Genomic DNA, 112864 nt, shown 5'->3' with positions numbered 1-112864 from the left:
CAGCTTCGACCTGGCCAGCAAGACGGGCGCCTACCTGGTGGTGCTGACCCTGGTGGTGTGCTGCGCGTTTGCCTACGGCCGCATCCGCGCCAGCCACTACGGCATCGCCTTGCGCGCCATGCACGACAGTGAAGACGCCACGCGCGTCGTCGGCGTCAACAGCACCTTGCTGAAGGGCGCGATGCTGCTCGTGTCGGCCTTCATGGCGGGCCTGTTCGGCGCCTTCAACGCCCACTACATCAACTTCCTGGAGCCCGACTACGCCTTCAACAGCCTGTGGGTCACGTTACCGATCGTGGCGGCCATCTTCGGCGGCTACCGCACCATACTCGGGCCCGTGCTGGGCGCGGTCGTGGTCTACCTGGTCGACCAGCTGATTTTCAAGTCGCTGATTCCGACCGGGCACCAGCTGGTGCTGGGCGTGCTGCTGGTGGCGATGATCGTCTTCAGTCCGAACGGCTTGCTGCCGCTGCTGCAAAAATGGCTGAAAAACATGTTCAAAGCGAAGGAGAAAGCACATGCTTGAACTCGATAATGTATCCGTGCGCTTCGGCGGCCTGACGGCTGTCGACAGCGTCACCTTAAAGGTGGGCAGCCACGACGTGATCGGCCTGGTGGGCGCGAACGGCGCCGGCAAGACCACCCTGTTCAATGCCATTTCCGGCCTGGTGCGCCCCACCAGCGGCAACATCCGCTTCGAGGGACGCGACATCATGGCCACGCCCATGTACCAGCGCGCCCGCCTGGGCCTGGGCCGCACCTTCCAGATCCCGCAACCGATGCATGAACTGACGGTGCGCGAAAATCTCGTCGTGGCGCAGCGCTTCGGCACCGGCAAGGTGGACCAGCGCAAGATCGATGAAATCCTCGATTTTACGAGCCTGCTTGACAAGGCCGGGCGCGATGCGGCCAGCGAACTGGCGCTGACGGAACTCAAGGCGCTGGAAGTGGCCAAGGCGCTGGCGACGAACCCGAAACTGCTGCTGCTAGACGAAGTGCTGGCCGGCCTGGAAACGAACGGCAAGCGCCGCTTCATGGGCATGCTGAAGGACTTGCACGCCGCCTTTGGCGTGGGCATCGTCATGATCGAACACGACATCGAAACCATCAGCAATCTGTGCCAGCGCGTGGCCGTACTCAATTTTGGCCAGCTGATCGCCGACGGCACGCCCGATTGCGTCTTCCGCGATCCGGCCGTCATCGAAAGCTATACGGGAGCCGCTCATGCCTGAATCCATGCTTGAAGCGATGCCTGAAACGATGCTTGAGATAAATCAACTGCGCGCCGGCTATGGCGCCATCAATGTGCTGTGGGACGTGTCGCTCTCGATCCAGAAGGGCAAGCTGACCACCATCATCGGCCCGAACGGGGCCGGCAAGACGACCCTGCTGCGCGCCATCATGGGCCTGCTGCCCGTGGGCGCGGGCAGCATCGCGCTCGACGGCCAGGCCATCAACGGCACGCCGACGTGGAAGATGAGCGACGCGAGGGTCACGATGATCCCGGAAGGCCGCATGACGTTTCGCGACATGAGCGTGGAAGAAAACCTGATCATGGGCGCTTTTCCGAAGGAGCACCGCAGCCACATGCCGGCGCGCCTGGCCGAAGCCTACGCCATGTTCCCGCGCCTGCATGAACGGCGCAGGCAGCTGGCCGGCTCGCTCTCCGGCGGCGAGGCGCAGATGCTGGCGATGGCGCGCGGATTGATGTCGGACCCGTCGCTGCTGATCATCGACGAGCCGTCGCTGGGCCTGGCGCCGCTGGTGGTCAACGAGCTGTTCGACATCCTCGCGCGCCTGAATGACGGCAAGCGCACCATCATTTTAGTGGAGCAGAACACGGCGCGCGCCGTGGGCGTGGCCGATCACGTCTACCTGATGCAAAGCGGTAAGGTGGCGCTGTCGCAGGCAGCGCGTGATGTCGACCTCGAGCACCTGCATGCGCTGTATTTTGCGCGCTGAGCGGCCTGCAATCATCAACCCTCGTCGTCGTCCTCGTCGTCGGCCAGCTTGTCAAACACCTGCAGCTCGGCCTTGCTCAGTCCCGTCATCACGAAGGGATCATCTGCAGGAAAGCGGCCGGTGTCGACCAGCATGCGCAGCTTGCTCAAGCGATCGCCCAGCGCCAGCGCTCGCGCCTGCGGATCGGCATCGGCGTGGGCATCGGCGCCGGCATGCCCGATCGCGCGGGTCACGGACTCGGGAAACTCCCATAACTCGGCGATCCGCACCGACAGGATGCGCGCTTGCGCAAACACCTGGGCAATGAAGGCGTCCGATTGCGGGAAGGCATCGGGCGCATGCATCTGGTCGATCAGGCGGAACGCCACCACCAGGCCGACATTGGCCATCAGTCCCGCCAGATAGGCGTCGAAGGCGTTGGCCTGCATGGCCGGCGCGACCAGGTTGGCCGCCAGTGCGCATTTCTCGGACTGGCGCCAGATCAGCGGCGCCGTGCGTATGGTCAGGCCGCCGCTCTGCATGCTGACGATGGGACGGAAGGCGACGCGGGCGAGCAGCATGCGCATGCCGTTTTGCCCCAGCAGCATGATGGCGCCTTCCATGTTGTTAATCGACGGGCTGGCGTTGTAGCGCGAATGGTAGCGGGGCCGGTTCGCTTCGCGGTAGACCTCGGCGACCAGCAGCACGTCCTGCGCCAGCTGGCGCGAGAGCTCGGCCGCGCTCATGTTTTCATTTTGCAAAGTCCGCATCAACTGGGGAATGATGGCCGGTATGCGCGGTATCAGCGCAGCGCCAGCGACCGGCTCACGGGCCAGGCGCGTCAATTCATCCAGAATCTGCCGTTCTGCCTCCGCCGGAGCCTGCGCCGAACCGGCGGCCGCCAGCCAGCGGTAATAGATGGCATCGATTTCGCTGATGCTGGCTGGCGGCCGTGCCATCTCGGGCGCCGCTGCCGGCGTAACTGGCGCAGCCTTGTTTTTGTCGTCGCCGCCGTTCAGTAATTTTCCTATCCAACCCATTGCTGTCCAAACCTTATATGCATCACTATCGCGAAATCCGCTGCGCGATTTTACTTGATGACGGCAGTACTGGTGCGGCGGACGTGGCCGGCGTTGTCCGCCTGCCGCAAAGTGCTACAGTGGCACTCCCGCAGGTCTCCTGCCTTGCAAGGTACATCATGAACAATCCGCTGGCCCAGTACGTCACCGCCCAGGCGTATAACAACGCCTGGGCCAACCACCGCCTGCTGAAGGCTTGCGGGCGGCTGACCCAGGCCAAGTTCCAGGCCACGCGCGTGAGTTTTTTCCCCACCATCCAGTTCACCCTGAACCACATCCTCACATGCGACTGGTTTTATCTCGACGCGCTCGAGCGCGAGCTGCGCGGCGAGGCGCCGCATGCCGACTGCTATGCCTTCTTTGAACAGGACGAGCCATTCACCGATTGTGCGACCCTGCACGCGGCGCAGCGCGCCTCGGACCTGCGCCTGATCGCGCATTGCCGCAGCCTGTGCGACGCGGATCTGGCGCGGCCCGTGACGATATTGCGCGACACGCCGCAAGTGGACACGCGCCTGCGCCTGCTGGCGCATCTGTTCCAGCACCAGATCCACCACCGGGGGCAAGTGCACGCCATGCTGGCCGGCACGCGCATCGCGCCGCCCCAGCTCGACGAATTCTATTGCGCCGGCGAAGCGGGCGAGCGGGCGCAGGATTTTGCGGAGCTGGGCTGGACGGAGGACGACGTCTGGGGAGCGCGCTGAATCATTCTTCGGCGTGACAGCAGACGCACAGCTTGTTGCCGTCGAGGTCGCGGAAATACGCGCCATAGTAGTTGGCGTGGTAATGGGGCCGCAATCCGGGCGGCCCTTCGCACGCGGCGCCCAGCGCCAGCACGGCCTGGTAGCAGCGGTCCACCTGCGCACGGCTGGCCGCCAGCAGGGCCGTCATCTGGCCATTGCCGGGCGTCGCCGGTAAGCCGTCATGCGGCGCCGTCAGCACGAACAAGGGGCGCGGCGCCTGCTGCGCCATCCAGCCCGCCCAGGGCTTGGCCGGATCATGAAATTTTTCGATCAAGTCGAGTTCTCCCAACAGGGCCGCATAGAAAACATACGCGCGGGGAAAGTCGTTGGTGCCAAGGCAAATATGGGACAGCATGCTGCTCCTCCATGAATTCAAGCATGTGCGGCGAAAGGGGCCAGCTGATTATAATGGCGCATTACTTTCCAGCCAGATTCCATGCCCGACCTCGACCGCCTCCAATTACAAACGCCGACCAGCGCCGACCTCCCCGCCCTGCTGGCCTTCGAACTCGACAACCGCACCTATTTTGAATCCTGGGTCACGGCCCGGGCGCCGTCCTACTACACTGCCGAGGGCATCGCCACCGCCATCGAACAGGCGCAGCGCGAACGCGAGAAAGACACGGCGCACCAGTACCTGGCCACGCTGGACGGGCAAATCATCGGCAGGGTCAACCTGACGGCCGTCACACGCCCGTATTTCAACAAGGCCGCGCTCGGCTACCGCATCGGCGAACGGTTCGGTGGACGCGGCTACGCCACGCGCGTGGTCGCCCTGCTGCTGCAAGAAGCGTTCGGCGCACTGGACCTGTGGCGCCTGGAAGCGACGGCGCGGCCGCAAAACATGGGCTCGATCGCCGTCATGCAGCGCAACGGTTTTCACCAGTATGGCCGCTCGGAAAAAGCCATGCGCTTCCAGGATGCCTGGTCGGACTTGCTGTACTTTGAACGGCGCAAGGACCACCCCGGCATCGAATAAAATCGAGCAGTTGCTCTATTGAGCAGGCGGCTCGCCCCTGATGTTGTAAAATAGGCAAATATCACACTCAGGGAACAACATGCGCAATACAGACAAAAAAGCCTACCTCGTCGGCGGCGGCATCGGCTCGCTGGCCGCGGCCGCCTTCATGATACGCGACGGCGGTATGCAAGGCAGCAACATCACCATCTTCGAAGCGTCGTCCGTGACGGGGGGCAGCCTCGACGGCGGTGGCAATGCCGAGGATGGCTATACCCTGCGTGGCGGGCGCATGTTGACCACCGACAATTACGAGTGCACCTGGGACTTGTTCAAGAGCATCCCCTCGCTCGAACAGGCGGGCCAGAGCGTCTACGACGAAACCATCGCCTTCAACGAGCGGCACCTTCCCCACTCGCGCGCGCGCCTGGTCGACCGCAACCGCTTCAAGGTCGACGTCAGCAGCATGGGCTTTTCCATGCAGGACAGGCTGGAACTGCTGAAGCTGACGGAAGCCGACGAGGACACCCTGGGCAGCAGCGCCATCACGGACTGGCTTTCGCCGGAATTCTTCGATACCAAATTCTGGTATATGTGGGCCACCACGTTCGCCTTCCAGCCCTGGCACAGCGCCGTCGAGTTCAAGCGCTACCTGCACCGCTTCATGCTGGAGTTTTCGCGCATCGAAACCCTGGCCGGCGTCAAGCGCACCGTCTACAACCAGTACGACTCGCTGGTGCGCCCGCTGGTCGCCTGGCTGCAGGCGCAAGGCGTGAACGTCATCATGGATTGCACGGTAACCGATATCGAGGTGCAGGAATCCGAAGGCCGACTGAGCGCCACCGCCCTGCACTGCCAGCGCCGCGGCCTGGCCGACGTGATTCCCGTCGCCGCGGGCGACCTGGTGTTCTTCCAGAATGCCTCGATGACGGATGCGTCGAGCTACGGCAGCATGCGCAGCGCGCCGGCCAGACGCACGAAGCACGACAGCCATGGCTGGCGCCTGTGGGAAAAACTGGCCGAGGGCCGGCCGCAACTGGGGCGCCCCGCCGCCTTCAACAGCAGCATCCCGGAATCGTACTGGGCCTCGTACACGGTCACCCTGAAGGACAGCGCCTTCTTCGACCGCATGGAACAATTCACGGGCAACAGCGCGGGCACGGGCGGCCTCGTCACCTTCAAGGACAGCAACTGGTTCATATCCATCGTGCTGGCGCACCAGCCGCATTTCGCGGGCCAGCCCGAGGGCGTGCAAGTATTCTGGGGCTATGCGCTGCACCCCGACCGCATCGGCAACTTCGTCGCCAAGCCCATGTCCGACTGCAGCGGCGAGGACATCCTGCGCGAACTGTGCGGCCACCTGAATTTCGACCTCGACATCATGGCCACGGCCAATTGCATTCCCTGCCGCATGCCCTACATCACCAGCATGTTCATGCCCCGCGCAAAAAGCGACCGCCCGCTGCCCGTGCCGGCCGGCTCCATCAACCTGGCCTTCGTCAGCCAATTCGTGGAAATTGCCGACGATGTCGTGTTCACCGTGGAATACTCGGTGCGCGCGGCGCAGACGGCCGTCTACCAGTTGCTCGGCGTACAGCGCGCAGTACCGGCCATCCACGCGCACGACAAGTCATTGAAAGTCAAGCTGGACGCCGTCATCAAGGCCTTCAAATAGCCGTATTTTCCGGCGTCAACGCCGTTTTTGTCCTACCGGCCGTGACTTTGTCGCAGCGCAAAGCACGGCGATATCGGACTGATAACGTCAAGGTTCGGGAATTTCCCCACTCTTTCCAAGTCCAACATGAAATTGCGTCACCGCCTGTTCGAACATGTGCTGCTGGTGCTGGCCTTGGCCGTCGTCATCTTTGCCGCCGCCATCGTGCTGGCACGAATGACGCAGTGGGCAGAAGTGCAGGAACTGCCCCCCTATCTCGTGCAGGGCATGCATCTGGTGGGCAAGGTGTTGTTTTTCCTGGACGGCTGCATCGTCGTTGCCGTCAGCAGCATCCTGGCCGCCCGGCTGTTCCGCATGCTCACCAAGGAGGACCTATGAACGACCTGCACTACCTGCTGACCCTGCGGCATCCGCGCCGCTTCTGGTGCAGCGCCCTCGTGATCGCCGTGGCCTCGGCCATCCTGCTGGGCCCCTGGCTCGACAGCATTCCATGGCTGGTCGCCGTTCCTTTCGTGGCCGGCGGCTTGCTGGTGGCGCTGGGCGAACTGTGGGATGACATGCATGGCAAGCGCCTGCAGAACGGCGACGACGACGCGCAGGCGCCCTGCGGGCATCCCTGACGCTGGCGTGGTGATGCTTACACGCAACAACCGTGACGCCATCGGCCCCCGCATGCGTTTGATTTAAGGCTCGCTTCAGCCTTGCCGTGCATCGTGATATGGCGCCAGCAACAATGGCGCTTCCCTTCACCATCACGGGCACAGCCCAGCGAAAGAGCCGATATGAGCACATGGATGCGCGCCAACAAAGGTTTTTTGATGTTTCTGCTGCTGTTCGGCGTGTTCCGCACGGCCGTGGCGGACTGGAATCCGATACCGTCGGCGTCCATGCGCCCCAACCTGCTCGAAGGCGACGTGGTCTTCGTCAACCGCCTGGCCTTCAATTTGAAAGTGCCGCTCACCGACATCGTGCTGCAGCGCCTGGGCGAGCCGCAGCGGGGCGACATCGTCACCTTTTCCTCGCCGAAAGACGGCACGCGCTTGATCAAGCGCATCATCGCCCTGCCCGGCGACACGGTGGAAATGCGCGATGAACGGCTGATCATCAATGGCCAGCCCGCCCAGTACACGGCGCTCGACACGGCGCCTGAAACCATCGCCAACGTGGGCCAGCTGACGGCGCAGCGCGTCAGCGAACGCAATGCGACGGAACAGCACCGCATCCAGGTCTTGCCGCAAATTACAGGGGCGGCGCGCAGCTTTTCCCCCGTGACGGTGCCGCCCGATCACTTCATGATGCTGGGCGATAACCGCGACAATAGCGCCGACTCGCGCTACTTCGGCTTCGTGCCACGCGAATTGCTGATCGGCAAGGCCGAACGCATCCTCGTCTCGGCCAATATCGACGAGCATTGGCAGCCGCGGCTGCAGCGTTTCGGCATGAAACTGGAATAACCATCGCCCTTGCAACGGCGCCGTGCTTTTCGGTTAGCATGGCGCATCATGCAAAACTTTTCATCAGCCAGCCAGCGGCCCGCCAGCGACGATCTTGCCATTGAGCAGCTGGCGCAGTTCCTGCAGCGCCATCCCGACGTACTGCTGCTGACGGGCGCCGGCATCAGCACGGCGTCCGGCATTCCCGATTACCGCGATGCGGATGGCGTGCGGCGCGGCAATGCCCCCGTGCAAGGACCGGACTTTCGCCGCCAGGAAGCTGTGCGCCGCCGCTACTGGGCACGCAGCATGGTGGGCTGGCCCACCCTCGCGCGCGCCACGCCCAATCCCGGTCACCTGGCCATCGCGGAGCTGGCGCAGCGCGGGCTCATCGGCGGCCTGGTCACGCAAAACGTGGATGGCCTGCACCAGCAGGCCGGCAGCGCGGCCGTCACGGAGTTGCACGGCAGCATACATGGCGCGATCTGCCTCGATTGCCGCGCCCGGCACACGAGGCGCCTGATCCAGGACATGCTGGAACATGACAATCCCCAGATGCTGGGCGCCACGGCCACGCCGGCGCCCGACGGCGACGCCCTGCTGGAGCCATCGCAGCTGGCCACCTTCCACCTGCCCGTCTGTCCCCGCTGTGGCGGCACCCTGCAGCCCGATGTGGTGTTTTTCGGCGACGGCGTGCCCGCCGCCTGCGCGGCCGAAGCCGAGCGCAAGATGACAGAAGCTGGCGCCTTGCTGGTGGTTGGCTCGTCCGTCATGGTGTATTCGAGCTTTCGCCTGTGCCGCATGGCGGCCGAAACGGGCAAGCCCGTGGCTGCCATCAACCTGGGCAAGACGCGCGCCGACCATTTGCTGGCCTTCAAGACCGAAGCGCCGGCACAGGACATCCTGCCTGCGTTAGCGGCCATGCTGGGCTGATCCCGAGCCGGCGGCATGCCGCTCTCGCTATACTGTGGGATTGACGAGGAGAATTCATGCTGGAACTGTTGAGTGAACACGCCTGTTTTGGCGGCGTACAACGCTTTTATCGCCACGATGCGCAAGCCACCGGCTTGCCCATGCGTTTTTCGGCCTTCATCCCCGACACGGCGCCGGGCAGCGTGGTCACCACCAAACGCCCCGCCCTGTTTTTCCTGGCGGGCCTGACTTGCACGGAAGAAACCTTCATGATCAAGGGCGGCGCCCAGCGCGTGGCCGCCGAAGAAGGCCTGATCCTGATCGCCCCCGACACCAGCCCCCGTGGCGCCAACATCGCGGGCGAGACAGATGCCTGGGATTTCGGCGCGGGCGCCGGCTTTTACGTCGATGCCACCGAAGCGCCTTGGAGCGGCCACTACCGCATGTACAGCTACATCCTGGAATTGCGCGCCCTGCTGGAGCAGGAATTGGCCATCGACGCGCAGCGCACGGGCATTTTCGGCCACTCGATGGGCGGCCACGGCGCGCTGGTGCTGGCCTTGCGCAATCCTGAACTGTTCCGCTCCGTATCCGCCTTTGCCCCCATCGCCGCACCGAGCCAGTGCCCGTGGGGGAAAAAGGCGTTCACGGGCTACCTGGGCAGCAACGAAGCCAGCTGGCAGCAATACGACGCCAGCGCGCTGATGCGCGGCCTGCAGGGCCAGCCCTTACTATTTCCTAACGGCATCTTGATCGACCAGGGCCTGGCCGACAAGTTTTTACCGGAGCAACTGTACCCCGAGGTGTTCGAAGCGGCATGCCGCGACGCCGGCCAGCCCTTGCAACTGCGCCGCCATGCCGGCTATGACCACGGCTATTACTTTATCGCCAGCTTCATGGAAGAGCACGTGCGCTTCCATGCGCAAAATTTGCGCGCCGCCTGATCTGCAACGCTATTGCCCCGTGCTGGTATGCCCGTTGAAATGGCGCGTGTACCAGTCCGTTGCCAGCAAGGCCGCCTGGTGGCGCGTGTCGGGGCCGCCAGGCGCGGCGATCTGTTCCAGTTGCTTGTCGCAGCGCAAGGTGGCAAACGCCATGCGGTTCAGGCCGGCCACGTCGGGGTCGCGTCCGCCCACGATCAGCAACGAAGGCACGCGCACGTTTTCCAGCGCCGCCTTGCCTGCCATTTCCACCTGGCCATCGCAGACGGCCAGCGCGGCGATTTCCGCGCTGCGCCAGGCCGCAAGCTGCATCACGACGGCCGCGCTGGTGCCATAGCCATACAGGCCGCAGGGCAAGCGCCGCGTGGACGGGTCGACCTGCAGCCAGCCCAGGGCTTTTTCCAGCTGGCGCGCCAGCAGCACGATGTCGCTGCGCACGAAATACGCGTGGCCATTGCTGCCGCCGCCGGGCCCGACACCGCCCTGGTCGAAACGCAGGGTGGCGATGCCCGCTCGTAGAAAATCCTGGGAAGTGGCATGGCTGGAGGCGCCCAGATAGTCGCTGTCGGCGCCCGCGCCATGGGCGAACAGGACGATGCCCACCGGCCGCTCGGGCATTTCAAGCACGCCGTCCATTTGAAGTTCATCGGCCGTGATGCTGACAAATTGTTCTTGCATGGCTGCCTCCGCTATCGAGCTGAAATCAAGCTGAAGTCAAAATGTGCTGTTGCACAGATTTTGCGCTGATCTTGCCGGAACGGGCGTCGCCTGCGCGCCCTGAGCGGCAAGCCTCAGTGTACCAGCCTGCGTCCGTTCACGCGCGGCGCACGTCAAATTTGCCACGCGCCCGCATCAGACGGCGCCGTGCCGGTCCAGCCCCTTGAGCACGGCTTCCGGGCGGATCGGCAAATGCCGCACGCGCGAGGCCACGGCGGCAAAGATGGCGTTGCCAATGGCCGGCGCCACGGCCGTCGTGGGCGGCTCGCCCATGCCCGTCGCCGTTTGCGTACTGGCAACAAATTCGATGTCGAGCTCGGGTACGTCGGCCATGCGCAGCGGCGTGTAAGTGTTCAGGTTGGTATCCTTCACTTCGCCGTTGAGGAACGCCGTGCCTTCATGCAAGGCCATGCTCACGCCCCACAGGGCGCCCCCTTCCGCCTGCGCCAGCGCGCCATCGGGATCGACGATGCTGCCCGCGTCGATCACCATGAACAGCTTTTCGACTTTCACCATGCAAGTGCTGCGGTCAACTTTCACCCGGGCAACACAGGCCGTCCAGGTGGGCATATCGCGTTCCTGGCCGAACGTGGCGGCGATGCCCAGGCCCGTGTCGGGCGGCATGGCCGTGCCCCAGCCCGCCTTGTCCGCCACCCGCCGCAGCACGTGGGCCAGGCGCGCGGCGCCGCCGACGGCGTTCGGCGAACTGCCCGCATTGCGCCCCGTGGCCTGCAGCAAGGACAGGCGGAAGGCCAGCGGATCGACCTTGGCCGCCTGCGCCGCCTCGTCCATGAAACTTTCCACCGCCCAATTCGTCCAGCCCGGCCCCACGGAGCGCAGCCAGCCGGGGCGAAAACTGCTGTTGGCCAGGTCGTTCGACACGGCCCGCACGCGCTGGGCGCCCACCGCGTACCAGTGGTCGGCGCCGGCGATGGCGAACGGGTCGTACGGATGGCCCTGCTTATCCTTGGCCAGCAAGGCGGGAATCATCGCTTGCGTGGGCCAGCCCGCGCTGGCCTCGTGCACCATCGCCGACACCTTGCCGGCCTCGTCGAACGCCATGCGCACATGCTGCACGGATGGCGAACGGGGCGAATCGAAACGCGCATCGTCGGACCGCGTGCAGATCATCTTGACGGGACGCCCCACGGCTTGCGCCGCCAGCGCGGCCGGCACACAATAATCGCCATTCAGGCGCCGCCCGAAGCCGCCGCCGAGCAGATAGGTATGCAGCATCACCTTGTCCTGCTCCACCTTGAGCGCCTGCGCCAGCACGGGCAAGATCAACGATTGCCACTGGTTGCCCGCATGAATGTGCCAGACGCCGTCGATTTCCTGCGCCAGCGCATTCACGGGTTCGAGCTGGAAATGCAGCACGGTGCTGGTCGTGTAATGGCGTTCCAGTTGCAGGCTGGCATCCTTGAACGCTTGCTCCACGCCATCATCGTCGACCACGCGCGCGCCCAGGCTGGCGTCGGCCAGCTGCTTGCCCGCATAGTTGACGATATCCTGCTCCGACACGTGGGCCGCCGCGCCGGCCCGCCATTTCACCTGCACCAGGTCGGCCGCGCGCATGGCGGCCGCATACGTGTCGGCCACCACCATGACCCAGCCGGGCACCGTTCCGCTGGGGTCTTGCAGCGCCACCGAGCGCAAGTAGCCGTTCACTTTCTTTGCCGCCGAGTCGTCGATGGACACCACTTTCGAGCCGTAGCGCGTGGGCGGGATCTTCGGGCGCGCATACAGCATGCCGTCGACCTGCGCATCGATGCCGTACACGGCCGTGCCATCCGTTTTCGAAGGAATGTCCAGCGCTTGCACGTTCTGGCCGATCAGCCTGCGCTGCTGCGGCGTTTTCAGCACGATGGCCTTCAATTGCTCCGGCGTATAGCGGCGCGCCAGCTTGCCACGGCGCACGATGTCGCCATAGGCAATCGACCGGCCCCGCCCATGCACGACGCCGAGCCGGGCGTGGCAGGCGGACACGGGCACGCGCAGCAGGCGCGCGCCCTCCTCGATCAGCGCAAGGCGCCCGGCCGCGCCGGCACGGCTGAGCGGATCGAAATTCTGCCAGACGGACCAGCTGCCGCCCGTCACCATCACGCCCCATTTCGGGTCCGTGTCCACATAATGCAGGCGTACCTTGCTCCAGTCCGCTTCCAGCTCCTCGGCGACGATGCGCGCCAGGGCCGTGCCGATATGCTGGCCCATTTCCGCCTTGGCGATATTGACGGTGATCATGCCATCGACGCCAATCTCAAACCAGATGCTGGGATCGAACACGGGCGCGGCGAGCTTTGTCCGCTGCACGGGCGCCGCCTTGCCAGCGGCCAATGAGCTGTCGGCGCGCAAGAAAGCCAGGGTAAAACCCGTGCCGGCGGCGGCGATCAGGAAACCGCGCCGGCCCAGCGAGCTGGGGCGGGCGCCTGAATTTTCTTTCGGCAATTTAAACACGGGGCGCCTCCTGCATGCCGGCCGCCAGTTTAATTGCCTTGCGGATCCGTACATACGCCATGCAGCGGCACAGGTTGCCGCTCATGACGGCATCGATATTCGCATCCGTCGGCTGCGGATAGTCTTTCAACAAGGTGGCCGCCTGCATGATCTGGCCCGACTGGCAATAGCCGCACTGGGGCGCCTGCGTGGCGACCCAGGCCCGTTGCAGCGGGTGCGAACCATCGGGTGACAAGCCTTCGATGGTGGTGATGGCGCAACCGGTGACGGCGGCGATCGGCGTGATGCACGAGCGCATGGCGCGCCCATCGACGTGCACGGTGCAGGCGCCGCACATGCCGATGCCGCAGCCAAACTTCGTGCCTTTTAAGTGGGCTTCGTCGCGCAGCACCCACAGCAGCGGCGTGTCGGCGTCGGCCTCGGTGCCAAAGGGCTGGCCATTGACGGTAATGTTATACATGAGTGTTATACATAAGAAACTTTTAAGAATTACTTGCCGGCGCGCGTGCGCGCCACTACCGCTTCCAGGTTCGTCCAGGCCGGCTGGTGGCTGCGGCTGCGGCGCAGATAGGCAGCCAGCTGGGCCACGTCGTTGTCCGTCAGTGAGGCGGCAAAGCCAGGCATCAGCACGCCGGGCATGGCTTCATCCTTGCCGATGCCGTGCAATATCACCTGGATCAGGTTGGCGGGATCGGGCGCGCTGACGGCGCTGTTCAGGCTCAGCTCGGGACGCAGGGCCGCGGGTTTTCCATCGCTGTTCGAATGGCACGCCGCGCAGGCGGCCACGTACAGGCTGGCGCCACGGTCGTTGTCGACCAGGCTGACGCGCTGCGAACGGGCGATGCCGGCCTTGATCACGGCATCCGCATCCACCTTGCGCCCGTCAGCTCCGGCCACGCCGGCAAAATACGTGGCCAGCGCGCGGATATCGCTATCGGGCGAGGCGCCCATGCCTTCGTGCACGACGGCCGACATGGGCCCGGCCGCCACGCCGTGCAGGGCCGTCGCCCCCGTGCGCAAAAAGGCATACAGCTCGTCCTGCGTCCACGGCAAGGGCGCCGTGTTGGCGCTGGTCAAGGCTGGCGCGTACCAGTGGTCGATGGACGCGCCCAGATACGCCGCACCGGCAAGCTCGGCACCCAGCGCGTTGCGCGGCGTGTGGCAGGCGGCGCAATGGGCCAGGCCCTCGGCCAGGTAGCGGCCCCGGTTCCAGTCCAGCCCTTGCGCGGGATCAAGCTGAAAACTGGCCGGCTTGAAAAACAGCAGCTTCCAGCCCGCCTGTAGCGGCCGCAAATTCAGGGGGAAAGGCACGCCGTTGGCGGGCGCCACCGCATACACGGGCCGGCGCGTCATGAAGTAGGCGTACAGGGCCGTCAGGTCGGCGTCCGACACCAGGTTGAAATGGGTGTACGGAAAGACGGGATACAAATGGGCGCCATCGCGGCCCACGCCTTCGCGCATGGCCCGCTGGAAGGCGGCCGGCGACCAGCGGCCGATCCCCGTTTGCCGGTCCGGCGTGATGTTCGTCGCGTAAATCGTGCCGAACGGCGTGGCCAGCCCGTGGCCGCCCGCGTACTCGGCGCCGCCCTTGGCCGTGTGGCAGGCGGCGCAATTGCCCATGCCGGCCAGGATGCGGCCCCGCTCCACCAATTGCGGGGAAAAAGCCGTGGCGGCAGGCGGATCGATGGGCGCAAGCGCGGGGCGCCAGTAATACAGATACGCGGCCAGCGCGGCGGCGATGAGCAGCGCCAGCAGGAGCAGCAAGCCGGTGAAAATTTTCTTGAGCAAAACAGGAATCCGGTAAAAGGCCAGGTACGCGCCTGCCGCGCAGGGATGGCGGCGGCAGGCGATGGTGACAATCTTACCGCGATTGTGACTTGTTGTATGTACGCAATGACACGGAGGTCGTGCCGCAAGCGGGCTGCGCCTTATAATCAGCGTTTCAGCACGCCGCCGCTCTCTTCATGCATACCGTTACCATCATCCTCATTCTCGTGTTGACCGTCGTCCTGTGCGGCTTCATTGCCCGCTCGCGCTGGGTCAAGCTGCCGCTGCCCCTGATCCAGATCGCCGGCGGCACGGGTTTGGCCCTGTTTGGCGTGCAAGTGCCGCTCGATCCCGACATTTTCTTCCTGCTCTTCATTCCGCCGCTGCTGTTTCTCGATGGCTGGCGCATTCCCAAGGGCGCCTTCTTTTCCGACGCGCGCTCGATCCTGATGCTGGCCATCGGCCTGGTGCTGTTTACCGTGCTGGGCATGGGCTTTTTCATCGACTGGCTGATTCCCAGCGTGCCGCTGGCTGTGGCCTTCGCGCTCGGTGCCATCCTGTCGCCGACGGACCCCGTGGCCGTCTCGGCCATCGCGGCAGGCAACCCCATCCCGCCGCGCCTGATGCACATCCTCGAGGGCGAATCCCTGCTGAACGACGCTTCGGGCCTGGTCTGCTTCACGTTTGCCGTAGGCGCCATGATGACGGGCGGCTTTTCCATCGGCGCCGCCTCGCTGAGTTTCCTGCAGGAAGCAGGCGGCGGCATCGTCATCGGCCTGGCCATCTCGTGGGGCGTGGGGCTGGCAAATAAATGGCTGGTGAGCAAGGTGGGCGAAGAGCCGGGCCTGCAAATCCTGATCAGCATCCTGATCCCGTTCGCCGCCTACCTGGGCGCCGAGCAAATCCACGGTTCCGGCATCCTGGCCGCCGCCACGGCGGGCGTGTCCATGCATTACGCCGACCTGATCGGCCGCCCGCTGGCCGCCACGCGCACCCAGCGCAAGGCCGTGTGGGATACCGTGCAACTGGTCTTGAATGGCGTGATCTTCGTCATGCTGGGCGCGCAGCTGCCCGCCACCGTGGCCGGCTTGCCCGCCGCTTCCATGGAAGTGGGTGCCGGCAGCGCCTGGAAACTGCCCCTGTTCGTCATCGCCATCACGGTGGGGCTGACCTTCATGCGCTTCCTCTGGGTCTTCATCTCGATGAAGCTGACCCTGTTCAAGCACCACAAGAAAGTAGCGGGCGAGCCGAAGGACGCGGCGCTGCTGGCGCGCCCCAGCCTGCGATTGCTGCTGGTGGCCTCGTTCGCGGGCGTGCGCGGCGCGCTGACTCTGGCCGGCATCCTGACCTTGCCGTTGTTTTTGCCCGACGGCACGCGCTTTCCCGCGCGCGACCTCGTCATCTTCCTGGCCATGGGCGTGATCTTGCTGTCCCTGGTACTGGCCAGCGTTACCTTGCCCCTGCTGACCAAGGGCCTGGTGTTCGCGCCGCCCGCGCGCCGTTCGACGGAAGAGCGCAACGCGCGCGCCGCCGCCGCCGAAGCGGCCATCGCGCGGCTGGAAAAAGTCTGCGAAGGCATCGACAAAAATGACAAGCAGCAAGTCGTCACGGAGGCGGCCAACCGCCTGATCGAAGCCTACCGGCGCCGCCTCGCGTATGGCGAAAGCAGCAACGACGAGGCGATGCGGCTGCAGGAACTGGCCAAGGCCGAGCGCGCACTGCGCCTGGAAGCGCTCAATGCGGAACGCGATGAACTGTTCCGCCGCCGCATTTCGGGCGAACTGGACGACACCATCCATTTGCGCCTGCTGCGCGAAATCGACTTGCTGGAAGCGACACTGGAAGAATAGCAACACTCTGGCGCAGCAAAGCAGTGTTGATTAGCAATTCTCATGGCAAAGAATGCAAGTTTTCACATTCATGTTTATAATGCAAGGTTTATGGCGTGATGCCGTGATTTACTTTCAACATGGACTTCCGTACAGTCTGTGTTGTTGAGTAACTATTTGAATAGCCACCCCGACCTGCATAAAGACACCGACGCCGTGCCCTCCTCCTCCCGCCACCGGCAACGCCCCGCGCTGCCTGCCCTGCTCGCCTCCGTGCTGCTGGCCTCGCTGCTCGCCGGCACTGCGCTGGCGCCAGCCGCGGCGTGGGCGCAAGCGGGCGCGGCGGCCGACGCCAGGCGTCCCGCCGAAGTGGCCCAGGTCCTGTTCGGCATCATCAGCTATGTGCGCTGGCCCGTGGCGCGCCCGGAAGTGCGCGTCTGCATGCTCGGTACACCCCGCTACGGGGCGGCCATCGTCGACACGCCCGCGTCCAGCCTGGGCCAGCGCATCCGCGTGAAAACCCCGGCGGCGACCAGCGCGGCCAGCGAATGCGACGTCGCCTACCTGGGCAGCCTGCCCGAGGGCGAACGCGAGCATCTGCTGACGCAGATCATCGGCAAGCCGATCTTGTCGGTCGCCGAACCGGGCACATCCTGCACCGTGGGCACCATGTTTTGCCTGCGCCTCAACGAGGCGCAGATCGGTTTTGACGTCAACCTCGACGCCATCGCCCGCAGCGGCCTGCGCGTGCACCCGAACGCCTTGCAAATTGCACGTCGCAAGGGACCGCCGCCATGAGCCCCGGCATGCCCCCTAAGCTGGCGCGCAAGCCCCGCCCCACGCTCGACAGCGTGCTGCGGCGCGCCCACCTGAGCGTGTCGCTGATCGCCGTGCTGGCGGCCGGCCTGACCCTGACGGCCGTGGCGCTGCTGGCCCTGCGCGTGTATTCGGACCAGAACCTGCGCCTGGTGGCCCGTTCGATGAGCTACACGGTGGAAGGGGCCGTCGTCTTCGGCGACTCCATGGCCGCCAGGGAAGCGCTGGCCTTGATCGGCGTCAATGAAGACATCGACCAGGCCCAGGTCAACGACAAGAACGGCAAGGTGCTGGCCCGCTGGGAACGGGGCCAGCACAGCACGCGCTACTACATCGAACGGGCGCTGACGGGCTGGATGCTGCCCGATTCGCTGACCTTCCCCATCACGCGCAATGAGCAGGTCATCGGCAGCATCAAGCTGGTGCCGCACAGCCGCAGCCTGCTGCCCTTCCTGCTCAGCGGCCTGACCTGCCTGCTCGCTTGCCTGGTGCTGAGCCTGGCCGTCGCCGTGCGCCTGTCGCGCCGCATGGAAACGGAGATCACGTCGCCCCTGCGCCACCTGGCGGAAACGGCCCACCGCGTGCGGCGCGACCGTTCGTTCGAACTGCGGGTGCCGCCGGCCAACATCGCCGAACTGAACCAGATCAATGACGACTTCAATGCCCTGCTCGACGAACTGGAAGCGTGGCAAAGCCATCTGCAGAAGGAAAACGCCTCGCTGTCGCACCGCGCCAACCACGACAGCCTGACGGGCCTGTCGAACCGCGCCTTCATGGAGGCGGAGCTGGAACGCGCCATCCTCGAAGCGCGCATCGGCAACGGCAAGGTGGCCGTACTGTTCCTCGACAGCGACCGTTTCAAGTACATCAACGATACGTTTGGCCATGCCTCGGGCGACCGCGTGCTGGTGACGATCGCCGCGCGCATCAAGCAGCAATTGCGCGAAGGCGACCTGGTGGCGCGCCTGGGCGGCGACGAATTCGCCATCCTGCTCAAGCCGCTGCGCAACAGCAGCGACGCCATGCACATCGCCGACAATATCATCGCCGCCATGGCGCAAGCCATTGAACTGCCCACAGGCAATAGCATCGTCAGCTCGCTGACCATCGGCGTGGCCGTCTTCCCCGATCACGCCATCGACGCCGTGTCGCTGGTAGGCGCGGCGGACGAAGCCATGTACCGCGCCAAGCAGGCGCAGCGCGGCACGCGCCAGGTGGCGCGCCTGCCGCAACCCCACACTCACCCCTGAACCAAGGAGCAACACCATGCAATTTATCTACAAGCAATTACGTCTCGGCTTCCTCGGCCTCTTCTTCGTTGGCCTGCTGGCCGCCTGCCAGAGCACGCCAGCGACCAAACCGCTGTTCAATGCCGAGCAAGTCGCCACCCTGAAGGAGCAAGGCTTCAACCAGACGGACGAAGGCTGGGAGCTGAGCTTTACCGACAAGCTGCTGTTCGAATTCGACGCCGCCAAGCTGACGGCACCGAGCCGCAACGCCATCCAGAAAATCAGCGCCGCCCTGCTGAAAGTGGGCATTACCCACATGCGCGTGGAAGGCCATACGGATAACGAAGGCACGGAAGCGTACAACAACAAGCTGTCGCTGGCGCGCGCCAACGTGGTGGCCGACGCCATGAGCGCATCGGGCATTCCACGCGACAACATCAGCGTCAAGGGCCTGGGCATGAGCAAACCGGTGGCCTCGAACGCCAGCAAGACGGGCAAGGCGGAAAACCGCCGCGTCACCGTCATCGTTTCGGCGCCGTGAGCGTGGGCGAGCCCGTCCGCTGGGTCGTGATGGGCGTGTCCGGCTGCGGCAAGAGCGCCGTCGGCAGCCTGCTGGCCGACGCCTTGCACGTGCCCTGCGTGGAAGGCGACGACGTGCATTCCCCGGAAAACGTGGCCAAGATGGCGGCCGGCATCGCGCTCGACGATGCCGACCGGGCCGGCTGGCTGGCCGCCCTGCGCGACCGCATCGCCACGGCCCGCGCGCAGGGCAGCGGCCTGGTCGTCTCCTGCTCGGCCCTGAAGCGCGCCTACCGCGACGTGTTGCGCGCAGGCGACCCTGCCCTGCGCTTCGTCCACCTGGACGGTCCGCGCGCCGTGCTGGAGCGCCGCATGCAGCGCCCCGGCCATTTCATGCCGTCCAGCCTGCTCGACAGCCAGCTGGCCACCCTGCAGCCGCTGCAGGCGGACGAGGCCGGCATCGTGCTCGACATCCGCCAGCCGCTGGCCGTGCTGCTCGCACAGATCCTGCAAGCGCCCTGACGGTCAGCCGCGCGGCTGGACAGCCCGCGGCCCCCTGTGTAGACTGGCGCGCACTTTCATGAGGGATTTTTATGAGCACACCAACGACAAAACCAGCACCAGGCCCGGAATTCTGGGAGCGCGCCGACCAGGTCATCGCCCTGGCCAATGAGCAATGCATGCACAGTGGCGGCAATGAGGTGGCCACCTCGCTGCTGTACGCGGCCGCCCGCTTCAACGCCTTCCTCGTCGCCAGCAAGAGCAATGACGTGGCCAAGATGCAGGCAGAGAAGGAAGGCGCCGTGGCGTTCTTCACGGAACAGTACAAGCGCATGCTGACCGATAACTTCAACGACTACATCACCAACTTCGACAAGTACACGCAACCGTCGTCGGCCCCCAAGGGTTGATGTCCGCAGCCAGCCTGGACGGCCACCGCGCCCGCGCCACGCACGCGGGTAGCGTGCTGGACGGCGCGGTGCGCTATGCGCCGCTGCCCTCGCTGTGGCTGACGGCCATGCTGGCCGGCGCCGTGACCGGCGTCCTGTGCTTCTTCAGCTGGACCGGCCTGCTGCTGTTTGCGGCCGGCACGGCCATCGTCCTGCTGTTCGGCCATTCGCTGGGCAGCCACCGCAAACTGATCCACGACAGCTTTCAATGTCCGCCATGGCTGGAATACCTGCTCGTCTACCTGGGCGTGCTGGTGGGACTCAGCGGCCCGCTGGGTCTGCTGCGCCAGCACGAACTGCGCGACTATGCCCAGCGCCTGCCCGCTTGCCATCCCTATTTGCGCCACGGCGCCGGTTTCTGGCGTGATGCCTGGTGGCAATTGTTCTGCCGCCTCGAGCTCGACCACCCGCCGCACATCGCCATCGAGCCGCGCATCGCGCACGACCGCTTTTACTGTTTCCTGGAAAGAACCTGGATGCTGCAGCAATTGCCGTGGGCCATGCTGTGCTTCGCCTGGGGCGGCTGGGGTCTGGTTTGCTGGGGCGTGTGCGCCAGGGTCAGCGCCGGCGTGCTCGGCCACTGGCTGATCGGCTACTTCGCCCACAACCATGGCCAAATGCACTTCCATGTCGACGGCGCCGCCGTACAAGGGAGAAATATCCGCCTGACGTCGCTGCTGACCATGGGCGAATGCTGGCATAACAATCACCACGCGTATCCGGGTTCAGCCAGGCTGGGCCTGCTGCCGGGCGAATGGGACCCGGGCTGGTGGATGCTGCTGCTGTTGCGCCGCCTGGGATTGGTATCCGCCTTGCGCCTGCCGGACGACCTGGCACCGCGGCCGGAACTGCGCCGCCTCGATCATGCCGACAATCAGGCGTCGTCGCCACCGGCCAGGTAATTGTTCTTCACGCGCACATAATGCTCGGCCGAATAGCGCAGGTAGGCGATCTCGGCATCCGTCAGTGCGCGCACCTTGGCGGCCGGGCGGCCCACGTACAGGTGGCCGCTTTCCAGCACCTTGCCCGGCGACACCAGGCTGCCCGCGCCCAGCATCACGTGCTTTTCCACCACCACGTCATCCATGACGATGCTGCCCATGCCGATCAGGCATTCATCGCCAATCGTGCAGCCGTGCAAGATCACGGAATGGCCGATGGTCACATACTTGCCGATGGTCAACGGTGAACCGTCGGGCTTGGCCGCATTCTTGTGCGACACATGGCCCATGGAAAAGTCCTGGATATTGCTGCCCTCGCCGATGACGATGCGGTTGACGTCGCCGCGCAGCACGCTGTTGCACCAGATGGAGCAATCGTCGCCGATCTGCACGTCGCCGATCACTTGCGCCGTGTCATGCAGGTAGACGCGTTCGCCCAGCACGGGGCGGGTATTCAGGTAAGAACTTACAGGCATTGTCTTCTCGTTTCTTTGATATTAAACAACAGGTTTCACACCCAGCCAGCCGCCAGCGCAAAAATCGCCAAGCCATGCGCCAGCGATGCGCCCAGCAAGCCGGCACGGCAATATACCAGCCCCGCCACCACGCCCTCGATCACGGTGAAGACGACGATGGGCGCGCCCACCTGCGTGACGGTGGTGGCGAGGAAGGCGTGGCACAGGCCAAACAGCAGGCCCGACACCAGCGCCGCGCGCCAGGCCGGCAGCCAGGCGCGCAATTGCTGCTGCAGCAAGCCGCGAAACAGCAATTCCTCATAACAGTTGGCCGCCAGCGCAAAACCCAGCAGCAAGGGCAGCGCGGATGGGGCGACGGGCGGCAAGGATGGCAAGTTAAACAGGGCTTTCAAGCCCGTTGCCAGCGCGATGATCATACACGCGCCCCCCACGCCCAGCAGCAGGGACAGGATCGGCCGCGTGCCCAGCCAGCGGATCTGGCGGCGCGCCTCGCTTTCCAGCCAGCACGTACTTGCCACCAGCCCCAGCGACATGGCGCCCAGCGCCAGCAAGACCGGGGCCGGCGCCGTGAAGCGCAAGCCGCCCGCCGCCACTTGCCAGTAGCCGTGCGCCGTCATCGCATCGCGCGCCAGCACGAAAAATAAAATGTGCACGAGCACGCGCAGCAGCGGCACAGTGCGTGGCGCAGTACGGGGAATGGCCAGCAGCAAGGCGGCGCAGACGAGGAAGGCGGGCGTGATCGCCAGCAGGTACTGCGCCAGGGAAGTCAGGTCGGCCATCGCTCACATCGGGAAAAGGACGGTGCCAACGGGCACGGGCGCAGCAATTGTATGCGGCGGCTGGCAAAACGGGCAACCTGTCTTGCTATGCCGCCTTGCGCCAGCCATGCATCAGCCCATGCGCCGCCAGTCCCGCCGCCAATCCCCACAAGGCGCCGCCCACGCCCAGCAGGGTGACGTTCGCCGCCGTGGCAAGAAACGTGATCAGGGCAGTCTCGCGCATGCGCACGTCCGCCATCGCCTGCGCCAGGCTGTTGCCGATTGCGCCCAGCAAGGCCAGACCCGCCAGCGCCGTAATAAAACTGCGCGGCAAGACCATGAACAGGCTGGCCAGTGTCACGCCGAAGATGCCCACGAGGATGTACAGCACGCCGCACGCCAGCCCCGCCACATAGCGCTTCGACGGGTCCGCATGCGCATCCTTGCCCGTGCAGATGGCGGCCGTGATGGCGGCTACGTTGAAGGCGTGCGCGCCGAACGGCGCCATGAGCAGCGAACCGAGTCCCGTCATCGTCAAAATGGGATTGGCGCTGACCTGGTAACCGTCATTGCGCAGCACCAGCATGCCGGGCATGTATTGCCCCGTCAGCGTGATCAGGAACAGGGGCAGCGCCACGCCCAGCAGCGACGCCACGGAAAAGCGCGGCATCTCGAACACGGGCGCGGCCAGGGCCAGTGCTATGCCGTGCGCATAGATGCGTCCCTGCACCAGCAGCAGGGCCAGGCCGATCAGCATGATGCCCACCACGGCAAAGCGTGCCGTGAAACGGCGCAGCACGGCGTACGACAGCAGTAATACGACGACCAGCACGGGGTCGGCGCTGGCGCCGCCGAACGCATTCACGCCAAACTGCAGTAGGATACCGGCCAGCAAGCCGGCGGCGATGCCGCCTGGAATCAGCCGCACCAGGCGCTCGAAGGCGCCGGACATGCCCAGCAGAATGAAGGCGATGGCGGACACGATATAGGCGCCGATCACCTCGGCATACGGCGTGTGCGGCATGACGGTGGCCAGGAAGGCCACGCCGGGCGTGGACCAGGCCGTGATGATGGGCGCGCGGTAGCGGTAGCTGAGCCAGATGCCCGTCACGCCCACGCCGATGCTCAGCGACCAGACCCAGGACGCCGTCTGCGCGGCGCTCAGCTGGGCCAGCTGGGCCGCCTGGAACACCAGCACGAAGGTGCCGCCATAGTTGACGAGGACGGAAATGAAGGCTGCCATGATGGGGGAAGCCAGGTCGCGCCGGCGCGCCCGGCCGGCCATCGCGGTGGTGGTGGTTGATGTCATGTGTATGCCCCTGGCAATGAAAGGGAGCAGTGTAATGGCCGCATGGACTGTTCAGACAGGCCAATTTCCTCACATATAACAGACCACTTGCGCAATCACCCCAGGGCGCGGGCCAGGCGGACGATGCCGCTGTCGATCTCGTGCGGCGTGAGCGCCGCAAAGCCCAGCAGCCAGCCGCCCCGCACCGGCGGCGTCGCATACAGCCGGCTCAGGCCCGGCAGCACGATGCCCGCCTGGGCCGCCAGGCGCAGCGTTTCCAGCTCTGCCCTGCCCTCGTGCAGCAGGCATGGCAGTTGCAAGCCGCCCGGCGGCAGCTGCGCCGTGACGACGTGCGGCAAATGCCGCTGCACGGCCTGCGCCATCGCGTCGCGGCGCACGGCGTAGACCTTGCGCATGGCGCGCACATGGGCCGCGAAATGGCCGTCGGCGATGAAACGGGCCAAGGTCAGCTGATCCAGTTGCGGCGTGTGGCCATCGAGGATGCTGCGCGCATAGGTCATCGGTGTCACCAGCACGGGCGGCAGCACCATGTAGCCGATGCGCAGTCCCGGATACAGCGACTTGGCGAAGGTGCCCAGGTAAATCGTGCGCTGCCGCGTGTCTAGCCCCTGCACGCACGCCGTCGGCAAGCCCGCGTAGTGAAACTGGCTGTCGTAATCGTCTTCGATGATCCAGCCCTGGCGCTCGGCCGCCCAAGCAACCAGCTCCAGGCGACGTCCGAGTGCCAGGGTGGCGCCCGTCGGGTATTGATGCGACGGCGTGACGTAGATCGTGTTGGCCCCGCTGCGGTCCGCGCGCAGGTGGTCGATGGACAAGCCATCGGCATCGACAGGCACGGGCACGACCCGCAATTGCGCCATCTCGAAAGCCTTGCGGGCGCCGAAATAGCCGGGGTCTTCCATCAGGATGGGGCCGTGCGCGTCGGCCAGCACCTGCGCGCACAGGTACAGGGCCTGGCGCGTGCTGCTCAGCACCAGCACCTGGCCGGCCGTGGCCCGCGCGCCCCGCTCCAGATTCACATAGTCGGCGATGGCCTGGCGCAGCGGCTCGGCCCCTTGCGGGTCGCCGTGCAGCAGCACATGGTGTTCGCCGGCGGCCTGGCGCCGCAAGCGCTCCCAGACGTCGACGGGGAAGGCCCGCGTTTCCGGCAAGCCCGTGGCGAAAGCCTTCACGCTTTGCTGGTCGGCCACGCCGCCGCTGGCGAGGATCTGCGCGCCGCGCGCGCTGAGCGCCACCGGCTGCTGGGACAAGGGCTGCAGCGTCGTCGCGGGCTTGCCCAGCAAGCTCGCGCCTATCGTCGGCGACACAAAACTGCCCGATCCCGCCTGCCGCCGCACATAGCCATCGAGGCGCAGCTGCGCATACGCCATTTCCACCGTCTCGCGCGACACGCCCAGCGATTGCGCCAGCGCGCGCGTGGCCGGCAGGCGCAGGCCGGGCGCCAGCACGCCGTCGAGTATCATCTGGCGCAGCGCGCGCTGCACGCGCACACGCAAGTCGAGCGCCGCCAGTCCGGGAGCGGCGAGGCGGATTTTCAGGGTGTCGAGTTCGAACTGCGGCGTCATGGCGCCTTCGGCGCGGCGCGGACAGCATCCACGGCCGCCATGCTGCTGGCCAGCGAAAAACCGTGCTGCTGCAGCACCGCCACCAGCTGTTCGCCGGCGCAGCCCAGGCGCAGGTTTTCCGCCACCCAGTCCAGCCATTCGCGACTGATGTCCGGCATCGGCTCATCGTCCAAGGCGAGACCGAGTATGCAGCTGGCCAGTAAACCATTGATGCGCTTCGTGTCGATCAGGTGCTGCACCACCGCGTGGCCCGACTGGGGGAACGGATGCAGGGTACAGCGGCCAAATGGCGCCAGGCGCTGCGCGTGCATGGCGTCGAGGTTGACCGATTCGCTGGCGCTGGCGCCTCCTCCCCCGTTGACCGCGTCCGGCCGCGTGCCGAACAGCAGGTGCAGCTGCGTCTTATCCGTCGCCCTGGCGCGGCACAGGGCCGCCAGGTCGTAATATCCCGAGGCTGGCGGATCCTGCGCCAGCGATTCCATCACGGGCAGCCAGCGCAGCTCGTGGTACAAACGCGCCTGCTGCACGTCCAGAAAAGACAAGGGTCCGAAGGCGACGATCTGCTGCGTATCGAGCAGCACGCCATACATGACGGCCGCATACGCGCCCATGGACTGGCCCAGGGTGGTGACCTGGCTCGGTGCGATGCGGCGCACGAGGTCGCGCAAGGCTTGCGCCGTCTCATCCACGTGGCTGCCCAGGCCCGCGATGCGGCGGTGATACCAGGCATTGCCCGAATCGCGCACGAGTATCTTGTTCAGATACTGGCCGCTGGCCTGCTCCAGCTTTTTCAGGCGCCCGTAGAAATCGAAGGCGGGGCGCGTCGTCCACGAAACGAAGCCGAAGGCGATGACCAGCGGCGCGCCAGGCACGATGCGGTCGACCAGCACGTCGTCGGCAGTGGTGGCGACCAGTCGATTATCCAGCGCTTGCGCTTGCAGCATCGGCCCCGCTCCCCGATCAAGGTTGAAACAGCAGAAAGCATGAGTTTAATGCCAGAACTGGCAAAATAGCAACATTCGCCGCTGCGGTACGCGGGCGGGCACGAAAAAACTGCTAGTCTGGCGGCTATTCGCCTTGACACTGGAGTTCACCATGCTGCATCGCCTGACGCATCGTTTCAAATACCTGTCCCTCGCCGCCGCCATCGCCATGGCCGGAGGCTGCGCCACCACGCCCGACAGCGCCAGGCAGGACACGGGGCTGACGCCCACGTACAGCCTGACGAATACCTACTGGAAGCTGACGGAACTCGATGGCGCTCCCGTGACGATGGCACCCGAGCAGGAGCGCGAAGTGCGCATCACCCTCACCGACGATGGCAAGGTTCATGGTTTTACGGGCTGCAACCGCGTCGTGGGCGGCTACACGCTAGCCGGCACGGCCCTGCGCTTCACGCAGCTGGCCGGCACGCGCATGGCCTGCCCGCCGCCCCTGATGCAGCTGGAAAGCGCCGTGCTGGCCAATTTGAACAGCGTGACGGGCTACCGCTTCGAAGGCGAGGTACTGATCCTGCTCAAGGATGGCGCGCCCGTGGCCCGCTTTGAATCGGTCTATCTGTGAAATAAAAACCGGCTGCCGTTACAATGGCTTCCAGCCCATCATCTGGAAGGAAGCCATGTCCGCACTGCCCTCGCCGTCGTCATCCCCAACGCCATCGGCCGCCGGCCGCTACCGGGCTTTTCTTTTTGATATGGACGGCACCGTCATCAATTCCATCGCCGCCGCCGAACGCATCTGGGGTACGTGGGCGCAGCGCCAGGGCCTCGACGTGGCGGCATTCCTGCCCACCATCCACGGCGCGCGCTCGGTCGACACCATCGCCAGGCTGCGACTGCCCGGCGTCGATGCGCAGCACGAGTCGCAGGGCATCACGGATGCGGAAATCATCGATGTGGAAGGGATTATTGAAATCGCGGGCGCGCTGCGCTTTCTGCAGTCGCTGCCGCCCGCGCAATGGGCCATCGTCACCTCGGCGCCGCGCGCGCTGGCCACGGCGCGCCTGAAGGCGGCCGGCATGCCGATACCGGCCATCATGGTCACGGCGGAAGACGTCAAGGCCGGTAAACCAAAACCCGATTGCTACCTGCTGGCGGCGGAAAAACTGGGCGTGGCGCCCGTCGATTGTCTGGTGTTCGAGGATGCCTCGGTGGGCATCGAGGCGGGCGAGGCGGCCGGCGCGAAAGTCATGGTGGTCACCGCCACGCATGCGCACCCGCTGGCCACGCGCCACCCGGCCATCGCCAGCTACGAGAACATCGTGGCGACCGTCGATGGCGACGGCTTTATTGTCCTGGCCGAGACGGTTGCAGCACCCGCGACAAGATAGCCTGCTCGAGCGCGGCGAAGGCCGCGGTGCCGCGCTGACGGGGGCGCGGCAAGTCCACCCGCACGTCCAGGGCGATCTGCCCCTCCTCGATCAGCAGCACCCGGTCGGCCAGGGCCACGGCTTCGGCCACGTCGTGCGTCACCAGCACGGCCGTAAAGCCCCGCGCCAGCCACAGCGACTCGATCAGCTGCTGCATCTCGATGCGCGTCAAGGCGTCGAGCGCGCCCAATGGTTCGTCCAGCAGCAGCAACTGCGGCTCGTGCACGAGGGCGCGCGCCAGCGCCACGCGCTGCTTTTGCCCGCCCGACAGGGCCGACGGCCAGTCGTCCGCCCGCTCGGCCAGGCCCACGGTCCACAGCGAGGCGGCCGCCGCGCCGACGGAACGGGGCAAGCCCAGGGCCACGTTGTCGAGCACCGTCTTCCACGGCAGCAGCCGCGATTCCTGGAACATGATGCGGATGTCGGGTGCGCCCACACCGCTGCCGATGGCGACCCTGCCTTCATCGATGCTTTCCAGCCCCGCGATCGCGCGCAGCAAGGTGCTCTTGCCGCAGCCGCTGCGTCCCACGATGGCGACAAATTCGCCCGCCTCCAGCTGCAGGTCGACGTTTTTCAGCACGGGGCGGCTGGTGTAGGATTTGCTCAGGTTTGCCAGTTCCAGGGGAACGCCACGCCGCTGCAAGGGGGCGGACGGCGCCGCCTTCGCCTGCGGCGGCGCGCTGGACGGGTCGTACTGCACGAAATGCGACAAAAAGTCCGTTTCGATCTGGATGGGGGCGAGCAGCATGGTGTCCTCTTCAATCATTAGCGGTAGGCGGGATTCCAGCGCAGGCAGTGGCGTTCCAGCCGGCGCGAGAACCAATCGGCCAGCTTGCCCAGCAAGGCGTACAGCAAAATCCCCACCAGCACCACGTCCGTCTGCAAAAATTCGCGCGCATTCATGGTCATGTAGCCGATGCCGGCCTGCGCCGAGATGGTTTCGGCGACGATCAGCAGCACCCACACGAGGCCCAGCGAAAAGCGCACGCCGACCAGGATAGACGGCATGGCGGCCGGCAGGATCACGTCGCGGTACAAAGGCCAGCCCGACAGGCCATAGCTTTTCGCCATTTCAATGAGGCCCTGGTCGGCCGAGCGGATGCCGTGGAAGGTATTCAGGTAGACGGGAAAGAACACGCCGACGGCCAGCAAGAACAGTTTCGCCGTCTCGTCGATGCCGAACCACAGAATCACCAGCGGGATCAGGGCCAGCGCAGGGATGTTGCGCACCATTTGCAATGTCGTGTCGAGCAGGGTTTCCGCGTGGCGGAAGCTGCCCGTCAATAACCCCAGCAGCAAGCCCAGTCCCGCGCCGACGGCAAAACCGACCGTCGCGCGCCACAAGCTCGTTTTCAGGTGCAGCCACAGCTCTCCCGATGCGGCCAGGTGCCAGAAGGCTTTCGCCACGGCCCACGGCTCGGGCAGAATGCGGCTCGACAGCCAGCCCCACTGGGCGGCCAGCTGCCAGGCCAGCAGCAGCGCCACGGGCAAGGCCCACGGCGCCAGCGCATGACGCCAGGGCGTGCCGGACAGCCTCTTGACGGCGGCCGCCGCCATCTCAGGCCGCCTTTTTCTGCGGCGCGGCCGGCACGATATTGCTGGCCATGACTTCGCCGAAAGGGCCGCTCAAGGACTGCTCGCCCAAGGCCTTGCCCTTGCCCAGCAGCGGAAATACCAGTTCGGCGAAGCGGTACGACTCTTCCAGGTGCGGGTAACCGGAGAAAATGAAGGTGTCGATGCCCAGGTCCGCGTATTCCTGCATGCGCGCCACCACGGTCGGGCCGTCGCCGACCAGGGCCGTGCCCGCGCCGCCGCGCACCAGGCCCACGCCGGCCCAGAGATTCGGCGATACTTCGAGCTTGTCGCGCCGCCCGCCGTGCAGGGCAGCCATGCGTTGCTGGCCCACGGAATCCATCTTGCCGAACGCCGCCTGCGCCTTGGCGATGATGTCGTCGTCCAGGTGGCTGATCAGTTCATCGGCCGCGCGCCAGGCCGCCTCGTTGGTTTCGCGCACGATCACGTGCAATCGGATGCCAAACCGGACTGTGCGGCCTTTTTTTGCCGCGCGCGCGCGGATGTCGGCGATTTTCTCGGCGACGGCGGCCGGCGGCTCGCCCCACGTCAGGTAGACGTCCATCTGCTCGGCCGCCAGTTCGTGCGCCGGTTCCGACGAACCGCCGAAATACAGCGGCGGATACGGTTTCTGCACGGGCGGATACAGGGTTTTTGCGCCCTTCACCTGGATATGCTTGCCCTCGAAGTCGTAGCCGGCCGCGCCGCCCTCGCCCGCCAGCGTGGCGCGCCACACCTTGATGAATTCATCGGAAATTTCATAGCGCTTGGCGTGGTCGGCAAACAGGCCGTCCGCTTCCAGCTCGCCCTGGTCGCCGCCCGTGACGACGTTGATCAAGAGGCGTCCGTTCGACAGGCGGTCGAAGGTGGACGCCATGCGCACGGCCAGGCCGGGCGTGGACAGGCCGGGGCGCACGGCCACCAGGAATTTGAGCTTTTGCGTCACGCTGATCAAGGACGAGGCCACCACCCACGCGTCTTCGCAGGAGCGGCCCGTCGGCAGCAGCACGCCGTCGTAGCCGAGCGTATCGGCGGCCACGGCCACCTGGCGCAAATAATCGGCATCGACGGGGCGCGCGCCCTGCGACGTGCCCAGGTAGCGGCTGTCGCCGTGGGTGGGAATAAACCAGAAGACATTCAATGACATGACGTTTCTTTCTTTCGTTATTTGGAGCTGGCAGCCAGCTGGCGCGCCGGCAGCAGCGCGTCCTTGACGACGATCGGTTTCGGGATCAGCTTCAGGCTGGAAAAGGCATCGGCCACCCTTTGCTGCGAGGCGATGACGTCGGGCGACACGGGTTTGACGCCGTAGGCATAGCGCGAGGCGGCCAGCGCCACGACTTCCTTGCCCAGCCCCGTCTGTGCCGACAAAATCGTCGCCACCTCGTCCGGATTGTTGCGGCCCCAGTCATCGACCTTGGCCACTTCATCGAGCACGATGCGCAGGATTTCGGGATTTTTTTCCGCATACGTGCGCGAGGCCAGGTAGAACTGGTAATTCGCCACCAGGCCCTTGCCATCGGCCAGCACGCGGGCGCCCAGCTGCTTTTCAGCGGCCGCCAGGAACGGGTCCCAGATGGCCCACGCGTCCACGCTGCCCCGTTCAAAGGCGGCGCGCGCATCGGCCGGCGGCAGGAAGACGGGCTGGATGTCGGCGTACGCGACGCCTGCCTTTTCCAGCGCTTTTAATAGCAGGTAATGCACGTTCGAGCCCTTGTTCAGGGCGATTTTCTTGCCCTTCAAGTCGGCCAGGGTGCGCAGGCCCGAACCCTTGGGCACGACGATGGCTTCGCTGGCGGGCGACGCCGGTTCATTGCCGACATACACCAGGTTGGCGCCGGCCGCCTGCGCAAAGATCGGCGGCGCCTCGCCCACGGTGCCGAAATCGATGCTGCCCACGTTGAGGCCTTCCAGCAGCACGGGGCCGGCCGGAAATTCCGTCCATTTCACGCCCACGCCCTGCTCGGCCAGGCGTTTTTCCAGGGTGCCGCGCCCTTTGAGCAAGGTCAATGTGCCGTATTTCTGGTAGCCAATACGTACCTGCACCTGGACTTCCCCCTTGGCCTGCGCCTGCGCCGCGACCGGCATGCCGGCCGCCATCACGCCGGCGGCGGCGGCAAACAGCAGGCCCAGGGTGGTACGGCGCGAGAGTCGTTGTGCGTGGCGGTGTGTCATGGCAGTTCCTTGGTCGGTGAATAATCAGGCGGCTTGATAGTGGCGCGCGTAGGGCTGGTCTTGCAGCGAACGCACGGGTACCGAAATACCGGCGGGCACGGGCGGGCGCTGTCCCTGCAGCACGAACAGGCCGCTGGACAGTTCCTCGATACCGGCCTGCACGCGTTCGGCAATCGGCGCGTCCAGACTCAAGCCCCGCTCTTCGTGCCACGCCAGCTGCTGGGCATTGGCATAGATGCTGGTGAAGACCTGCTTGGCGCCCAGCGCATGCAGTACGGGACGCAGCGCATAGTCGAGCGCCAGGGTGTGGGCATGGCCGCCGCCCGTGGCCAGCGGCAGCACCAGTTTGCCGGCCAGGCCATCTTGCGGCAGCAGGTCGAGGAAGGCTTTCAGCAATCCTGTATACGACGCCTTGTAGATGGGCGTGGCGATCACGATGGCGTCGGCATCGGCCACGGCGCGCACGGCGCGGGAGATCGCCGCGTCGTCGTAGTCGGCCTGCAGCAGGGCGCGCGCCGGCAGGTCGCGCACATGCAGCTGGGCGTAGCTGTGGCCCTGCAGCGCCAGCTGTTCGCCGATATGCAGCAGCAGGCGGCTGGAACTCGATGGGAGTTGCGGGCTACCGCCCAATAACAAGATGCTCATGTGATGCCCGTCCCTGTACGTAATGATTTGATTTGGCTACTTGGATGCTTGCAGCCTATCGCCATCAGGAGCGCGTTAGAACGAATGCTTTCGCGCTTCGATATGCGTTTTTTGACTATCCGGGCCTGACGCCCCGCACGCCATGGCGCCGGCAGCCGCGCGGCTTTTTTTCGCATATCCATGCGCGGTTTTCTTCGTGTACGGCGCACGCGGAGCGGTGCAATATCGGCCTCATCGTCTTTCTGGAATGTCACTCATGTCTAGCGTTTTTCTCCATGCCGCCCGTCCCCAGCCGCCTGTGCCGGAACCCCTGCGGGACGCCATCAGCATCGCCACGTCGCTGGCCGCGCGCCTGGCCGAAACGGCCAATGCCCGCGACCAGGCGGGCGGCCATGCGGCGCAGGAACGCGAATGGCTGCGTGAATCGGGTTTGCTGACCCTGTCGATCCCGGTGGAATTCGGCGGTCAGGGCGCGTCGTGGCCCCTCGTGTACCAGGTGATCCGCATCCTGGCCCGCGCCGACAGCGCGCTGGCGCACGTCTTCGGCTTCCACCATCTGCAGCTGGCCGGCCTGCAGCTGTATGGCAGCGCGCAGCAGCAGCGCCGCCTGCTCACCTTGACCGTCGACGAGCGCCTGTTCTGGGGCAATGCCCTCAACCCCCTCGACAAGCGGGTCACGGCGACCGACAGCGGCGACGGCTATCTCCTCGACGGCATCAAGAGCTTTGCTTCCGGCTCCGTCGGTTCCGACTGGCTGACCGTCTCCGCCTGGCACGCGCCCACGCAGACAGCGCTGATCGCCGCCCTGCCCACGCGCCAGGACGGCGTGAGCGTGCAGGCGGATTGGGACGCCTTCGGCCAGCGCCAGACAGATAGCGGCAACGTGCATTTTCAACAAGTTCATCTGCCGCATGAGCTGGTGCTGCAGGCGCCCGCGCAGGCCGCCACGCCGCAAGCCACGGTGCGCTCGCAGATCGCGCAGCTGATCATGGCGAATTTATACCTGGGCATCGCCGAAGGCGCGTTCGAGGCGGCGCGCCAGTACACGGACGAACAGGCGAAAGCCTGGTTTGCCTCGGGCGTGGGCAAGGCAACGGACGACCCTCTGGTACAACACCGCTATGGCCAGCTGTGGCTCTTGCTGCGCCCCGCGCAAGTACTGGTCGACGCGGCGGCGCAGGAACTGGAAAAGGTCTTCCGCAAGGGCGCGCTGGTGACGGCGCGCGAACGGGGCTTGCTGGCCGTGGCCGTGGCCGAAGCCAAATGCCTGGCGCACAAGGCGGGCGTGGAAATCAGCAGCCAGATGTTCGAGCTGACGGGCGCCCGTTCCACCTCGGCCCAATATGGCTTCGACCGCTACTGGCGCAACGTACGCGTGCATACCCTGCACGACCCCATCGACTACAAGCTGCGCGACCTGGGACGCTTTGCCTTGACCGGCACGGTGCCCGAGCCGACGGCATATTCATAATTCACTCACCAAGGAGCCACCATGACCATCGCCCGCCGCAGCATCCTCCTCAGCGCCCTGACCCTGGCCTTGACGGCCAGCTTCGCCCACGCCAAGGACCCGAAAGACATCACCATCGGCACCAGCGCCGGGCCGTACGCGGACCAGATCAAGCTGGGCATCAAGCCCATCCTGGAAAAACAGGGCTACAAGGTCAAGCTGGTGGAATTCAACGACTACATCCAGCCGAACTTCGCGCTGGCCGAGGGTTCGCTGGACGCCAACGTGTTCCAGCACATCGTCTACCTGAAGAAATTCGCGCTGGAGCACAAGCTGGCCCTGACGGATCTGATCACGATACCCACGGCGCCGATCGCCATCTACAGCAAGAAGCACAAGACGCTGGACGACGTGAAGGAAGGCACGACGGTGGGCTTGCCGAACGACCCGACCAACCAGGCGCGCGCGCTGGTGCTGCTCGACCAGCTGGGCTGGATCAAGCTGCGCGCCAGCTTCGACCCCGTGCGCGCGTCGGAAAAGGATATCGCCGTCAATACGAAGAAAATCAAGCTGCTGCCGCTGGAAGCGGCGCAGCTGCCACGCTCGCTGGGCGACACCGATTACTCATTCATCAACGGCAATTACGCGCTGGCGTCGGGGCTGAAACTGACGGAGGCGCTGGTGGCAGAGAAAATCTCGCCCAACTACGTCAACCTGGTGGCCATCCGCGCGGCGGACAAGGACAAGCAGTTCGCCAAGGACCTGGCCGCCGCCTACCGCTCGCGCGAATTCCTCGACATCACCAATAAACACTTTGCCGGCTATTCGAAACCCGATTACCAGCAAGCCTTGCAGACGGCGGCCAAATAAGCCATGGCCAAGACGATACGCTTCAACGCCTTCCAGATGAATACCGTCGGCCACCAGTCGCCGGGACTGTGGACGCATGCGCGCGACCGCAGCCACCGCTATACGGATCCTGCGCACTGGACGGAGCTGGCGCGCCTGCTGGAAGCGGGCCTGTTCGACGCGGTGTTCCTGGCCGACGTGCTGGGCGTGTATGACGTGTACCGGGGCAGCCTCGATGCGGCCCTGGAACACGGCGTGCAGGTACCGCTGAACGACCCGCTGGCCCTCGTGCCCATCATGGCGCAAGCCACCACGCACCTGGGCTTCGGCGTCACCTGCGCCCTCACCTACGAACATCCGTACACGTTCGCGCGGCGCATCTCCACCCTCGACCACCTGACGGGTGGACGCATCGGCTGGAATATCGTTACCGGCTATTTAGACAGCGCGGCGCGCAACCTGGGCTTGCAACAGCAGCTGGGCCACGACGAACGCTACGACCTGGCCGACGAATACCTGGAAGTCGTCTACAAGCTGTGGGAAAAAAGCTGGGACGACGACGCCGTCGTCAACGACAAGGCGCGCGCAATCTACGCCGATCCGGCCAAGGTACATCCGATCAACCATGCCGGGCGCCACTACCAGGTGCCCGGCATCCATCTGTGCGAGCCGTCGCCGCAGCGCACGCCGCTGCTGTACCAGGCGGGCACCTCGCCGCGCGGCACGCGATTTGCGGCGCGCCATGCGGAAGCCACGTTTGTCAGTGGCCCCAGCAAGACGGTAGTGAAACGCTACGCCGACGACCTGCGCGCCGCCGTGCGGCTGGCCGGACGCGATGGCGACGCGCTGCTGATCTACGCCCAGGCGCTGATCATAACGGACGCCACGGAAGCCGAGGCACGCGCCAAACACGCCGACTATCTGCGCCACGTCAATATCGAGGCGGCGCTGGTGCTGCTGTCGGGCTGGACGGGCGTCGATTTCAGCCGCTACCCGCTCGACGCCACCATCGACTACATCGATTCCCCGGCCGGGCGCTCGGCGCTGGCCTCGTTCAGCCAGGCCGACCCGAATCGCACGTGGACGGTGCGCGAGGCAGCCGAATACATCGGCCTGGGCGGGCGCGGCCCCGTGCTGGTGGGCGATGCGCGCCAGGTGGCCGACCAGCTGGAAGCGTGGCTGGACGAGACGGGCATCGACGGCTTCAATCTCGCCTTCGCCGTGGCGCACGACAGCATGGCCGACGTGGTGACCCACATCGTGCCGGAACTGCAGCGGCGCGGCCGCTACCGCACCGCCTACGAGGAAGGCACCCTGCGCCACAAGGTCTTCGGCCAGGGTCCGCGCCTGCCGGCCGATCACGCGGGGCGCCAGGTCAGCATCGCGCCAGACGAGGCCACGCTCGCCGCGGCCTGAACGCCGCCCGCGTCCCCGCGGGCATTTGCATCCAGACCCGTTCCGTGTCAGCATACGCCACCTTGGCAACACGGATAAGGATCGCAATGCCCCCCACTCTTACACGCGCGCTGGCAGTGGCGCTGCTGGCAGGCCATGGCGCCCTGGCATTGGCGCAGGAGCCAGCCACGCCGCCGACGCCTGGCTGCGACGTCTGCGCCGCCTGGAATGCCGACCAGACGCCGTTCCGCATCTTCGGCAATACCTATTATGTGGGCGTGAAAGGCCTCAGTTCCGTGCTCATCACGTCACCGCAGGGCCATGTGCTGATCGACGGCGGCTTGCCGGAATCGGCGCCGAAGATCATCGCCAACATCGGCGCGCTGGGTTTTCGCATCGAGGATGTCAAGCTGATACTCAATTCGCACGGTCATATCGACCATGCGGGCGGCCTGGCCGAACTGCAGCGGCGCAGCAATGCGCTGGTGGCCGCCAGCCCGTCGGCCGCGCTGGATCTGGCGTCGGGCGAAGTGGGGCCGGACGACCCGCAATACCACGCGCTGCCCAAGTACCCGCCCGTGAAGGACATGCGCCTGGCGCGCGACGGCGGCCAGTTCAATGTCGGCCCCATTCAACTGACGGCGCACGCCACGCCGGGCCACACGCCCGGAGGCCTGAGCTGGACGTGGCAATCGTGCGACGGCCCCCGCTGCCTGAACATGGTCTACGCGGACAGTCTCAACGCCGTTTCGCGCCCCGGCTTCAAGTTCAGCGCCAGCAGCGAGTATCCGAACGCGGTGGACGACCTGCGCCGCAGCTTCGAGACCCTGGAACAACTGCCTTGCGACGTGCTGATCTCCGCCCATCCGGAGGCGTCGCAGCTATGGGAACGGCTGGAGGCGAGCGCCACGGCCGGCAGCGAGGCCTTCGTCGACCAGCAAGCCTGCCGCGCCTACGCGGCGGCGGCGCGCACCTTGCTCGAGGCGCGGCTGGAGCAGGAGCGGTAGGCTTGTCAACCGTGCACGCTGGCGCGGCGCCGATCTGCTAATCTGGCGCCATTCATTTGAAGAAGGAAATGCCATGTTCAATATCGCCAGACTGATCCCCCTCGCCGCCATCGTCGCCATCACGGCCGGCTGCGCGCAAACGCCCGTGCGCAGCGACGCTGCCGCCGCCGCGCCAGGCGCCACCTCGCCCGCCAAGCCGGCGCCGAAGCTGACGGGCACGCAGTGGAAGCTGAAGGAATTGAAGGGCAAGAAAATCGTGCGCAAGGCGCCCGAGCAGCGCGAAGTGACCCTGCTGCTGGCCGAAGGCCGCGCCGCTGGCCACAGCGGCTGCAACCAGATGATGGGCGGCTACACCAGCGATGGCGTCAGCACCCTGTCCTTCGGGCAGATGGCCGGCACCATGATGATGTGCCAGCCGCAGGACATGGATCTCGAACGCGAACTCCTGACCACCCTGGGCGAAGTCAATGGCTACCGCTATGCGGACCAGGAATTGCTGCTGCTGAAGGATGGCGTGCCCGTGGCGCGGTATGAAGCGCTGACGGTGAAGTAAGGTTTTTGCAAAGCCAGGCGCCACGCCAAAGCTGTGGGGTCAGACCGCCGGGTCTGACCCCAGCCTTAGCTCTGGGCTTACTCCCCTTTCGCCACACCTAATCGTTGCGCATCTGCGCCTGCGATACGTTACTCTCAGGCGGCACGCTCTGCGTCAGCCACACATTCCCCCCGATGGTCGATCCCGCGCCGATGGTGATGCGCCCCAGCACGGTCGCGCCCGCGTAGATGACCACGTCGTCCTCGACGATGGGGTGGCGCGGCGTGCCCTTGATCAGCGCGCCGGAAGCATCGGCGGGAAAACGCTTGGCGCCCAGGGTGACGGCCTGGTACAAACGCACGCGCTGGCCGATGATGGCCGTCTCGCCGATCACCACGCCCGTGCCATGGTCGATGAAGAAGGAGGCGCCGATGTGCGCGCCCGGGTGGATGTCGATGCCCGTCAGGGTGTGCGCGATGTCGGCGATCAGGCGCGCCAGGAAAGGCGCACCGAGTAAATGCAGGCGGTGCGCCAGGCGATGGTACAGAATGGCGATGGTGCCCGGATAGCACAGCATGATCTCGGCCACCGAGGTGGCGGCCGGGTCGCCCGCGTAGGCGGCCTGCACGTCCGACACCAGCAGGGCGCGGATGTCGGGCAGGCTGGCGGCGAACGCGCGCGTGATGTCGCGCGCCTGCTGCGCCAGAGCCGCATCGTCGCTGGCGCCGTTCTGTTCATCGCCAGCTGGTATGGAAAATAGCAAGCCGCGCCGCACCTGCTCGCTGAGGCGGTTCAGGGTGGTGTTCAGGGTATCGCCGACAAAATAGTCGATGCTTTCATCGGTCAGATTCGGCCGTCCGTAATGCGTGGGGAACAGGGCCGCCGACAGGCCGTTGACGATGGTGGTGAGCGCTTCGCGCGACGGCAGTTCGCGCACCCTGCCGTTATGGCGGATCTTGTGCTTGTCTTCGCGCGAGCTGCGCAAGGCCTGGATCACGGGTCCCAGGTTCCACTGGGCCGTGTCGTCGGCGGGCGCCGCGGGATAAATGCTGTGCATGGCGTATCACTTCCAGAAAATGGCAAACAAGCCGGGTCGCCCCAGCTTAGCGGTGACGGCAAGCGATGCAAACGAAGAATTTCAAGGTTCTATATGCGAAAAACGCATATAGATGGCAAACCGCCGCGGCACCGGACCCGATTCCAGCCACTAGCGTAAAATGACGGACTAACAAAAACACTCTTCAACATGACTAAATTATTAACCTGGATTTTGGCGGGCCTGGCGATGGTCGGACCGCTTGCAATTGACACCTATCTGCCGTCTTTCCCCGCCATCACGCAAGATTTCAATGCCAGCCCCCTGCTGGTGCAGCAAACCCTGAGCTTTTTCCTGTTCACGTTCGCCTTCATGATGCTGTTTTACGGCACCCTGTCCGATTCGTTCGGCCGCCGTCCCGTGATTCTCGTCTCGCTGGTGCTGTATGTGATCGCCTCCGTGGGCGCCGCGCTGGCGCCGTCGCTGGGCTGGCTGCTGGCCTGGCGCGTGCTGCAGGGACTGTCGGCAGGCGCCGGCTCCGTGATCGGCCGCGCCATCGTGCAAGACCGCTATTCGGGCGCCGCCGCGCAAAAAATCCTCTCGCACATCATGATGGTGTTCGCGCTGGCGCCGGCCATCGCGCCCGTGCTGGGCGGCTGGCTGCAGGTCAGCCTGGGCTGGCGCTGGATTTTCTGGTTCCTGACGGCCTTCGGCGTGCTGATGTTCGTCGTCGTCTGGCGCGCGCTGCCGGAAAGCCTGCCCAAGGAACAGCGCCACGCCTTCCACCTGGGCGACATCGCCGTCAATTACTGGAAAGTGCTGTGCCACCGCCAGTTCCTGCTGCTGTCGACGGCCATCGGCGCGGCGTTTGGCGGCTTCGCGCTGTACATCGGCTCGGCCGCCTACTTCATCATCAACATCCTGCACCTGCCGGAAACGGCCTTCGCCTGGCTGTTCATTCCTTTGATCAGCGGCATGGTGTTCGGTTCGGCCCTGTCGGCGAAAATCGCCCACCGCTACAGCCAGCGCCAGATGATCTGGGCCGGCTTCATCCTGATGCTGGTCGCCGCGCTGGCCAACATCGGCTATAACTACTTCTTTGCGGCCGAAGTGCCGTGGGCCGTGCTGCCATTGTTCTTCTACTCGTTCGCCCTGTCCATCGCCATGCCGCCGATGACCCTGATGGCCCTGAACCACTTCCCCAACAACAGCGGCCTGGCGTCGTCGATGCAATCGTTCATCCAGATGCTGCTGTTCGCGCTGGTCTCGGGCCTGGTGGCGCCGCTGCTGTTCGACAGCGCGCTGAATCTGGCGTATGGCGTGATGGCGGGGCTGCTGGTGAGTTTGGTTTGCTGGGTGTTTGCGCAGGGCAAGAAAGCGGAAGTGGTCAAGCAGTAACTTTTACAGCGGATTTTTCAGGACGGGGGCACCTGAAAAACGTTCAGGACAAGGCGCCGTGCCGCAGGCAGTACGCTAGTACGGCCAGGCACGGCAACGCAGTCATGGACGTTTTCTCAGGCGCTCCTCAAGGCCAGGGGGCTGGCGTCACATCCAGATATTGCGCCCCGCCCTGCTCCGGTTCCGCCGCATGCTGCTGCGCCGGCTGGTTCAAGGAACCTGCCGGCGAGCGCAAACTCAATATCTCCTTGCGCGTCTCGACGAAATCGGCGGAACTCAAGGGATGCTGCTGGTCCGGCCAGTGGCTGACGGCCCATTCCTGCAAGGCTTCAAAACGCCGCCACAGTTCCGCGATGAATTCGCGGCGCGCTTCTTCCTGCTGCTGCGGCGTCTTTTCCATTACTTCGCTGATATTGACTTCCATGGCTATTCCTCCGCTGACAGTGTCTTGCCAGACTACGCAGGGGCAGGCCAGGCGTCTGTTCGCGAACGAACACACAGTTATTCGGGCATCTTGCGGAAACCCACGGCCAGGCGGTTCCAGGTATTGATGGAGCCGATGGCCAGGGTGACGTTGACCATTTCTGCCGGCGTCAATTGTTCCGCCAGCGCCGCGTACACGTCATCGGGCGCCTGGGTTTGCGGCAGCAGGGTCAGCGCTTCCGTCCAGGCCAGCACGGCCCGTTCGCGCGGCGTGAAGAACGGCGTTTCGCGCCAGACGGAGACGGCATACAGGCGGCGCTCCGTTTCGCCCGCCTTGCGCGCGTCGCTCGTGTGCATGTCCACGCAAAAAGCGCAGCCATTGATTTGCGAGGCGCGCAGGCGGATCAGCTCGAGCAGCGTGTGTTCCACGCCCAGTTTGGCGATCGCCGCTTCCAGCGCATACATGGCCTTGACGGCGTCGGGCGAAGCTTGCGTGAAGTCGAGTCGTTGCTGTGTCATGATGTATTCCTTAATAATGAGAGATGCGCCATTGTAGAAGCGCGAATAACGCGCGCGGCAGGCCAATCCCGCCGAAAAACGGCAGACCACCTACAGATACTCCATGGAATTACATATCCTGATCGACGGCACGCGCGACCTGGGCGGCCAGCTGTACCGCCAGCTCAGCGCAGCCATCCGCTCGGGCCGCCTGACGGACGGCCAGCAATTGCCGCCTTCGCGCCTGCTGGCCAGCCAACTGGGCCTGTCGCGCAAGACGGTGTCCGACGTGTATGACAAGCTCGGCTATGAAAAGCTGCTGGTAGGAAAAGTCGGCGTGGGCAGCTTCGTGCAGACGCCGCATGCCTCGCCGCAGCGGCGCCATGCCAGCACGCCGCTGGCCAGCGCGCAGCGCATCGCCCGCTGGGAAGCGACGCCCACGCCCCTGCGGCGCGCCAGCCAGGAAGAGCCGGCGCGCTACGCCTTCATCGGCGGACGCGCCACGCCAGCGCATTTCCCGCAGGATGCATGGCGCGCCTGCATGCTGCATGCGCTGCGCCAGAGCGGCCAGGCGCGCGGCCGCTACGGCCCCGTGGAGGGTTTGCCGGCCTTGCGCGCGGCGATTGCCGGTCATGCCGCCTTCAGCCGCGGCATCCATTGCACCGAGGAGCAAGTACTCGTCACCAGCGGCGCGCAGCAAGCCTTGCACCTGCTCGCGCTGACCCTGCTGGAACCGGGCGACACGGTTGCCGTGGAAGAACCCGGCTATCCGGTGGCGCGCGCCGTGTTCGCCAGCCTGGGCGCGCGCGTGGTGGGCATCGAAGTGGACGAGGATGGCCTTGTCGTCGCGCAAATCCCGGACGGCACGCGCTTGATCTATGTCACGCCCGCCCATCAATTTCCGCTCGGCATGCCGATGAGCCTGGCGCGCCGCCATGCATTGCTGGAACGGGCGCACCAACTGGGCGCCATCATCATCGAAGACGATTACGACAGCGCCTTCCGCTACGAAGGCCGGCCCGAGGATTCCCTGCAAAGCATGGACCGCTATGGCGTCGTCGCCCACGTGGGCAGCTTTTCCAAGATCATGCTGCCGGAATTACGCCTGGGCTATGTTGTGCTGCCGCAAGCCCTCGTGGCCGCCATGCAGACGGTGAAATACCTGAGCGATTGCCACACGGCCAGTCTGAGCCAGCATGCGCTGGCCAGGTTCATCCTGGACGGCCATTTGCTGCGGCATATCCGCCGCTGCCATGACATTTATGCGGGGCGCCGCGAGCGGCTGCTGCACTGGTTCAACGGCCCCTTGGCGCCGTGGTTCCGCCTGGTGCCGGCCAGCGCCGGCTTCCACGTGGCGGCGCTGGCGCAGGCACCGCTCGATATCGCCGAATTGCTGCGCCGGGCACGCCTGGCCGACGTCAGTCTGTATGCGCTGGCCAGCTTTTACCACGGCCCCGCCCGCCACGAAGGCCTGTTCCTCGGCTATGGCGCCATCGACAAGCTCGATATCGACACGGCGCTGGCCAGGGTGCTGGCGATCCTGCAAGAGATGGCGCCCTTGCCCCTCAGCGGGGTTGCCAGCGATAGTGCCCCGTGATCGGATAGCTGAATAAAATATTTTCCTCGCGCGCGCCCTCGCCGATGTTGTGGATGATCAGCGGCACGCCGCTCCACGACTGCTTGTCGCTGACGATGCCGATGTGGGTCAGGTTGCGCGGCAGGCGCCAGGTGACGATGTCGCCCGCGCGGTAAGCACTCGCTTGCGTGGCTGGAGGCAGGCTGGTGCCGTGGCGGGCAAAGTAGGTACCCAGGTTCGGCACGCGCCGGTGGTCGATATTGCGGTCCGGCCCCTTCATCTGCCAGCGCCCCTGCTGCTGGTACACCTGCCATGCCTTGCGCATGTCTTCGTGCACCAGCACCTGCAAATCCTGCCCAAGTTTACGGTAGGCACGCACGACCACGTCCGTGCACACGCCCCGCTCGAGCGGCACGTCGCCGCCCGGATAGGCGAGGCGCTCATAGCGCGGGTCGTACTGCAGGGTCACGCCCACCTGGCTGCGGGCGGCGGCAACCAGCGCTTGCGGGGTGGCAAGGGCTGCCGACGCCAGCATGGGCGCCAGGGCAAGCATCAGGGTGGAAAGCAGTTTGATTGGCATCAACGTCGATAATCGGATGGAAATGCCAACTTTACCTCAGCGGCAAGGAAAACGTCGGACGCTTAGACGGCGGCCAGCTGCGCCAGGTGGGCAGGGAAATCCACGGCCGGGCCAGCCGCATTGATGGTATCAAAATAATCATGCCAGCCCGTGGCGGCGATACCGGCCAGCAAGGCGTCGAGTGCTGCCTCGTCCGGGAAGCGCCAGACGGCATAGAATTGCTGGGCAGCCGCATGCAGCTTGCCGCCATCGACGGCGCCCATGGCCAGCGCTTCGGCGCCCGTGCCCAACAAGGCGGCCATGCCGGCGCCCACGGTGGCGAAATACGCCTGGCGCGCGGCGCCGTCGAGGGCCAGCCAGGCCGGTTTCGGGCTGTACAGTTCCAACAGATAATGCATGTTTTTCCTCCAAACAATTAAGAAAGTGAACGCTGGGCCCGCTTGCAAATGCGGGCCGTGGCGGCAACAGGGCTTTCCAGCAGCCATTGCGCGCACAGGCTGCGCACCCAGTCCGGCCGGCTCTTGGCCGCATCGTTGAGCCAGTTGGCCACGGAATCCTGCACGTAGACGGCCGGGTCGGCGCGCAGGGGCTGCAACAGGGACAAGGCCAGCTGCGGCTCTTCCTTCAGCTCGGCAATGTGCGCACACCACACGCCGCGCGGGCGCAGCGCTTCGCAGGCAAAGCGCCGCACTCTTTCCGACGGGTCCGCCGTCCATGGCGCCAGCAGCGCGATGGCGTCAGGCAAATGCTCGGCCAGCCGGGGCCGCAGCGCCAGCCAGGCCCATTCGCGCACGCCGAAGTGACCATCGTCGGCCAGCGGCCGCATGGCGGCCAGCTGTTGCGGCAAGGTCAAGCCGGGTTGGTCGGCGATGGCAAAGCAGGCCCAGCCGCGCACCGTGTCGGAAACATGGCCTTGCAATTGAGCCAGGTCAACGTTGGCATCGAGCAGCAATTGCCCAGCCAGCAGCATGCGCTTGGTGATACCCGCGGCGGCCTGGGCCCGCATTTGTTCCAGCCGTGCCCCGCCGATAGCGGGCACGGCGGCAGCCAGCAACTGGGCAAAATCGATGGCCAACCCTTCCGTCAGGGTGGTGCTGGCCACCATTCCCTGGTTCAGCAGGGCCAGGCGGGCGGGAGCGATATCGGCGACGCCACGGCTCATGCAGCACCCTGCATTTCACCCTTATCCGTCTTGCGCCAGGCTTTTTCCAGCAATCCACTCAACAACTGCATTTCTTCTGGCGTGAAATCGGCAAACAGGCTGGCGATCCACTGCGCGTGCTCATCGACCAGGGTGGCGGCAGCCATGTTTCCCTTGGCACTCAGGCGCACCAGCAGCTTGCGCCGGTCGAACTGGTCCGCGTGGCGCGCCAGGAAACCGTCGCGTTCGAGGCCGTCGAGCAAGCCCGTGATGGTGCCGCGCGTCACGCCGGCCCGCTCGGCCAGTTCGTGCGGGGAGAGCCCCTCGGGCACGTCGCGCAGCAAGGACAGCAAGACAAACTTGCCTTCCGACAAGCCATGCCGGCCCAGGCGCGTGGCGCAATCGCCATCGATGGCGGACGCCAGCCCCAGCACTTCAAAGCACAGGCGCAGCCTCCCGATGGATGCGGGCAGATCCGCGCCGAGCGCGCGGCGCTGGACGTCACCGAGCAGGGCCGTGTATTTCTGTGCGAGTTTTATCATATGGCACAATATAATATGGCACCATATTAAATGTCAAATGGAAAACCTGAACGGCTTTCCCCTGCGCCTAGAAATGCGCCTTGCCCCTTGCCCACGCGATGATGGCATTCGCATCGATGGCGCCCGGCTGGCGCGCCACTTCCACGCCGCGCAAAAACAGGGCCAGGGTGGGAATGCTGCGGATATTGAAACGGCTGCCCAGGTCAGGCGACGCTTCCGTATTCACCTTGACGACGCGGAACGCCGGTTCCAGGGTCCTGGCGGCTTGCACATAGAATGGCGCCATGCTGCGGCACGGGCCGCACCACGGCGCCCAGAAGTCGACCAGCACGGGAATGTCGCTGCGCGCGATATGCTTGAGGAAACGGGCGCTGGCCAGGTCCACGGGCTGGCCCGTAAACAAATCCTTCTGGCACTTGCCGCAGGTGGGCTGCTCCGTGAGCCGGGCGGCCGGCAGGCGGTTGACGGCGTCGCAATGGGGGCACACGATGTGCAGCGAGTCTGGCGTGGTCGAGGTCATGGCATTCCTGGATGCAAGCTGGTTAAAGCGCTCAATCAGGCATTCTACGGCGATTCGCGCCGGCCATGGCGGCGCGCACAACAGACAATTGTTGCTTGACCATAAATACTACAGAATAGGCATCATTGCCCGATTGCTGTACCCTGCCCGGGACGACACCGCCAGCCCACGCGAGGAAACCCATGCACATGACCGCTCCCCCGGCGCACGCCGCGCTCGACGCCATCCTGGCACGCCAGCGCGCCGCCTGCCTGGCGCACCCCATTCCCACGTTCGCCGAGCGCAAGCGCGACCTGCAAACCCTGCAGCGCTATATCCGCGACCACAAGCTGGCATTGTGCGAGGCGATCAACGCCGACTATGGCAACCGTTCCCACCACGAAACCTTGCTGGCGGAGATATTCCCCGCCATCGACGGCATCGATCATGTACTGAAAAAGTTGAAAAAATGGATGCAGCCGCAGCGCCGCAGTGTGGACTGGCGCAATTTCCCGGGCGCCCGCAACCGCGTCATTCCCCAGCCGCTGGGCGTGGTGGGCGTCATCGTGCCGTGGAATTTCCCCGTCAACCTGAGTCTGGTGCCCTTGACCTACATCTTTGCCGCCGGCAACCGCGCCATGGTCAAGATGAGCGAGAACTCGCGCCACCTGGCCCGGCTGCTGATCGAGACCATGCCCGCCTATTTCCCGCCGGAAAAGCTGCAGTTTGTTGACGAGACGGGCGGCGTAGGTATTGCGTTTTCACAACTGCCGTTCGACCACCTGCTGTTTACAGGGTCCGGCCAGACGGGCCGCGCCGTCATGGCGGCGGCCGCACAGAATCTGTGCCCCGTCACGCTGGAGCTGGGCGGCAAGGCGCCGGCCATCGTCTGCGCCGATTTCGACGTGCGCACGGCTGCCGAGCGCATCCTGTTCGTCAAATACCTGAACGCGGGGCAAATCTGCACCAGCGTCGACCACGCCTGGCTGCCCGAGGCCGGCATCGCCGCCTTCGTCGAGCATGCGCGCCGGATCATGCCCACGCGCTACCCGCGGCTCGATACGCCCGATTACACGTCCATCATCGACGAAGCCGCCTTTGAGCGCCTGCTGCAGGCGCTGGATGAAGCGCGGGAACGGGGCGCGCAAGTGATTTCGCTGCTGCCGGGGCCGGCGTACGACCGCGCCACGCGCAAGATCGCGCCGCACATCGTGCTGGGCGCGCCCGAAGACAGCCTGCTGCTGACGCGGGAAATCTTCGGCCCCATCCTGCCCCTGCGCGGCTATGCCGATCTGGACACGGTGATCGCCAGCATCAACGGGGGGCCGCGCCCGCTGGCCATCTATCCTTTCAGCAACGACAAGCAGACCGTGCAGATGCTGATCGACACGGTGATGTCGGGCGGCGTGTCCGTCAACGACGCCCTGTTCCACGTGGGCCAGCACGACTTGCCCTTCGGCGGCGTGGGGGAGTCCGGCATGGGCCACTACCACGGCGTCGAAGGTTTTCACACTTTCAGCAAGCTGCGCCCCGTGTTCTACCAGGCGCGCTACAGCGCCCTGGCACTGCTGCGGCCGCCATATGGCAAGCTGGCCAGCCGCGTATTGAACTTCCTGACCCGCTGATTACAGGAACAGCGAGGCGGCGATGGCCCACATGACGAGGGCAATGATGCCGTCGAGCACGCGCCAGGCCATGGGCTTGGCAAACACGGGCGCCAGGTAGCGGGCGCCAAAGCCCAGCAGGAAGAACCACAGGGCCGAGGCCATGATGGCGCCGCCGGCGAAGTAGAAACGTCCCACGCCTTCATGCTGGCCGCCGATCGAACCGAGCAGAATGACCGTGTCGAGGAAGGCGTGCGGGTTCAGCAAGCTGAACGCGAGCGCCGCGCCGATCACGGCCCAGTAGCCTTCAGGCGCCTTGGCGGCCGATACCGTCATGGCCGTCGGGCGCCAGGCCGACTTGGCGGCGCGCAAGCCGTAGGCGATCAGGAAGGTGGCGCCGCCGGCCTTGGCCCACAACAGGAAATTGGGGTTGTCGGCAATAAAAGTGCCCATGCCGGCCACGCCGGCCGTGATTAAAATCGCATCGCACAACAGGCAGACGAGGATGCAGGTGAGCACGTAATGGCGTTTCAAGCCCTGTTTGAGCAAGAAGGCGTTTTGCGTGCCGATGGCCACGATCAGGCTCGCCCCGAGCCCCATGCCTTTCAAGAAAATTGCGCTGTCCATATCGATTCCTTTCCATTGCTTTCCATCACGCGCACGGCCGCCCACGCTCTGCCGGCAACGGCAAAGTCATCAGAGGTAGGTGGAGGGTGGTGCGGAACCAGGGGGACCGCGCGGGAGAGTGGAGTTGTTACCCTATTTCAACAGTGTAAAGAAAAAGTAAATATAAGTATAATGAATGATTCTAACCATATATAAGAGAAACTTATGCGCGTCGTCGACTACCGTGGATTGGCCGCCCTCGACGCCGTGATTGGCCTGGGCAGCTTTGAAAAGGCGGCGCAAGCGCTGGCGATCAGCCAGCCGGCCGTGTCGCAGCGCATCCGCACCCTGGAAAACCTGGAAGGCACGTTATTGATCATCCGCAGCCACCCGCCCCTGCCCACGGAAGCGGGCCAGCGCCTGATCGCCCATTACCGCCAAGTCAAGCTGCTTGAAGCGGCGCTCGACGCCCAGCCTGGTCCCACCACGCAATTGCCGGAACTGGCCATCGCCGTCAACGCCGACAGCGCCGCCACGTGGATCCCGGAAGCGCTGGGGCCGCTGCTGTCGCCGCCGTCCTGCCTGCTCGACATCCGCCTCGACGACCAGGACCACACCCTGAGCCAGCTGCGCGAAGGCCGGGTGTTTGCCTGCGTCACCAGCGCCAACGACCTGGTGGCGGGCACCACGGCCACGCCGCTGGGCGGCATGCGCTACCTGTGCGTGGCCTCGCCCGCATTCGCCCGGCAGTGGTTTCCCCATGGATTTACGGTGGAAGCCGTCAGCCAGGCGCCCGCCATCACGTTCGGCAGCAAGGATGCCCTGCACGAACGCTACCTGCAGCACCGGCTCGGCTACGCGGGCCGCTATCCACACCATGTGCTCGGTTCGGCGCGCGACTTCGTGCGCTTCATCGAAGCGGGCTATGCCTATGGCATGGTGCCCCTGCTGCAGGCGGAAACGGCGCTGGCCGCCGGCCGGCTGGTCGACGTGGCCGCAGGGCAGGCGCTCGACGTGCCCCTGACCTGGCATGCCTGGGATATCCAGACGCCCCTCACGCGCACCCTGTCGGACGCCGTCATCGCCACGGCCCGCAAATGGCTGCTGCAAGACAACATTGTTTCTGAATAATTTCTATGCCACTGCAACAACTCCTGCCCGCCGCGCCCCGCTTGGCCTACACTGCAACCATACTGCACAACGACAAGGGGCCGGCATGACGATCGTGCGCAACACTCTGCTGGGCTTGCTGGCGACGCTGCCCCTGGCCGCCGGCCTGATCGCCTGCTCGCCCTTGACGGCCATCAATGCCCTGTCGTCCGGCAGCGCCTCGAAGGTGACGCGGGGCCTGGTCTACGGCCCCCTGCCCCGGCAAAAACTCGATGTCTATGCCCCAAAAAGCCGCACGGGGCCCGTGCCCGTCGTGGTGTTCTTTTATGGCGGCAACTGGACTTCCGGCGAGCGCGCCGACTATGCCTTCGTTGGCCATGCACTGGCCGCGCGCGGCTACCTGGCCGTGATCGCCGACTACCGACTGTATCCGGACGTGCACTACCCCGAAATCCTGCAGGATGCGGCCCGCGCCGTGGCCTGGGCCGCTATGGAGTCGAGCCGCCATGGCGGCGACCCCGCGCGTTTGTTCGTCATGGGCCATAGCGCCGGCGCCTACAATGCGGCGATGCTGGCGCTCGACGCCAGCCTGCTGGCGCGCCACGGCATGCGCCCGCACGACTTGCGCGGCTGGATAGGCCTGGCCGGCCCCTATGATTTTTTGCCCATCGAGAACACCACGACCCGGCCCGTCTTCTTTTACCCGGACACGCCCGCCGCTTCGCAACCCATCCACCACGTGACGGCCGATGCCCCGCCCGCCCTGCTGATCGCGCCCCAGCCCGGCCAGGACAAGCTGGTCAATCCGCAGCGCAACACGGGCGGCCTGGCCAAGGCCTTGCGGGCGCTGAACAGGCCCGTGACGGAAATGTATTTCGGCAAGGTCAGCCATACCACCCTGGTCGCCTCGCTGGCCGGCCCCTTGCGCATGCTGGCGCCCACGCTCGACGCCGTGAGCGCCTTTATCGATGCCAACAGCGCGGCGGACAAAACAGCGCACAATGCGGGCACGCCGCGAGACACGGCCAAGCCTGCATCCCCGGCCAGGCCGCAGCAGCCGGCAAGGGCGCAGGGCGCCGCCATGCATGCTGCCGCGGCGCGCGCTGACGAAAAAACGCCCGCCCCCTGAGGGACGGGCGCTCTGCCAGACCAATACGCGCGACGCTGCATGTCAACCAGCCGCATCTCAAGGCTCGGCCCTCGCGATGCGGATGCAGCCGCCAGCAGCGGCCTGTTTACTCTTTACGGCTGGCGCTGCTGCTCTTGCTTTGAGCGGAGCCTGCTTGCGATGCGCTGCCGCTGGCCGAGCTTTCGCTGCCGGCCGACTGCTGGCTGCCCTGGTGGCTGGCGCTTTGCAGGCTTTGACCGTCACGGCTTTGCGCACCACGCTGCTGCTCGCGGCTGGCGCCATTTTGCTGGTAGGCCTGGAACGGTTCGGCCATGCGCTGCATCGCTTCCTGCTGCTTGCGCACGTTTTTCTCCGTTTCTTCCGAAGCCGTACGGGCCACTTCCTCGGCCAGGGCCTTGGCGGTGCGGCTCGTTTCATTCACATGACGCTCTGCCACATTGGCCAGTTCGACCTGCGTATCGGCTGCCAGGCGCGACACCTGTTGCTGGTATTTGCGCAGTTGCTCGGCGGCTGGCTGGCCCGAGGCGGCAGCCACCTGAAACACATCTTCAGCGCGCTCGACCGTCAGCAGGTTCTGGCTGGTGACCGTGCTTTCTTCCAGCAAGCCTTGCGCCAGTTGCATGTTCAGGTCACTGAAGTGCTGCACCGACTGGAACAACGACTTCGTCAAGCCATTGAAGAAAGCCAGTTGCGCTTCCAGGTGGTTTTTGGCGGCGGGGGTAACACTACGGGAATATGGATACATGGAGTTCCTCATTAGATAGCGGTTGGGTGGACACAAACAGATGGCGGCACCACCGACTACCGAACGCTTAGGCAGACGGCCGGGTTACGCCACGAAACGCGAAAAAACATATCCGATTGGTGGGACGATGCTTTGCAACGCGAGTCCCAAGGCTACGTGAGCACCGCAGGTGAGGCATGATCTGGATCAAAGGTGCGCTAGGCTGTGCAGAAAGTTTTGGCTGGACGGCTTGCCCTTGGCAAACGTCAGTAACGGAAAGGAAAATCTGTGCCAGGCAGGCTCAGCCAGCGGCGCCCGTGCCCGGCACGACGGGCTTGTAGCCACGGCTGCGCAGCGACGCTTCCAGCCAGCGGTTGCCATACCAGCCACGCGCCAGCAGGTAACTGAGTTCCGCACCGGCCATCAGCAGCATCATCGGGCCGATGCGCAATTCGCTGGCCAGATGGCTGCCAAACCACAGGCACGCATCCATCGCCAGCATGAGCAGCAACAGCCACCAGCGGCGCTTGGCCACGGCCCAGAACGAGCCCAGCAACAGGGCTGGCCAGGAAAAACCCGCCTTGACGTAGGCATAGCGGCCGGCATCGTCGGCAAACAGGGTGGCGCTGTGCTTCATGCTGCTCTCTTCAGGTAATGACCGGCCTCAAGGCTCGGGATGGTGGCAGACGGCTTCGACATTGTGGCCGTCCGGCCCCAGCACGAAAGCGCCATAATAATTCGGGTGATAGATGGCACGGATGCCGGGGGCGCCGTTATCCTTGCCGCCCGCCGCCAGCGCGGCCTGGTAAAACGCGTCCACCTGGGCACGGTTTGCCGCCGCGAAGGCGAGATGCATGCCGGCATGCGGCGTGCCGCCCGCGCCGAACCAGAAATCGGGCTTGCCATCCTTGCCCATGCCGACCCAGCCCTGCTCTTCCATCACCACCGATACGCCCAGGGGCGCCAGGGCGGCCGAAAAGAAGGCCTTGCTGGCCTGTGCATCGCTGACGTTCAAACCGATGTGATCAAGAATCATGATGGCGCTCCCTGGAAGTCGTGGAATAGAATTGCAGTATGCACCAACATTGCCTTTTAGGCAATCAACACTGCAGATCCGGCACACTTGCTCCAGGGATGCGCCATGCGCCTGCCTAGCGCAGGTTGCCCGTATGACCCAGCGAATAGCGGCCCGGCTGCGGCCACACGGTCAGGCCGTGCGGTTCCTGCCCAACTTTCACTTTCGACACGTCGCCGCTGTTCGTATCGATGCGGTACACCACGTCGTCGAAGCGGCCGGACAGCCACAGATACTTGCCGTCGGCGCTCACATTGCCCATGTCGGGGCTGCCGCCGCCGGGAATCGGCCAGTTCGACACGACTTTTTCCGTGGCGAAATCGATCACGCTGACGCTGCCCTTGCCCTTCGGCTTGCCATGGATGCGGTGCGTGCCGCGGTTAGCCACGTACAACTTTTTACCGTCGCGGCTCGGGTACAGGCCGTGCGCGCCCACGCCCGTCTGGATGAAGCCGATTTCCTTCAGCGTGGCGCCATCGACGATGTGCACGCCGTCGGCGTCCATGTCGGCGATAAAGAATTTCTTGCCGTCCGGCGAAATGCGTATGTCTTGCGGCATGCCCTTCTTGACGCTGCAGATTTCATTCGCCGGGCCGCCCACGGGGCCGGACTCGGCGAAGCGCTTGGCCGGCATCTGCAGTTTCAGGTAGCCGTCGACCTTGCGGCCCACCAGGTCGATCTTGGCAATGGTGCCGTCGAACTCGCAGGTAAACATGGCGTAGCGGCCGTCATTCGAGAAATCCGCATGGTTGATGCCGCCGCACTGGGGCGTATCGATCGAATACTGCACCGCCATGGTCTTCGGATCGCGGAAATCGAGGCGGTGGCGCGCTTCGGCCACGACGATGGCCGACTTGCCGTCCGGCGTGAAATACATATTGTAGGGATCGTCGACGGGCACTTCCTTGCCCGGTTTGCCCGTCAAGGGGTCGACCGGCGTCAGGCTGCCCTTGTCCGTGCGCTCGGCATTGTTCGCCACCCACAGGGTGCGCAAGTCCCACGACGGCACGACGTGCTGCGGGCCGCTGCCGACCTTGAACTTGTCGACCACTTTCAGGCTGTCCTGGTCGATCACGTAGACGTCGTTCGAGCGCAGATTGGGCACGTAGACGCGGCGCAAGTGATCCTTGACGACGGGGCTCATATTGCTGCTGCCGATGCTGCCGATGCTGCCGTACACGTTTTTCGGGTCCACCAGCGGCGGCATGCCCGGCAGCGGAGAATAAGCAGCCGCCGGCGCCGCGGCTACAGCGGCAGGGGCCGCTGTGCTGGCGCCGGTGACCTGGCTGGCCACGCCCAAGCCGGCCAGTGCGGCCGCCAGGACGGACAGGGTAACGATGGTGCGTCGTTGAGATGTTTTCATGTGTTTTCGCGTCATTTCATTGCAAAAGCCGGAAGTTCAGCACTCCCAGCGGAAAATTATTTATTACGTTGCAGCAGCTGCCTGATGGCGGCCACCGAGGTGTCCACCTGCAGCTTAATGCCGATCTGGCCCAGTTCAGCCGTGGCACGCGTGGCGTCGCCGCGCACGCCATCGGCCACACCGGGCTTCGGTCCGTGAGCCATGGCCTCGCTGCGCACGAGCGACGGGTCCGTCGCCAGCATCAGGGCCGCGTCCGCCAAGCCCGCGTGCAGGCCGATCTCGGCGCCGCTATGGCCGCGTTTCTGCAGTTCGGCAATAAATTGCGATTGCGTAATGTCATAGTAATCGAGCAAGGCATACGCACGTGCATCTTTCGCCGTGGAAGCTTTGCCCCAGGCCCGATTGAGCTTATTCGCCACATTCTGCTCGTTCTTCTGGTAACCGCCGTGATCACCGAGGAAGATGATGTCGCGAAAACCATGCTGGCGCAGGCTGGCGGCAGCCCCTTCCAGCACGGCTTCGAAGGCGGCCGGCGGTATCGAAATCGTGCCGGCGAAGCGCATGTGGCCGGCCGGTGGCGAAATCGCGCCTTCCGGCACGTAGGAAACAACGGGCGCGACGATGGTATTGCCCAGCTTTTGCGCGATCTGCCGCGCCAGCAGCCCGGCGCGCACATTGTGCTTGCCCAGCGCGATGTACGGTCCGCTTTGCTCGACGCCGCCGATGGGAATCAGCACCGTCGTGGCGCCATGGTCGATACGGCTGCGCAATTCCGTGCTGGTCAGTTCTTCCAGCATGACGCTGCCGCTGGCAGGCGTAGCGGCCATGACAGGCGCCGTAAGCAGCAGGCATGAAAACGTCAGGACGAACAGGGAAACGAGGGGCTTGCGTGAAATACGGAGCGTGGATGGCGCACAGGGCGCCGGTCGCTGGGGGAACTGCAGAGTCATAAGCCAACATCTTTCCGAGGTCAAAGGCGCCGTGCCCGGCCTTGCCAGGCAAGCTGGCTGCCACGCAGGAATTGTATTCCATCATGACGGGAACGGCACGTTAATTTGACGCGGTGCTTTGCAAGGAATTGACCAAGAGAAACTATCTGTCAGGCAGTGGTCGCCTTCGCCCTGCCCGCCTCGCCATCATGGAGGGTTTCGTTGCGTTTCTCGGCATAGGCCTTCAGCGCAAGCATCGTCCTGGGAAGCCCGTCCCTGACTTGCCTGGCAACGCCTGGCCCGAACAGAAAGGCAAGCGCACCAGTGAACCACACGCGGTGAACGACTTCCGATCCGCCATTGACGGCGGCAACCGTGTGCTCGAAGTGGATGCGGAACAGGGGGATGTGGCCCTCGACGGTGAACGAGCGGCCGGCCGTGCGCTCCGTGACCAGCATCGCAATACCCATCCCTTTATTCGGGACTATCCTGCCCTGTGTTCCAACAGCGAATGGCCCATTGAGCCCGGCTTGCTTTGTATCCGGATCCCACAGGTGCCATCGGTCGACTTCGCTCCAGATTTGATCGATGACCGTGGGCGTGACGGCAATGTGGATGCTTTCTTCGATTTGCGTCAATGGGGACTCTCCCTATTCATAGCAATATAATTAAATTCTGGCTGTACTTGCCGCAGACAGAGCCGGGCCATAACGACAGCCTTGTTTGGAGCCAGGCTTGAGCGGTAAGCCAGTGAGCAGGCGCGCTTGACAAGGCACAACCAGGCAAGCATGTCACACCTGGGCACGATGCTATCCTAAAAACGCTGACCGTGAGCACCTTGGACGTTGAGAAATGATGAACGCAACACACTGGAGGGTTGAAGAGCTAGAGCATCACACTGCGGATATCGTCTGGCTTGATGCCGAGGGTGCTCGCCGTGCCTATAATGTAGTGCGCCTTCATGATTCGAAGACGCATCACGGCCTGGACGTTAACACCGTGGGTGCACCGCCAAGATGAGCCTGCTATCATCGCGTGCATTCAACGCAACTACTATCGGAGTTCACAGTGACGGCATACATCCCCGCTTTGATCTGGCTGCTTTCGGCAGTGGCTTGCCACCTGATTGCCAAACGACGCCTTCTGAAAAAAACTGCGGTCAGGGACATGATAGTCGCTCTGACAGGCCCGTTTGCCATCCCCTGGCTTCTCATCGCAAAGCCCGAAAAACCCTAGCCACGCGAGCACCCGCAGGTTTGGACTGAACATCGGCAGTGGGGCGAAAACTGCTGGCGACGGCAGACGGCCAGGCGCAGCGGTCGCGCTTTTTACTCTCCCTTCAGCCGAGCTTAGCTACGCCGCTGATCATTTATATTAGGCTGCTCGTGAGAACAAATTTTCATTGCACCTCGATCGAAGATTATGGCAACGGCCGGTTAGCAATTGTTCGAGGCTCATTATCGTCGGGAACTGCTTCCCCAGGGATCTCGCTTCAGATTGGATTGAGCGGCACATTCGGCATGACGGTTCCAATCACCGACATACTCGATTCCGGCGAGCTATTGATTGACTGCGACGATCAGGAGGGCGTGGAGATGCTCCTTGCATTTGATGTGGCGAACGAAGATCTCGACCTTGGGTAGAATTCAATATCGTCAAGCCTGCGTTCAGATGTCCGTTTTGGGGCTGAACCTGCCGACGACTGCAACCGGCCAGAAGCGGTCAATCGATTTAACCTAGGGAACTTGATGAACGAAGCGTCGAACCAGCCCCGAACGAAATACGACAAACTGTTCAATGTCTTCGAGCAGTTCTATGCATCATTACCTGAACTGTCAGACCGACGAATTTCCGATCTGCGAGACTCATGGAATTTGGCAAAGGCACAGTATGAGAAGTTTCTTTCTGCAGGCGAATCGAAGTCGAGAATTGCTGCCGGCCTTGAGCAAGGCCTACGTGAATTGCCCTTGATCCTTGCGGATCTTGAACTAAAGAACCGTTTCCAAGTTGTAGCTGCGCTAAGCAGCGCCGTGCGTACGTTTTATCCAGATTTCGCTGCCAAGGAAGCTAAACGCCTTGAAGAGATTCTGACAACCGGCAAGATCCGGGGGGAGAACCAATTCTATCTTGTGCGGCATCGGATCGACGAACTTGAAGGTTCTGGCGATTCTGAAACACAATTAAGCAAATTGTATAGTTTGGTCGATGAGTTCGAGGCGCGGCCCCGCAGATGACCTTGGCACAGACGTGGCCGTCCGCTATGGGGCGGACCCCGCCAACAGCGGCAACCGGCCAAGAGCAGACTGTCATTTTTATAGCCGGAAAACAGGATAGTATTGATGGTTAGCATCGAGATAGTGAAGAGAAAGGCTGTTCGACTACAGTATCGTGAGCTCTTCGATGCGCTATCAAAGCTACTGTTCGAGGCTGACCCAATTGGTATTAATTTTGAAACGAACACAGACGAATACGAACCAGAGGTCGGGACAATTATTCTCCGACTGAGATATGCCAAATCTGAAGCCGATGTGCAACTTATAGTTCACGAGGAATTTTGTAGATGGTTCGACAGCGAGACTGCCGGGCCGATAACCGATTATCGTGACCTCGCTTCTCAAATTTGGGATGAATGGCTACGATGCAAATAATTGCAGTGGGGCTGACGGCGGCCTTCGGCTGCGAAGAAATGGAGAAGACGCATTAATTCAGGCCTACATTGGGCTGCCTTATGAGCAGAGTGGTGCTTGGGCGTGTCCGGCGGCCCTGATAGGCGTTGACGAAAGATATCCAGATATTGTGGGTGAAAGCTCCATGCAGGCGGTACATCTTGCCATCAGGCTGATTCGGCAGCGCATTGGGTATCTGCTTGATGCAGGCGAAGTGCTAGTTTACCCAAGTGAGCGGGATAGTCGCTGGGATATCGAATCTCTAAACGCCGTATTTGGCCCGGGGTGATTTTTTAGACGGCAAGCGGCCAGAAGCGGACGATCACGGCAAGCGCATTGGAAACACGATGACTCAAACAGAGCAGTTCGAATTGACAATTAATGGAAGCGTGCCAGATTGGACGGAATCGATATGTGAGGGCTTCGTCTGTGAGTCTTTGCATATCAAAGGTGAACCGCCTGTGCCCGCGAATGTAAGTTACTTAAAATTCAACGGAGCTTGGTTTCGTCTCTATTTTGAATTTCGATGCGTATTCTGGCGCAGCTTTGAAGGGCAATTTCTTCCGTGGAATGCAGAGGCGCCGTGGACTGAGTACGTGGATCTGGCTGATGAACTCAAGATTGTTGGGCAACGTCTTGTGTCATGCGTAGCTAGCGCGACCGCCAAAGGTAGTGTGGTAGCGTTTGTCTTCGAAAGCGGATTGACAGTACTCATCCAGGATAGAGATGATCGGACTTCCTTTGAAATCACTTACCCTCTGCAGACAGGCTCGTTCGACTAGAGAGGCTGCCTCCGGCCAGAAGCGGACGACTGACATGACCCTTCATTACTCAAATTAAGTATGCCAAGTTACGTAAAAAGACACTGGGACGAGACTAGAGGTGACAGGTACGATGCATGGGGCACGTCCTGGTGGTACTTTGAAGTCGATGGTGCGGGCTGGGTTACCCGACAAATTGAACAGTACGATTCTGGTCCGCTGCTTTGCTATAGTGTCGACAATGAGAGTGATGAATTTGGCGGGATATCAGAAAAACCTCTCGATTTATCAGAGCCAGGGTACAGTGCGATTTCCCATCAAGAGTTCGAATTAATTTGGAGAGCCGCGTAGTGCTTCCGTTATCGGCCAAGAGCAGACGAAGTGGCAAGGGAATGACAGAATGTACCAATCGAAAAAAATTGAACCGTTGACTGCTTTTTTCTGACGACGTTAATATCAATAGGCTATGTTTGTCTGATCTTTCCGTTGTTGGAGCTGTTCCGCGCGCCGCAGATACTAGGTCATGTCATGAGCGTTTGGTTTCCCTGCTTACTCGCAGCCTTGGTATATGTATTACTGACTGGCCGCGTATCGACGACGAAGCTGGCGTTATATTGGTGCACGCTTGCCGCTGCCGTTCTTGCACCCGCTGCTGCATGGGCGGTCTATTTTTTTGTTGGTTTCGTCTTCTTAGGTCGGCAGATGTGAATGCGACCGATTACGGCCAGTAACGGACATTCGCCGCCCGTGGCGAACTAGGGGAAATAATGAGTGATGTGCGCAGCATAGCAGGTCGGCAATACGAACTGCTATTCGGCAGTGATGTGATTCGGGACGGGGTGTTTCTCGAACTGTCAGAACTTGCCGATGGCGTGAGAGACATAATGGCTGAGGCATTTTTTTACGATGAGCTTGGTTACGTCGTCTTTAACGCGTATCGTTTAGAAATACCATACCCACTAATCATGTGGTTGTACGATGCTGTACTCAAAGAGGGCTGGCCACTCGATGAATATAAGTCTTGAGTGCATTTAAGACGTACTTACTCGCGAACTTCGGCACTCGGCCAGCAGCTGCCATTTGATTAAAAAGCTTTTAAATTTTTGTTGAATTTCTTTGGTAGACACATAAAAAGGGGGAGTGGCATGGAACATCTTTTTGATTTGCCAGCGGCTGAATTATGCAAAATTCTTTCAAATCCTGGAACCTTGAGTAATCTTGAGCTAGCTGTCCGACGTCTTTTGGAAAAAATGTACTCGCCTGCAGAGCTTTTGACAATAAAGGAGCGAGCTTGTTTAGATGCTTCTCCATCTAAAGTAATAGGAGTCGGACAAGTACGGCGGCTGTAGTGCCGATGGCGAATTTTAAAATCGTTGGTTGTAGGTGGCGTGAAGGCAGCGCCGCAACTTCTACCAACCAGAAGCGGTCGGTGAGTCTACCCATGATAAATTGGAGACACAATGTATATTCAAGAAGTCGAAATTTTTTCTGATGCATCGAACGCCGTTGTAATGCGCCATCCACAGCGTAATTTCCCCGGGTGCCTGATTCAAGGCGATACACTGAGTGTCTTGCTTCAGTCTCTGAAAGTAGTGCAGTCTGAAGCGGCGTGCCTAAGTGAAGAGGCTGCAGGAGAACTCGCTGACACTGTTGAGCAGCTATCTGACCTGGTGTCTCACTACAAGGTCACGTTAATGAGCAACAATATTTCTCTTCCGTTTAGCGACTGAGCATATTCGCTCTTTTGTGAAAACGGCGAGCGTCTGCTTTGGGGCGTAAGCGGACTCACGCGCCCAAAAGTCAGGCTGATACCCTGACTGCAGCGGAAACAGACGGCGCCGCCCACCTTCCCTTCCGCCCTACCCGCCCGGGCAACTTGACGACCCTCGCCACAGGCGCAGCACGTCCACGCTCGCGCACCGGACGGTTGCGCCGCAAAAAAAACCCCGGCGTACCGGGGCAGTCACAAAGTTTAAGCACGGGCGCTGCGGCCCGGCAGCGCCAGGCGCCGGCTGGCCGTTGCCGGGGCCGGCAAGCCGCCCGCCACTTTCAACGGTTTTGCCTGGGCATCGCCGCGCAGGCGGAACACGGCTACCACGTCGACCAGTTCGACGGCGCGGTCTTGCAGCGAGGATGCGGCTGCAGCCGCCTCTTCCACCAGAGCCGCGTTTTGCTGGGTGACCTGGTCCATTTGCGAAATGGCCTGGTTCACTTGCTCGATGCCGGCGCTTTGCTCGTGGCTGGCGTTGGCGATATCGCCCATGATGTCCGTCACGCGGCGGATGCTGGCGACAATTTCTTCCATCGTCGCGCCCGCCTGGTCGACCAGCGCGCTGCCCGTGTTGACTTTATCCACGGAATCCTCGATCAAGCCCTTGATTTCCTTGGCGGCCGCCGCCGAGCGCTGCGCCAGGTTGCGCACTTCCGTGGCCACGACGGCGAAGCCGCGGCCCTGTTCGCCCGCGCGGGCCGCCTCGACGGCAGCGTTCAGCGCCAAAATGTTGGTTTGGAAGGCAATGCCGTCGATCACGCCGATAATGTCGGCGATCTTCTTCGCCGATTCGTTGATCGAACCCATTGTGCCCACCACTTGCGCCACCACGGCGCCACCCTTGCGGGCCACGTCCGAGGCGGACACGGCCAGGGTATTCGCCTGGCGCGCATTGTCCGTATTCTGGCGCACGGCCGAGGTCAGCTCTTCCAGGCTGGAGGCCGTTTCTTCCAGCGACGACGCCTGCTGCTCCGTGCGCACGGACAAGTCCGCGTTGCCGGCGGAAATCTGCGCGGCCGCCACGCTGACCGTATCGGCCGAGGCGCGCACGGTGGCGATCACGCCGACGATGCGTTCCAGGAATTTATTGAAGGCAGTGGCCGTGCGGCCCACTTCATCCATGCGCTCGACGGGCATGGCGGCGGACAGGTCCAGCGAGGCGCTGACCCTCTCCAGGGTGTGTTCGATATTGCCCAGGCCGCCGCTGATGGTGCGGTAGATATGCCAGGCCAGCGCGCCCGTCAGCAGCACGGCCACGCCCAGCACGGCCAGCATGGTGTTGAACGCCGTGTCGTAGGCGGCCAGGCTTTCGGCCTTCACGTCATCGACCAGCTTGTTGTTGTAGGCGATATGGTCATCCATGCTCTTTTTCGCGGCGGCGGCCGTGATGGCCAGCGGCGTGCCAGCGAGCAAGGTGGCGCGTACGCCATCCATGTCGCCCGCGTAGGCGGCGGCGAAGAACGGCACGAGCGCGCGGCGGTAGGCTTCCATGGCGGCCTGGTCGGCGTCGAGCATCTTGCTGTCCGTCGCGTCGTACAGGCGCTCGGCGCGGTAGGTGGCGATGACCTTGTCAAAATTCGTGTTGGCATCGGCCACGGCCTTGTCCAGCGCCGTCTTGTCGGCCAGGTTCGAGAACACGGACAGGCGGTAGCCGGCCAGGCGCGAGTCCGCCAGGAAACCCTTGGCCGCATTCAAGCCCTGGATACTGGGAATGATGCGGTTTTGCACGGTGTCAAAGCGCTCCTGGGCGCGCTGCAGCTGGATGGCGCCGCCAGCCCCCAGCAATAGCAAGGCCAACAAGGCGATGGTGAGGGTCAGAATTAATTGCTTGGTGATATTCATGGTGTTTCACAGTCAAAAAAGCAGCCTGGCAAGGCCAGGCGGGATGAGTAGCTGCCGATCGGGTGGCCGGGACCGGTTGCAGGCGGGGTCAGCTTAGGCCGCCAGCGGGGCAGCGTCGGGCGTGCGGCGCAGCAAGTCGCCATGTTCGCGGCAAAACGCCAGGCCCGCCTTGTGGCCCACGTCGAACAGCAGCTGCATGTTCGAGCTGGACCAGTCCAGGGTGTCGGGCCAATGCTGCTCCGGGATGCCGCCCATCAAGTCGAGCTTGAGCAAACGCCGCTTGGGCTGGCCCGTGCTTCTGTCCGTGTTGTGTTCAAGTTCGAACAGGCGCAGCTCGCTCTTGGAAATCTTTACCAGCGGCGTGATGATGGAGCGCACCCAGGCGTCGTACAGGTTGCGCGGCTTGCGCAGCAAGCGCTCGTCACCGAGGATGTCGAGGATGACCAGGGTGTCGGCGTCAGCGTGTTCGCCCTTGCCTTCGATAAACGGATCGAAATTGAGCGTATCGAGGGCCGCGCCTTCGATGTAGTCGTCGCCGGCAATGGTCGTGGGCGCATACAGGAAAGGGAACGACAGGGCCGCGCGCACGTGAATCGGTTCGATCTCGTGCTTGCCCCAGATTTGCATGCGGTGCTCGCTGAGGTTGTAGGCATTGATGTAGAAATCGGGACGCATGCGCGCCACGCCCGAGAAATCCACGGCTTTTTCCAGGAAGGGCAAGTGCGCGCACAAGCCCAGGCTTTTCGCCGACAGGTCCGATGGCGACAGCGACGACACCATCAATTTCCCCCAGTCCGACCAGGCCGTGGGCACGCCCGCAAACGTTTGCTGGAAGGCCTGAAAAAAAGGATTGTTGGCCGGCGGCTGGAAAGCGTCGCGGAAAGTGCTCGCGTGCATGCCAGGCTTCTGGAAGACCTTGTAGTTGATCGGAATCATCTTGTAGATGCTGTCAGCCACGCCCGTGTCGGCCCAGCTTTGCAGCGCCTGGCGCGGCGTGGATTCGTGCGGTGTCGTGTAAAGCAAACCCATCAGCACACCGGCGCCCGAGGCCGAGATGACGTCGAATTCGATGCCTTCGTCGAGAAACGCGGCCAGCGCGCCTGCGATCAAGGTGGAATTTGGTGCACCGCCACCAAGCAGCAGGCCCGTCTTGCGGGCCGCTGTCGCGGCTGGTGCCGGCTGTGGCGGCATCGTGCTTACTGTCTTCATGCACACTCCCTGAACGGAACCGGGCTCACGCCCTAATTGTTGGTTACTACATGCTTATTGTGCGTCATCTTGCACTTATCTCCACAACCATGAAGTTGATGCAATGTTGCGGAAACAGATATTAAATTAACATAAATAAATTCCTTATGGCAATTTAATTAACGCATGATAGGTATTCAGAAAGGGTATAAGTTGACGGCACGCGGCGTAGCGTGGTGCATCGCAGCAAATAAATATGCGGCAGTGTTAGGAAAAATCTCTTTGGGGTAGGAATATTCCTCAACCGGCCTCCACGGCGGTTGCCAGGCCGTTCAGGGGACGGGAGGTGGTGCTGAAAAATGCAGGTGGGTACACAGATGGTCAACAAAGACGCGGATTTTCGGTGACAGATGGCGGCTCGATGGCCACAGCACCCAGAACTTGCTCGAGTACGCCAGATACTCGCCCAGCACTGCTTGCAGTTCGCCACGCGCGATCGCGTCGCGCACGATAAAGTCAGGTAAATAGGCGAGGCCCACGCCCTGCGCGGCGGCGCCGATCAGGGCCTCGATATTGTTGCAGGTCAAGGCGGTCGGCAAGCGCAGTTCGCCGCCGTCGCCCTCGGCACGCTGCAGTGCCCATTCCTGCAACTTGCCCGTGGTGGGAAATTTATAGCGCACGCAGGCATGGCCTTCCAGCGCGCGCGGCGTGGCCGGCACGCCATGGCGGGCGAAGTACGCGGGAGAACCGACGATGGCAAAGGCAAACGGCCCCAGCTCGCGCGCCATCAGCCGCGAATCCGTCAAGGTGCCGCTGCGCACGGCCACGTCGATGCCTTCGGCCACCACGTCGACCAGGCGGTCGTTGAAGTCGAGGTCGAGCTCGATCTCCGGGTACTGCCGGGTAAAGTCCGCCAGCAGGGGCAGGATGATGCGGTAGCCGATCACGGGCAGGCTGACGCGCAGCTTGCCGCGTGGCGCCTCGGCCAGGTGCGACAATTCCGCCTCCGCATCGCCGAGGTCGGCCAGGATGCGCTGGCAGCGCTCATAGAACAGCGCGCCCTCGTTGCTCAGGCTGATTCGCCGCGTGCTGCGGTTAAGCAGGCGCACGCCCAGCTTTTCTTCCAGCCGCGCCACGCTCTTGCCCACGGCCGAGGCCGACACCCCGAGCAGCCGCCCGGCCGCCACATAACTGGAAGTTTCCGCCGCGCGCACGAAGGCGGCGATGCCGTTCAGATTATCCATATCTTCTCGATTAAGGAATATTTGTCCGTTATGAGTGGATTTTCAGCCACTTTTTCATGGATTGCGTCCATATTATCATCGAATCCCCTCTTTCTGGAATCAATCCCATGGATACGAATCTTCCCGCGCATGTCCCGGACCAAGCGGCTGCACGGCGTCTGCTGGTGCTGGCCGCCGTTTGCCTGGCGGCCCTGTGCATGCCGCTCAGTTTTACGGGCCCGGCCATCGCCATTCCCGCCATCGCCGCCGAACTGCGCGGCACGCCGCTGGCGCTGGCGTGGATCACGAATGCCTTCATGCTCAGCTTTGGCGGCTGCCTGATGGTGGCCGGCGCGCTGGCCGACCGCTATGGCCGCAAGCGCGTGTTCTTGCTGGGCATGGGCGTGTTTTCCGCCGCCGCGCTGGCGCTGGCGGCGGCGCCGTCCATTGCCCTGCTCGACGTGCTGCGCGCCGTCCAGGGCCTGGGCTGCGCCATGGCCCTGTCAAGCGGACTGGCGGCCCTGGCGCAGGAATTCGACGGCCCCGCCCGCGCGCGGGCCTTCAGCCTGATCGGCACGGCCTTCGGCGTGGGCCTGGCCTTCGGCCCCTTCCTGGCCGGCACCTTGATCACGCACACGGGCTGGCGTGCCATTTTTGCATCCACGGCCGTGGCCGGCCTGGCCGCCCTGCTGGCCGCCGCGCGCGCCATGCGCGAATCGCGCGACCCGCAGGCGCAAGGCGTCGATTGGCCCGGCGCCCTGACGTTTACAGGCGCCTTGTCGCTGTTTACCTATGGTTTGCTGCAGGCACCGCACAAAGGCTGGGGCAGCGCGGCCAGCCTGGGCCTGCTCGGCGGCGCGGCCTTGCTGCTGGCCGCGTTCATCCGCGTGGAACGGCGCGCCGCGCGGCCCATGCTGGACTTGACCCTGTTCCGCCTGCCCGCCTTTGCCGGTGTGCAACTGCTGGCGGCCGCGCCCGCGTTTTCCTTTGTCGTGCTGCTGGTATTGTTGCCGGCCCGCTTCATCGGCATCGAAGGCTATAGCGCGCTGGAGGCGGGACGCATGATGATCGCCCTGTCGGCGCCCATGCTGGTGCTGCCCATCCTGGCCGGCATGGCGGCGCAGCGCATTGCCTCCGCGCACATCTGCGCCAGCGGCCTGCTGCTGGCGGCGGGCGGCTTGCTGTGGCTGTCGACATGCGCGCCGGGCCAACCGTCCGTCAGCTTGCTGGGTCCGCTGCTGCTGATCGGCTGCGGCATCAGCCTGCCCTGGGGCTTGATGGATGGCCTGGCCATCAGCGTCGTGCCCGTCGAGCGGGCCGGCATGGCGGCCGGCATCTTCAATACGACGCGCGTGGCGGGCGAAGGCCTGGCGCTGGCCATCGTCAGCGCGCTGCTGGGCACGCTCACTGTCGCGGCGCTGGGCAGCGCCGGCATTCCCGGCATCGGCGCGCAACAGGCGGCGCACGCGGGCCCCTTCCTGGCGCTGGGCGAGCTGCGCCATGCGGCCACCCTGTTGCCGCAGGCGGGCGCGGCCGAACTGGCGCAAGCGTACGGCACGGCCTTCCGCCACTTGCTGTATGTGCTGGCCAGCATCACGACGGCGTCGGCCCTGCTGATCCTGGCCTTCTTGCGCCATCCGGCCGTTGCCGCAACGGACACGGCCGCCCTGTCCGCCTGCAAGACACAGCAATAATTCACCATCGCAGTTTCTCTTGCCGTACACGGCGGCGCCCACGCGCCGCCCTCTTCCCTGATGTTTCTCCGCAACACCTAAAAAGTTTTCAAAGATAAAACCAGTTTACTGATCAAAGCGCTTTGAACTATACTCAAAGCGCTTTGAAACATAACTAAAGCGCTTTGGCTGTGCGAAGTTATGCGCACCGATCCCACACCTATAAAAACACTGGAGACGCAATGAACCAACATTTCTTGAAAACTTTGCCTGCCGCCGTGGCGTTGGCCTTGAGCGCTTCGGCCGCCCAGGCCGCCCTGCCGATCGATTTCGGCGGCTACATCCGCTCGGGCTTCGGCACCAGCAGCGAAGGCGGCAAGGAAGCCTGTTTCGGCCTGGCCGGCGCCTCGTCCAAGTATCGTCTGGGCAATGAGTGCGAAACCTACGGCGAGCTGAAATTCGGCGGCGAAGCCTTCAAGGCAGCCAACGGCACCACCTTCCGCATCAACACCCTGGTGGCGTTTTCCGTCAACCAGAACCAGGACTGGGAGCAATCGGACCCGTCGTGGCGCGAAATGAACGTCGTCGCCGACAAGATCGGCACGGGCGCCTTCGCCGAAGCGCGCGCCTGGGTCGGCAAGCGCTACTACGACCGCCAGGACGTGCACATCACCGATTACTACTTCTGGAACAACAGCGGCCCCGGCGCCGGCCTGGAAAACATCGACCTGGGCGCCGCCAAGCTGGCCTACGCCGTCGTGCGCACGGCCGATGACGGCGACAGCAAGCGCATGGGCCTGTCCCACGACTTGCGCTTCTCCGGCATCAAGGTCAACCCGGACGGCGAACTGACGCTGGGCCTGCAATTCAACCAGAAACGCAATGCACAAGGCGCGGCCCCCATCGCCAGCGGCCACTTGCTGACCATCATGCATACGCAAGGCAATCTGCTGGGCGGCTTCAACAAGGTGGCATTGCAGTACGGCAAGGGCAGCGCCGCCAACACGGGCGGCTTCAGCCTGGGCGCCGACAAGGACGACAAGGTCGTGCGCCTGACGGAACAGATCATGATCCAGCCCAAAGGCGCCTGGTCGGGCATGGGCACCTTCGTCTATGAAGACAAGGAATCGGCCGGCGTGAGCAGCAAGTGGACCTCGATCGGCGCGCGTCCCGTGTACCACTTCACGGACAACTACAGCCTGGCCGTGGAACTGGGCCACGACATCGTCAAGCCGGAAGGCGGCGAGAGCCGCAACCTGACCAAGCTGACCATTGCCCCGCAACTGTCGGCCGGCAACAGCTTCTGGTCCCGTCCCGTACTGCGCGCCTTCTACACCTACGCCAAATGGAACAAGGCAGCCCAGTCGGCCGCCGCCGCGGAATCGGCGCTGTCGTCGACTGGCGTGTTCGGTGGCAAGACCAACGGCAGCTCCGTCGGTTTCCAAGTGGAAAGCTGGTGGTAAGCGCGGGACTCTAGGACGTTGGCAAGCGTCCCCGGACGCTTGCCGGTGGCAGCAACACCGCCCGCTTATCCAGGGGCAAGTAATATCCGGATCCACCATTTCGCCGCTGCACGCGATGGCCGGCAGCTTCACTGTAGTGATTCAGCAGTATCCTCTTTTAGCGCGGGCGCCCCTGGGTTTGCCCGCGTATTTTTTTTGGGCGCCGCCGCCGCTTGCCATGACCCTGATCAATCCGGCATTTATCAGATAAACTACCCGTCATCGCACCGCATCGCTCCCGACCCACCCTGGATAGACCCCAACCGCAGCATCCATGAACCTCAAAAATCTCGCCAAAACGCTAGGAATATCCGAAACCACCGTCAGCCGCGCCTTGAATGGCTATCCGGAAGTGAGCGAACGCACGCGCGAGCGGGTGCTGGCCGCCGCGCAGGCGGCCGGCTACCGTCCCAATCCCATGGCGCGCAGCCTGGCCGTGGGGCGCACGAACATCGTCGGCATCATCTACCCGCTGATGCCGAACGACCTGGCCGACCCCATGTTCATCGACATCGTCGGCGGCATGTCCGAGGCGCTGGAAGCGCAGCAGATGGACATGATGATCGCGCCCGCCTCGGCCACCAATGAATTCCACACCTATGAACGCATGGTCAAGGGCCGCCGCATCGACGGGCTGATTGTCGGGCGCACGAAACCGTTCGACGAGCGCATCGCCTACCTGGCCCAGCAGGGCATGCCGTTCGTCGCCCATGGCCGCACGCAGCTGAACCAGCCGCACGCATGGTTCGACTATGACAACGAGGCGGGCATGCGCCTGGCCGTCGAGCGCCTGGCGCAGCTGGGCCACCAGCGCATCGGCCTGATCAGCGCCACGCCGGACCTGAACTTCGTGCGCCAGCGCGTCGAGAGTTTCCAGCACGCCATGCAGGCGGGCGGCCTCGCCGTCGATCCCGACAACCTGGTCGACAACGCGCACGACCGCCGCGCCGGCTACCAGGCCATGCAGCGCCTGCTGGCCCGCTCGCCCCGCCCCACGGCCGTCATCGTCGACAACCACATGTCGGGCGTGGGCGCCGTGCGCGCCCTGCTCGACGCGGGCATCGCCATCGGCCGCGAGATGTCGCTGATCGTCTGGGGCGTGATGGAAGATTCCCTGGCTGGCCACAACGTCACCACCGTCGTCCAGCCCGATCCGCGCGGCGCCGGCGCGAAGATGATCCACATGCTGCTGGCCCTGATGGACGGCACGCCCGTCACCGACCTGCAGGAACTGTGGCCGTGCGAACTGTTGCCGGGCGAGTCGGCGGGCCCCGTGCCGCACTAGCCATTTCCCCCTCCGGCACCGCCGGCCGCCTGGCCGGCGGTGCCATCTTGTTGTCCTGAATCACCCTCATAAAAAAATCGTATGTCTGGCGCGTGTATCGCTTTACTTTTCAAAGCGCTTTGAACTATACTCATTTCATACCCAAAGCGCTTTGAATTTTAAAATAAGACGTTCGCCTACCAACCAGCAGCGCCGCCCTGATAGCCAAGGCTACAGGCAACTTTTAAGAAATCATTCATGCCGACCATCCAGAACAATCTCGCCCACCTGCCCGCCGACTGGTGGCGCAGCGCCGTCATCTACCAGGTCTATCCACGCAGCTTCCTCGACAGCAATGGCGACGGCATCGGCGACTTGCCCGGCATCACCTCCAAACTCGATTACATCGCCGCCCTGGGCGCCGACATCGTCTGGATCTCACCCTTCTTCACGTCGCCCATGAAAGACTTCGGCTACGACGTGGCCGACTTCTGCGACGTCGACCCCATGTTTGGCACCCTGGCCGATTTCGACCGCCTGGTGGCGCGCGCCCATGAACTGGGCTTGAAAGTGATGATCGACCAGGTGTTGTCGCACTCGTCCGACGTCCACCCATGGTTCGTGGAAAGCCGTTCCAGCCGCGACAATCCCAAGGCCGACTGGTACGTCTGGGCCGACCAGAAACCGGATGGCACGGCGCCGAATAACTGGCTGTCCGTGTTCGGCGGTTCCGCCTGGCAATGGGAGCCGCGCCGCGGCCAGTACTTCCTGCACGATTTCCTCGCCAGCCAGCCCGACCTGAATTTCCATAACCCGGCCGTACAGCAGGCGCAGCTGGACAACCTGCGTTTCTGGCTCGAACGCGGCGTCGACGGTTTCCGTTTCGATTCCTGCAATTTCCCGTATCACGACCAGTTGCTGCGCGACAATCCGCCAGCAGCGCAGCGCGACGCCAGCAGCGTGTCGGCCATCAACCCGTATGGCATGCAGGCGCACGTGTACGACAAGACGCAGCCGGAAAACATCGCCTATTTGCAGCGCGTGCGCGCCGTGCTTGACGAATATCAAGCCATTTCCATCGGCGAAGTGGGCGACGACAATGCGCTGGCCACCATGGCCGCCTACACGGGCGCCGACAAGCTGCACATGGCTTACAGTTTCAACTTGCTGACGGCGGAGTTTTCCGCCGCGCACATCCGCACCCAGGTGGAAGAATTCGAGGCACAAGTGGCCGACGGCTGGGCTTCCTGGTCCGTGGGCAACCACGACAGCGTGCGCGTCATGACGCGCTGGGGCGGCCAGAACCCGTCGCCGTCGCTGGCCAAGGTGGTGCTGGCCGTGCAGGCGGCGCTGAAAGGCACACCGTGCCTGTACCAGGGCGACGAGCTGGCCCTGACGGAAGCGGATATTCCTTTCGAGGCGCTGCAAGACCCGTACGGCATCCCGTTCTGGCCCCAGTTCAAGGGCCGCGACGGCTGCCGCACGCCGATGCCATGGGTATCTGACGCGCCGCATGGCGGCTTCAGCAATGCCAAACCCTGGCTGCCCGTGCCGCCGGAGCACCTGGCGCGCGCCGTTGACGTGGAAGAAAACGATGCCGCTTCCCCATTGCAGTTTGCGCAGAACATCCTCGCCTGGCGCCGCACCCTGCCGCAATTGTTGCGCGGCGATATAGTCTTCTTCGATGCGCCGGAACCCGTGCTGGCCCTGCGCCGCGACTTGCCGGGACAGCCGTCCGTGCTGGCCGCCTTCAACCTGGGCACGCAAGCGGTCACCTTCGCCTGGCCTGACGCGGCGCCAGCGAGCGATCTGGCCGGTCACGGCTTGCCAGGTAGCAAAGATGGCCAACAGATCAGCCTGCCACCGCATGGCGGCTGGTTCGGCACGCACGCTTAAACAGTACCCTTTGGCGGCCATGCCGCCAATTACAATAACGAGCCCCGCGCATCAGCGGGGACGGATTGACACAGTGAGGACGACATGGCAGGACTGAAATTAGCAGGGCTGAAGAAGGCATATGGCGACGTGCAAACCCTGCACGGCATCGACCTGGAGATCGCCGATGGCGAATTCATGGTCTTCGTGGGCCCGTCGGGTTGTGGCAAGTCAACCTTGCTGCGCAGCATCTGCGGCCTGGAAGAAATCAGCGGCGGCGACTTGTTCATCGGCAAGACGCGCATGAACGACGTGCCGCCCGCCAAACGCGGTATCGCCATGGTATTCCAGAGCTACGCCCTGTACCCGCACATGAGCGTGGCGCAAAACATGGCGTTCGGCCTGAAACTGGCCGGCATGAGCAAGGTACAAATTGCCGACGCCGTGCAGCGCGCCGCGCAAATCCTGCGCATCGAACCTTTGCTCGAACGCAAACCGAAAGACTTGTCGGGCGGCCAGCGCCAGCGCGTGGCCATCGGCCGCGCCATCGTGCGCAAGCCCGACGTTTTCCTGTTCGACGAACCGCTGTCGAATCTGGACGCCTCGCTGCGCGTGCAGATGCGCATCGAACTGGCGAATCTGCACCGCGAATTGCGCTCGACCATGATCTACGTCACGCATGACCAGGTCGAGGCGATGACTCTGGCCGACCGCATCGTCGTGCTCAACGCGGGCCGCATCGAACAGGTGGGCGCGCCGCTGGAGCTGTACCACCATCCCGCCAACCTGTTCGTGGCCGGCTTCCTCGGTTCGCCCCGCATGAACTTCCTCAAAGGCAAGATCCACAGCTACGTCGACGGCGTGGCCACCATCGCCACGAATGCGGGCGGCATGCTGCAGGCGGCGTTGACGCAGCCGCTGGCCAGCGGCACCCCCGTCACCATCGGCGCGCGCCCGGAGCACGTGCAGGCATGCGCGCCCGGCGCCACTGCCGCCATCACGGCTACCGTGCAGGCGGTGGAAAAACTGGGCGACATCAGCTATCTGTATGTGCACGTGCCTGGCGGCGACGAGCCGCTGGTGGTGCGCGCCGATGCCGATACGGATTGGGCGATTGGCCAGTCCGTGGCGCTGCAGGTGGCGCCCGCCCGCGTCCACGTGTTCGACGAGCACGGCCAGACCCGTACCTGATCTATCCGCTTTAGGGGCCAGGCGCTACAGGCGCCGCCTGGCCTGGTTGCATCGTTTCAGCCTTGATACTCAACATAAACTTAGCATAAAAAAAGATACTGGAGATTGACATGTCCTTCACGCACCCGAAACGCAGCTTCATCAAAACCACGCTGATCGCCGCCGCCCTGGCCGGCATCGGCAACCTGGCCGCCGTCAGCATGGCGCACGCGGCCGAAGCAGGCACCCTGTTGATCTGGATCAATGGCGACAAAGGCTACAAGGGCCTGGCCAAGGTCGGCGAGGAATTCACCAAGAAGACGGGCATCAAGGTCGTCGTCGAACACCCGGAAGATGCGCCGAACAAATTCCAGCAGGCGGCCGCCGCCGGCAAGGGCCCGGACATCTGGATCTGGCCGCATGACCGCATCGGCGGCTGGATCGACGCCGGCTTGCTGCAGCCAGTGACGCCAAGCAAGGAAGCGCGCGCCGCCATCCTGCCGCTGGCGTGGAACGCCTTCACGGTGGGCGGCAAGACCTGGGGCTACCCGATCTCCATCGAAGCCGTCGCCCTCGTCTACAACAAGGACCTGGTGCCGACCCCGCCAAAAACCTTCGAAGAAATCGCCGCGCTGGACAAGAAACTTTCCGCGCAAGGCAAGAAAGCCATCCTGTGGGATTACACGAATACCTATTTCACGTGGCCACTGCTGGGCGCGGGCGGCGGCTTCCCGTTTGAAGTCAAGGCCGATGGCCGCTACGATGCGGCGAAAACCGGCGTGAACAATGCCGGTTCGCAGGCGGGCGTGAATGCACTGATGACCCTGATCAACAGCGGCGCCATGCCGAAGGGCGCCGGCTATGCCGAGATGGAAGCGGGCTTCAACCAGGGCAAGATCGCCATGATGATCAACGGCCCATGGTCGTGGGACAATGCGCGCAAATCGAAGATCAATTACGGCGTGGCAACGATTCCTACCGTGGCAGGCAAGACGGCCACCCCGTTCGTGGGCGTGCTGGGCGCGATGATTTCGAAAGCCAGCCCAAACAAGGACCTGGCGACGGAATTCCTGGAAAACCAGATGCTGCAGCTCAATGGCCTGAAAACCATCAACGCCGACGTCCCGCTGGGCACGCCAGCTAATAAAGTGCTGTTCGCGGAATTGAAAGCCAATCCGAACATTCAGGCGACGATGGAAAGCGCGCAAGCGGGCCGCCCGATGCCGAACAACCCGGAAATGGGCCGCTTCTGGTCGTCGATGCAATCGGCGCTGGAAAACATCACGCAAGGCCGCCAGAGCACCAAGGATGGCCTGGACGCGGCGGCGAAGCGGATTACGACCGCCAATTAAGCCATCTTTTGATTGAGCGTAGGTCGGATTAGCGTGTAGCGCGTAATCCGACATGTGCCGCCAACAATGTTGTCGGATTACGGCCCTTTGGGCCTGATCCGACCTACGTATCATTACAGGTATCCCATCGTGCGCAAGTTTATCGGCCCTACGGTATTGACCATCAGCATGGCGCTGGGTCTGTATCTGCTCTTCATGTTGTACATTTCCGGCCAGACCATGCTGGCCGCCGTTTTCCTCGGCTTGCTGACCCTGACGACGTTTGTCTTCACGTCGCCGCGCGCCTATGCCTACCGTTATCTGTTTCCCGGCATCACGGCGGTGATCGTCTTCGTGCTGCTGCCGATGGTGTACACGGTGTCGATCGGCTTTACCAATTTCAGTTCGCGCAACCTGCTCACCTACGACAGGGCCACGCAATACCTGCTCGACGAGACGCAGCGCGTGGAAAGCGCCGGCTATGCCATGACCGTGCATGCCGACAACAAGGAATACCGTTTGCGCCTGGAAAGCCCGGACACGGGCGAAGTGCTGTTGACGCCGCCGCTGGCCCTGAAGCGCGCCGTGCCCCTGAACGTGGACGTGGCGCCGGCCGACCCCGTGCAAGCGCCCGTGCTGGCCCCGCCGCTGCCCATCAAGGACATCATCGCCCTGCAAAAGGATTTGAAGCTGCTCACCCTCGTGCTGCCGAACAAGATCGAGCTGCGCATGGTGGGCTTGCGCGAATTCGGCCCCGTCGCGCATGTCTACAAGCAACTCCCCGACAAGACCCTCAAAAAAGTCGCCACGGGCGAACTCGTGACACCGAACTTCAAGACGGGCTTTTATGAAATGCCGGACGGCACCAAGCTGGAACCGGGCTTCAAGGTCAACGTGGGCTTCGCCAACTTCGTGAAAATCTTCTCCGACGAAGCGTTCCGCGGCCCCTTCCTGCGCATTTTTGTGTGGACCATCGTTTTCGCGCTGATCAGCGTGGCCACCACGACGGGCCTGGGCATGGTGCTGGCCGTGCTCTTGAACTGGGATGCGCTGCGCTTCCGCGGCCTGTACCGCACCCTGCTGTTCCTGCCGTACGCCGTGCCGGGCTTCATTTCCATCCTGGTCTTCAAGGGGCTGTTCAACAATAACTTCGGCGAAATCAACCTCGTGCTCGACGCCTTGTTCGGCATCAAGCCCGCCTGGTTCTCGGACACCACCCTGGCCAAGGCCATGATCCTGATCGTCAACACCTGGCTCGGCTACCCTTACATGATGGTCGTGTGCATGGGCCTGATCAAGGCGATTCCGTCGGACCTGTACGAAGCGTCAGCCCTGGCTGGCGCGGGACCGCTGACGAATTTCTTCAAGATAACGTTACCCCTGATCATCAAGCCGCTGACGCCGTTGATGGTGGCCAGCCTGGGTTTCAATTTTAATAACTTCGTGCTGATCAGCTTGCTGACGGGCGGGCGTCCCGATTTCCTCGACACCAACTTGCCGGCCGGCACGACGGACTTGCTCGTGTCCTACACCTACCGCATCGCGTTCGAGGATTCCGGCCAGAATTTTGGCCTGGCTGCCGCCATCTCGACCCTGATCTTCTTCCTCGTGGCCGCGATTTCGCTGGTCAACATGCGCCTGACGCGCATGAACAAAGCATAAAGGACAGCATATGGCTATCATTGTCGACCGTTCCAACCGCTGGCGCATCCTGGCGGCCCACGTCGCCGTGATCGCGCTGATCGCACTGGTGATGTTCCCCTTCCTGATGATCCTGTCGATTTCTTTGCGCCCAGGCAACTTCGCCTCGGGCAGCTTGATACCGCCCGAGATCAGCTTCGAGCACTGGCGATTGGCGCTGGGCATGTCCTACCAGGCGCCCAACGGCGCCCTCGTCGAGCCGGACTTCCCCGTGCTGCTGTGGCTATGGAATTCCATCAAGGTGGCCAGCATGAGCGCCACCGTCACCGTGCTGCTGTCGACCACCTGCGCGTATGCGTTCGCGCGCATGCAATTCCGCTTCAAGTCGCAGACGCTGTCGGCGCTGATGCTGCTGCAGATGTTCCCCGCCGTGCTGGCCCTGGTGGCCATCTACGCCATCTTCGACGTGCTGGGCAACTACGTGCCGTGGCTGGGCATCGACCACCACGGCAGCCTGGTGCTGGCCTACACGGGCGGCATCGCCCTGCATATCTGGACCATCAAGGGCTACTATCAAACCATCCCCATCGAGATCGAGGAAGCGGCCAAGGTCGACGGCGCCACGCAGTGGCAAGCCTTCGTCTACGTGCTGCTGCCGATGACGGTGCCCATTTTGATGGTGGTATTCCTGCTGTCGTTCATCGGCGCCATCATCGAATACCCGATCGCGTCCGTGCTGCTGCATGAACAGAACAACCTGACCCTGGCCGTCGGCTCGAAACTGTTCCTGTACGAGCAAAAATACCTGTGGGGCGACTTCGCCGCGGCAGCCATCCTGTCCGGCCTGCCCATCACGGCCGTGTTCCTGCTGGCGCAAAAATGGATGATCTCCGGCCTGACGGCTGGCGGCGTGAAGGGCTGACCATGCGACGCTCCCTGACTACGCTGGCCGCCCTGTTACTCAGCGCTTCGGCGCAGGCAGGGAGTTTTGCAGACAATCCCATCGTCTACTTTGCCGTGACGGACCGTTTCGCCAACGGCAATCCCGGCAACGACCACAGTTACGGCCGCGCCGCCGACCCGCAAGGCGGCGACGTCGGCAGCTTTCACGGCGGCGACATCGCCGGCATCACGCAGCAGCTGAAAGCCGGCTATTTCACGGAACTGGGCGTCAACGCCCTGTGGATCACGGCGCCGTATGAACAGATCCACGGCTGGGTGGTGGGTGGCAAGCAGCAATTCCAGCACTACGCCTACCACGGCTACTGGGCGCTCGATTACACGACCATGGACGCCAACATGGGCACGCGCGACGAGCTGCGCGAGATGATCACCACCGCGCACGCACAAGGCATCCGCGTGCTGTTCGACGTGGTGCTGAACCATCCCGGCTACGCGGACTTGCGCACCCTGTCCGAATACAAGGTGCCCGTGCTGTGGCCCGGCCATGACAAGGCCGGCTTGCGCGACTATCACAGCTTCATCGACTACAACAACTTCGAATTCAAGCAGTGGTGGGGCCCGGACTGGGTGCGCGCGGGCTTGCCCGGCTATCCCGACGGCGGCAAGGACGACTACACGATGCAGCTGGCGTATTTGCCCGACTTCCGCACGGAAAGCGCCAAGGCCGTGGGCCTGCCGCCCATCCTGCAGCGCAAGATGGATACGCGTGCCATCGCCCTGCCCGATACCACCGTGCGCGGCTACCTGGTGCACTGGCTGGCCGACTGGGTGCGCGAATTCGGCGTCGACGGTTTCAGGGCCGACACCGTCAAGCATGTGGAGCCGGCCAGCTGGCTGGCCCTGCGCGCGGCGGCCACGGAGGCATTACAAGACTGGAAAACGCGCCATCCCGCACAGAAAATCGACGACGCGCCATTCTGGATGACGGGCGAAGCGTGGGGCCATGGGCCTGAACGCAGCAGCTGGCATGACGCGGGTTTCGACTCGATGATCAATTTCGACTTTCAACACCGCGCGGGCGCCGACTGGAAAAGCATCGACGGCGTGTACCGCCAGTACGCGGGCTTGCTGGGCAAGGGCCCAGGTCCCCGCTACGACATCCTGTCATATATCTCCTCGCACGACACCAGCCTGTTCCCGCGCGATCAATTGAAGCACGGCTTGTCCGCGCTGCTGCTGGCGCCCGGCGGCGTGCAGCTGTTCTATGGCGATGAAAGCGCGCGCCAGCCCGGCGCGGCGCCCATCGGCGACGAACAGCAAGCCACGCGCTCCGACATGAACTGGTCGTCGCTGGACGCTGCCACCCTCGCGCATGCGCGCAAGCTGGGTCAGTTCCGGCTGCGCCACCCTGCCCTGGCGCGCGGCGAGCACCGGTTCATCAACGACAAGCCGTACGCCTTCGCCCGCGTGATGGATGGTGACGCCGTCATCGCCGTGCCCGAAGCGCAAGGCGCGCTCTCACTGAAGGTACACGGCGTGTTCGCCGATGGCGCCAAGCTGCGCGACGCTTATACAAATCAAACCTACCTGGTAAAAAATGGCGCCGTCGCGGTGAACGCGGCCGGCACCGTCCTGTTAGAAAAGGCTGCACCATGAGTACCTATGACATATTAGTGGTCGGCGGCGCCGGCATCGACACCATCGTGCGCGTCCCCGACCTGCAATTGCCCGTCGCCGATTCGCTGCACGTGCCGCCCATCCGCGACTATGTGGCGCACACGGGCAATGGCGTGGCGCTCGGTTGCCACGCGCTGGGCTTGCGCTGCAAATTCATCGACTTCATCGGCGACGATGCGCAAGGCGCGGCCATCCTGCAGCGCTATAAGGAAGCCAAGCTCGATTTTTCGCATCTCGTCGAACCCTCGGGCACGCGGCGCAGCGTCAACCTGGTCGACCCGCAGGGGCGCAGGATGTCGCTGTACGACGGCCGCCATCCGGAAGACCTGCGCATGCCGCCCGCATTTTATCTTCCCTACCTGGGGCCGGCGCGCCATGCGCACTTTTCCATCATGGGCTGGGTGGCCGAACTGTTTGACGATGCGCAAGCGTGCGGCACCACGGTGTCGACCGATCTGCACGACTGGGATGGCGTCAACCCGCACCACAAGGTCTTTGCGCTGCGCGCCGACCTGGTGTTTCTCAGCACGGCGGCGCTGGGCGAGCGTCGGGACGACGTCATGCGCGCGATAATCGCGGAAGGCCGCGCGCAGCTTGTCGTGGCCATGGCCGGCGCGCACGGCGCCTACCTGCTGGAACGGGGCAGCGCGTCCGTGCGTCACACTCCGACGGCGGGATTGAAGCTGCCCGTGGTGGACACGAATGGCGCGGGCGATTCCTTCGTGGCGGCCTTTTTGCACGCCTGGCTTAATGGCGCGGGCATCGACGCCGCCATGCACCGCGGCGCCATCGGCGGCGCATTCGCCTGCGCCCAGCATGGCACACATGAACGGTTTATTGGCCAGGCAGAGCTGCATGACTTATATCAAGACAGCACTAGCTTATGACTTAATATTCTATCAAGCGTAGCATCGAGCTAACGGGCGCATGGCACAATGGCTGCGAATTTCAAACGCTTCACCATCGCAGACCGAGAACCGGAGACCACATGAGAATCGAAACCCTGGCCGTGCACGCCGGCTACACCCCCGACCCGACCACCAAGGCCGCCGCCGTCCCCATCTACCAGACGGTGGCCTACGCCTTCGACAATGCCCAGCATGGCGCCGACCTGTTCGACCTGAAAGTGGCCGGGAATATCTACACGCGCATCATGAACCCGACGCAAGACGTGCTGGAAAAGCGCGTCGCGGCGCTGGAAGGCGGCGTGGCCGCGCTGGCCGTGGCGTCGGGCATGGCGGCGATCACCTACGCGATCCAGACGATTGCGGAAGCGGGCGACAATTTCATCTCCGCCAGCCAGCTGTATGGCGGCACTTACAACCTGTTTGCCCACACCCTGCCGCAGATCGGCATCGAAGTGCGCTTCGCCGATGCGCGCCAGCCCGAGACCTTCGCCGCGCTGATCGATGCGCGCACCAAGGCCATCTTCTGCGAATCGATCGGCAACCCGCTGGGCAACGTCACGGATGTGGCCAAACTGGCCGAGATCGCGCACGCGCACGGCATCCCGCTGATCGTCGATAACACGGTACCGAGTCCCTATCTGTTCCGCCCCATCGAGCATGGCGCCGACATCGTCGTCCATTCGCTGACCAAATACCTGGGCGGCCACGGCACCACCGTGGGCGGCGCCATCGTCGACAGCGGCAAATTTCCGTGGGCGGAGCACAAGGAGCGCTTCAAGCGCCTGAACGAGCCGGACGTGTCGTACCACGGCGTGGTCTACACGGAAGCATTCGGTCCCGCCGCCTTCATCGGCCGCGCGCGCGTCGTCCCGCTGCGCAACATGGGCGCGGCCATTTCTCCGCTCTCCGCTTTCCAGCTGATCCAGGGCATCGAAACCCTGGCCCTGCGCATGGACCGCATCTGCGACAACACCCTGGCCCTGGCCAGACACCTGAAAAACCACCCGAAAGTCGCCTGGGTCAATTACGCTGGCCTGGAAGACCACCCGGACCACGCGCTGGTGAAAAAATACATGAACGGCCGCGCCTCGGGCATCTTGTCCTTCGGCCTGAAGCTGGCAGCAAGCGAAGACCCGCGCGCGGCCGGTGCCCGCGTGCTCGACGCCCTGCAGCTGTTTACGCGCCTGGTCAACATCGGCGACGCCAAGTCGCTGGCCACGCACCCGGCCTCCACCACGCACCGCCAGCTCAATCCGGAAGAACTGGCCAAGGCGGGCGTGTCCGAAGACATGCTGCGCCTGTCCGTGGGCATCGAGCATATCGACGACTTGCGCGAAGACCTGGAACAGGCCTTGAACGCGGCCTGAATCAAGCTGAAATCAGGCTGAAATCAGCCTGCAAGCCTGTCCCGGCACATGCATGCCTCCCCTGCCGGGACAGGCGCGGCCCTGGTGCCTGCATCTTTTCTGCGAGCTGCAGCCTCCTGCTGAGCGCCTTGCACACGCCTTGCAGCATGCGGTGATTCCATCCCGACATGCCATCTCTCCTTCAAGCGATATCCGGTTAGACCACGTTCGTGGCAAAAAACACCCGTCAAGCGACATGTGCCGCCCTAATTTTTTTTGCGCCTGGGAGGACCCGGTGTGTCTGGTGCCCGGCAAGCCAGGCGAGGAATTCATTCATACCGAAAAATATTGCCTAAATATATATTGTTTTCGTTGTTTATAAGCAACATTATGCAAAACGCAGCCAGTCCGAAGTTGTATAGTTAACTAAGCCTTATGGAAAAGACTATCTAAAGTCCATCCATGAGCTTCTCGGCAAAAACCAAGCAACAATAATTTCAGTAACGGATCGTTCAATGATACCGGTGGCTTGAATTTTGTTGTTTATTAAATGCAATCAACTATTTATCAAGGCTCGGAGAATATGATTTTTCAAGAAAAAAAGAGCGTTCATGCGGTTAAAATCGCGTTGAGCGTCATGGCAGGAACCATTCTCATCGCCAGTCAAGTGCAAGCGCAGCAAGCCGACGTCGCCAACGATAAGATTCAGCGCGTCGTCGTCACGGGTTCGAATATTTCGCGCGTCGACATGGAAGGCCCGACCCCAATCGAGGTCGTCAAGCGCGCCGACATCGCCAAGTCCGGTGCCTCCACCGTGATCGAATTGTTAAGCAAACTGCCATCGATCTCCGTCTCCCTCGACGGCAACAGTAGTTCCACCTTCGCCTCCGGTGCCTCGTCGGCCGCCTTGCGTGGCCTCGACTCCAAGTACACGCTGATTTTGCTGAATGGCCGCCGCCTGGCCAACTACGGCTTTGCGATCGGCGCGGAGAATTCCTTCGTTGACTTGAACAGCCTGCCTTTGTCGGCCATCGAGTCGGTAGAAATCCTGCGCGATGGCGCTTCGGCTATTTATGGCTCCGACGCCGTCGCTGGCGTAATCAACTTCAAGACCCGCACCAACTACCAGGGCGTAGAGGGTACTGCAAACATCGGCGCCAACCAGCAGGGCGACGGCGAGACCGGCAACGTCAGCCTGACCTCAGGTTGGGGCGATCTGGAGCAGGATGGGCGCAACCTGCTGTTGACGCTGGACTTGTACCGCCGCAATCCGCTGGTGTCGAACAAGCATTCGAACCTGGCGGCGAACGATTTCCGCAAGTTCGGCGGCTCCGACAAGCGCAGGACCAACGAGTACATGGGCTGGATCCGCAACCAGAGCAGTGGCGACAAGGGTTATGTGATCCCAGGTTGCCAGGGTACGGTGGGTGTCTCCAGCACCGGAGACAATGTCTGCTTCACCAATCCGGCTTCGAACCTGACGCCGAAGCAGGAGCGCGCCGGTATTTCTTCCATTTTCACGCAGCGCCTCAACAGCACCGATGAATTGTTCCTGGAAGCCGCCTACACCCAGAACTCGTCGACCTTTATCGGTGGCTCCCCCAACTTTAGCAGCGCCAACTACCGGACGGCCGGCTCGACCAACCCCGGTCTGGCGACGCTGCCGGACGGCAGCGATGGCACCGTGAACGGCTTCATGCCCGGCGATCAGGTGCAGGTTTTCCGCAACGTCTACGAGGCCGGCAAGCGGACCTCGAAGGTCACCAGCAAAACCACGCGCGTGGTCGGCGGCTGGCGCGGTACGCTGGGCAAATGGGATAGCGAAGGTGCAATCAGCCTGAACCAGAACAAGCTGAGCGACGATGCCGACAAGCAATCGCTGCTGGACAAGTCGACGGCGGCCTTGCAAGCCGGCTTGCTGGGCAAAGCGGGTGGCTACGATCCCTTTGTCTTGAATAATCCGGAAAGCGCCTACTTGCCTTTCCTGACAACAACTTCGCACCGCTCAACCTCCAAGCTGAGCAGCGCCGAATGGAAGATGAGCACGCCTGAATTGTTCACGCTGGGCGGCGAGCCAGTTGGCTTCGCCTGGGGCCTGCAGGGCAGCCACGAGTCGATCGACGACGTCGCCGATCCACAGATGAAAGCGGGCAACATCGTCAACTTTGGCGCAACCAGCAGCAAGGCCAGCCGCACGGTGTATTCCATATACGGCGAGTTGAACGTACCAATCGCCAAGCAGGTTGAAATGCAATTGGCGCTGCGCGGCGACCATTACAGCGATTTCGGCAATTCCTATAACCCGAAAGTCGCGCTCGCATGGCGTCCGAACCAGCAAGTGATGTTGCGCGGTTCGGCTACGACCTCGTTCAAGGCACCGACCCTGCCGGAGGTCGCCTCGACCACCACCGGCTACGCCACCGTGGCCGACTGGGCGCGTTGCGGACCGCTGGGTTACACGGGCGTGCAATGCTCCTACGGTCCCAAGGTTTACCTGTCCGGCAATCCTGACCTGAAGGCGGAAAAGGCGAAGAACTTCTCCTTGGGTATCGTCTTGCAGCCGATCAAGGACCTGTCGGCATCGCTGGATTGGTATAGCGTGCGTCAAAAGGACACGATCCAGACCCTGGATGCGCAATACGTGCTCGATCATGAAGACACGATTCCCGGCTTCGCGGAACTGATCGGCCGCGATCCGCGCAATCCCGTGCTGGAAGCGAATAATCCCGGTTTGAACAAAGGCCGTATCAAGGACATGAAACTGCCTTTCCAAAACGTTGGCAAAACAAATGTCGCAGGCCTGGATCTGGATGTGAAGTACTCATTCAAAGTGGGTGATTACGGCACCGTGAAACTGCGCGAGTCCAATAGCTACAATTTGAAGTATGAGCAAAGCATCGCGCCGGGCGCCGAGCCGACCGACCGCCTGGACGGCACTTACCATCCAAAATGGTCGAACACACTGCGTATCGGCTTCGAGCGCGATGACAAGGAAGTGGCTCTGACCGCCCGTACGTACTCCAGCACGAAGAATATTGACGATCCGACGAAACTGCAGGACGCTGCCATTACCAACAAGCGTATTGGCTCGTACACGGCGTGGGACATGAATATCCACTTCAAGCCCGTCAAAGACCTGGATGTGAGTTTCGGCGTCAACAATATGTTCGACAAAGGTACCGTGTACTCGAACAGCGCGTATGTCGATACCTACGTCAATGCGATGAACGATATCGTCGGCCGCTATATTTACTTGAACGCACGCTACAAGTTTAAATAATCGCCGATTTCAAGTGGCAGTCTCCGGACTGCCACCGCTGACAATCCTCGCCTGCGAGCAAATGCCGTTCAGTTCACACTGGACGGCATTTTTTTTTGCCGGCGACCCGGCCAGTCCCCTGCATGCATCGTCATGCCGTCGGCCATGGCGGGTGCCGCGTTTGCGCCACCAGCACCTTCGCCACCTGCCTGACCCTGTCGTCCACAGCACCAGATACATCGATAAAAGCGATCCCCCGCCGCGCCAGCTCGGCCTGGTACCACGCATGCTGGCGCGCGCGGAACTCCCCGTCGCGGCGCGTGCCGTCCTGGATGAAGGGGAAATCGGGGGCGCACAGCAGCACCAGGTCATAGCGGTGTTCGGCCAGCTGCGCCAGTTCCTGCTCGGCCCTGCCGAACATCTCGACGCAGTAAAAATACGTGGTCATGGGCGAGGTATCGCAAAACAGCCAGCGCCGCGCGGCCATGGCCGCCTGCGCTTCGCGGCGCAGCTGTTCCCGGCCGATCCTGAGCAGATCGTCATAGTGCAAGATGCCATCCTGGCTTTCCCACAGTTCGCGGCCATATTCGGCCACCCAGCCGGTATCGAAATGCGCCGCCAGCGCTTGCGCCAGGGTCGTCTTGCCGCTCGATTCGCCGCCCAGCACGCACACACGCGTCACAAAATCGGCGCGCACGACGGGCGACAAAAAAGCGCCGTGCGCCTGCGGATCTTGCCGCACGAGGGTGCCGGACACGGGCACCAGGGACCTCGCCTGGTCCACGCTCACGTGCGCCACCGCGCCCACCGCATAATGCCGTTCCAGCACGCGCGCAAAACCAGGGCCGTAGTCTTCGCTGGTGAAGACGGCGTCGACGGGCAAGCCCAGCACCGTCCAGCACAGCCAGCCCATGAAGTGGCGGTGCAGTTCGCCATCGTCGTCGTTGTGCGGCAAAAGGCGTGCTGGCACGCCGCGCGCCGCGCACAGGGCGGCCAGCCGTGCATCGTCGAGCACCACGATATGCGCCTGCGGAAACCGCGCGCGCAGCCAGGCTTCCCGGCGCGCCGGTTCCAGGCCTGGAAATTCAGGCCTGGTGTAGCTGACCACCAGCAGTTCCTCGCACCCGTCCGTGGCGCGCTGTATCAATAGTTCATGGCCCAGGTGCAGCGGACAGAATTTGCCCACTACCAGGCCCCGCTTGTATCTGCTCATACTGCCGCTTCCCGTAAATCCGAGGTGTATTGAATGATCTTGTCTTCCGCCAGCAAGGTCTCGACCGCGATGTCGCCGAAAAAAGGCGCCAGCAAGGCGCGCGCCCTGTCAGCCTGCGGCATGGCGCCCGGCGCCAGGCGCAGCGCGACGGCGCCGTCGCCATGCTGGTGCACGCCGAACAGGGCGATGGCCAGCGGTTTCAGGGCATGCGTGATGTCGATATTATTGATCCATGCGCCCTTGACCGTCCTGTAGCGCAAGGGGCTTCGTCCCGCCAGGCCCACCAGCACGGGACCGTCTGGTCCATGCGCCAGCGAAGCGTAGTCGCCGGTGCGGTAGCGCACGAGGGGCAGGCAAAAATTAAAACCGCCCGTCACGGTGATCTCGCCGCGCGCGCCATCGGGCACGGGACGGCCATCCGCGTCGAGGATTTCCACGTACAGCCGGTGCTGCAGCAGCACGTGGCCGCCGGCCCGCTCGTCGTACACGGCCACAGGCCCCACTTCATTGAGCGAATAGATGTCGAGCACGGGGCAGCCGAACGCCGCTTCCAGGCGCGCGCGCATGCCGGGCAACAGCATCATCGAGACGGACAGCAGCGCGGCCGGCTTGTGCGTCATCGGCAAGGTCAGCAACTCGGCAAACGAGATGGGGTCGCCCGCGATCAGCTCCGGCGCCATGGCGTCCAGGTAGCGCACACGGTCTTCAGGCTGGCGCCAGTCGTCCGGGTGCAGGTTGATCTTCGCCAGACCCGATTCGTTCATCGTCGGCGTGACGGAGACATAGGTGAAGCAGCGGCGCTGGTGCCCCAGCAGCATCACCCCCACCTGCCCCGCGCCATGGCGCAAGGTGACGCCGAAGCGGCGCAGCGCGCGCTTGTGGAAGGCCAGGTAGCGCCCCGCCACCAGCGGGTGCGAAGCGATCAGCAAGGGGTGGCCCGTGGTGCCCGTCGTCTGGAAATTGATCATGCGCGCCAAATCCGCATCATCGGGCACGAAGGCGGCGATATCGTGCGCCAGTTCGGCGCGGCTGATGGGCGCCACGTCCGCAAGGCGCGCAGGGGGCGAGCCGCAGGCGCGGTAATGCGGCACCGTGGCGTAGGTCGCCCTGAGAAAATCCGCCAGCCAGGGCGGCGGCGCATCGGCGCTCCAGCCGATCGCCGCGTCCATCACTTCGCGTTCATATGCGCGCAGGGCGCCGACTTCCGCCGCCTGCAGCTTGTTGCCGCTGCGGTTGCGGTACATGGGCGCGCAAGGATGGCTGCGCAGCTTGTCCAGCATGCGCGCGCCCGCCGGCGTCAACGTGGGGCAGTAATCGCGGTCCGATTCCCAGGCGCCGCCCGGCAGGTTGACGTCAGGTTTGCCAGCGAGCGTCATTCGCGCGACCACTTGTCGGCCGATTCCTCGGCCGCCTTCTTCGCCAGCGCCTCGCGGATTTCCCGCGCGCGCTGCTCGGCCAGCCGGCTCGCTTCAAGCAGGCGGCGGCGCTCCGTGCCGCTGATGGCGGACAATCTGTCCGTCGCCTGCGCCACGCTTTCGTCGCGGGGCCGAAAGCCCAGGCGCGCCAGCACGATGCGCGCCAGTTCCTCGCGCCGCTCCGGGTCTTGCGTGAACTGGTGCGCCGGCGTACTGGCAGCCAGTTCGCGTGCCGCCTCGCCCAGTACCTGCAGCAAGGCTGGCTGCGGCAGCTGCTGCGCGGTGAACCAGTCGTCGGCCAGCAGCCAGCACAGGATCATGGCCAGCGCCAGCCGGTTGCGGTCGGCCTTGACCTGCGCGCCGATAAAACCCTGCAGTGACGTGGCCGGCGCGCGCGCGCCATGCAGCAGCAAAATGTCGTTGACCAGCGCGGCAACCGCCACGGCCTGCGCGTTGGCGACGCCGGCGATGCGAGGCTCGGCGAGGAATTCGGCGGGCGTGTCGGCCAGGCGGTGGGTCAGAGTTTCGAGGTGGGGTCCGGGAGTCTGCATGTCATGGTTGTATATAGTGGCGCCGGCTGAACGCCCGCGCAAAGTCCAGCAAGTCCTCGTAGCGCTCGACGGCGTGGATATCCCAACCCTGCTCGCGGCGCGCGCGTTTCAAATCGTCATAGGTCTGCTGCAGCCACTTGTGGCTCGCTGCGCCTTCCCAGTCGCGCTCCAGGTTCAGGGCCATGGTGCCGCCCGCACCGCCCTGGGCCATCGCTTTCGCCGAGATATCCCAGCCGCTGTTGCCAAGTTCATCCTTGTCGAACATGGTGGTGATGCCATCGTCGGAAATCATCAGGATGTGCGCGGGCCGTTCGCGCTTGCCAGCATAGGTCTTGCGCAGACAATGGATGGGGAAACAGGTGCCGCCGCCAAAAAACTCCGTCAGCACGCCCAGGATCAGGTCTTCGTCGCGCACGAAACCGGGCGTCTGCATCACCTCCTTCTTGCCGCTCCACAGGGTCACCTGCACTTTCGCGCCGGCGCGCAGGGCCGACAGGGCGATGACGGCGCCGGCCAGGGTCAGGAACGAGGTGTGCGCCTGCGGATTCGGCATGGAGCCGGAACTGTCCACATACATGTCCAGGTCGACGGGCACCGCGTCGATGGCGCGCGCCGGTTCGCGGCCGTACACGCGGCGCACGGTCGTCACGCCCGGCACGGGGCGCGGCGACTGCATCACGGATTGCAGCCAGTCGATGTCTTCCAGCGGGTCGCCGATTTCCCACGGCTCCAACCCCTCCATCTGCGGCTCCTGCGATTCGGGCGCGGGGCGGCTGGGAAACGCCACCAGGTGCGGCAAGGCCCGCTCGCGGTAGTAGCGGATGGCGATTTCATGGTCGCTCAGATCGATGCCCGAGGCCTTCAAAATGTCGCCCAGCTCGAACGGTTCGCGCAGCTGGCCGCCGCCCTGCCTGGCCGGCGCCTCGCCTGGCGGCTCCTCGCCATCGAGGCCGGAAATGCGCTTGTCGTGCACGGGATGGATGGCGCCGCCCTCCTCGTCATCCTCGATCTGCTGCGCGCCATACGTCTGGCAGCCACGGGCCGCGTCGCGCGTGTCTTGCAGATAGCGGCTCGGGCTCAAGGCATCCGTATCGTCGACCAGATAGGGCAGCAGCAAGGTGGCGAAGCGGCCCGCCGCCAGCATCCAGTCGTTCGCATACACGCGTATCAGGCGCGCGCCCAGCCAGGCATCCGTGTCCAGGCGTTCGTCGGCCTCGTTCTCAGCCCCTGCGCCGCCAAGTTCGCCCTTTTCCAGCTGCCACAGGTTTTCATAGATGCGCATGTACAAGGTCCACACGCCGCCGCTTTTGGCGTCAGCTTGCGCCGTGCGCCCCTGCCGCAGCTTGCGGTAGATGTCGGCCATGCGCAGATTCGCCTGGCGCTGCAGGCGGTCGTTGATGAACAGGTCCGTGTACAGATTGGCCACCATGGGCGCGTGCTGTTCCAGCGTGGGCAAGGCACGGCGCATGCGCGCCAGCAGGCGGAACTGGTCGCCGGCGCTGCCCGGCGCGAGGATATGGTGGCCGATTTCATGCGCGAGGATTTCCAGCGCATAGTCGTCCAGCCCCAGCTCCGTCACCAGCGGCAAGTCCACCACCACGCTCTGGTCCAGCAGGCGGATCATGGCGAAGCTGCCGGACAAGCCCTGCTTGCTGGCCTCGACGCGGCTGGCGCACAGGCTGGGGTCGCGCAAGCGCGTGAACTTGCTCCACACGGCCAGGGCTTCGGGCCAGGCGGCGCGCCAGGCGTCGATCAGCGCGGTGTCGGCATCCTTCTTCATGCGAGCGGCAGCAGGCGAATCGCATGCGTCCAGGGCGAGGTGACGGCCAGCGTGTGCGCATTGGCGGCAAGGGCGATGTCGCCGGCCGGCACATCGAGTTCGATGCGGCGCGCGCCAATCTGCACGCTGGCGCCATCCACGCGCACGGACGTCGGCATGCCCATTTGCGCCTGATCAAACTCCTGCGCCGTGGCGCCATGCAGCACGGCGCCATAGGCGTCGGCCACCAGCAGGTAATGGCGTTCGGCGCTGCGCACGACAAAACCATCCGGCGTGGCGCGCACCTGCGGCGGCGTGCCGAAAGCGCCGCCGAGGCCTGTGAAGCTGCCGAACTCCCTGCCCTCCGCATTGCCGCGCCACGGATTGCCCAGCAACTGCGCATGCACCTGCGGCCATTGCGCACCGGGTTCATCGAAGGCGGCCAGCGCCAAGGCGGGCGGCAAGGTATCGGCGGCCGCCAGCGCGCCCAGGCGGAAATGCGCAACGCCGGCACGCCAGGCCAGCACCTGGCCCACGGCGCGCAGCTGCGCCAGCGTGGCGATCCGCGGCGCCAGGGCGGCCAGCTCGCGCCGCCACTGCGCGGGACGCGCGCCCGCCACGGAGGCGATGTGGACGGCGGCGTTGCTGAGCATACCCAGCACCTCGACGGGGGCCGTCGCCAGCAGCGGCGCAAACTGCGGCGCCAGCTCGCGCCAGACGGTGTTCAGGAACGGGTTTTTTGCGGCCGGACCGGCCAGGCCGTGGCCCACCAGTTCCAATGCCATATCATAGGCGGCCAGGGTCGCGCCGCCCACGCGCTCAAGCGCGGCGGCGGCCACGGCGACCACCAGCGGATCGACGCCGTCGCGCAAAAAGGCGCCGAAGGCGGCCATGTCGAGCGCGGGAAAGCGCCGGCGCGCTTCCAGTGCGCGCGCATTGAACTGGGCGCGGCCGCTGGCAAGGATCGAAGCAAAGGCAGGAGAGATCATCGAGGCCCGTCAGTCGCTGTGCGAAAAGTGCAGCAGATAGCGCTCGCCATCACGCTCGAACGCGATCTCGTCCCAGTGGATCGCGTACCAGAAACCGGCGGGCGGTGTCATCGTCACGGCGTACGGCGAAAAACCGCCCAGCGCCTCGTCGAGCGACTCTGTGAACGCGGCCACCAGCTGCGCGCGGAAGCGGCCGGCCGGCGCCGCCTGCATGTGCCGCGACGAGAAAAACCAGCGCTGGCACACCTGTTCCAGCTGCGCACGTGCGCACGGCGCCGCCTTGATATGCCACAAGGCCGCCGGCAAGTCGCGTGCGGGTGCTATGACGTTCAAGGCATAATCCTCGACGCGCAAGCCCAGCGCCGTGGCAAGGTCCGGCGCATCGGGCAGGCGTGATAATTCGTAGCTGGCGCACAGGTCGCTGGCTTCACCATTCAGTAGCACCAGCGCTTCCAGGAAGCCTTGACAGTGCAGGACGCTCATTGCGAACGCAGCCAGCTGCGGTAATTGGTATAGCGCTGATGCAGGTATTTGAGCTTGAGCAAATCGTCGTACAGGGGGCCGTACAGCTTGCGCCCTTTCGTACGTTCGCCGATCAGCTTTTCGATGCGGTTCAGGCGCGCCAGGGTTTCGCGCTCGCTGACGCCGTCGAGGCCCAGGTCGAATTCGGCCGACAGCGCGCCCACGGGATCGTCGCGGTCCAGGTCCAGGCGGTTGAATTCATCGTTGGACAGGTCGAACAGGCGGCGCAGCCAGCCCAGCCTGTCGCTGCGGTAGGCGGCGTTTTCCGGCAGCGCGAAAAACGGCGCGTCCGGGTCCGGCTGCAGCTTGTTGTGCAGGACGAAGGGCAGTACCTGGCGCAAGTCTTCCAGCGCCACCTCGCCATTGCCGCGAAAATATGCCATGGCCTTGGCGTAGATCATGAGCGCCATCAGGGTGCGCACGGAGATGCCGTTCAAGGTCTGGCAACCGAGATCCTTCAAACGGTCGCGCCCATTGTCGGCCGCCTGCGCGGCGCCACGGTCGGCGCCGGCCAGGCGGGCCGTATCCTTGGTCATGTACTCGAACTGGCCACCGGCCGTCTCGAACAGCTCGAACTGGCTGGCAAAGAATTCCAGGCGGCGGCGCACGCCGTCGGGTATGCCCACTTGGCGGATCGCCTCGCCGATCTGGTCGACCTCCCCTTCCGTGAAGATGATATCGGGCGGCACCAGCTCTTCGGGGCGCACGTTTTCTTCCACGCGCAGCAGCAGTTCATTCAGGAAGCGCGGATTGAAGGCCAGCGCCTGCACCGTCACGTCGACCCGGTCGCGCAGCGCCTCGATCACCTGGTAGGTCCCGCCGCCCTGGTCGTCGTTGGCCGTCAGATACCAGGCCGCTTCCGGGCATTCATAGATATGGTTCAGCACTTCCGCGTAATTGTCGCCCATGACGGTGAGCAGCGCGCTTTGCGTGCGCGTGGGGATGCGGTTGTATTCATCGACGATCTTCACGCGCATGCCCAGCCAGGCGCGCCAGGCGATGCGGATATCGTCCATGCTTTGCGCGTTGACCAGGTCCGCCGGCAGCGGATTGCCCAGCAAATCGGCCACCGTCATCTGCGGGTGGCCGTGCTGCATGGCGCGTTTCACCTCCTTGACGGTGGAACCGGCGAGCACGCCCATCAGCAAGGCGCTGGCCGTCTTGCCCCGCCCCGGCCCGCCGACGAACAGGCATTTGCGGCGCGTGGCAAACGTCAGCAGCGGCAGCAAAATAAAACTGGAATAGCTTTGTGCCGACGGCAAATTCAATGTACGGCGGCTGTCGCCCACGGAGTACGTCTGCGACGGGCCGTCGTTGTACTCGATGTCGTAGTGGGGGCTGATGATGGCGTGGTTGACGATCCAGAAATACGCCTGGCGCAGCTTTTCATCGAAAGGCCGCGCTTGCGCCTCGCCTTCCGCTCCCAGCGCGATGGGGCCCTGGTACAGGTCCGCCACGTCGAACTGCCGCGCAACGGGGGCCGCCTTGGGCTTGGTGGGGGCTTGTGAAAGACGCTGGAACAAGTTAAAGGCTGACATAATGTACAGGCAACGTGAGGGAAACGAAATTATTGCATATCGTTCCCACTACGCCTTGTTCAAATCGACAACCGTTTCCTCCAGCTTGCGCCAGCGCCACCAGCCCAGCGCCACGCAGGCCAGCAGCAAGGCCAGCAAGCCCGCCACTTCATGGCGAATTTCATGCAGCGAGGCGCCCATTTGATTGAGCGCAACAAAGCCCTGGATGCCGGCCGTGGACGGCAGCAGCCAACGCAGCCATTGCAGCACGACGGGCATGGACGACACGGGCCAGGTCAGGCCCGCCAGGAACAGCACGGGCATCGAGGTGGCGATCATCAGCTGCGTGCCCCGCTCGCGCGTGCGGAACAGCATGCCCAGCAGCATGCCGAAGGCCGCTTCCGCCAGCGAGAACAGCACCAGCAGCAAGAGCATGCCGCCAAAGTTGCCGCCACGGGGGTAATCCTGGAACCAGAAGACGAAGCCGAAGAAATAGCAGCAGTTGAGAAAGGCGACGCAGGCAAACGCCAGCAGCATGCCCGCATAGCCGCCCGCCGTGCGCCGGCCTGCCAGCGGGAAGCTCTTGCGCTGATACCAGGTGCCGAACAGCATGGTCATGCCGATCAGCAAGGTCTGTTGCACGATCAAGGTCGCCACGCCCGGCACGACATACGCGCCATAGCCTTCCTTGACGTTAAACAAGGGCACGGCGTCAAAGGCGATGGGCGAGCGCTGCTGGTTGGCCTGGATGGTGGACGGCGTGCCCGCGCCCAGGCGTTTCAACTCGATTCCGGCCGACACCGTGCCCACCACTTCGGCCAGGCCATTCAAGGCCACCTTGTTCAGCATCAAATACAAGCCATTGCCCGCCACCTGCGCGTGGGCGGCGCGGCCGGCCAGCACGTCCGTCTGCAAGCCGTCGGGAAGGATCAGCACGCCCATGACCTGGTCGCGCCACAATAAATCCTGCGCCACCGGCAAGTCCGGCGTGACGGCGATCACCTGCAAGGAGGGATGGGCCATGGCAAAGCGGGTGAGCTGGCGCGACATGGCGCTGCGGTCCTGGTCGACGACCGCCACGGGCACGCGCTGGACGATTTCCGTCGAGTATGGCAAGGGATAGAAGAAGGAATAGATGATGCCGCCGACAAACAGCAAGGTCAGCGCGCCCTTGTCCGTCAGCATGGCGCGCCAGGTGGCGAGAAAGGCGCTCCACATCATGCGCGCCCCCAGGCGGCAGGCGCATTCGCGCGGCGCGCCAGCAGGAATACGCCCACGGCGCCGCAGCCGATGGCAAAGCCGGCCAGTATCAGCATTTCCTGCATGCCATAGCGCCACGGCGCGCCCGCCAGCCAGTATTTCGTTTGCAATTGCAGATAATGCGTGAGCGGCAAGGCTTCCGCCCAGGCGCGCGCCGGCGCCGGCATGGCCATCAAGGGGAAAGCCTGGCCCGCGAACGCGAAGGCCGGTGCGGTAATAAATGCCGCGCCCGACAAGGCCAGGCGCAGGGATAGCGTGGCGGCGATCAGCAAGGTGGCCAGGCCGCAATACGCGAGCACCAGCAGCAGCATGCTCAGCAGCAAGGCCGGCAAGCTGCCCGCCACGGCCCAGCCCCGCGCCAGGCTGAAGAACAGCAAGTACAGCAGCGCCAGCGCGCAGTAGGCGATCACGGGAAACAGCAGCTTGGCGCCGACGGCGCGCAGCCAGCTGCCGTTGGCCGAGGCCAGCCATTGCGGCACCGTACCGTCGCGCAACTCACGCCCGATGCTCGTGACCACGGCGACGACGATGAAAATCTGCAGCATGGCCGGCATCAGGGCCAACGTTAAAAATGCTTCATAGCTGGTGTTTTCATTGTATAAACTGTTCAGTGTCGTGCGTATCGGTTCGAACTGGGCCGCCGCCTGCACGCCCGACATACCCTTCTTGACGCGCGCCGTCATCTCGATGCCGGCCGACAAGGTCGTGCTGACCGTGCGCACGTCGCGCAGCAAGGCGCCCGCGTGCGAGGAAAACTGCGCGTTGTACAGCCATTGCACGGTGGCCTGGCGGCCGCCCAGCAGTTTCTGTTCGAAATCGTTCGGGATCAGCAGGTAGCCGTACGCCGTGCGTTCGCGCAGCCGGTGCAGGGCTTCATCGCTGGAGGCCACTTTCGCCGCCACTGCGATGCCCGGCGACGCGTCGAGCCAGCGCGTGAGCTGGCGCGACAAGGTGGAGTTGTCGTTATCGATGACGACGATGGGCAAGTCGCGCGCGATGCCGGCGGAAAACACCAGCCACAGCATGCCGCACAGCACGACGGGAATCCAGCTGAGCATGCCCAGATCCCAGAAATCGCCGCGCAGGCGCCGCCACTCGCGTGCCAGCGCTGAATCCGGCCCCTTATCCGCTTCGTTCATCGCGTATCAGAGCGGTGGAAACACGACAGACATGCCCGGACGCAAACCCTCGACCTTGATGGCGGGACGCAGCCGGATTTCAAACGTGCGCAAATCCGTGCCGCCCGGGCGCGCCGCGCGCCACGTGGCAAAATCGGGCAGCACGGCCACGGAACTGACCTTGAAGCTCACTTGCTGTTTCAGCGCCGGCACATTGGCCGTATGCGTGCTGCCCATGGCGAACGCGGCCATTTCATCTTCGCGCACCTGCAGCACGGCCCAGGCATCATCGAGATTCACCAGGGTGATCACCGGGAAACCTTGCGGCGCCAGTTCGCCCGGTTGTATCTGGATCTTGCTGACCTGCCCGGCCAGGGGCGCGGCGATCTTCGTTTCCGCCAGGGCGACCTGCGCTTCCGTCAGCACGGCGCCCACCTGGCGCGCCTGGGCGGCGGCGGCCGTCTTGTCTTCCGGACGGGCACCTTTTTGCGCCATATCAAACTGGGCGCGGGCAGCTTGCGCCAGCTGGTCGGCGGCGCGCCATTGCGCTTGCGCCTCGTCGCGTTTCTGCTGGGCAATCACGCCTTGCTCGTACATATTGTTGACGCGGGTGTATGTGGTCTTGGCGATGGTGGCGCCCGTTTGCGCCCGCTCCCAGTTCGCTTTCGCGGCGGCAATTTCCTCGGGCCGCGCACCCGCTTGCGCCTTTTGCGCCACGGCATCGGCTGCCTGCGTGGCGGCCGTCGCTTGCGCAACCTTGGCATCCACTTCCGGACTCGTCAGCTGGAACAGCAGCTCGCCTTTCGGCACCGTCTGGCCCAGCTTGACGTACAGCTGCCCCACCCTGCCCGGCACTTTCGATGACACATTGACTTCCTGCGCATCCATCTGTCCCTGCAAAGGCAGGCGCTGCGGCTGGAACGCCTGGTACAAGCCCCAGCCCACGAAGCCCAGAACGATGACAGCGGCGACTATGGCCAATGGTTTTTTGAAAGTACTCATTATTATTTTTCCACAGGTAATTGGATATCGGCCGCGGCCGCCAGGCTGCCCAGGCGCTGCGTCTCGCCCGTCGCTTCCAGCAATTGCGCCAGCCCCATCACATAGTTATAGGCCGTCTGCGCGCGCTGGGTCTCGACCTTCGCCAGGTTCAGGCGCGCGTCGACCACTTCCAGCGACGTCACTTGCCCTTGCTGGAAGGCAACTGTTTGCAAGCGGATATTCTCGCGCGCCAGTTCCACCGACGAGGCCGTGGACAGGTACTGGATGCGCGCGTTTTCCAGCGCGCGCCAGTTCTTTTCGATCAGCGTGGGAATGTCGCGCTCGGCCTGGCGCGCCACCACTTCCACGCGCTCCTGGTCCAGCTTGGCGGCGGCGATCATCTTGCCCGTGTTGATGCGGTGCACCAGCGGCACGGCCACGACGAGGCCGATGGCCCAGTTCGAACGCACGAGTTTTTCATTGCCGCGATTCAAATTGTAATTACCGATGGCAAACACCGTGGGCGCGTATTCCTTGCCATGCAGCTTCAGGGCTTGCTCGGCCTGCACGCGCTTGCTGTCGATCTTTTTCCAGTTCGCATTTTCGCGCATGCCCGTGCTGATGAACGATTGCAAAGTACCCACCGGCAAGCTGTTGACGAACAAAGGCGTGCTGGGAAGCACTTGCGTATTGACGGCAAGCAAACGGTCAAGCGCCACCTGGGCGATTTCCTCGTCGCTGCGCGCCTGCGCCTCATCGCTGCGGGCACTGTCCAGGGCCACATCGGCGCGCAGGCGTTCCGCGCGCGAAATCAGGCCGCCCTTTTCCAGCTTGGCCGCATCGCGCTGGTGCTGCGTCACGCCGGCCGTCACTTCGGCCCGCACGGCCACCACGCGCTTGGCCAGTAGCAACTGGAAATAGCGCTGCGCCACCAGGGTGGCCAGCTGCTCTTCCGCTTCCGTCCGCTCGGCCTGCGCGGCCAGGGTCAGGCTCGAAGCGAGGCCCTTGACGGCGTCCAGCCGTCCGCCCGTGTAGATGGGCCACATGCCCAGCAAGCCGAACGAGGTCAGGTCCGTCACCACTTCGCGGCTCAGGGAATTGGGAATCTGTGGCTTGGGCAAGCCGGGGATCGATGGCAGCACGGACTCGATGCCGCCCACCACGCCGGACAAGCCGCTCGTATCGATGTTCAAGTCCGTCGACAGGCGGCCGCGAAACGCCGTCAAGTCCACGGAGGGACCGTCGATGTTCGACAACGCCTCGGCCTTGAGGGTTTTCGCGCGCACGTCGAGCGCGGCGCCCTGCACCGTGCCCGACGCCTTGGCCGCCTGCTGCAGCGCTTCGTTAAATGTCAGCGGTTCCGCCAGGGCGGGCATGGCCGCGCCCAGCGCGCCCGCCAGCAATAATGATAAGTGTCCTTGCAATCTGCCCATGTAGCGTCCAGTCAATGAATGAGGGGAAAGCACGGGGTTGCCATGTTTATACTTTCACAATAGCAATTATATCCATGGATGTCTATTCCAGCCTGCACTATTGGTTACGCAAGCTGACAGACAAAAACGGGCGCCTCATGCGGGGCGCCCGTTTACTCAGCCTAAGCTTCTAGCGGCTTACTTCTTGGCCTTCTTGCCGCCCTTTTCCTTTTCCTTTTCGAACACGGCAAAGAACTCGGACGCCATGCTGCGGATGGCGCGGCCGATGTTGGCGTAGTCGTACTCGTTCAGGTTGGCCAGCGAGACGCGGCCGGACGGATGCGTGGTGCCGAAGCCGCGGCCCGGCAGCAGGATGACGCCCGTTTCCTCGGCCAGGCGGAACAACGCTTCATTGGGTTTGAGTTTTTTCAGCAGCCACTGCGAGAATTCCTCGCCATGCATTTGCGCGGCCAGCGATTCCATGTCCAGCAAATGGTAGTAGCGCACGGAATTGGCGTCGTGCACCATCGGCAAGCCCAGTTCGCGGTACAGCGCCTGCTTGCGGCGCAGCACGATATGTTTCATCGATTGCTTGTACTTTTGCTCTTCATCCATCAGCGAGAACAGCGAGAACAAAGTCATCTGCGCCTGCACGGGCGTGGACAGGCCGGCCGTGTGGTTCAGCGCCACGGTGCGGCTGTCGGCCACCAGGCGGTCGATGAATTTCAGCTTGCGCGGCTCCGTGGTGATGGAGTGATAACGCGCATCGAGCTGCTTCTTGACGGTTTCCGGCAACTTGGCGATCTTTTCGTCCAGGATATTGTTTTCGTGCGTGGCCACCACGCCCATGCGCCAGCCCGTCGCGCCGAAATATTTCGAGAACGAATACACGAGGATGGTGTTGAACGGGCAAATGGCAAACAGCGAGACGAAATTGTCGGCGAAGGTGCCATACACGTCATCGGTCAGAATGATCAAGTCCGGGCGCTTCTTGATGATCTTGGCGATGTATTCCAGGGTCTCGTCGTCGATCTTGACGGATGGCGGATTGCTGGGGTTGACGAGGAAGAAAGCTTTCACTTTCGGGTCCAGCAGCTTGTCCAGCTCTTTCTTTGTGAATTGCCAATTGTTCGATTGCGGCGCATCAATATGCACGGTGTTCAGCTTGTAATCATTGAGCTGCGGAATCTCGATGTAGGGCGTGAAGATCGGCATGCCCAGGGCGATGGTGTCGCCTTCCTGGATGATGTGGTTCGATTTCAGGCTGGCGAACAGATAGGTCATGGCCGCCGTGCCGCCCTCGACCGCGTACATGTCGAAATTGCCGACGAACGGGTGCTCGCCGATCATTTCGCGGTGGATATACTGGCCGACGATTTTCTCGGACAGGCGCAGCATGCGGTCCGGCACGGGATAGTTGCAGCCGAGAATGGCTTCGCACATTTCATAGATGAAGTCGCCCGCGCTCAGGCCCAGCTGGTCGCGCACATACGATACGGCCGCCTCGATGAAATGCGCGCCCGGGTTGCCTTCATGTTTACGCACGAAGATTTCAAAGCGCGCCTCGATGCCCTCGCGCGTGGGGAAGCCGCCCACGCCCTCCATGTACACGTAGGAGCGTTCCGCCTCCGTCATCGCGAACTGGCCAAACTGGAAGAAGCCGTGGCGCGGCGTGGTCGCCAGGAAATTCGGGTTGCCGCGGCCCGCGTTCAGCATCAGACGGTTGCTTTGCTTGGCCGTCTGGATCAGCGCATCCTTCAATTCGAAGGGGCTCAACAGGGCGAGTTTGCTTGGGTTACTGAAATCCATTTTTGCTACTCCTTATTAGACAAGTGAGGAGGCCCCGTGCGGGCGGCCTGGATAGTACGGATACTCGCTGACTCAGACGAAGGCCACGACTAGCGGCCCCAGCAAGGTCAGGAAAACGTTGGCCAAGGCATAGGTGATGGCAAAGGGAACGGTGGGAATCGAGTTTTGCGCCGCGTTCAGCACTTCGCCGAACGCGGGATTGGCGCTGCGCGAGCCGGACAGGGCGCCCGCAAAGATGGCCACGTTGTCATAGCGCAAGATGTAACGGCCGATCAGCATGGTCAAAATCATCGGCAGGATGGTCACCACCACGCCCACGCCGAACAGGGTCAGGCCGTGTTCGCGCACGGTTTGCACGGCTTGCAGGCCGGACGTGAGGCCGACGACGGCAACGAAGCCGGCCAGGCCCAGATCCTTGAGAATTTGCACGGCGCCGCTGGGCATGTAGCCAAACGTCTGGCGCTTGGCGCGGAACCAGCCGAACACGAGGCCCGACAGCAGCACGCCGCCGCCGCTGCCCAGGGTCAGCGGAATCGAGCCGATGCGCGCCACCAGCAAGCCGACCAGCAGGCCGACGACGAGGCCGGCGCCCATGTAGACGAAGTCCGTCTTGGCGCTCGGCACGATCATATAGCCCACTTCGGCCGCCACGCGCTTGACGTCCTGCTCGGCGCCATAGATGGTCACCACGTCGCCCGTCTGCACCACGGTTTCCGATTGCATGGGCAGGATCTTGCCCATGCGGCTCAGTTGCACGACAAAGATGCCGTGACGCACGCCTGGCGCCGTCGCGCTGCGGATTTCGCCCACCGTCTTGTTGTGGTAAGCCTTGTTGGTCAGCACCATGTCGCGGCGCTGCATCACCAGTTCCATGCCTTCGACGGCATGCAATTCCTTGCCCAGCTGGGAAGACACGCTGAGCATCGCTTCGCGGCGGCCCACCAGCAGCACGATATCGTCGGCTGCCAGCACCAGGTCCGGGCTGACGTCGATGATCTGGCTGTTGCGTTTCACGCGCTCGATGGTAATCGCCGTGTTCGGGTTGGCGCTTTCGATTTCCGCCACCGTACGGCCGGCGCCCGGCCCCACGGCATAGATGCGGCCGATCAAGTCGGGCGCGGCCGGCGTCTGGCCCGGCCCCAGCACCTGCACGCCCGCCTGCAGCGCCGTTTCCGCCTTGATCGCATCTTCGCGGATGGTGCGCCCCATGAGCTTGGGCAAGATGTTGACGCAGACGATGATGGCGCCAAACGAGCCGAACACATACGTCACGGCATAGCCGACGGCCACGTTGCCCTGCAAGCGCGCCACCTCGTCGGCCGCGAGACCCAGCTTGGTGATCGCGTCGCCGGCTGTGCCGATGATGGCCGACTGCGTCAAGCCGCCCGCCGCCACGCCGGCCGCCAGGCCCTTGTCCAGGCCAAAGACCTTGGCCATGATGACCACGGTCAGCAGCGCCGTCACGGCCAGCACGACGGCCAGGATGATTTCACGCACGGACTGGCGGCCCAGGGAATTGAAGAATTGCGGTCCGCTTTCATAGCCGACCGCGTAGATGAACAGCGCAAACAGCACCGACTTGACGCCGGGATCGATGGCCACGCCCACCTGGCTGACGAGGACCGCCACCAGGAGTGAACCGGCGACCCCGCCCAGCTGGAACGAGCCGAACTTGATCTTGCCGATGTAGTAACCCACTGCCAGGGAGAGAAACAAGGCAATTTCGGGCGACTTCTTGAATAACTCATGCAACCATTCCATGCTGACCGCCTTTCGTGTTGAAGGAATTCTTTACTGCGTGTGCCCTGGCGGGCAGCTCATGCGTGCACCGAGCCGGCCAGGGCCACGATGAGCGGCCCCAGCAGGGGTAGCACCACGTTCGAGATCGCATAGGTGATCGTGTAGCCCAGCAAGGGCGTGGAATTGCCGGCCGCGTTCTGCACGGCCGACAGCGCCGGCGTGCTGCACTGCTGGCCGGCGATGGCGCCCAGCAGCACGGGCGCTTCCAGCTTCAGGAAAAAGTGGCCTACCAGCAAGGAAATCGAAGCGGGGATGACGGCGATCAACACGCCCATCAAGGGCAGCGACAGGCCGTACTGCCGGATCAGGTCGATCGCCTGCGGTCCCGACGCCAGGCCCACGCAGGCGATGAAGGTGGCCAGGCCGATATCCTTCATCATGTCGAGCGCGCTGGGGTGGATGCCCGGCATGCCAGGTTTTCGCGCCTGGTACCAGCCGAACACGAGGCCCGTCAGCAAGGCGCCGCCGCCCGTGCCCAGCGAAAACGGGATGCCGCCCAGCCTGGCCGTAAAGCCGCCGATATACACGCCCAGCACGATGCCGATGCTGGCGTAGACGATATTGCTGCGGTCCCCGGTGGGCACGCGCTTGCCGATGGCGGCCAAGGCCGTGTTCAGTTCGCGCCCTTCCGCCGTGCCATACAGGCGCAGCACGTCGTCGCGCTGCAGGGCCAGGTCGGGCAAGGGCGGCATGCTGTGCTCGCCACGGACGACGGCCGCCACGTGCACGCCGGAAGGCAAGGCCAGCTGGCGCAAGGGCTGGCCCACCAGCGCAGCTTGCTGCAGCACCACTTCGACGGCGGAAACGGCCATGTTCAAGCCCGTCGTGTCGGCAAACTCCTCGCCCAGAATGGCTTCGGCCGCCACCAGCGCGGGACGGTGGCCGATCACCAGCACCTCATCATTGTTGCGCAGGCGCAGTGCCGGTTCCAAAGGCAATACCTTGCCGTGCCGGCGCACGCGCGTGATGCTGGCGCGGCCCGCAAAAATATGCTGCAAGGCATCGAGGCGGCGCCCGGCCCCCCGGCTGATGCGGTAGGCGCGGCCCACCATTTCCGGCGTCGCCTGCACCCCGTCGCCATCGGTGTGCGCGCCGCCCATCTTTGCCCATAATTTGTCCGCTTCCTCGCGCAGGTTGACGCGCAGCAAGAGCGGAAAAATCTGGCTGGTGACGATGACGATGGCGATCAGGCCGAAGATGTAGGTAATGGAATACGCGGTGACCACGTTGGCTTGCAGTTCGGCGATGCGGGCGGCCGGCAGCGCCAGCTTCGAGATGGCGTCCGTGGCCGTGCCGACGACGGCCGATTCCGTCGCCGCGCCCGCCATCATGCCGGCTGCCGTGCCCTGGTCCAGGCCCAGCAACCGCGTGGCCAGCAACACCAGCGCCAGCACCACCACCACTTCGATCAGGCAAAGTATGCCCAGGCGCAAGCCCTTGGCATTCAGGTTGGCAAAGAACTGGGGACCGCCCGCGTAGCCGAGGGCAAAGATGAACAGCATGAAGAAAACGTTCTTGACGCTGGCGTCCAGCGTGATGCCCAGCTGGCCGATCAGCAGCGCGGCGATCAGGGTGCCGCACACGCCGCCCAGCTGGATGGGGCCGAAGCGTATCTGCCCTACCGCGTAACCGAGGGCCAGCGCCAGGAACAGGGCCAGTTCCGGCACCTGGTGCAATACCGACGCGATCGAATCGAGCATGGGCAAACCTTCGAAAAGATAACGGATGGTTACAAGGGAACAGGGCGTTCGGTGGCTGGCGGCGGCTTGCCGTTGAACGGGCGCACGGGTCCCGCACGACAGCTGCCATGGCGGCTTTCGCTGGGAAAGTATTGCAAAGTGTTGCAAAGTAGAATGATGTTCGGCGAAAATTTTATAAGTGTCAACAGGTGTTCTGTTGAACTCGCTTTGCGTTTCATCAAACATCCTGCGCACGATTGCGGCGGCTGTTTGACATAGATCAACAAAACCATTAGTAATGCTTTGGACGATACCAAAGTGCCTTGCGCGCCAGCGGCGTCTCTTCCGGCAAGTCGGGATTGATCAGTTCCAGCACATGGCGCTGGGGCAGCTTCAGGCCATCCGCGAGGCGGCCGAAATGCTGCTGGAACAGCTGCGCGAAACTGCCATCGGCCAGCATGGTTTCCAGCCCTGTTTCAATGTGGCGCGCCAGTTCCGGCCGGTGCTTGCCGACAAAAAAGTACAGCGCGGCCGGGTAGCGGATGACCAGGTGGGTGTCTAAGTAACCCCCATGATTTCTGACTTCCATAACCGGCGCTCTGCGGCGTTGCCCGCTGCTAGCAGTGCTCGCACTGCGTCGCAGCGGGCGCCTTGCATAGCATCCGGTTCTGTTCGTCATAAATTCACAATAATTTCCTGAGGATTACTTAGCCTTGCCAGGTGGCTGGGTTCGTCTGCGCGGCGCCACGCAAGATAGTAGAATAGCCAGGCCTTGCTGACACGCAAGGCACTCACGGCATGCCGGCAGCGGGGCGTCAACCACGCCGCCGCGCGGACATGCGCTTGCAAGGTTCACCTTGCCCCTGGCTGACTGCTCTCACCCGACATGACAGAATCAAGCGCATCCTTGGTGGACAAGCCCGGCAGCGGCGACAGCTCGGCGGAAATTGCCGAGCATATGGCGGCCGCCATCGTGGCGCGCCAGTTACCGCCCGGCACGCGGCTGCGCGAAGAGGCGCTGTGCCGGCTGTATGGCGTCAGCCGCACCAAGATCCGCGCCGCCCTGCTCATACTCTCGAAAGACAAACTGATACGCATGGTGCCCGACAAGGGCGCCTTCGTCAGCCAGCCCACCGAAGCGGAGGCGCGCGACATCTTTGCCGCGCGGCGCGTCATCGAAGCGGCCCTGGCGCGCGAATTCGTCGCCCGGGCCAAACCTGCCGACTACAAGATGCTGGAACGGCACCTGAAAGCGGAGCGCCTTGCGCTGGCGCAAGCGACGCCGTTGCGCTCGCAACTGCTGGGCGACTTCCACGTCTTGCTGGCCGATATCGCCGGCAACGCCGTGCTGCGCGACATCGTGCGCGAACTGGTGGGCCGCAGCTCGCTCATCACCATGCTGTACCAGTCGGGCCACGCCGCCACCTGCTCGTGCGACGAACACGGCCGTTTTCTCGAGGCGGCGCGCAGCGGCGACGCGGACCTGGCGGCGCGCCTGATGGTCGAACACCTGGCGCACGTGGAAGCGGCCTTGCGCTTCGACGGCAGCGCCGGTGACGCCAGGAAAGACCTGGTGGCGGCGCTGCTGATGTAAGCGGCGCCAAAAAAAAAGGCCGCCCTGCTGGTGCACGGGCGGCCTTGTCACTGCTTGCCGGCAAACTGGCTATTCGCCCAGGTAGATAAACTTGAACAGGAAGATGGCGGCGATGATGTAGGCCACCACCGATACCTGCTTGCCCTTGCCCGTCAACAGTTTCAATACCGCATAGGTGATGAAGCCGAACGCCACGCCGCTGGCCACCGAATACGTAAACGGCATCATCAGCGCCGTGATGGCGGCAGGGATGCTTTCCGTGCTGTCATCCCAGTCGATGAAGGTCAGTTCGCGCAGCATCAGGCAAGCCACGTACAGCAGCGCGGGCGCCGTCGCGTACGGCGGCACCGTGTGCGCCAGCGGGGCGAAGAACAGGCTGCCCAGGAACAGCAGCGCGACGGCGACGGCCGTCAAGCCCGTGCGGCCGCCCGCTTGCACGCCGGCAGCGCTTTCCACGAAGGCCGTGGTGCTGGACGTGCCCAGGCAGGCGCCGGCCGCGATCGCCGTACTGTCGGCCAGCAAGGCCTTGTTCATGCGTTCCATCTTGCCGTCTTTCAACAAGCCGGCACGGTTGGCCACGCCCATCAGGGTGCCCGTCGCATCGAACAATTCCACCAGGAAAAATACCAGCACCACGTTGACGATGCCGATCGACAGCGCGCCCATGATGTCGAGCTTGAACAGGGTCGGTTCGATGGCGGGCGGCGCGGAGACGATGCCGTTGAACTGGTTGCCGCCGACGAAGAAACTGGCGATGGTGATGGTGAGGATGCCGATCAGGATGGCGCCCGGCACTTTCAGGCGGTCCAGCGCGACGATGATGAAGAAACCGAGGATGGCCAGGATGGGCGCCGCCTTGTGCAAATCGCCCAGCGCGATGATGGTGGCGGGGTTCGACACCACGATACCGGCGCTTTTCAGCGAAATGATGGCCAGGAACAGGCCGATACCGACCGTGATGGCCGTGCGCAGCGCGGGCGGGATGCTGTTGATGATCATCTCGCGTATCTTGAACAGGCTCACCAGGATGAACAGGCAGCCGGAAATGAAGACGGCGCCCAGCGCCACTTCCCAGCTCATGCCCATGCCCTTCACCACCGCATACGAAAAATACGCGTTCAAGCCCATGCCCGGCGCCAGCGCGATCGGGTAATTCGCGTACAGGCCCATGATCAGGGTGCCGATGGCGGCCGCCAGACAGGTGGCAACGAAGACGGAGTCTTTCGGCATGCCTGCGTCGCCGAGGATGGTCGGGTTGACGAAGATGATGTAGGCCATCGTCAGGAACGTGGTCAGGCCGGCCAGCAGCTCCGTGCGCACATTGGTTCCGTTGTCCTTCAGTTTGAAATAGCGTTCCAGGAACTGCATGATTAACCCCTTGTTTTGGTAAAACCGCGCGCCTGGTCTTGGACTATGCGCATCTTTTTTTCTTGCAACTACTTACTTGCTTACTTGCTTACTTGCTCGGCGCGCCGGCCGGCTTGAAGGCCCACCAACGGCTGCCCGCGAAATTCCACACCAGCCCGATGCCCGTCGCCAGCACCTGCGCCAGCCAGTAATACCAGCCCAGCTGGTGTACCAGCAGCCACATCAGGCCCGTATTGATGCACCAGCCTATGCCCAGCAGGGTGAAATACTTGGACGCCGCCTCGCCATGCCCCTTGTCGCTCTTAAACGTGAAAAAGTAATTGAGGAGGTAGTTGACGACGGAGCCGAGGATGTAGCCGATGCCGGAAGCGACGGCGGCGCTGATGCCGGCCCATTCCACGCCGCCCCACAGCACGCTGTATTGCACGGCCGTGCCGGAAGCGCCGACGGCGGCGAAACGCAAAAATTGGTGATGCAGGGAATGGGACATTGTCAATTTTCAAATAAGACGATAACAATCGCCAGGATCGGGCCAGAATAAAAAATGGCTACGATTGCTCGTAACCATTTTTCAGCCTGCATTTTACTGCAAGTTGCGCCCAACGTTCATATTCGCCGCCGCTACTCCACGGCTCCGATGCCTATTTCTTGACTTGACGGCGCCGGCGCAGCCACACGCACAGCGCGATCAGCAGCAAGATGCCCACGATGCCGCCCGGCAGCATGAACGGCTGCACGCGCGCCAGCAGCGGTTTTTCGCCGCCGCTGCGCGCCTGCGCCACGTAGGCGGGCGTGACGGACACTTCCGGGTTGCCATACTGTTTCAGCACGTAATTGGCGATCGAAGCGATCTGCTCATCCGTCAACGGTTGCACGTAGGAACGCTGGTCGAAGCGGGGCATGAACGCTTCGTGCTCTTCCCCTTCGATCTTGCGCTCGACGCCAAACAGGATGGCCGAGACCAGGTTGGCTGGCGTGCTGCCGCCCGTCGCCGTGTTGTTGAACAGGGCCGGATAGCTTTGCCCCGTGCTGCCGGCGCCGCTGGCCGAATGGCAGCTGGCGCAATAGCCGGAAAACAGCACGGCGCCGCTGTTGAGCGAGTGGTGCTCGGTGGCGCCGGCCATGCCGCGCAACGCCGCTTCCTCGCTGGCCGCGCTGCCATGGCTGAAGGCGGGCTTGGTCTGCCCCGGCGCGCGCACGGGCGGCACCGTGCGCAGCCACGCGACGATGGCGGCCACGTCATCGTCGCGCAAAAATTGCAGGCTGTTCTGGATGGCTTCGGCCATGCCGCCCGCCGCCTGTCCCTTGCCTTCCACGTGGCCCGTCTTCAGGTAAGCCGTCAGCTCCGCATCCGTCCACGCGCCGATGCCGCTGACCTTGTCGGACGTGATGTTCGGCGCATGCCAGGAACCGAGCGAGGCGCCCGCCAGGGTCTGGCTGCCAATTTCCGCCATCAGCGCGTTGCGCGGCGTATGGCAGGCGCTGCAGTGCGCCAGGCCTTCGGCCAGGTAGGCGCCGCGGTTGATCTGCGCGCTCTTGCCTGGATCTGGCACAAAGCGTTTATTGTCGAGGAACAAGGTGTTCCAGCCCAGCATCGACAGGCGCACATTGAACGGGAATGGCAAGGCCGTCTGGCGCGCCGGTTCATCGACGGGTTTGACTGCCTGCATGAAGTAGTAATACAGGTCGCCCACGTCCCCGTCCGTCAGCTGCGCGTAGCTGGTGTAGGGCATGGCCGGATACAGATGGCTGCCATCGGCGCGCACGCCTGCGCGCAGGGCGCGCGCAAAGTCCGCTTCGCTGTAATGCCCGATGCCGCCTTTTTTCGATGGCGTGATGTTCGTCGCATAAATCGTGCCCAGCGGCGAGTCGATGGCGTAGCCGCCCGCATACGGCTTGCCGCCGGCGGCCGTATGGCAAGCCATGCAATCGGCCGCGATGGCCAGGTAGCGGCCCCGCTCCAGCCGCGCATCGGACTGGGCAGCGGCAGGCGCGGCCGGACGGTCCGGCGTCAGGGTGACGGGCGGCGCCGGCGGCACAGGGGGTAAAGCACGCGCGGCCAGCGGCAAGCCGGCCGCCAGGGTCAGACCCAGCAAGAAACGGCGCATCATGCGGCCTCCCTTGCCAAGGTGCGGGCGATGTCGTCGGCCGCGCGCAAGCCGAGCGCGGCCATGCTGAGTGTCGTGTTGACGACGCTGGCCGACGGCATGGCGCCGCCGCCCGGCAGCCACAGGTTGGCATGGTCGTGGGCGCGGCAATTGCCGTCGACGACGGAGTCGGCGCGGTTCGAACCCATGATGACGCCGCCCATGATGTGGTTGTTCGCATTCAGGCTGTCGGTGATATGGAATTCCACGGCGCCGAACAGCTTGCCGATGTGTTCCAGCTGCGCATGCGCGGCCTTTGCGCCATCGCGCACGTAGTCGCCCACGTCATAGTAAATGTCGGGACAGGCCAGTCCCAGCGGGTCCTTGCGCGTCTTGCTCAAGGTCAAGCGGTTGTGCGCTTCGGGCAAGGGTTCCAGGCTGATCGACAGATCGACGCCGAACGCGGCGCGGCGGCGGATCTCGTCGTCGAGGTCCTTGCCCACCAGGCCCAGCTTCAGCGATTGCTGCGTAGCAGGTCCCACGCGGGTGATATTGTTCAGGATCATCTTGTTGGCTGAATACTGCGCGCGGAAGGCGCCGTCGCGCGGTCCCACCAGGCAGCTGCTCTGCGCGGGGCCACGTCCCGTCCAGATCGGCTCATTGGCGAGGAAGGTACAGTGGAAACCGGAATGGTCCATCATGTTGCGGCCCACCTGGTCCGAACTGTTGGCGATGCCGTTCGGATTGTTCTGGTTGGCCGCCAGCAGCAGCAAACGCGGCGTTTCGATGCCATTGCAGGCAATCACGAAGGCCTTGCCCGTCGCCATGTGCGACTGTTTCTTGGCGTCATACCAGTGCACGGCCGTGACACGGTTGTTCTGGTCCGTGTCGATGCGGTAGACGACGGCCTCGGCCAGCACGCCAGCGCCTTTCAGCTCGGCACGTTCCACGTGGTGGATGCCGTTGTACATGGCGCCGATGGGGCAGATCGGCTGGCAATTGTTATTGCCGCAGCACGTGGGACGGCCCTGCCACGGGCGCGTCGAGCGGCCTTGCGGGATCGGCACGGAACGGTAGCCGTGCGGGTTGACCACTTCGGCGAAGCGCTTGTCGCCATAGCCCCAGGGCACCATGTCCATCGGGTACGGCGCGCTGCGCTCGCTGGGCGACTGCAGCGCGGGATCGTTGGGGCCGGCCACGCCCATTTCCTGCTCGGCGCGGCAATAGTACGGTTCCAGTTCCTCATAGGAAATGGCCCAGTCGCGCCCGACGCCGTAATCGCTTTTCATGCGCATGTCGGACGGCAAATGGCGCCAGCAAGACGCGGCCCAGTGCCAGGTCGTGCCGCCCACCGTGCGCAGATAGCCTTGCTGGAAACTGCTGCCGTTGGGCCCGGACAATTCCACGTAATTGTTCTTTGGGAAATACAGGGGCGCGGGCGCATTGTCCGCCTGCGGATACAGGCCCTGGAAGTCGGAACCGACGCGGTTTTCGAACGGCATGTTGCGCCAGTTTTCCACGGCTTGCCCCCGCTCGATGCGCAGGCCCGCTTCCAGCATGATCACGGAATGGCCTTGCGCGGCCAGCTGGTCGGCCATCATGGCGCCGACGACACCCGTGCCGACGATGACGACATCGGCGACGACGTCGCCATTACTCTTGAATTGCGGTGATTTCATTTTGCTTGCTTGCCTTTCGGTTCGGGAGTGCCGGTGGTGGCCGGGGCCGCTACGGGTTTTGGCGCCACGGGCGCGGAGACGCCCACGGCCGGCGGCGCCTTCAGCCACCACAGGGGGCCGTAATTGCAATAGGTCGGCACGACCTGGCCATCGGCCACCGTGCGGTACATCAAGGCTTCCGCATACGCGACGACGATGGACTTCGTGCCTCGCGCCGCGTTGCCGGCGACGGTGCCCGTGTACCAGGCGGCAACGATGGCCAGCGCCAGCTCGCGCAAGCCGGCGTCCGCGGCTGTAGCGGCCGCCAGCAGCGCCTTGGCTTCCTGGCCCGTGACGAGCAGCGCGCCCAGCCGTGGCAAATGATCGGCAAAGCCCGGCACGTTGGCGCGCATGGCTTGCTCGATGCGCGCCGCCGTCGCGGCGGACAGGTCGCGGTGTCCCGTGATGGTTTGCGACAAGGTGTAGAACAGCATGGTCGCGGGCGCCGGGCCGGCAGCCGCAGCGCTGGCTGGCGCCTGCATGGCGGCCGAGAGCGGATTGCTCCAGAAACCGGCCTGCGCCAGCAAGGCGGCCAGGCCGATCAGGGCGTGACGGCGACTGATGCGGGGAAGGGATGAAACGGATGATGCAGATGGTTCGCTGTCTGGATGGTGCATGAGACTCCCGCAAGACTTATGGTTTTATTGACTTCGATGATTGCGTTACATTGCATATGAGCATATGGAACCGGTTCCATATTATCCTACAGAAGTAAATTGTCTGCCAATGTAGTATTACTACTGAGAATTTTCCTTGTGCGATTGCGCCGTTTCGCGCAGGCGAAACGCCAGGCCCGGCTGGCCGCCCAGGCGGTAATGGAAATCGAGCACGCTGCCGCCGGCCAGGGCAGGCTTGCCCGGCAACGCCAGCGGGAGGTTCAGGCTGCAATCATGGTCGCCCAGGACGATATCGCCATGCACGCGGATGCGCGTCAGCAAGCGCGGCGCCTGCTCCAGCACGTCTGGCAAGCGGATGCTGGCGGCTGGCAAGCTGCCGCCCTGCCCGTCCTGTGCGTCCTGCCAGGCGCGCATGGCGTCACCATCGAGGGCAAACACGCGCCCCCAGTCGGCGCACGGCTCGCCGGGGCTGCGCCGGTCCAGGCCCAGGTGCACGGTGACGGCCGCCGGCAGCAGCGCCGCCCCGGGCGCCTGCGCGTGCAGATTGCGCAGGATGGCCACCTGCGGCTCCTTGCCCAGCGCCGTATTCATGGTTTCGCTGACGATCACGTCCGGCATGGCGCCGGCAGGAATGCGCCAGGCGGCCGCGTCGGCGCAAACATACGCGGCAACGTGGCCGTCCAGGCCCAGGGCTGCAATCAGGTCGCGCGCATAGGCCAGGGTCTCGGCATGCACGTCGAGGATGGCAAACTGCACCTGGCTGGCATCGAACACGGCCATCACGGGCAAGGCCAGCAAGGCGAATGGCCCGCAGCCCGCATACAGCACGCGCACGGGCCGCCCGCCGCCCACGTCCAGCCGCTCGCGCACGGCCAGCGCCAGGCCCTGGATGAAGGCGGCGCTGCGGTAGGGCTCACGCGCGCACAGCCCCGCCTGCACGGGCGAGATGGCCCAGCCGCTGGGCAGGAAACTCTCGCCATCGCGCAAGCCATCCTGCCGGTCCATGGACAGGCGCGAGTGGCGCTCGACGAGCTGGCGCAGCCGCACCGTTTCGCCGACCAGGCTGGCCAGGGAGCGCCGCGGATCGCACAGGGCGGCCGCAAGGACGGCCAGTTCCGCGCGTGCCGGCGTCATGCGCAGCTCCGCTGGCGGAGCGGGATACGGACAGAATGCATGCGGCCTCCTTGAAATGATTGCAAGTACGGGGAAAAATTGGCAGCATAGCAAATAAATAAACGCCTGCGCATTTGCCGCCATCCGCTATCAGCCGCCAAACCTACCGGAGCACCGATGCACGCCTTGCCGCTTTCCGCCCCCTACCAGTTGCGCGCCCAGCGCGACGACGACGATGACTTTGCCGCCGCGCTATACAGCTCCACGCGCGACGACCTGCGCCAGATGCCGGCCGAGCCCGCCGTCATCGAACAGCTGGTCGCCATGCAGCGGCGCATGCAAAGCCACGGCTACCGGCAAGCGTATCCGCACGCCGCATATCTGGTGTTGCAGCACGGCGACACCCCCATCGGCCGCCTGATCCTGGACCGCCAGGATCAGGTGCTGCACCTGGTCGATATCGCCATCCTGCCCGCCGCGCAAGGCCAGGGCGCCGGCAGCGCCGTGCTGCGCGGCCTGCAGGCGCAAGCGGGCGCGGAGCATTGCCGCATCCACCTTGCCGTCAACAAAAGCAACGCCGCCGCGCGCGCGCTGTACCAGCGGCTGGGTTTTCGCCTGCGCGGGGAAAACGACGTCCAGGAACAGCTGGAATGGAGCGCGCCGTAGTGCCGGCGCCCGGCACGCCCAGCACCTGGCTGCAGTTGCCGCTACGCTTTGACGTGGCGCGCCTGCAGCGCGACAGCGACCAGTTCGCCGCCAGCGAATGGATCAGCCATTTCAATACGGGCGCCTACGACAGCGGCTGGAGCTGCGTGCCGCTGCGTTCGGCCGGCGGCCAGGCCAGCCACATCATGCCCGTCGACGGCGCCGCCTACGCCGCCACGCCGCAACTGGCGCGCTGTCCCGGCCTGCGCGATGTGCTCGCCAGCTTTGCCTGCGAGATCAACTCTGCGCGCCTGCTGGCGCTGGCGCCGGGCGCCCTCATCCGCGCGCACCGCGACGCCGGCACGTCGCTGGCTGATGGCTTGATCCGCATCCACATCCCCATCCACACCTCGCCGCAGGTGCTGTTTACCGTCGATGGCGAGAGCGTGCATTTCACGGCCGGGCACGCCTGGTACATGGATGCCAGCTGCCTGCACGCGGTACACAACCAGGGAAGCGCGCCGCGCATCCACCTCGTGCTGGACTGCGTCACCAACGCCTGGCTCGAAGCACTGTTCGCCGCGGCCGGCTTCGTGCCGAAAGCGCCCCCCAAATATGGCGACCCCGGCATCAATGATGGCAATGTGCGGGCCGTCATCGCCCAACTGCGACTGTCGCCCTCGCCTGCCAGCCTGGCGCTGGCCAGGGAATTGGCCGCGCTGGCCGACGGGAGCGCGCCATGAGCGCCGCGCCGGGCCTTGCCCAGCAAGAACGTCTGCTGGCCAGGGGCGAGACGGTGACGTGGCACGAGGGCATGGATCTGCGCGGCTGGTATCCGCTGTACGTGGAACGCGATGATGTGCTGGCCGGCGCCGCCCTGTGCTGGCGCGACCTGGGAGAAACGGTCTTCAGCGACGCCTTCTTCGTCAATACGCTGGCGCGCCAGCCGCATGAGGAGCGCCGCGTCTGCCGCACGCCGCTGGCGGCGCTGACTACGCTCGCCGATGGCCTGGCGCCAGACGTTTTCATTTTTCACGTCTCGCGCTGCGGTTCGACCCTGCTGAGCCGGCTGCTGGCATCCTTGCCGCAATGCATAGTCATGTCCGAGCCGCCCGTCATCGACTCGCTGCTGCGCCTGTATCACGACAGCGGCGACGCGGCTGCCTGCATCACCCTGCTGCGCCAGGCCATCCTGGCACTGGGCCAGCGCCGCTCCGGCGCGGAGACCCACCTTGTCATCAAGCTGGACTGCTGGCACATCCACAGCCTGGACTTGCTGCGGCAAGCGTTTCCCGCCACGCCCTGCCTGTTCGTCTACCGCGAACCGCTGGCCGTGCTCGCCTCGCACCAGCGCCAGCGCGGTCCGCAAATGGTGCCCGGCATGCTGCATCCGGCACAGCTGCCGCTGCCCGCGCACCAGCTGGCGCCCGGTGATATCGACGGCTACACCGGTCTCGTGCTGGCCAGCCTGTTCGACGCCGCACGGCCCCATGCGGCCGCCGGCCAGCTGCAGTTAATTGACTACAAGCAATTTCCAGACATCCTCTTCAGCGATGTATTGCCCCGCTTCGGCATCGCCCCCACAGCGGCGCAGTTGCAAGCGATGCGCGCGCAAGGCGGCGTGCATGCGAAGTACGGCACGGCTTACCACGGCGATCCGCCCATGCCCGCGGCAAGCGGCCTGGCCGCCATCGCCGCGCAATTGCAACCCGCTTATCTGGCGCTGGAAGCGTTGCGGCTGCATGCCGGGCAAGGTCAATGAATTTCATAAAACCAACTTTCCAATAAGGAGGCATGTCGACGTACCCGCTGGAAACCATGCGACATCTAGCTGCTCAACTGCGGCGCCCTTGCAAGCAACCTGAAACTGACCCTCACACCATGATAAAAAAAATGACATTGGCAGTACTCTTTACCGCCCTGCTTCCCTTCTGCGCATGCCAGGCGCAAGCCTTGGCGGAAGCGAAACCCGTTTCCACGGAAGTCAGCACCACCCTGACGCCCGACATCGGCGGCATCAAGCAAGTAGTGGAAATCAGGACGGACGATGTGAACAAACCCGTCCTGCTGTTTTTATCGGGCGGCCCGGGAAGCTCCATGATCAAGGGCGCGGATGCCTTTACGAATATCCTGAAGAGCAGATTTACGATTGTGCAATGGGACCAGCGGGACGCGGGAAAAACCCTGAAACTGAATCCGTCGCCCACGCAGCCATCCGTCGGGCAGATGGAGCAGGACACGTATCAAGTCATCCAATTTCTGCGCAAGGAATTAAAACAGGACAAGATATACTTGCTGGGCAGTTCCTGGGGCAACGTCCTGGGCTTTTATATCGTCAAGCATCACCCGGAACTGCTGCATGCCTATTTCGCGTCGAATCCTGTCGTGAGCCAGCTGGAAAGCGAGAAGGAATTGCTGCAAGCCTTGAAAGCGCACTTCAAGGACAATGCCGTCGCCAGCCAGGAACTGGACAGCATCAGTTTCCCTTTTGCCAGCGACGAAAGCATGTTCTATTTAAGAAAATGGCTTTTCTACAAGGATGGCAAGGCATTTGCCACGAGCGAGGGCTTCAAGACGGGTTTTCTGCAATGGTCAAAAACCTGGTCGCCCGTCTGGAACGAGGTCATGCACATCGATCTGCCGAAGACCTTGAAGAGCGTCGACTGCCCCGTGTATTTCTTCGTCGGCAAGAACGATATCCAGACCTCGACCAGAATCACGCAAGCGTATTTCGACACCTTGAAGGCGCCAAAGAAGGGGCTGTTTTTCTTTGACCATTCCGGCCATCAGATACACCAGGATGAACCGGTGCAATTTCAAGAAGCCATCATCAAGACATTGGATGCGGCTGCCAAGTCCTGATGCAACGTCCCGTAGCCTGGCCTAGTCGCCGGCAATGCTCGCAGCGGCCTTGCGTATCAGCGATGCCACCGCATGGGCTTGCGAAATGTAAATGGCATGGCTGCCGGCGACTTCGACCACCGTCGAGCCCGCGCGTCCGGCCATCTCGCGCTGCATCGCCGGTGCAATCATCCTGTCCCCGGTAGCGACCAGGTACCAGCTGGGCTTGTGCCGCCAGGCCGGCGTGGCGACCACGCCGGTCAGGGCGGCCACGCCCCAGGGCACTTGCGATGCTGCCATGAAGTTGGCCTTGTGCCTGGGCACATCGGCGGCGAAGGCGGCCGCAAACTTTTTCTGGTCGAGCAGCAGGAAGCCATCGTGCGGCGGCAAGATCGGCGGCACGGGCGCGCCAGGCGGGGCATTTTTCAGCAAGGAATCGACAGACTCCCCTTGATCCGGCACAAAGGCCGCAATGTAGACCAATGCCCTGACCCTGGGATCGTTCCCCGCTTGCGTGACCACGGCGCCCCCATACGAATGGCCGACGAGAACCACGGGGCCCGGCGACGCGGCGATGACCCGGCCCGTCGCGGCCACGTCGTCCGCCAGCGAGAGCGTCGGGTTTTGCACAATGGCAACGTGACAGCCTTCGTCACGCAGCGCCCGGTAGACACCTTCCCAGCCCGATCCGTCGACAAAACCGCCATGCACGAGCACGATCGTTGCCGATCCAGCACTGGTAACTTCATCCATTTCAGCCTCTCCAGGAAGTTGAAGGCGATGACAGGGTCGCAGACGCCCTGCTACCTCCAGCTTAGCGCCGGATGCCTGGCGCGCTGTGCGGTGGATCAAGGGCCGGCGACATGGGTGTCATGCGGCCCCTGAAACGCAAAAAGCCCAACCGGTGAAGGCTGGGCTTTTCGATACTGCTGATGTTCTGGCTCCCCGACCTGGACTCGAACCAGGGACCTGCGGATTAACAGTCCGTCGCTCTACCAACTGAGCTATCAGGGAAAAGAGGCCGCATTTTATAGGGCAAACTTTCAGATGTCCAGACTTCGCCAGCGAAAAGTGCATTTTTCCCTCGCTCGCCGGCGCGTTGCCGTTCAGCCGGGATTTTCCTGGGGGCTATAGTCAACGACCAGCACCCGTCCCAGCCATGGCTTGAGCAGCTCGACAAAGTCCAGGTGAGCCGCATGGGTCAGATAGACGTCGCGCGCGCCGGCCCCGGCAAAGGTGAGGGTAAAGCAATCGGTAAAACCATCGTCGAGGCCTTCCGGGCTGACGTTCGGCCCCCACTCGAATTGCAGGATGCCGGGAATGCGGTGTTTCAGCTGGGAAAATTCATACACAAGCTCGGCATGCTTGGCGGAAGTGATGCCGTCAAGGAAGTCGCACAGGACGATATGGCGCAAGGCGGAGGTACAAGTCATGGGAAAGTGCTCCTGAAGTGATGCATTCAGGATAGCGCAAAACGCGATCACGCACCGGCCAGTCCTGCTGGCAGGGGCGGAAAACAAAAAAGGCCATGTTTTTCAACATGGCCTTCCGAATTCTGGCTCCCCGACCTGGACTCGAACCAGGGACCTGCGGATTAACAGTCCGTCGCTCTACCAAC

At 63.8% G+C, this 112864-nt stretch carries 110 protein-coding genes and 1 tRNA gene (1 of these 111 cut by a window edge); 53 read left to right on the top strand and 58 right to left on the bottom strand.

Features of this window, described 5'->3' with window-relative positions; translation table 11 throughout:
* The 3 genes in view from AC07X6_RS09110 to AC07X6_RS09100 are tightly spaced (at most 28 nt apart) and all read left to right on the top strand, a layout consistent with a single transcriptional unit that may run on beyond the window.
* Window positions 1-526, top strand: the 3' portion of a protein-coding gene (locus AC07X6_RS09110; RefSeq protein WP_494790743.1) for a branched-chain amino acid ABC transporter permease. Its footprint begins 449 nt before the window's first position; the window shows 526 of its 975 coding nt (coding positions 450-975); its start codon lies beyond the left edge, outside the window; the stop codon is at window positions 524-526.
* Window positions 519-1232: an ABC transporter ATP-binding protein gene (locus tag AC07X6_RS09105; RefSeq protein WP_494790742.1), complete on the top strand. Its 714-nt coding sequence runs from the start codon at window positions 519-521 to the stop codon at window positions 1230-1232. The genes AC07X6_RS09110 and AC07X6_RS09105 overlap by 8 nt, the downstream gene beginning before the upstream one ends.
* 28 nt (window positions 1233-1260) lie before the next feature.
* Window positions 1261-1962 carry an ABC transporter ATP-binding protein gene (locus tag AC07X6_RS09100; protein WP_494790741.1) on the top strand — a complete coding sequence of 234 codons (702 nt, stop codon included), beginning with the start codon at window positions 1261-1263 and terminating at the stop codon, window positions 1960-1962.
* A 14-nt stretch (window positions 1963-1976) separates the two neighbouring features.
* On the opposite strand, the gene AC07X6_RS09095 is transcribed toward AC07X6_RS09100, so the two are convergent.
* Window positions 1977-2900: an HDOD domain-containing protein gene (locus AC07X6_RS09095; RefSeq protein WP_494790740.1), complete on the bottom strand. Its 924-nt coding sequence runs from the start codon at window positions 2898-2900 to the stop codon at window positions 1977-1979.
* Window positions 2901-3139: 239 nt separating this feature from the next.
* Here AC07X6_RS09095 and AC07X6_RS09090 point away from each other — a divergent pair, with 239 nt between their 5' ends.
* Entirely contained in the window at window positions 3140-3724 is a 585-nt protein-coding gene (locus AC07X6_RS09090; protein ID WP_494790739.1) for a DinB family protein, read from the top strand.
* A gap of 1 nt (window position 3725) precedes the next feature.
* Here the strand turns inward: AC07X6_RS09090 and AC07X6_RS09085 are convergent, their stop codons facing one another.
* The gene (locus AC07X6_RS09085) at window positions 3726-4118 is read right to left on the bottom strand and encodes a VOC family protein (RefSeq protein WP_230540854.1); all 393 of its coding nucleotides are present in this window, start codon (window positions 4116-4118) and stop codon (window positions 3726-3728) included.
* Window positions 4119-4199: 81 nt separating this feature from the next.
* Between AC07X6_RS09085 and AC07X6_RS09080 the strand changes: the two genes are divergently transcribed.
* The 7 genes from AC07X6_RS09080 (at window position 4200) to fghA (ending at window position 9685) form a co-directional block, all read left to right on the top strand.
* Window positions 4200-4742, top strand: coding sequence for a GNAT family N-acetyltransferase (locus AC07X6_RS09080; RefSeq protein ID WP_494790738.1), 543 nt, complete (start codon window positions 4200-4202; stop codon window positions 4740-4742).
* Window positions 4743-4821: 79 nt separating this feature from the next.
* Window positions 4822-6396 carry an oleate hydratase gene (locus AC07X6_RS09075; RefSeq protein ID WP_494790737.1) on the top strand — a complete coding sequence of 525 codons (1575 nt, stop codon included), beginning with the start codon at window positions 4822-4824 and terminating at the stop codon, window positions 6394-6396.
* A gap of 126 nt (window positions 6397-6522) precedes the next feature.
* Window positions 6523-6774, top strand: coding sequence for a hypothetical protein (locus AC07X6_RS09070; RefSeq protein WP_230540857.1), 252 nt, complete (start codon window positions 6523-6525; stop codon window positions 6772-6774).
* Window positions 6771-7016: a hypothetical protein gene (locus AC07X6_RS09065; protein ID WP_230540858.1), complete on the top strand. Its 246-nt coding sequence runs from the start codon at window positions 6771-6773 to the stop codon at window positions 7014-7016. Before AC07X6_RS09070 ends, AC07X6_RS09065 begins: the two co-directional genes overlap by 4 nt.
* A 162-nt stretch (window positions 7017-7178) precedes the next feature.
* Window positions 7179-7850 (top strand): signal peptidase I, encoded by a 672-nt coding sequence (gene lepB / locus AC07X6_RS09060; protein WP_494790736.1) that lies wholly within the window; start codon window positions 7179-7181, stop codon window positions 7848-7850.
* Window positions 7851-7898: 48 nt separating this feature from the next.
* On the top strand, window positions 7899-8762 hold the full coding sequence (locus AC07X6_RS09055) for an NAD-dependent protein deacetylase (RefSeq protein WP_494790735.1): 864 nt from the start codon (window positions 7899-7901) through the stop codon (window positions 8760-8762).
* A gap of 56 nt (window positions 8763-8818) precedes the next feature.
* A complete protein-coding gene (gene fghA, locus AC07X6_RS09050; RefSeq protein WP_494790734.1) occupies window positions 8819-9685 on the top strand; it encodes an S-formylglutathione hydrolase in 867 nt (288 codons plus the stop codon).
* A 9-nt stretch (window positions 9686-9694) separates the two neighbouring features.
* Here the strand turns inward: fghA and AC07X6_RS09045 are convergent, their stop codons facing one another.
* The 4 genes from AC07X6_RS09045 to AC07X6_RS09030 all read right to left on the bottom strand — a co-directional run bounded on the left by AC07X6_RS09045 (window position 9695) and on the right by AC07X6_RS09030 (window position 14641).
* A complete protein-coding gene (locus AC07X6_RS09045; protein WP_230540861.1) occupies window positions 9695-10360 on the bottom strand; it encodes a dienelactone hydrolase family protein in 666 nt (221 codons plus the stop codon).
* Window positions 10361-10534: 174 nt separating this feature from the next.
* Window positions 10535-12853, bottom strand: coding sequence for a xanthine dehydrogenase family protein molybdopterin-binding subunit (locus AC07X6_RS09040; RefSeq protein WP_494790733.1), 2319 nt, complete (start codon window positions 12851-12853; stop codon window positions 10535-10537).
* Window positions 12846-13313 (bottom strand): (2Fe-2S)-binding protein, encoded by a 468-nt coding sequence (locus tag AC07X6_RS09035; RefSeq protein ID WP_494790732.1) that lies wholly within the window; start codon window positions 13311-13313, stop codon window positions 12846-12848. The genes AC07X6_RS09040 and AC07X6_RS09035 overlap by 8 nt, the downstream gene beginning before the upstream one ends.
* 29 nt (window positions 13314-13342) lie before the next feature.
* Window positions 13343-14641, bottom strand: a complete 1299-nt coding sequence (locus tag AC07X6_RS09030; RefSeq protein ID WP_494790731.1) for a cytochrome c — start codon at window positions 14639-14641, stop codon at window positions 13343-13345.
* 176 nt (window positions 14642-14817) lie between these two features.
* On the opposite strand from AC07X6_RS09030, the gene AC07X6_RS09025 reads away from it, so the two are divergent.
* The 7 genes from AC07X6_RS09025 to AC07X6_RS08995 all read left to right on the top strand — a co-directional run bounded on the left by AC07X6_RS09025 (window position 14818) and on the right by AC07X6_RS08995 (window position 20865).
* Window positions 14818-16470 (top strand): Na+/H+ antiporter, encoded by a 1653-nt coding sequence (locus AC07X6_RS09025; RefSeq protein WP_230540865.1) that lies wholly within the window; start codon window positions 14818-14820, stop codon window positions 16468-16470.
* Window positions 16471-16665: 195 nt separating this feature from the next.
* Window positions 16666-17247: a regulatory sequestration protein YfiR gene (gene yfiR / locus AC07X6_RS09020; protein WP_494790730.1), complete on the top strand. Its 582-nt coding sequence runs from the start codon at window positions 16666-16668 to the stop codon at window positions 17245-17247.
* Between the two features lie 8 nt (window positions 17248-17255).
* A complete protein-coding gene (dgcN, locus tag AC07X6_RS09015) occupies window positions 17256-18515 on the top strand; it encodes a diguanylate cyclase DgcN/YfiN (RefSeq protein ID WP_230540867.1) in 1260 nt (419 codons plus the stop codon).
* Window positions 18516-18531: 16 nt separating this feature from the next.
* Window positions 18532-19035 carry an outer membrane lipoprotein YfiB gene (yfiB, locus tag AC07X6_RS09010; protein ID WP_230540868.1) on the top strand — a complete coding sequence of 168 codons (504 nt, stop codon included), beginning with the start codon at window positions 18532-18534 and terminating at the stop codon, window positions 19033-19035.
* Between the two features lie 29 nt (window positions 19036-19064).
* Complete coding sequence (locus tag AC07X6_RS09005; RefSeq protein ID WP_494790827.1) at window positions 19065-19535, top strand: gluconokinase; 471 nt, start codon at window positions 19065-19067, stop codon at window positions 19533-19535.
* Between the two features lie 71 nt (window positions 19536-19606).
* Window positions 19607-19924 (top strand): DUF3144 domain-containing protein, encoded by a 318-nt coding sequence (locus AC07X6_RS09000; RefSeq protein WP_092712778.1) that lies wholly within the window; start codon window positions 19607-19609, stop codon window positions 19922-19924.
* Window positions 19924-20865, top strand: a complete 942-nt coding sequence (locus AC07X6_RS08995; RefSeq protein WP_494790729.1) for an acyl-CoA desaturase — start codon at window positions 19924-19926, stop codon at window positions 20863-20865. Before AC07X6_RS09000 ends, AC07X6_RS08995 begins: the two co-directional genes overlap by 1 nt.
* Here the strand turns inward: AC07X6_RS08995 and AC07X6_RS08990 are convergent.
* The 5 genes from AC07X6_RS08990 to AC07X6_RS08970 all read right to left on the bottom strand — a co-directional run bounded on the left by AC07X6_RS08990 (window position 20838) and on the right by AC07X6_RS08970 (window position 25956).
* On the bottom strand, window positions 20838-21380 hold the full coding sequence (locus AC07X6_RS08990) for a gamma carbonic anhydrase family protein (protein WP_494790728.1): 543 nt from the start codon (window positions 21378-21380) through the stop codon (window positions 20838-20840). The genes AC07X6_RS08995 and AC07X6_RS08990 overlap by 28 nt on opposite strands.
* A 35-nt stretch (window positions 21381-21415) precedes the next feature.
* Window positions 21416-22159: a CPBP family intramembrane glutamic endopeptidase gene (locus tag AC07X6_RS08985; RefSeq protein WP_494790727.1), complete on the bottom strand. Its 744-nt coding sequence runs from the start codon at window positions 22157-22159 to the stop codon at window positions 21416-21418.
* Window positions 22160-22244: 85 nt separating this feature from the next.
* On the bottom strand, window positions 22245-23447 hold the full coding sequence (locus AC07X6_RS08980; RefSeq protein ID WP_494790726.1) for a benzoate/H(+) symporter BenE family transporter: 1203 nt from the start codon (window positions 23445-23447) through the stop codon (window positions 22245-22247).
* 95 nt (window positions 23448-23542) lie between these two features.
* Window positions 23543-25012 (bottom strand): MocR-like pyridoxine biosynthesis transcription factor PdxR, encoded by a 1470-nt coding sequence (gene pdxR, locus AC07X6_RS08975; RefSeq protein ID WP_494790725.1) that lies wholly within the window; start codon window positions 25010-25012, stop codon window positions 23543-23545.
* Window positions 25009-25956, bottom strand: a complete 948-nt coding sequence (locus AC07X6_RS08970; protein ID WP_494790724.1) for a hypothetical protein — start codon at window positions 25954-25956, stop codon at window positions 25009-25011. Before AC07X6_RS08970 ends, pdxR (AC07X6_RS08975) begins: the two co-directional genes overlap by 4 nt.
* Before the next feature lie 151 nt (window positions 25957-26107).
* Here AC07X6_RS08970 and AC07X6_RS08965 point away from each other — a divergent pair, with 151 nt between their 5' ends.
* On the top strand, window positions 26108-26575 hold the full coding sequence (locus AC07X6_RS08965; protein ID WP_494790723.1) for an META domain-containing protein: 468 nt from the start codon (window positions 26108-26110) through the stop codon (window positions 26573-26575).
* A 55-nt stretch (window positions 26576-26630) separates the two neighbouring features.
* The gene (locus tag AC07X6_RS08960) at window positions 26631-27341 is read left to right on the top strand and encodes an HAD-IA family hydrolase (protein ID WP_494790722.1); all 711 of its coding nucleotides are present in this window, start codon (window positions 26631-26633) and stop codon (window positions 27339-27341) included.
* Here AC07X6_RS08960 and AC07X6_RS08955 read toward each other — a convergent pair.
* Genes AC07X6_RS08955 through ssuE form a run of 5 tightly spaced genes read right to left on the bottom strand, consistent with a single transcriptional unit; the run spans window position 27298 to window position 31772 of the window.
* Window positions 27298-28128, bottom strand: a complete 831-nt coding sequence (locus AC07X6_RS08955) for an ATP-binding cassette domain-containing protein (RefSeq protein ID WP_494790721.1) — start codon at window positions 28126-28128, stop codon at window positions 27298-27300. The genes AC07X6_RS08960 and AC07X6_RS08955 overlap by 44 nt on opposite strands.
* Before the next feature lie 17 nt (window positions 28129-28145).
* Window positions 28146-28937 carry an aliphatic sulfonate ABC transporter permease SsuC gene (ssuC, locus tag AC07X6_RS08950; protein ID WP_494790720.1) on the bottom strand — a complete coding sequence of 264 codons (792 nt, stop codon included), beginning with the start codon at window positions 28935-28937 and terminating at the stop codon, window positions 28146-28148.
* Between the two features lies 1 nt (window position 28938).
* Window positions 28939-30099, bottom strand: coding sequence for an FMNH2-dependent alkanesulfonate monooxygenase (gene ssuD, locus AC07X6_RS08945; protein ID WP_494790719.1), 1161 nt, complete (start codon window positions 30097-30099; stop codon window positions 28939-28941).
* Between the two features lie 17 nt (window positions 30100-30116).
* Window positions 30117-31127: a sulfonate ABC transporter substrate-binding protein gene (locus AC07X6_RS08940; RefSeq protein WP_494790718.1), complete on the bottom strand. Its 1011-nt coding sequence runs from the start codon at window positions 31125-31127 to the stop codon at window positions 30117-30119.
* Window positions 31128-31151: 24 nt separating this feature from the next.
* Window positions 31152-31772, bottom strand: coding sequence for an NADPH-dependent FMN reductase (gene ssuE, locus AC07X6_RS08935; protein WP_494790717.1), 621 nt, complete (start codon window positions 31770-31772; stop codon window positions 31152-31154).
* A 256-nt stretch (window positions 31773-32028) separates the two neighbouring features.
* Between ssuE and AC07X6_RS08930 the strand changes: the two genes are divergently transcribed.
* From AC07X6_RS08930 to AC07X6_RS08910, 5 genes are all read left to right on the top strand, one after another.
* Entirely contained in the window at window positions 32029-33243 is a 1215-nt protein-coding gene (locus AC07X6_RS08930; protein ID WP_494790716.1) for an acyl-CoA dehydrogenase family protein, read from the top strand.
* Window positions 33244-33264: 21 nt separating this feature from the next.
* Entirely contained in the window at window positions 33265-34092 is an 828-nt protein-coding gene (locus AC07X6_RS08925; RefSeq protein WP_494790715.1) for a MetQ/NlpA family ABC transporter substrate-binding protein, read from the top strand.
* A 3-nt stretch (window positions 34093-34095) separates the two neighbouring features.
* Window positions 34096-35487: an LLM class flavin-dependent oxidoreductase gene (locus AC07X6_RS08920; RefSeq protein WP_494790714.1), complete on the top strand. Its 1392-nt coding sequence runs from the start codon at window positions 34096-34098 to the stop codon at window positions 35485-35487.
* An 86-nt stretch (window positions 35488-35573) separates the two neighbouring features.
* Window positions 35574-36473, top strand: coding sequence for a subclass B3 metallo-beta-lactamase (gene bla, locus AC07X6_RS08915; RefSeq protein ID WP_494790713.1), 900 nt, complete (start codon window positions 35574-35576; stop codon window positions 36471-36473).
* 73 nt (window positions 36474-36546) lie between these two features.
* Window positions 36547-37026 carry an META domain-containing protein gene (locus tag AC07X6_RS08910; protein ID WP_494790712.1) on the top strand — a complete coding sequence of 160 codons (480 nt, stop codon included), beginning with the start codon at window positions 36547-36549 and terminating at the stop codon, window positions 37024-37026.
* A 97-nt stretch (window positions 37027-37123) separates the two neighbouring features.
* On the opposite strand, the gene epsC is transcribed toward AC07X6_RS08910, so the two are convergent.
* On the bottom strand, window positions 37124-38062 hold the full coding sequence (gene epsC / locus AC07X6_RS08905; RefSeq protein ID WP_494790711.1) for a serine O-acetyltransferase EpsC: 939 nt from the start codon (window positions 38060-38062) through the stop codon (window positions 37124-37126).
* A gap of 189 nt (window positions 38063-38251) precedes the next feature.
* Between epsC and AC07X6_RS08900 the strand changes: the two genes are divergently transcribed.
* Entirely contained in the window at window positions 38252-39439 is a 1188-nt protein-coding gene (locus tag AC07X6_RS08900) for a multidrug effflux MFS transporter (RefSeq protein ID WP_494790710.1), read from the top strand.
* Between the two features lie 127 nt (window positions 39440-39566).
* On the opposite strand, the gene AC07X6_RS08895 is transcribed toward AC07X6_RS08900, so the two are convergent.
* Entirely contained in the window at window positions 39567-39863 is a 297-nt protein-coding gene (locus AC07X6_RS08895; RefSeq protein WP_230540888.1) for a hypothetical protein, read from the bottom strand.
* A gap of 77 nt (window positions 39864-39940) precedes the next feature.
* The gene (locus AC07X6_RS08890; RefSeq protein ID WP_494790709.1) at window positions 39941-40381 is read right to left on the bottom strand and encodes a carboxymuconolactone decarboxylase family protein; all 441 of its coding nucleotides are present in this window, start codon (window positions 40379-40381) and stop codon (window positions 39941-39943) included.
* A 103-nt stretch (window positions 40382-40484) separates the two neighbouring features.
* Here AC07X6_RS08890 and pdxR (AC07X6_RS08885) point away from each other — a divergent pair, with 103 nt between their 5' ends.
* The gene (gene pdxR, locus AC07X6_RS08885; protein ID WP_494790708.1) at window positions 40485-41957 is read left to right on the top strand and encodes a MocR-like pyridoxine biosynthesis transcription factor PdxR; all 1473 of its coding nucleotides are present in this window, start codon (window positions 40485-40487) and stop codon (window positions 41955-41957) included.
* On the opposite strand, the gene AC07X6_RS08880 is transcribed toward pdxR (AC07X6_RS08885), so the two are convergent.
* The 5 genes from AC07X6_RS08880 to trxC all read right to left on the bottom strand — a co-directional run bounded on the left by AC07X6_RS08880 (window position 41926) and on the right by trxC (window position 44719).
* Window positions 41926-42516, bottom strand: a complete 591-nt coding sequence (locus AC07X6_RS08880; RefSeq protein ID WP_474290625.1) for a DUF1287 domain-containing protein — start codon at window positions 42514-42516, stop codon at window positions 41926-41928. The genes pdxR (AC07X6_RS08885) and AC07X6_RS08880 overlap by 32 nt on opposite strands.
* A gap of 62 nt (window positions 42517-42578) precedes the next feature.
* On the bottom strand, window positions 42579-42914 hold the full coding sequence (locus AC07X6_RS08875) for a DUF6616 family protein (RefSeq protein ID WP_494790707.1): 336 nt from the start codon (window positions 42912-42914) through the stop codon (window positions 42579-42581).
* 17 nt (window positions 42915-42931) lie between these two features.
* The gene (locus tag AC07X6_RS08870) at window positions 42932-43678 is read right to left on the bottom strand and encodes a HEAT repeat domain-containing protein (RefSeq protein ID WP_494790706.1); all 747 of its coding nucleotides are present in this window, start codon (window positions 43676-43678) and stop codon (window positions 42932-42934) included.
* Window positions 43675-44196 carry a MarR family winged helix-turn-helix transcriptional regulator gene (locus AC07X6_RS08865; protein WP_230541024.1) on the bottom strand — a complete coding sequence of 174 codons (522 nt, stop codon included), beginning with the start codon at window positions 44194-44196 and terminating at the stop codon, window positions 43675-43677. Before AC07X6_RS08865 ends, AC07X6_RS08870 begins: the two co-directional genes overlap by 4 nt.
* 70 nt (window positions 44197-44266) lie before the next feature.
* A complete protein-coding gene (gene trxC, locus AC07X6_RS08860; protein WP_494790705.1) occupies window positions 44267-44719 on the bottom strand; it encodes a thioredoxin TrxC in 453 nt (150 codons plus the stop codon).
* A gap of 188 nt (window positions 44720-44907) precedes the next feature.
* Between trxC and AC07X6_RS08855 the strand changes: the two genes are divergently transcribed.
* Window positions 44908-46323, top strand: a complete 1416-nt coding sequence (locus tag AC07X6_RS08855) for a coniferyl aldehyde dehydrogenase (RefSeq protein ID WP_494790704.1) — start codon at window positions 44908-44910, stop codon at window positions 46321-46323.
* Here the strand turns inward: AC07X6_RS08855 and AC07X6_RS08850 are convergent, their stop codons facing one another.
* Window positions 46324-46929, bottom strand: coding sequence for a LysE/ArgO family amino acid transporter (locus tag AC07X6_RS08850; protein ID WP_070312363.1), 606 nt, complete (start codon window positions 46927-46929; stop codon window positions 46324-46326).
* A gap of 204 nt (window positions 46930-47133) precedes the next feature.
* Here AC07X6_RS08850 and AC07X6_RS08845 point away from each other — a divergent pair, with 204 nt between their 5' ends.
* Both AC07X6_RS08845 and AC07X6_RS08840 read left to right on the top strand, forming a co-directional pair.
* Complete coding sequence (locus AC07X6_RS08845) at window positions 47134-48039, top strand: LysR family transcriptional regulator ArgP (protein ID WP_474290619.1); 906 nt, start codon at window positions 47134-47136, stop codon at window positions 48037-48039.
* A gap of 85 nt (window positions 48040-48124) precedes the next feature.
* Window positions 48125-49147: an alpha/beta hydrolase gene (locus AC07X6_RS08840; protein WP_494790703.1), complete on the top strand. Its 1023-nt coding sequence runs from the start codon at window positions 48125-48127 to the stop codon at window positions 49145-49147.
* A gap of 106 nt (window positions 49148-49253) precedes the next feature.
* On the opposite strand, the gene AC07X6_RS08835 is transcribed toward AC07X6_RS08840, so the two are convergent.
* The 6 genes from AC07X6_RS08835 to AC07X6_RS08810 all read right to left on the bottom strand — a co-directional run bounded on the left by AC07X6_RS08835 (window position 49254) and on the right by AC07X6_RS08810 (window position 53876).
* Window positions 49254-49892: a phasin family protein gene (locus AC07X6_RS08835; RefSeq protein WP_230540899.1), complete on the bottom strand. Its 639-nt coding sequence runs from the start codon at window positions 49890-49892 to the stop codon at window positions 49254-49256.
* A gap of 280 nt (window positions 49893-50172) precedes the next feature.
* Window positions 50173-50508 carry a hypothetical protein gene (locus tag AC07X6_RS08830; protein WP_230540900.1) on the bottom strand — a complete coding sequence of 112 codons (336 nt, stop codon included), beginning with the start codon at window positions 50506-50508 and terminating at the stop codon, window positions 50173-50175.
* Window positions 50509-50535: 27 nt separating this feature from the next.
* On the bottom strand, window positions 50536-50907 hold the full coding sequence (locus tag AC07X6_RS08825; RefSeq protein WP_230540901.1) for a VOC family protein: 372 nt from the start codon (window positions 50905-50907) through the stop codon (window positions 50536-50538).
* 115 nt (window positions 50908-51022) lie between these two features.
* Window positions 51023-52309 carry a YncE family protein gene (locus AC07X6_RS08820; RefSeq protein WP_494790702.1) on the bottom strand — a complete coding sequence of 429 codons (1287 nt, stop codon included), beginning with the start codon at window positions 52307-52309 and terminating at the stop codon, window positions 51023-51025.
* A 56-nt stretch (window positions 52310-52365) separates the two neighbouring features.
* Window positions 52366-53136: a creatininase family protein gene (locus AC07X6_RS08815; protein ID WP_494790701.1), complete on the bottom strand. Its 771-nt coding sequence runs from the start codon at window positions 53134-53136 to the stop codon at window positions 52366-52368.
* A 272-nt stretch (window positions 53137-53408) separates the two neighbouring features.
* On the bottom strand, window positions 53409-53876 hold the full coding sequence (locus AC07X6_RS08810) for an SRPBCC family protein (RefSeq protein ID WP_494790700.1): 468 nt from the start codon (window positions 53874-53876) through the stop codon (window positions 53409-53411).
* Window positions 53877-54512: 636 nt separating this feature from the next.
* Between AC07X6_RS08810 and AC07X6_RS08805 the strand changes: the two genes are divergently transcribed.
* The 6 genes from AC07X6_RS08805 (at window position 54513) to AC07X6_RS08780 (ending at window position 58395) form a co-directional block, all read left to right on the top strand.
* Window positions 54513-54881 carry a hypothetical protein gene (locus tag AC07X6_RS08805; protein WP_494790699.1) on the top strand — a complete coding sequence of 123 codons (369 nt, stop codon included), beginning with the start codon at window positions 54513-54515 and terminating at the stop codon, window positions 54879-54881.
* A 105-nt stretch (window positions 54882-54986) separates the two neighbouring features.
* Entirely contained in the window at window positions 54987-55472 is a 486-nt protein-coding gene (locus AC07X6_RS08800; RefSeq protein WP_494790698.1) for a hypothetical protein, read from the top strand.
* A gap of 367 nt (window positions 55473-55839) precedes the next feature.
* Window positions 55840-56193, top strand: coding sequence for a hypothetical protein (locus AC07X6_RS08795; RefSeq protein WP_494790697.1), 354 nt, complete (start codon window positions 55840-55842; stop codon window positions 56191-56193).
* 58 nt (window positions 56194-56251) lie between these two features.
* The gene (locus AC07X6_RS08790; protein ID WP_494790696.1) at window positions 56252-56686 is read left to right on the top strand and encodes a hypothetical protein; all 435 of its coding nucleotides are present in this window, start codon (window positions 56252-56254) and stop codon (window positions 56684-56686) included.
* Window positions 56687-57432: 746 nt separating this feature from the next.
* Entirely contained in the window at window positions 57433-57690 is a 258-nt protein-coding gene (locus AC07X6_RS08785) for a hypothetical protein (RefSeq protein WP_034785554.1), read from the top strand.
* A gap of 435 nt (window positions 57691-58125) precedes the next feature.
* On the top strand, window positions 58126-58395 hold the full coding sequence (locus AC07X6_RS08780; RefSeq protein ID WP_034754744.1) for a DUF6959 family protein: 270 nt from the start codon (window positions 58126-58128) through the stop codon (window positions 58393-58395).
* A 242-nt stretch (window positions 58396-58637) separates the two neighbouring features.
* Here the strand turns inward: AC07X6_RS08780 and AC07X6_RS08775 are convergent, their stop codons facing one another.
* The 3 genes from AC07X6_RS08775 to AC07X6_RS08765 all read right to left on the bottom strand — a co-directional run bounded on the left by AC07X6_RS08775 (window position 58638) and on the right by AC07X6_RS08765 (window position 62710).
* Complete coding sequence (locus AC07X6_RS08775) at window positions 58638-60278, bottom strand: methyl-accepting chemotaxis protein (protein ID WP_494790695.1); 1641 nt, start codon at window positions 60276-60278, stop codon at window positions 58638-58640.
* Between the two features lie 93 nt (window positions 60279-60371).
* On the bottom strand, window positions 60372-61487 hold the full coding sequence (locus AC07X6_RS08770; RefSeq protein ID WP_494790694.1) for a patatin-like phospholipase family protein: 1116 nt from the start codon (window positions 61485-61487) through the stop codon (window positions 60372-60374).
* A 311-nt stretch (window positions 61488-61798) separates the two neighbouring features.
* Complete coding sequence (locus tag AC07X6_RS08765) at window positions 61799-62710, bottom strand: LysR family transcriptional regulator (protein WP_230540909.1); 912 nt, start codon at window positions 62708-62710, stop codon at window positions 61799-61801.
* 107 nt (window positions 62711-62817) lie between these two features.
* Between AC07X6_RS08765 and AC07X6_RS08760 the strand changes: the two genes are divergently transcribed.
* The 12 genes from AC07X6_RS08760 to AC07X6_RS08705 all read left to right on the top strand — a co-directional run bounded on the left by AC07X6_RS08760 (window position 62818) and on the right by AC07X6_RS08705 (window position 81259).
* The gene (locus tag AC07X6_RS08760; protein ID WP_494790693.1) at window positions 62818-64383 is read left to right on the top strand and encodes an MFS transporter; all 1566 of its coding nucleotides are present in this window, start codon (window positions 62818-62820) and stop codon (window positions 64381-64383) included.
* 221 nt (window positions 64384-64604) lie between these two features.
* Window positions 64605-65825, top strand: coding sequence for a maltoporin (locus tag AC07X6_RS08755; RefSeq protein ID WP_230540911.1), 1221 nt, complete (start codon window positions 64605-64607; stop codon window positions 65823-65825).
* Between the two features lie 313 nt (window positions 65826-66138).
* Window positions 66139-67149 (top strand): substrate-binding domain-containing protein, encoded by a 1011-nt coding sequence (locus AC07X6_RS08750; protein ID WP_230540912.1) that lies wholly within the window; start codon window positions 66139-66141, stop codon window positions 67147-67149.
* A gap of 237 nt (window positions 67150-67386) precedes the next feature.
* Window positions 67387-69024, top strand: a complete 1638-nt coding sequence (locus AC07X6_RS08745; RefSeq protein WP_494790692.1) for an alpha-amylase family glycosyl hydrolase — start codon at window positions 67387-67389, stop codon at window positions 69022-69024.
* 84 nt (window positions 69025-69108) lie between these two features.
* Window positions 69109-70194: an ABC transporter ATP-binding protein gene (locus tag AC07X6_RS08740; RefSeq protein WP_230540914.1), complete on the top strand. Its 1086-nt coding sequence runs from the start codon at window positions 69109-69111 to the stop codon at window positions 70192-70194.
* Window positions 70195-70304: 110 nt separating this feature from the next.
* On the top strand, window positions 70305-71525 hold the full coding sequence (gene malE / locus AC07X6_RS08735) for a maltose/maltodextrin ABC transporter substrate-binding protein MalE (protein WP_474290605.1): 1221 nt from the start codon (window positions 70305-70307) through the stop codon (window positions 71523-71525).
* Between the two features lie 129 nt (window positions 71526-71654).
* A complete protein-coding gene (gene malF / locus AC07X6_RS08730) occupies window positions 71655-73166 on the top strand; it encodes a maltose ABC transporter permease MalF (protein WP_474290604.1) in 1512 nt (503 codons plus the stop codon).
* 10 nt (window positions 73167-73176) lie between these two features.
* Window positions 73177-74067 (top strand): maltose ABC transporter permease MalG, encoded by an 891-nt coding sequence (gene malG / locus AC07X6_RS08725; RefSeq protein WP_494790691.1) that lies wholly within the window; start codon window positions 73177-73179, stop codon window positions 74065-74067.
* 2 nt (window positions 74068-74069) lie between these two features.
* The gene (locus AC07X6_RS08720) at window positions 74070-75704 is read left to right on the top strand and encodes an alpha-amylase family glycosyl hydrolase (protein WP_494790690.1); all 1635 of its coding nucleotides are present in this window, start codon (window positions 74070-74072) and stop codon (window positions 75702-75704) included.
* The gene (locus AC07X6_RS08715) at window positions 75701-76612 is read left to right on the top strand and encodes a carbohydrate kinase family protein (protein ID WP_494790689.1); all 912 of its coding nucleotides are present in this window, start codon (window positions 75701-75703) and stop codon (window positions 76610-76612) included. Before AC07X6_RS08720 ends, AC07X6_RS08715 begins: the two co-directional genes overlap by 4 nt.
* A gap of 101 nt (window positions 76613-76713) precedes the next feature.
* Complete coding sequence (locus AC07X6_RS08710; protein WP_494790688.1) at window positions 76714-78000, top strand: O-acetylhomoserine aminocarboxypropyltransferase/cysteine synthase family protein; 1287 nt, start codon at window positions 76714-76716, stop codon at window positions 77998-78000.
* A 562-nt stretch (window positions 78001-78562) separates the two neighbouring features.
* The gene (locus AC07X6_RS08705) at window positions 78563-81259 is read left to right on the top strand and encodes a TonB-dependent receptor (protein ID WP_494790687.1); all 2697 of its coding nucleotides are present in this window, start codon (window positions 78563-78565) and stop codon (window positions 81257-81259) included.
* A gap of 130 nt (window positions 81260-81389) precedes the next feature.
* On the opposite strand, the gene AC07X6_RS08700 is transcribed toward AC07X6_RS08705, so the two are convergent.
* The 15 genes from AC07X6_RS08700 to AC07X6_RS08630 form a co-directional block, all read right to left on the bottom strand.
* The gene (locus tag AC07X6_RS08700) at window positions 81390-82451 is read right to left on the bottom strand and encodes an AAA family ATPase (RefSeq protein ID WP_494790686.1); all 1062 of its coding nucleotides are present in this window, start codon (window positions 82449-82451) and stop codon (window positions 81390-81392) included.
* Window positions 82448-83827 (bottom strand): phenylacetate--CoA ligase family protein, encoded by a 1380-nt coding sequence (locus tag AC07X6_RS08695; RefSeq protein WP_494790685.1) that lies wholly within the window; start codon window positions 83825-83827, stop codon window positions 82448-82450. Before AC07X6_RS08695 ends, AC07X6_RS08700 begins: the two co-directional genes overlap by 4 nt.
* Complete coding sequence (locus tag AC07X6_RS08690; RefSeq protein ID WP_494790684.1) at window positions 83824-84417, bottom strand: hypothetical protein; 594 nt, start codon at window positions 84415-84417, stop codon at window positions 83824-83826. Before AC07X6_RS08690 ends, AC07X6_RS08695 begins: the two co-directional genes overlap by 4 nt.
* Window position 84418: 1 nt before the next feature.
* Window positions 84419-86197: a VWA domain-containing protein gene (locus AC07X6_RS08685; RefSeq protein ID WP_494790683.1), complete on the bottom strand. Its 1779-nt coding sequence runs from the start codon at window positions 86195-86197 to the stop codon at window positions 84419-84421.
* Window positions 86194-87165 carry a hypothetical protein gene (locus AC07X6_RS08680; protein ID WP_494790682.1) on the bottom strand — a complete coding sequence of 324 codons (972 nt, stop codon included), beginning with the start codon at window positions 87163-87165 and terminating at the stop codon, window positions 86194-86196. The genes AC07X6_RS08685 and AC07X6_RS08680 overlap by 4 nt, the downstream gene beginning before the upstream one ends.
* 9 nt (window positions 87166-87174) lie before the next feature.
* Window positions 87175-87648, bottom strand: coding sequence for a hypothetical protein (locus AC07X6_RS08675; protein ID WP_230540926.1), 474 nt, complete (start codon window positions 87646-87648; stop codon window positions 87175-87177).
* A complete protein-coding gene (locus AC07X6_RS08670; protein WP_494790681.1) occupies window positions 87645-89225 on the bottom strand; it encodes an AAA family ATPase in 1581 nt (526 codons plus the stop codon). Before AC07X6_RS08670 ends, AC07X6_RS08675 begins: the two co-directional genes overlap by 4 nt.
* A gap of 48 nt (window positions 89226-89273) precedes the next feature.
* Window positions 89274-90425: an ABC transporter permease gene (locus AC07X6_RS08665; RefSeq protein ID WP_494790680.1), complete on the bottom strand. Its 1152-nt coding sequence runs from the start codon at window positions 90423-90425 to the stop codon at window positions 89274-89276.
* A complete protein-coding gene (locus AC07X6_RS08660) occupies window positions 90422-91603 on the bottom strand; it encodes an ABC transporter permease (protein ID WP_494790679.1) in 1182 nt (393 codons plus the stop codon). Before AC07X6_RS08660 ends, AC07X6_RS08665 begins: the two co-directional genes overlap by 4 nt.
* 6 nt (window positions 91604-91609) lie before the next feature.
* On the bottom strand, window positions 91610-92584 hold the full coding sequence (locus AC07X6_RS08655) for an HlyD family secretion protein (RefSeq protein ID WP_494790678.1): 975 nt from the start codon (window positions 92582-92584) through the stop codon (window positions 91610-91612).
* Between the two features lie 2 nt (window positions 92585-92586).
* Window positions 92587-93996 carry a TolC family protein gene (locus AC07X6_RS08650; protein WP_494790677.1) on the bottom strand — a complete coding sequence of 470 codons (1410 nt, stop codon included), beginning with the start codon at window positions 93994-93996 and terminating at the stop codon, window positions 92587-92589.
* Between the two features lie 177 nt (window positions 93997-94173).
* Entirely contained in the window at window positions 94174-95784 is a 1611-nt protein-coding gene (locus AC07X6_RS08645; protein WP_494790676.1) for a bifunctional aspartate transaminase/aspartate 4-decarboxylase, read from the bottom strand.
* Between the two features lie 72 nt (window positions 95785-95856).
* A complete protein-coding gene (gene aspT, locus AC07X6_RS08640) occupies window positions 95857-97545 on the bottom strand; it encodes an aspartate-alanine antiporter (protein WP_494790675.1) in 1689 nt (562 codons plus the stop codon).
* Window positions 97546-97601: 56 nt separating this feature from the next.
* A complete protein-coding gene (gene aspT / locus AC07X6_RS08635) occupies window positions 97602-99284 on the bottom strand; it encodes an aspartate-alanine antiporter (RefSeq protein ID WP_494790674.1) in 1683 nt (560 codons plus the stop codon).
* A gap of 271 nt (window positions 99285-99555) precedes the next feature.
* Window positions 99556-99852 carry a hypothetical protein gene (locus tag AC07X6_RS08630; RefSeq protein WP_494790673.1) on the bottom strand — a complete coding sequence of 99 codons (297 nt, stop codon included), beginning with the start codon at window positions 99850-99852 and terminating at the stop codon, window positions 99556-99558.
* A gap of 297 nt (window positions 99853-100149) precedes the next feature.
* Here AC07X6_RS08630 and AC07X6_RS08625 point away from each other — a divergent pair, with 297 nt between their 5' ends.
* Window positions 100150-100857, top strand: coding sequence for a GntR family transcriptional regulator (locus AC07X6_RS08625; RefSeq protein ID WP_494790672.1), 708 nt, complete (start codon window positions 100150-100152; stop codon window positions 100855-100857).
* Window positions 100858-100926: 69 nt separating this feature from the next.
* Here the strand turns inward: AC07X6_RS08625 and AC07X6_RS08620 are convergent, their stop codons facing one another.
* The 6 genes from AC07X6_RS08620 to AC07X6_RS08595 form a co-directional block, all read right to left on the bottom strand.
* Window positions 100927-102225 (bottom strand): NCS2 family permease, encoded by a 1299-nt coding sequence (locus AC07X6_RS08620; protein WP_230542460.1) that lies wholly within the window; start codon window positions 102223-102225, stop codon window positions 100927-100929.
* 88 nt (window positions 102226-102313) lie between these two features.
* Window positions 102314-102715, bottom strand: a complete 402-nt coding sequence (locus tag AC07X6_RS08615; protein ID WP_494790671.1) for a GtrA family protein — start codon at window positions 102713-102715, stop codon at window positions 102314-102316.
* Between the two features lie 151 nt (window positions 102716-102866).
* Entirely contained in the window at window positions 102867-104336 is a 1470-nt protein-coding gene (locus AC07X6_RS08610; protein ID WP_494790670.1) for a c-type cytochrome, read from the bottom strand.
* A complete protein-coding gene (locus AC07X6_RS08605) occupies window positions 104333-105991 on the bottom strand; it encodes a GMC family oxidoreductase (protein ID WP_494790669.1) in 1659 nt (552 codons plus the stop codon). Before AC07X6_RS08605 ends, AC07X6_RS08610 begins: the two co-directional genes overlap by 4 nt.
* Entirely contained in the window at window positions 105988-106647 is a 660-nt protein-coding gene (locus tag AC07X6_RS08600) for a sugar dehydrogenase complex small subunit (RefSeq protein ID WP_494790668.1), read from the bottom strand. Before AC07X6_RS08600 ends, AC07X6_RS08605 begins: the two co-directional genes overlap by 4 nt.
* A gap of 120 nt (window positions 106648-106767) precedes the next feature.
* On the bottom strand, window positions 106768-107781 hold the full coding sequence (locus tag AC07X6_RS08595; RefSeq protein ID WP_494790667.1) for an SAM-dependent methyltransferase: 1014 nt from the start codon (window positions 107779-107781) through the stop codon (window positions 106768-106770).
* Between the two features lie 156 nt (window positions 107782-107937).
* Between AC07X6_RS08595 and AC07X6_RS08590 the strand changes: the two genes are divergently transcribed.
* The 4 genes from AC07X6_RS08590 to AC07X6_RS08575 all read left to right on the top strand — a co-directional run bounded on the left by AC07X6_RS08590 (window position 107938) and on the right by AC07X6_RS08575 (window position 111267).
* Window positions 107938-108426, top strand: a complete 489-nt coding sequence (locus AC07X6_RS08590; protein ID WP_474292121.1) for a GNAT family N-acetyltransferase — start codon at window positions 107938-107940, stop codon at window positions 108424-108426.
* Window positions 108411-109148: an aspartyl/asparaginyl beta-hydroxylase domain-containing protein gene (locus AC07X6_RS08585; protein WP_230542465.1), complete on the top strand. Its 738-nt coding sequence runs from the start codon at window positions 108411-108413 to the stop codon at window positions 109146-109148. Before AC07X6_RS08590 ends, AC07X6_RS08585 begins: the two co-directional genes overlap by 16 nt.
* Window positions 109145-110167: a sulfotransferase gene (locus AC07X6_RS08580; RefSeq protein ID WP_494790666.1), complete on the top strand. Its 1023-nt coding sequence runs from the start codon at window positions 109145-109147 to the stop codon at window positions 110165-110167. The genes AC07X6_RS08585 and AC07X6_RS08580 overlap by 4 nt, the downstream gene beginning before the upstream one ends.
* Window positions 110168-110298: 131 nt before the next feature.
* Window positions 110299-111267, top strand: coding sequence for an alpha/beta fold hydrolase (locus AC07X6_RS08575; protein WP_494790665.1), 969 nt, complete (start codon window positions 110299-110301; stop codon window positions 111265-111267).
* Between the two features lie 21 nt (window positions 111268-111288).
* On the opposite strand, the gene AC07X6_RS08570 is transcribed toward AC07X6_RS08575, so the two are convergent.
* The 3 genes from AC07X6_RS08570 to AC07X6_RS08560 form a co-directional block, all read right to left on the bottom strand.
* Window positions 111289-111999 (bottom strand): alpha/beta hydrolase, encoded by a 711-nt coding sequence (locus tag AC07X6_RS08570; RefSeq protein WP_230542468.1) that lies wholly within the window; start codon window positions 111997-111999, stop codon window positions 111289-111291.
* Window positions 112000-112184: 185 nt separating this feature from the next.
* A tRNA-Asn gene (locus AC07X6_RS08565) sits at window positions 112185-112260 on the bottom strand.
* A 92-nt stretch (window positions 112261-112352) separates the two neighbouring features.
* Entirely contained in the window at window positions 112353-112679 is a 327-nt protein-coding gene (locus tag AC07X6_RS08560; RefSeq protein ID WP_474292125.1) for a Dabb family protein, read from the bottom strand.
* Between the last annotated feature and the right edge of the window lie 185 nt (window positions 112680-112864).

This window comes from Janthinobacterium sp. GW460-12-1-14-LB5 (assembly GCF_059423585.1).
This window is presented reverse-complemented; position numbering and strand designations above follow the sequence as displayed.

Bases quoted from the DNA above. Each gene is read 5' to 3' on its own strand.
- AC07X6_RS09105 (WP_494790742.1), top strand. From the start codon at position 519: ATGCTTGAACTCGATAATGTATCCGTGCGCTTCGGCGGCCTGACGGCT.
- AC07X6_RS09100 (WP_494790741.1), top strand. From the start codon at position 1,261: ATGCTTGAGATAAATCAACTGCGCGCCGGCTATGGCGCCATCAATGTG.
- AC07X6_RS09095 (WP_494790740.1), bottom strand. From the start codon at position 2,900: ATGGCACGGCCGCCAGCCAGCATCAGCGAAATCGATGCCATCTATTAC.
- AC07X6_RS09090 (WP_494790739.1), top strand. From the start codon at position 3,140: ATGAACAATCCGCTGGCCCAGTACGTCACCGCCCAGGCGTATAACAAC.
- AC07X6_RS09085 (WP_230540854.1), bottom strand. From the start codon at position 4,118: ATGCTGTCCCATATTTGCCTTGGCACCAACGACTTTCCCCGCGCGTAT.
- AC07X6_RS09080 (WP_494790738.1), top strand. From the start codon at position 4,200: ATGCCCGACCTCGACCGCCTCCAATTACAAACGCCGACCAGCGCCGAC.
- AC07X6_RS09075 (WP_494790737.1), top strand. From the start codon at position 4,822: ATGCGCAATACAGACAAAAAAGCCTACCTCGTCGGCGGCGGCATCGGC.
- AC07X6_RS09070 (WP_230540857.1), top strand. From the start codon at position 6,523: ATGAAATTGCGTCACCGCCTGTTCGAACATGTGCTGCTGGTGCTGGCC.
- AC07X6_RS09065 (WP_230540858.1), top strand. From the start codon at position 6,771: ATGAACGACCTGCACTACCTGCTGACCCTGCGGCATCCGCGCCGCTTC.
- lepB (WP_494790736.1), top strand. From the start codon at position 7,179: ATGAGCACATGGATGCGCGCCAACAAAGGTTTTTTGATGTTTCTGCTG.
- AC07X6_RS09055 (WP_494790735.1), top strand. From the start codon at position 7,899: ATGCAAAACTTTTCATCAGCCAGCCAGCGGCCCGCCAGCGACGATCTT.
- fghA (WP_494790734.1), top strand. From the start codon at position 8,819: ATGCTGGAACTGTTGAGTGAACACGCCTGTTTTGGCGGCGTACAACGC.
- AC07X6_RS09045 (WP_230540861.1), bottom strand. From the start codon at position 10,360: ATGCAAGAACAATTTGTCAGCATCACGGCCGATGAACTTCAAATGGAC.
- AC07X6_RS09035 (WP_494790732.1), bottom strand. From the start codon at position 13,313: ATGTATAACATTACCGTCAATGGCCAGCCCTTTGGCACCGAGGCCGAC.
- AC07X6_RS09025 (WP_230540865.1), top strand. From the start codon at position 14,818: ATGCATACCGTTACCATCATCCTCATTCTCGTGTTGACCGTCGTCCTG.
- dgcN (WP_230540867.1), top strand. From the start codon at position 17,256: ATGCCCCCTAAGCTGGCGCGCAAGCCCCGCCCCACGCTCGACAGCGTG.
- yfiB (WP_230540868.1), top strand. From the start codon at position 18,532: ATGCAATTTATCTACAAGCAATTACGTCTCGGCTTCCTCGGCCTCTTC.
- AC07X6_RS09005 (WP_494790827.1), top strand. From the start codon at position 19,065: ATGGGCGTGTCCGGCTGCGGCAAGAGCGCCGTCGGCAGCCTGCTGGCC.
- AC07X6_RS09000 (WP_092712778.1), top strand. From the start codon at position 19,607: ATGAGCACACCAACGACAAAACCAGCACCAGGCCCGGAATTCTGGGAG.
- AC07X6_RS08995 (WP_494790729.1), top strand. From the start codon at position 19,924: ATGTCCGCAGCCAGCCTGGACGGCCACCGCGCCCGCGCCACGCACGCG.
- AC07X6_RS08990 (WP_494790728.1), bottom strand. From the start codon at position 21,380: ATGCCTGTAAGTTCTTACCTGAATACCCGCCCCGTGCTGGGCGAACGC.
- AC07X6_RS08985 (WP_494790727.1), bottom strand. From the start codon at position 22,159: ATGGCCGACCTGACTTCCCTGGCGCAGTACCTGCTGGCGATCACGCCC.
- AC07X6_RS08980 (WP_494790726.1), bottom strand. From the start codon at position 23,447: ATGACATCAACCACCACCACCGCGATGGCCGGCCGGGCGCGCCGGCGC.
- pdxR (WP_494790725.1), bottom strand. From the start codon at position 25,012: ATGACGCCGCAGTTCGAACTCGACACCCTGAAAATCCGCCTCGCCGCT.
- AC07X6_RS08970 (WP_494790724.1), bottom strand. From the start codon at position 25,956: ATGCTGCAAGCGCAAGCGCTGGATAATCGACTGGTCGCCACCACTGCC.
- AC07X6_RS08965 (WP_494790723.1), top strand. From the start codon at position 26,108: ATGCTGCATCGCCTGACGCATCGTTTCAAATACCTGTCCCTCGCCGCC.
- AC07X6_RS08960 (WP_494790722.1), top strand. From the start codon at position 26,631: ATGTCCGCACTGCCCTCGCCGTCGTCATCCCCAACGCCATCGGCCGCC.
- AC07X6_RS08955 (WP_494790721.1), bottom strand. From the start codon at position 28,128: ATGCTGCTCGCCCCCATCCAGATCGAAACGGACTTTTTGTCGCATTTC.
- ssuC (WP_494790720.1), bottom strand. From the start codon at position 28,937: ATGGCGGCGGCCGCCGTCAAGAGGCTGTCCGGCACGCCCTGGCGTCAT.
- ssuD (WP_494790719.1), bottom strand. From the start codon at position 30,099: ATGTCATTGAATGTCTTCTGGTTTATTCCCACCCACGGCGACAGCCGC.
- AC07X6_RS08940 (WP_494790718.1), bottom strand. From the start codon at position 31,127: ATGACACACCGCCACGCACAACGACTCTCGCGCCGTACCACCCTGGGC.
- ssuE (WP_494790717.1), bottom strand. From the start codon at position 31,772: ATGAGCATCTTGTTATTGGGCGGTAGCCCGCAACTCCCATCGAGTTCC.
- AC07X6_RS08930 (WP_494790716.1), top strand. From the start codon at position 32,029: ATGTCTAGCGTTTTTCTCCATGCCGCCCGTCCCCAGCCGCCTGTGCCG.
- AC07X6_RS08925 (WP_494790715.1), top strand. From the start codon at position 33,265: ATGACCATCGCCCGCCGCAGCATCCTCCTCAGCGCCCTGACCCTGGCC.
- AC07X6_RS08920 (WP_494790714.1), top strand. From the start codon at position 34,096: ATGGCCAAGACGATACGCTTCAACGCCTTCCAGATGAATACCGTCGGC.
- bla (WP_494790713.1), top strand. From the start codon at position 35,574: ATGCCCCCCACTCTTACACGCGCGCTGGCAGTGGCGCTGCTGGCAGGC.
- AC07X6_RS08910 (WP_494790712.1), top strand. From the start codon at position 36,547: ATGTTCAATATCGCCAGACTGATCCCCCTCGCCGCCATCGTCGCCATC.
- epsC (WP_494790711.1), bottom strand. From the start codon at position 38,062: ATGCACAGCATTTATCCCGCGGCGCCCGCCGACGACACGGCCCAGTGG.
- AC07X6_RS08900 (WP_494790710.1), top strand. From the start codon at position 38,252: ATGACTAAATTATTAACCTGGATTTTGGCGGGCCTGGCGATGGTCGGA.
- AC07X6_RS08895 (WP_230540888.1), bottom strand. From the start codon at position 39,863: ATGGAAGTCAATATCAGCGAAGTAATGGAAAAGACGCCGCAGCAGCAG.
- AC07X6_RS08890 (WP_494790709.1), bottom strand. From the start codon at position 40,381: ATGACACAGCAACGACTCGACTTCACGCAAGCTTCGCCCGACGCCGTC.
- pdxR (WP_494790708.1), top strand. From the start codon at position 40,485: ATGGAATTACATATCCTGATCGACGGCACGCGCGACCTGGGCGGCCAG.
- AC07X6_RS08880 (WP_474290625.1), bottom strand. From the start codon at position 42,516: ATGCCAATCAAACTGCTTTCCACCCTGATGCTTGCCCTGGCGCCCATG.
- AC07X6_RS08875 (WP_494790707.1), bottom strand. From the start codon at position 42,914: ATGCATTATCTGTTGGAACTGTACAGCCCGAAACCGGCCTGGCTGGCC.
- AC07X6_RS08870 (WP_494790706.1), bottom strand. From the start codon at position 43,678: ATGAGCCGTGGCGTCGCCGATATCGCTCCCGCCCGCCTGGCCCTGCTG.
- trxC (WP_494790705.1), bottom strand. From the start codon at position 44,719: ATGACCTCGACCACGCCAGACTCGCTGCACATCGTGTGCCCCCATTGC.
- AC07X6_RS08855 (WP_494790704.1), top strand. From the start codon at position 44,908: ATGACCGCTCCCCCGGCGCACGCCGCGCTCGACGCCATCCTGGCACGC.
- AC07X6_RS08850 (WP_070312363.1), bottom strand. From the start codon at position 46,929: ATGGACAGCGCAATTTTCTTGAAAGGCATGGGGCTCGGGGCGAGCCTG.
- AC07X6_RS08845 (WP_474290619.1), top strand. From the start codon at position 47,134: ATGCGCGTCGTCGACTACCGTGGATTGGCCGCCCTCGACGCCGTGATT.
- AC07X6_RS08840 (WP_494790703.1), top strand. From the start codon at position 48,125: ATGACGATCGTGCGCAACACTCTGCTGGGCTTGCTGGCGACGCTGCCC.
- AC07X6_RS08835 (WP_230540899.1), bottom strand. From the start codon at position 49,892: ATGTATCCATATTCCCGTAGTGTTACCCCCGCCGCCAAAAACCACCTG.
- AC07X6_RS08830 (WP_230540900.1), bottom strand. From the start codon at position 50,508: ATGAAGCACAGCGCCACCCTGTTTGCCGACGATGCCGGCCGCTATGCC.
- AC07X6_RS08825 (WP_230540901.1), bottom strand. From the start codon at position 50,907: ATGATTCTTGATCACATCGGTTTGAACGTCAGCGATGCACAGGCCAGC.
- AC07X6_RS08820 (WP_494790702.1), bottom strand. From the start codon at position 52,309: ATGAAAACATCTCAACGACGCACCATCGTTACCCTGTCCGTCCTGGCG.
- AC07X6_RS08815 (WP_494790701.1), bottom strand. From the start codon at position 53,136: ATGGCCGCTACGCCTGCCAGCGGCAGCGTCATGCTGGAAGAACTGACC.
- AC07X6_RS08800 (WP_494790698.1), top strand. From the start codon at position 54,987: ATGAACGAAGCGTCGAACCAGCCCCGAACGAAATACGACAAACTGTTC.
- AC07X6_RS08790 (WP_494790696.1), top strand. From the start codon at position 56,252: ATGACTCAAACAGAGCAGTTCGAATTGACAATTAATGGAAGCGTGCCA.
- AC07X6_RS08785 (WP_034785554.1), top strand. From the start codon at position 57,433: ATGAGTGATGTGCGCAGCATAGCAGGTCGGCAATACGAACTGCTATTC.
- AC07X6_RS08780 (WP_034754744.1), top strand. From the start codon at position 58,126: ATGTATATTCAAGAAGTCGAAATTTTTTCTGATGCATCGAACGCCGTT.
- AC07X6_RS08775 (WP_494790695.1), bottom strand. From the start codon at position 60,278: ATGAATATCACCAAGCAATTAATTCTGACCCTCACCATCGCCTTGTTG.
- AC07X6_RS08770 (WP_494790694.1), bottom strand. From the start codon at position 61,487: ATGAAGACAGTAAGCACGATGCCGCCACAGCCGGCACCAGCCGCGACA.
- AC07X6_RS08765 (WP_230540909.1), bottom strand. From the start codon at position 62,710: ATGGATAATCTGAACGGCATCGCCGCCTTCGTGCGCGCGGCGGAAACT.
- AC07X6_RS08760 (WP_494790693.1), top strand. From the start codon at position 62,818: ATGGATACGAATCTTCCCGCGCATGTCCCGGACCAAGCGGCTGCACGG.
- AC07X6_RS08755 (WP_230540911.1), top strand. From the start codon at position 64,605: ATGAACCAACATTTCTTGAAAACTTTGCCTGCCGCCGTGGCGTTGGCC.
- AC07X6_RS08750 (WP_230540912.1), top strand. From the start codon at position 66,139: ATGAACCTCAAAAATCTCGCCAAAACGCTAGGAATATCCGAAACCACC.
- AC07X6_RS08745 (WP_494790692.1), top strand. From the start codon at position 67,387: ATGCCGACCATCCAGAACAATCTCGCCCACCTGCCCGCCGACTGGTGG.
- AC07X6_RS08740 (WP_230540914.1), top strand. From the start codon at position 69,109: ATGGCAGGACTGAAATTAGCAGGGCTGAAGAAGGCATATGGCGACGTG.
- malE (WP_474290605.1), top strand. From the start codon at position 70,305: ATGTCCTTCACGCACCCGAAACGCAGCTTCATCAAAACCACGCTGATC.
- malG (WP_494790691.1), top strand. From the start codon at position 73,177: ATGGCTATCATTGTCGACCGTTCCAACCGCTGGCGCATCCTGGCGGCC.
- AC07X6_RS08720 (WP_494790690.1), top strand. From the start codon at position 74,070: ATGCGACGCTCCCTGACTACGCTGGCCGCCCTGTTACTCAGCGCTTCG.
- AC07X6_RS08715 (WP_494790689.1), top strand. From the start codon at position 75,701: ATGAGTACCTATGACATATTAGTGGTCGGCGGCGCCGGCATCGACACC.
- AC07X6_RS08710 (WP_494790688.1), top strand. From the start codon at position 76,714: ATGAGAATCGAAACCCTGGCCGTGCACGCCGGCTACACCCCCGACCCG.
- AC07X6_RS08705 (WP_494790687.1), top strand. From the start codon at position 78,563: ATGATTTTTCAAGAAAAAAAGAGCGTTCATGCGGTTAAAATCGCGTTG.
- AC07X6_RS08700 (WP_494790686.1), bottom strand. From the start codon at position 82,451: ATGAGCAGATACAAGCGGGGCCTGGTAGTGGGCAAATTCTGTCCGCTG.
- AC07X6_RS08695 (WP_494790685.1), bottom strand. From the start codon at position 83,827: ATGACGCTCGCTGGCAAACCTGACGTCAACCTGCCGGGCGGCGCCTGG.
- AC07X6_RS08690 (WP_494790684.1), bottom strand. From the start codon at position 84,417: ATGCAGACTCCCGGACCCCACCTCGAAACTCTGACCCACCGCCTGGCC.
- AC07X6_RS08685 (WP_494790683.1), bottom strand. From the start codon at position 86,197: ATGAAGAAGGATGCCGACACCGCGCTGATCGACGCCTGGCGCGCCGCC.
- AC07X6_RS08680 (WP_494790682.1), bottom strand. From the start codon at position 87,165: ATGATCTCTCCTGCCTTTGCTTCGATCCTTGCCAGCGGCCGCGCCCAG.
- AC07X6_RS08675 (WP_230540926.1), bottom strand. From the start codon at position 87,648: ATGAGCGTCCTGCACTGTCAAGGCTTCCTGGAAGCGCTGGTGCTACTG.
- AC07X6_RS08670 (WP_494790681.1), bottom strand. From the start codon at position 89,225: ATGTCAGCCTTTAACTTGTTCCAGCGTCTTTCACAAGCCCCCACCAAG.
- AC07X6_RS08665 (WP_494790680.1), bottom strand. From the start codon at position 90,425: ATGATGTGGAGCGCCTTTCTCGCCACCTGGCGCGCCATGCTGACGGAC.
- AC07X6_RS08660 (WP_494790679.1), bottom strand. From the start codon at position 91,603: ATGAACGAAGCGGATAAGGGGCCGGATTCAGCGCTGGCACGCGAGTGG.
- AC07X6_RS08655 (WP_494790678.1), bottom strand. From the start codon at position 92,584: ATGAGTACTTTCAAAAAACCATTGGCCATAGTCGCCGCTGTCATCGTT.
- AC07X6_RS08650 (WP_494790677.1), bottom strand. From the start codon at position 93,996: ATGGGCAGATTGCAAGGACACTTATCATTATTGCTGGCGGGCGCGCTG.
- AC07X6_RS08645 (WP_494790676.1), bottom strand. From the start codon at position 95,784: ATGGATTTCAGTAACCCAAGCAAACTCGCCCTGTTGAGCCCCTTCGAA.
- aspT (WP_494790675.1), bottom strand. From the start codon at position 97,545: ATGGAATGGTTGCATGAGTTATTCAAGAAGTCGCCCGAAATTGCCTTG.
- aspT (WP_494790674.1), bottom strand. From the start codon at position 99,284: ATGCTCGATTCGATCGCGTCGGTATTGCACCAGGTGCCGGAACTGGCC.
- AC07X6_RS08630 (WP_494790673.1), bottom strand. From the start codon at position 99,852: ATGGAAGTCAGAAATCATGGGGGTTACTTAGACACCCACCTGGTCATC.
- AC07X6_RS08625 (WP_494790672.1), top strand. From the start codon at position 100,150: ATGACAGAATCAAGCGCATCCTTGGTGGACAAGCCCGGCAGCGGCGAC.
- AC07X6_RS08620 (WP_230542460.1), bottom strand. From the start codon at position 102,225: ATGCAGTTCCTGGAACGCTATTTCAAACTGAAGGACAACGGAACCAAT.
- AC07X6_RS08615 (WP_494790671.1), bottom strand. From the start codon at position 102,715: ATGTCCCATTCCCTGCATCACCAATTTTTGCGTTTCGCCGCCGTCGGC.
- AC07X6_RS08610 (WP_494790670.1), bottom strand. From the start codon at position 104,336: ATGATGCGCCGTTTCTTGCTGGGTCTGACCCTGGCGGCCGGCTTGCCG.
- AC07X6_RS08605 (WP_494790669.1), bottom strand. From the start codon at position 105,991: ATGAAATCACCGCAATTCAAGAGTAATGGCGACGTCGTCGCCGATGTC.
- AC07X6_RS08600 (WP_494790668.1), bottom strand. From the start codon at position 106,647: ATGCACCATCCAGACAGCGAACCATCTGCATCATCCGTTTCATCCCTT.
- AC07X6_RS08595 (WP_494790667.1), bottom strand. From the start codon at position 107,781: ATGACGCCGGCACGCGCGGAACTGGCCGTCCTTGCGGCCGCCCTGTGC.
- AC07X6_RS08590 (WP_474292121.1), top strand. From the start codon at position 107,938: ATGCACGCCTTGCCGCTTTCCGCCCCCTACCAGTTGCGCGCCCAGCGC.
- AC07X6_RS08585 (WP_230542465.1), top strand. From the start codon at position 108,411: ATGGAGCGCGCCGTAGTGCCGGCGCCCGGCACGCCCAGCACCTGGCTG.
- AC07X6_RS08580 (WP_494790666.1), top strand. From the start codon at position 109,145: ATGAGCGCCGCGCCGGGCCTTGCCCAGCAAGAACGTCTGCTGGCCAGG.
- AC07X6_RS08575 (WP_494790665.1), top strand. From the start codon at position 110,299: ATGACATTGGCAGTACTCTTTACCGCCCTGCTTCCCTTCTGCGCATGC.
- AC07X6_RS08570 (WP_230542468.1), bottom strand. From the start codon at position 111,999: ATGGATGAAGTTACCAGTGCTGGATCGGCAACGATCGTGCTCGTGCAT.
- AC07X6_RS08560 (WP_474292125.1), bottom strand. From the start codon at position 112,679: ATGACTTGTACCTCCGCCTTGCGCCATATCGTCCTGTGCGACTTCCTT.